Below are 115,343 nucleotides of genomic sequence, written 5' to 3' on the forward strand. Positions count from 1 at the left end.
CACGGCGGCGTCGTCGCCGGCGGTGAAGGTGGCGCCGACGTCAGGCAGTTCGACGAAGACGATGTCGCCCAGCGCGTCCTGCGCGTACTCGGTGATGCCGACGGTGATCGTGCCGTCGGCTTCCAGGCGTACCCATTCGTGGGAAGCGGTGTACTTCAGGTCTGCAGGAATGTTCATGTGTGGCTCCAGATGGTAAATGTTCGTTATTGATTATGGTTGTACGGTCTTGCGGGCGGCTCTATAAATACGCTTACGCAGCCAGGATTTTACCGTTACGCACGAAAGGCAGCTTGACTACCGAGGCGGCAAGCTGCTTGCCGCGGATTTCCACGTGCACGGTGTCGCCCACGTTGACGCCGTTGGGCACGCGCGCCAGGGCGATTGCTTCCTGCATGGTCGGGCTGAAGGTGCCGCTCGTGATTTCGCCTGTTTGCTCGTTACCGGCGATGATGACTTTCTGGTGGGCGCGCAGCACGCCGCCTTTTTCACGCAGGATCAGGCCGACGAATTGCGCATTCTGGCCTTTGGCCAGCAGGGCGGCCTTGCCGATGAAGTCACGCTCGCTGACCAGGTCGATGGTCCATGCGAGGCCCGCGTCGAGCGGGTTGACGGTTTCATCCATGTCCTGGCCGTACAGATTCATGCCCGCTTCCAGACGCAGGGTGTCGCGCGCACCGAGGCCGGCCGGCTTGACGCCAGCGGCGATCAATGCATTCCACAGCGCTTCCACCTGGGTCGCGGCCACGCCGATTTCAAAACCGTCTTCGCCCGTGTAGCCGGTGCGCGCCAGCATGACTTCGCCAAATGGCGTGTCCTTGACGATGACGACGTTGAACGGCTTGATGGCTTCGGACGCGGCTTGCGTTTCTGGCAGCACTTGCCACACCTTGGCGCGCGCGTTCGGGCCTTGCACGGCCACCAGGGCCATGGCGTCATTGCCGTCGCGGCGCTGCGTGATCGTCAGGCCGCTGTTGGTGCCGGTATTTTGCTGCTGCATCCAGGCCACGTCTTTTTCAGCCGTGCCCGCGTTGACGACGAGGCGGAACCAGTTTTCATTGAAGAAGTAGACGATCAGGTCATCGATGACGGTACCTTCGGCATTCAACATGCACGAGTACAGGGCCTTGCCCGACACTTGCAGCTTGTCGACGTTATTGGCCAGCAAGCCGCGCAGGAAGGCGCGCACGTTCGGACCTTCGATATCGACCACGCACATATGGGACACGTCGAACATGCCGGCGTCGCCGCGCACGGCGTTGTGTTCTTCGATTTGCGAGCCGTAGTTGACAGGCATGTCCCAGCCGCCGAAATCGACCATGCGGGCGCCGAGGGCACGGTGGGCGTTGTTGAGTGGGGTCGCTTTGAGCGTCATGGATTCCTCGGGACGAAGGTAAAGGGGGAGTTAACAAAACATAGAATAGCCAAACACGGCTTTCCAGCGTGATCACTGACCCCCCTGTCCTTTGTACCTGAGAGATTACGGGGGCTTGCCCCGTGCGCCCCTTCGGTGGGCCGCCGGCAATAGCCGCGGCCGCTCTCCAGAGTTGAGCTAAAGATGTTGCCAAAGCAACAGCTTCAGTTCGCCTGATCGGTCCTTTTGCCTGAGAGTTTTTGGGTAGTGCCCCTTCGGCGGCAACGCTGGGTTGCCCTCTCCCGATCAAGTGGGAGGAATATATGCCAGCAGGGTGTTTCTGTCAATCTGAAAAGACGTTGCCAAATTGCAGCAAAAGCCCCGGTTTGCGGGGCTGGGAGGGGCGCTGGCCCGGTGCAAAAGGGCGCCCGGCCGCGCGGGAATGCGCTATGATGAAATCCTGGCTTTCTTGCGGGTGCCTGCCATGAACACGACACAAAGCGAGACACAAAACAACACCGAGCAGCACGGTTACTTTACTCTCTCGGGCGACGTCAACAGTGACATGGTGCGGCGCGTCTTCAACGCCGTGGCCGACATCACGGAAGACAAGCTCACCACCGCGCACATTTTGATCCAGTCCAACGGCGGCTATGTCAGCGATGGCATCTGTCTGTACAACTTCCTCAGCAAGTTGCCGCTCGACATCATTACCTACAACGCGGGCGCCGTGGCGTCCATCGCCGTCACCCTGTTCCTGGCGGGTCGGCAGCGCCACGCCAGCGACACGGCCCGCTTCATGGTGCACAAGTCGCATGCGACGGCCTCGCCCGGTTCGCGTCCCGATGCGCTCAGCATCATCGTCGAGGGCTTGCGCGCCGACGACATGCGCACCGAGCGCATCCTGCGCGGCCACGTCAACCTGACGCAAGAGCAGTGGCAGGTGCATGCGTACTCCGACCTGCACCTGACGGCCGACCAGGCGCTGGACGTGGGCATGATCGACTCGATCCGCGACTTTGCGCCGCCCAAGGGCAAGCGCCTGACGAATATCTGACGCCCAGGCGGCTGGTCTTGACGAGGAAATTTTGTAATCGAATGTAATTCTTCGCTGCAGCACAGCAAAAGCCGCGCGGAACAGGGCAGAGTCGTGGCATAGTGCAAGCTGATCATGAAATAAGCGCATGCACGATGACTTGGTGGAATGGGATTTCTTTTGCGGCCGACATGTCCGTGATGGGGCCGGCTGGCGTGGCGATTGCCCTGTGGCTGCTCGTGTCGCGCCAGTGGCGTTTGGTGCTCAGCTGGAGCTTGTGGTACGGCGGCGGCCTGGCCCTCGTGGTGCTGTCGAAGCTGGCCTTCATGAGCTGGGGCGTGGGCAGCAGCACGCTCGATTTTACGGGTTTCAGCGGCCACGCCATGCGCGCCGGCGCCGTGTTTCCCGTGCTGATGTATGTGCTGTTGCAGCGGGCCGAGCCGCGCTGGCGCCATGCCGGCGTGCTCGTCGGCGTGGCCTTTGCCGTGCTGGTGGCCATTTCCCGCGTGGTCGTGCATGCGCACAGCGTGTCGGAAGCCGTCAGCGGCTGCGTGCTGGGCCTGGCGGTGGCGCTGGGCTTCATGTGGAATGCCCGCGGCGCCGTCAATTTCGCCGTCAGCCATGCGCTGGCCCTGGCCAGCCTGGCGTTGATGGTGGTGCTGAGCTTCAAGGCCGAACCCATGCCGACCGAACAATGGCTGCAAAAACTGGCCCTGGTGCTGTCCGGCCACGAGCGCGTTTTTTCGCGTGCGGACTGGAAACTGGCGCAGGATGGCCGTCCTGCCCGCTGATCCGCTGCCAACCGGCGCCTGGCGCCGCTGTTTTTTGGCCAGAAAAGCATCAGGAAATGGTATGATGAACCACTTTTTTTGCGGTGCATGGCCAGACAGCCGTCGCGATGCTGCATCTGAACTGAATATGAACCGGGTTCACCCATAATATAACCGCCAGCATAGGCCAGGAACTCTAAAACACGTGCGTCTCTCTTCCATCAAGTTGTCGGGATTTAAGTCTTTCGTCGATCCCACCAATTTCCAGGTGCCAGGCCAGCTCGTGGGCGTGGTCGGGCCGAATGGCTGCGGCAAGTCGAACATCATCGACGCCGTGCGCTGGGTGCTGGGCGAATCGAAAGCGTCGGAATTGCGCGGCGAATCGATGCAGGATGTCATTTTCAACGGCTCCACCCACCGTAAACCAGCCGGGCGCGCTTCCGTGGAACTGGTGTTCGACAATAACGATGGCAAGGCGTCCGGCCAGTGGGGCCAGTACGCCGAGATCGCCGTCAAGCGCACCCTGACGCGCGACGGCACCTCCACCTATTACATCAATGGCCAGCCCGTGCGCCGGCGCGACATCCAGGATATCTTCCTTGGCACGGGCCTCGGTCCGCGCGCCTACGCCATCATCGGCCAAGGCATGATTTCGCGCATCATCGAATCGCGCCCCGAAGAATTGCGCGTTTTCCTCGAAGAAGCGGCCGGTGTCTCCAAATACAAGGAACGCCGCCGCGAGACGGAAAACCGCCTGCAGGACACGCGCGAGAATTTGCTGCGCGTGGAAGACATCTTGCGCGAACTCAATGCCAACCTGGAAAAGCTGGAAGCGCAGGCGGCCGTGGCCACCCGTTTCCACGCCTTGCAGGCGGACCAGGAAGAAAAGCAGAAACTGTTGTGGCTGCTGCGCAAGAACGAGGCGCAAAACGAACAGACGCGCTATTTCCGCGAAGTGGAACAGGCGCAGACGGACCTGGAAGAACAGACGGCCAAGCTGCGCAACGTGGAGCTGACCCTCGAGCAGATGCGCCAGGCGCACTTTGCCGTGGGCGACCGGCTGCATACGGCGCAAGGCCATCTGTACCAGACGAATGCGGAAATCGGCAGCCTGGAGGCGCAGATCAAGTTCGTCATCGAATCGCGCGCCCGCCTGCAGGCGCAGCTGGCCACATTGACTGCCCAGCGCGACCAGTGGACGCAGCAGGGTAGCGAATACCAGGAACAGATCGAAGAGGCGGAATTCCACCTCGAGGAACTGGCTGCCAAGGTGGAACAGTCGCAAATGATGGCCGAGCAGAAGGGCGAGCAATTGCCCGAACTCGACGCCGCCTGGCGCGCCGCACAAAACAAGAGCACGGAATCGCGCGCACGGATCATGCAGGCACAGCAGCAGCTGGAACTGGAATCGGCGCACCAGCGCAACGCCTCGAACATCCTGGCCAGCCTGTTGACGCGCCGCGAGCGCCTGCAGCAGGAAAAGAACAGCCTCAGTTTGCCCGACAGCAGCCACCTGGAAAACCTGAAACTGCAGCTGGAAGAAAAGCAGCAAACCCTGGAAGAGCAGGGCTTTTACCTGGAAGAGGCGTTGGAGCAGCAGCCGAAGCTGGAGCAGGAACGGATGGAGGCGCAGGCGCAGGTGAATGCCGAAACGGCTGCCAACGCCCAGCTGGAAGCGCGTCTTTCCGCCTTGAAACAATTGCAGGAACGGGTACAAACCCAGGGCAAGGTTCAGCCATGGCTGAAAAAGCACGAACTCGACACCTTGCCGCGCCTGTGGCAAAAGCTGCAGATCGAAGCGGGCTGGGAAGCGGCCATGGAATCGATCTTGCGCGAGCGTACGTCGGCTCTGCAACTGTCGAACATCGACTGGGCCAAGGCCTTCTTTGCCGATGCGCCACCGGCCAAGCTGGCCCTGTACGCGCCGTCGACCGTGGCGCCGCTGCCGCAACCGGAAGTGCCGGGCCTCAAGCCTTTCCTGAATTTGCTCAAACTCAACGATCCGGGCTTGCGCGGCTTGCTGCAGGATTGGCTGTACAACGCCTACGCCGTGGAAGACGCGGCCGAAGCGCTGGCCGAACGTAGTAAATTGCCGCCGGGCGGCTATTTCGTCACGCGCGCCGGTCACGTGGTCACGGCCACCAGCGTGCGCTTCTATGCGGCCGATTCGGAGCAGGAAGGCATGCTGGGCCGCCAGCAGGAAATCGAGAATATCGGCAAACAGTTGCGCGCCCAGCAATTGCTGGCCGAAGAGGCGCGCGCCCGTTCCGTGCGGGCCGACGCGGCCGTCGCCACCTTGACGCGCAACCTGTCCGACTTGCGACTGCGCATACAGCAGCTCACTTCCTCCGTGCATACCTTGCAGCTGGACGTGGTGAAACTGTCGGAAGTGGAAGCGCGCTTCAACCAGCGCAGCACGCAGATCGGCGCCGACCTGGCCGAAATCGCCGCACAGGAAGCGGAACAGCAGCAGATCAAGGCGGAATCGGAAGAGAAATTCGAACAGCTGGACATGGAACTGGGCAACTTGCAGGAAGCCCACGAAGACGGCCACACTGACTTCCTGCAAAAGGAACAGCGGCTGGCCGAGGCGCGCGAAGCCTTGCGCGATCTGGAGCGGGCCGCCAAGGATACGGAATACGCGGAAAAAGCCCACCGCGCGAAGATCGAGGAATTGCGCCGCAACATCGCCACGGCCAATACGCAGGCCCAGCAAGTGGCGGCCAGCCTGCAGGCGGGCGAACTGGAACTGGCCAACCTGGAAAGCGGCGCGGCCGCCGACGGCTTGCAGGATTTGCTCGAGCGCCGCACCACGCAGGAGCGGGCGCTGGCCGACGCGCGCCACGAACTCGATCAAATTACGCAGCAGCTGCGCCTGTCCGAAGATGCGCGCACGCAATCGGAACGCAGCTTGCAGCCGCAGCGCGACAAGATCATGGAAATGCAGCTCAAGGAACAGGCCGCGCGCCTGAACCAGGAGCAATTCGCCCAGCAATTGCTGGAATCGGGCGCCGATGAAGCGGCCCTGACGGAAAAGCTGCATCCGGACATGCGCCCGTCGTATCTGCAGGGCGAAGTCACGCGTCTGACCAATGCCATCACGGCCCTGGGCGCCGTCAACCTGGCCGCGCTGGACGAACTGGCACAGGCATCCGAGCGCAAGAATTTCCTCGACGCCCAGAATGCCGACCTGACGGAAGCGATCAACACGCTGGAAGACGCGATCCACAAGATCGACAAGGAAACGCGCGACTTGCTGCAAGACACGTTCGACAAGGTCAACCATCACTTTTCCGAGCTGTTCCCGATCCTGTTCGGCGGCGGCCAGGCGAAACTGACCATGACGGGCGACGAGATTCTCGATTCCGGTGTACAAGTCATGGCGCAGCCTCCCGGCAAGAAAAATGCCACCATCCACCTGTTGTCCGGTGGAGAGAAGGCGCTGACCGCGACCGCATTGGTGTTTTCCATGTTCCGCCTGAATCCGGCGCCGTTCTGCCTGCTCGACGAAGTCGATGCACCGCTGGACGATTCGAACACGGAACGCTTCTGCCGCATGGTCAAGCGCATGTCCGACCAGACCCAATTCCTTTTCATTTCGCATAACAAGATTGCGATGGAAATGGCCCATCAATTGATCGGTGTGACGATGCAGGAGCAGGGCGTATCGCGCATCGTGGCGGTGGACATGGAGTCCGCCGCAAATTTTGCAACCGAGGCACAAGCAGCATGACAGACCTTCAAATTACCTTGTTCGGCGCCGGCGGCGTCTTTATCGTCGGCGTTTTCTCGTACAACAAATGGCAGGAATACAAGGCCAAGAAAAGCGTGGAACGGGCTTTTTCCACCGACCATGACGACGTGCTGATGCGCGAAGGCGATGCGCCCGCAGTGGAAGCCCAGGAACCCGTGCTGCGCCAGGAGCCGCGCTTTGACGCCGCGCCCGCCGCCAAGGCCGAACCGTCGTTCGGCGCACCGCCAGCGGCGCCCGTGCCCGACGCCCCCGTGCATGCGGAACCATCATTGGGTGGCGCCGGTATCGAAGCGCCTGCCGCCGCCCCTGCCGCGCCGGTACAGCAAGACGTCAGCGCCGCCAGCGAACAGGCGACCAGCCTGGTCGACCCGCTCATCGATTGCCTGCTGCCTTTGTCTTTGGAAGCGCCCGTGCGCGGCGACAAGATCCTGCCCGTGCTGCAAACCCTGCGCCTGGTGGGCAACAAGCCCGTCCACTTCATCGGCTTGCACGTGAATGGCGACTGGGAACCGATCACGCATGGCGGTGTCTACACCAAGATGCAGGGCGGCGTGCAGCTGGCCAGCCGCAGCACGGCCTTGAACGAGCTCGAATACTCGGAACTGGTCACGCGCCTGCGTGGTGTGGCGGACGAGATCGGCGCCGAGCCGGAAGTGCCGGACATGATGGAAGTGATGGCCGAAGCGCGCAATCTGCACCGCTTCGTTGCCGGCCACGATGCCCAGCTGGGCGTGAACCTGCACACGAATGGCGCGCCATGGGCCATCTCCACCTTGCTGTTCGCGCTGGAAAAGCAGGGCTTTGACGTGCGTCCGGACGGCCGCTTCGTCATGCCAGACGGCGAAGGCGGTTATCTGTTCTCGCTGTCGACGAATGTCACCCTGGCCGAGGAAACCACGCCCCGTTTGACCCTGCTGCTGGACGTGCCCTGCGTGGCGCCCGCGCGCGACGGTTTCGGCGCCATGGTCGCTTGCGCGAAGGCACTGGTAGGCCGCCTCGACGCCACCATCGTCGACGATTACAACCAGGCCCTGTCCGATGCGGCGCTGGCCGAGATCGCCGGCCAGGTGCAAGAGTTTTACCAGGAAATGGACGCGGCCGACATTCCGGCCGGTTCCACCCGCGCCCTGCGTTTATTTAGCTGAAGAATCCCGCAACAATGACTGATCCGATCAACCAGGACGCCGCCGCCCGCGTCCTGGCACTCACGGCCGAACTCAATCGGCATCTGCACGCCTACCACGTGCTCGACAATCCCACGATCCCCGACGCCGAGTACGACAAGCTGTTTGTCGAACTGCAGGTGCTGGAAGCGACCCATCCCGACTTGCGCACACCCGACTCGCCCACCTTGCGCGTGGGGGCGGCACCGTTGCCGCAATTCGAGCAAGTCACGCACACGGTGCCGATGTTGTCGCTGAGCAATGGTTTTTCCGATGACGATATCGTCAATTTTGACCGCCGCGTGCGCGAAGGCCTGGGCCTCGATGCGCAGGACGTCGCGTATGCGGCCGAAGTGAAATTCGACGGCCTGGCCATCAACCTGCGCTATGAAAACGGCCTGTTCGTGCAGGCGGCCACGCGCGGCGACGGCGCCACGGGCGAGGACGTGACGGCCAATATCCGCACGATTTCCGGCATCCCGCTGCGCCTGCATGGCGACAAGATTCCCGCCTTGCTCGACGTGCGCGGCGAAGTCATGATGTTCAAGGGCGATTTTGCCCGCCTGAACGAACGCCAGCGCGAGGCAGGGCAGAAGGAATTTGCCAATCCGCGCAATGCGGCCGCCGGCAGCCTGCGCCAGCTCGATTCGCGCATCACGGCGCAGCGCAAGCTGCGTTTCTATGCCTACGGTATCGGCGCCCTCAATGGCGCCGCCATGCCGGCCTCGCATTCGGCCTTGCTGGACTGGTACGAGACCCTGGGCATTCCCGTGTCAAAAGAGCGCAAGGTGGTGCAGGGCGCGCAGGGCTTGCTGGCCTACTACGCCGATATCGGCGCGCGCCGTCCCGCCTTGCCGTATGAAATCGACGGCGTCGTCTACAAGGTGAATGCGACGGAAGACCAGCTGGAGCTGGGTTTTGTCTCGCGCGCACCGCGTTTTGCGCTGGCGCACAAGTTTCCCGCCGAAGAGGCGTTGACACAGGTGCTGGGCATCGATATCCAGGTGGGCCGCACGGGTGCCATGACGCCCGTGGCGCGCCTGGCGCCCGTCTCCGTGGGCGGCGTGACGGTGACCAACGCCACCTTGCACAATGAAGATGAAGTGCTGCGCAAGGATGTGCGCGTGGGCGATACCGTCGTCGTGCGCCGCGCCGGCGACGTCATTCCTGAAGTGCTGAGCGTGGTGCTGGAAAAACGCTTGGCGCCGGCGCCGCTGCCGTTCAAGATGCTCGAAGCATGCCCCGTCTGCGGCTCGCACGTGGTGCGCGAAGAGGGCGAGGCCATCGCCCGCTGCTCGGGCGGCCTGTTCTGCTCGGCGCAGCGCAAGGAAGCGTTCCGTCATTTCGCGGGCCGCCGCATGATGGATATCGAAGGCCTGGGGGAACGTTATATCGATACCCTGGTCGAACTCGAATACGTGCATGGCTTGGCTGACCTGTACAGCCTGACGCTTGATAAATTGCTGGAAATGAAGCTGCGTGCGGACGAGCGTGACGGTTCGACGCCGGAAACAGTGCAACAAGGCAAGATCCCCACGAAATGGGCGGAAAACCTGCTTGCTGGCATCGAGGCGAGCAAGCGCCCGCCGCTCGAACGTTTCCTGTTCGCGCTGGGCATCCGTCACGTGGGCGAATCGACGGCGAAGACCCTGGCCGAGTGGCTGGGCAGCCTGGCGTATGTGCGCCAAGCGCCAGCGGCCTTGCTGCGCGTGCTGCCCGATATCGGCGGCACGGTGGCGGAATCGATTGCCGATTTCTTTGCCGAAGAAAAGAACCAGCAGGCGCTGCAGGCATTGCTGGACGCTGGCGTCACGCCGCAGGGCGAACACGCGCCCAGCGCCAAGCTGCGCATGCAGCTCGAGGAAACCAAATTGCTGGCGGCCATCGGCATCCCGAAATTGACGGAGCCGCGCAGCAAGCAACTGGTGGAGCGGGGCGTCACCCTGGCCAGCCTTGCGGCGCAAGGCGCCAGCTTCCACGCGGGCTTGCCGGCTGCCGTGGCCGAAGCGCTGGCGCAGTGGCTGGCCGATGAGAGCAATGTCAAGCTGCTTGGTCAACTGGACGCCCTGCGAAATGAATTAATGTCACAATTGCCTGAAATGCCAGCCGCTGGCGGCAAGCTGGACGGCAAAACCTTCGTCTTGACGGGCACGTTGCCCAACATGAGCCGCGACGAAGCTGCGGAGCTGATCGAGGCTGCCGGCGGCAAGGTCAGCGGTTCCGTGTCGAAGAAAACCGGTTATGTCGTGGCCGGATCGGATGCTGGCAGCAAGCTGGCCAAGGCCCAGGAACTGGGCGTGGCCATACTCGACGAGGCTGGTTTGCTGGCCTTGCTCGCGCAAGACTAATCATTTAAATATTACAGAAGACCCATGAAAAAAATCAGAAAAGCAGTCTTTCCCGTCGCCGGCCTGGGCAGCCGTTTCTTGCCTGCGACCAAGGCGCAACCGAAGGAAATGTTGCCCATCGTTGATAAGCCATTGATCCAGTACGCGGTGGAAGAAGCCGTGGCGGCGGGCATCACGGAAATGATCTTCATCACGGGCCGCAACAAGCGCGCCATCGAAGACCATTTCGATACGGCCTATGAGCTCGAGTCGGAACTGGAAGCGGCCGGCAAGCGCCAGTTGCTCGAGATGGTGCAAAACGTCATTCCCAAGCATATCAACTGCATTTACATCCGCCAGTCGGCGCCGCTGGGCCTGGGGCATGCCGTGCTGTGCGCCCGTCCCGTGATCGGCGACGAGCCGTTTGCCGTCTTGCTGGCCGACGACTTCATGGACGTGGAAGAGGGCGTGCGCCCCGTGCTGGCGCAGATGACCGATGTCTTCCAGTATGAAAATTGCTCGCTGCTGGCGGTGCAGGACGTGCCGCGCGCGGAAACCAAGCAGTACGGTATCGTGTCGGCAAAGAATTATCAGCCGGATCTGGAACTGGTCTCGGCCATCGTGGAAAAGCCCTCGCCGGAAGAGGCGCCATCGACCCTGGCCGTGGTGGGCCGTTATGTGCTGACCAGCCGTGTCTTTAATCACCTGGAAAATATCGGCACGGGCGCCGGCGGTGAAATCCAGTTGACGGACGGCATCGCCGCCCTGATGCGCGAAGAGCGCGTGCTCGCTTACCGCTACCAGGGGCAGCGTTATGATTGCGGCTCCAAGCTGGGTTATCTGAAGGCCACGACGGCGATGGGCATGAAACATCCGGAAACCGGTGCGGCCTTCCGCACCTACCTGCAAGAATTGCAATCGGCACTGGAAGCAAAATGACCGTACGTGAAATCCTCAAGATGGGCGATCCGCGCCTGCTGCGGATGGCCGAGCCAGTGCGTGAATTCGATACGCCCGAACTGCATGCCTTGATCGCCGACATGTTCGACACCATGCATGCAGCCAATGGCGCGGGCCTGGCGGCGCCGCAGATTGGCGTCAACCTGCAACTGGTGATCTACGGCTTCAAGCAGAATCTGCGCTATCCGGACGCGCCGCAAGTGCCGGAAACCGTGCTGATCAACCCTGTGCTGACGCCCTTGTCGGAGCGCAAGGAAGAGGGCTTCGAAGGCTGCCTGTCCGTGCCTGGCCTGCGCGGCAGCGTGCCGCGCTGGAGCGAGCTGCACTACGAAGGCGTGGACCAGTTTGGCCAGCCCATCAGCCGCGACTGCGACGGCTTCCATGCGCGCGTGGTGCAGCATGAAGTGGACCATTTGCACGGCATTCTGTATCCGATGCGTATCGTCGACTTCACGCAGTTCGGTTATACGGAAGTGATGTTTCCGGACCTCGATCCAAACGACGACGACTGATCGGTACCTGAGAAAACGCCCATGGCGGCGTTGCATTGCCTCGCCGTACTATTCGTACTGTCTTCGGCAATGCGCCTTGCCCTGAGCGTTTTTCAGGCACCTCGTACTTGTGACTATCAAACAAAAAAATGGCCGCGCAGCAATCAGCTGGGCGGCCATTTTTTATATGCGAAGCAAACCTAGCGCACCTTGCGGCTGCTGCCCAGGTTATCGAGCAAGGCTTTCAATTCATCCTCCATGGCTTCCGTCAGGTTCAGGAAGCGGCAGCCGATCTGCACCTGCTCGCCCAGCAGGAAGGAGCGGAAGGTGCGCGACAGGCGGATTTCCAGGTCGGCGATCATGACCTTGTTCGGCCCCAGTTCCAGGCGCACGCGCGACAGCTTGCGGCCCACGTACAGGCCGACCGTGTCGCGCGGATGGGCGCGCATGCCGATGCCGCCGGCCGAGAAATCGTACAGCTGCAGCTCATACGGACGCCCCTCGAGCACGAAGGCGGCCAGGTAGTACACGCCCAGCGGCGTTTCCAGGCGCGTCGATTCGCGCCGTTCCAGCACCAGGCAATGACTGGGGAAGTTCGTCAGGTAGACGTTGGGACGGTCGGGATACGCTTGCCATTCGCCATTGATGGTAAATTGCAGCTTGGCGCTTTGCACCCACGATACAAACGTGGCGCCACCTTCCGGCAGGGTCGCGCCTTCATTGAGTTCCAGCACGAATTGCGGCAAGTCATCGTCGACGGACAGGATGCGCGCCAGGATGACGTCTTCGCCGCCCGCCGGGTAGATGGAAATGGCGTCGCCGTTGTCAGCCAGGCTGCACAGGGTTTCACCGATATCCCATGGATCGCTCATATGGTGCGGCTTGGTGCCGGGGGCCATCGGCTCGGCCACGTCAGCCAGACTGGGCGCGCCCTTGCGCAGGGGATTGGGAATGGGATCGTTCACGACAGCGTATCTCTTCTGTTCTAATGGGGAATAGTGTATAGGTTTAAGGCAATATTTACTAAGTAAATCACAATAATTGATTTTATATCACTATATTCCTGTTGCTTATGTGGCCTGGCATGCCAGGCGGGCGCTTAGAATTGCTCGTCAGCGCTCAGGTAACGCCATTGTCCCGTCGGCAAGTCGCCCAGTTTGACCTTGCCGATGCGCACGCGTTTCAATCCCAGCACTTTCAGGCCGACGGCTTCGCACATGCGGCGGATCTGGCGTTTCTTGCCTTCGCGCAGGGTAAAGCTCAGCTGGTCTTCGTTTTGCCAGCGCACCTTGGCCGGCAGCAGCGGCTTGCCGTCGAGCCACAGGCCGTGGTTGAGCTTTTTCAGTTCGCTGTCGGGCAGGGTGCCGCCCTTGGTGTAGCTCACGCGCACCAGGTATTCCTTGTCGATGTCGGTATCGTGGCCGATCAGCTGCTTGGCCACGCGGCCGTCCTGCGTCAAGACCAGCAAGCCGACGGAATCAATGTCCAGTCGGCCGGCGGCCACCAGGCTGCGCAGCTGGGTCGGGTGGAACTGTTCCGGGCTGCGGTCTTCCGCCCAGCGGTTTTCCGCCTTGATCAGGGCCACGGCGGGCGTGTAGCCGTCTTCGGCCTGGCCGCTGACGTAGCCGACCGGTTTGTTGATCAGCACGGTGACCCGCTTCGATTGCTCGGCCGCCGCCTGGCGTTCCACGGTGACTCTCTGGCTCGGGTAGACCTTGCTGCCCAGCTCGGACACCACCTTGCCATCCACGCGGACCCAGCCGCGGGCGATCCATTCATCGGCTTCGCGGCGCGAGCACAGGCCCAGTTCGGACATGCGTTTGGACAAGCGTAATAATTCTTCGGTCATGTTGTTTCAGTTTCAGTAAGGGTAGGCGTTGCGCGGAAAGCTTACACTTTCAGTGCATCGAGTAAATCGGTTTCCAGCAATATCTGGTTGCGGGCATTGTTGAGCGCGGGACCGTCGACGAGGAAGACGTCTTCGACCCGCTCGCCCAGGGTCATGATCTTAGCCGTGTGCAAGTTGATGCGGTACTTGGTCAGCACATTGGCGATCGCATACAGCAGGCCAGTGCGGTCGTTGGCCGCCACCGACAGCAAATAGTATTGGCCCTTCTCATCGGGCCGCAAATCCACGGTCGGCTGGAAGGGGAAGGTGCGTGACAGGCGCGACAGCCGTCCCTTGCCCGGCGGCGGCAGCGGCGTTTGCGACTGCAGCAGCTCGCCCAGCTCATGCTCGATCAGGCTGATGATGTCGCGGTAGCTCTTGGCAAAATTCTGTTCGGTGACGAGGAAGGTATCGAGCGCATAGCCGTTTTTCGTCGTGTGGATCTTCGCGTCGAGGATGCTGAAATTCTTGCGGTCGAAATAGCTGCAGATGCGCGCGAACAGGTCGGGCTGGTCGGGAATGTACACGGCCACCTGCAAGCCTTCGCCGATGGGCGCCAGCCGGCATTTTACCACCGGCAACTTGCTGTCGAGCTTGTCATAAAGCGAGCGCGTCTGCCAGGCGATGTCGGACGCGTCGTGGCGCAGGAAATACGCCACGTCCAGCTGCTGCCACAGTTTCAGGTGCGCATCGGGCGGCAAGCCGTACAGGCGCAGGGTGGCCAGCGCTTCCTGCTGGCGGTTTTTCAGCTCGCGGTCGGCCGTGTGCGGCTCGCCGCCGAGCACGCGCAGGGTGATCTTGTACAGGTCTTCCAGCAGCTTGCCCTTCCAGGCATTCCACACTTTCGGGCTGGTGCCGCGGATGTCGGCCACCGTCAGCAGGTACAAGCCCGTCAGATGACGCTCGTCCTTGACCACTTTCGCAAAGGCGGCGATGACGTCGGGATCGGACAAGTCCTGCTTTTGCGCCACTTGCGACATGGTCAGGTGATTTTCTACAAGGAATGCCACGAGTTCCGTGTCTTCTTGCGACAGGCCGTGGTCCTGGCAGAACTGGGTGGCGTCGGCCACGCCCAGCTTCGAGTGGTCGCCGCCGCGGCCCTTGGCGATGTCGTGGAACAGGGCCGCCACGTACAGCAGCCACGACTGCGAGAAGTCGGCCATCAGCTGGCTGCAGAACGGGTATTCGTGTGCGTGTTCGCTCATGGTGAAGCGGCGCATGTTACGCACCACCATCAAGATGTGCTGGTCGACCGTGTACACGTGGAACAGGTCGTGCTGCATCTGGCCCACGATGCGGCGGAAATTCGGCAGGTAGCGCCCCAGGATGCTCATCTCGTTCATGCGCCGCAGCGCATGGATGATGCCGACAGGCGCCTGCATGATGCGCAGGAAGAGGGCGCGGTTGACGGGGTCCTGGCGGAAGGCGGCGTCGATCTTGAAGCGTGCATGCCACAGGGCTCGCGTGGCGCGCGAGGTCATGCCCTTCAGGGCCGGGCGCTCCGTCATCAGGACAAAAATTTCCAGCATGGCAGACGGATATTGTTCGAACGTGTCGTCGGCGCTGATGTCGATCAGGCTGTTGACCTCGTTGAAGCGCTCGTTGATGGGCACGGCCACGTCGTCTTGCGGGAACAGCCGTGCCTCGATGTTTTGCAGCAAAATCGTGTTGAGCTGGGTCACCGTCTTGGCGGCCCAGTAGTAGCGCTGCATCAAGAATTCGCTGGCGCGGCGCATGTGCGGCCCGCTGCCCGTCGCCTGCAAGCCCAGCGATTCGGCGATCGCCGTCTGCACGTCGAACACGAGGCGGTCTTCGCGCCGTCCCGCGTGCAGGTGGAGGCGCACGCGGATATCCTTGAAGGCGCGCTCCTTTTCCATCAGCTGGCGCGCTTCCGTCAGGGTGATCAGGCCGCTCGTGGCCAGGGTGCGCCACGAGTTCGCCAGGCCGGCCGCCTTGGCCACCCACAGGATGACCTGCAGGTCGCGCAGGCCGCCCGGGCTTTCCTTGCAATTCGGTTCCAGGCTGAAAGCCGTGTCTTCATATTTGGCATGGCGCTGGCGCATTTCCGCTGTTTTTGCCTGGAAGAAGGCCTGCGGGTCCATGGCCGCGTCATAGCGCTGCTGCAATTGCGCGAACAGGTCCGCGTTGCCGCACACGAGGCGCGCTTCGAGCAAGCTCGTTTGGACGGTGATGTCGGCCTTCGATTCGACCATGCATTCATCGACCGTGCGGATGCTGTGGCCGATTTCCAGGCCCAGGTCCCACAGCAGTTGCACCAGTTCCTCAAGCTTTTCCTGCGTGGCGGCGTCCGGCGCCTGTTGCAGCAGGATCAGCAGGTCGACGTCGGAATACGGAAACAGTTCGCCGCGGCCATAGCCGCCCACGCCCACCAGTGCCGTGCCGGGCGGCAAGCCCGCTTCCTGCCAGGCACGCGCCAGCACGCCGTCGACGCTGTGGCGCAGGCTGCGCAGCAGTTTTTCAGGCTTGCCGTCGGCCTGGAAGGCCGCAATGACGACCTGGCGGTCGGCTTTCAGTTGCTGTTTCAGCTGTTCCCGAACTTGCTTTTTCATCTGGGCCCTGGGTGGCGGTGCGTGGGATGGAAGATCAGGCTTTGTTCAGGATCAAGGCGGGCGGTGGCGGCATGCCGGGCGAGACGGTCAGCACTTCATAGCCCGTTTCCGTCACCAGCACCGTGTGTTCCCATTGCGCCGACAGGCTGCGGTCCTTGGTTTTGATGGTCCAGCCATCGTTCATTTCGCGGATTTCGCGGCGGCCCGAGTTGATCATCGGTTCGACGGTGAAAATCATGCCCGCTTCCAGGCGCTCGAGGGTGCCTGGTTTGCCGTAATGCAATACCTGCGGTTCTTCATGGAAGACCTTGCCGATGCCGTGGCCGCAGAATTCGCGCACCACGCTGTAGCCGGCTTTCTCGGCATGCTGCTGGATGGCGTGGCCGATATCGCCGAGATGGGCGCCCGGCTTGATCTGGTCGATGCCCAGCCACATGCATTCATAGGTGATTTCCGACAGGCGCTTGGCCAGGATGGTCGGCGTGCCGACGAGGAACATGCGGCTGTTGTCGCCGTGGTAGCCATCCTTGATGACGGTGATGTCGAGGTTGACGGAGTCGCCGCTTTTCAGGACCTTGTCGCCGGGAATGCCATGGCAGATGACGTCGTTGACGGAGGTGCAGATGGCTTTCGGGTACGGCGTGTAGCCGGGCGGGCAGTAGTTCAGCGGGGCAGGGATGGTGCCTTGCACGTTGACCATGTATTCATGGCACAGGCGGTCCAGTTCGCCTGTCGTGACGCCGACCTTGACGAACGGGGTGATGTAGTCGAGCACTTCGGCGCCGAGCTTGCCGGCAACGCGCATGCCTTCGATGTCGGCGGCGGTATTGATACGGATGGTGGACATGGTGTAATTCGCAATCTGCAAGAATTCAGGTGAAAAGCACAGACGATCCCTGCTGTATGGGAAAAGTCTGCAAATATGTCGAAATTATAAACGAGGCGCCCTCAATCCGCCGCCTCCTTCCTAGGGCCGGAAGGGGATTTGTGGGGAGAAAGCGGATGAAAAGGCGGCGCGGCCACGCCTTGCACCATGGTGGTGCGCTGGGTGTTTCCGCCGGGCGCGCGATTTGCGGTGCGGACTTGATGCGGCAGGCATTTCAGTGTAGAATCCCGGGTTGCTTGAATTCTCTTTTAAGCAATGCAGTAAAACAGTGTCTTTAATTTATATAAACACGCGAATCCGGTCGACAAGGGTGCCTGTATGGTGACTGATCGGATTCCAGACCCAACCCTGGAGTTAATAATGTCCGTAACAATGCGCGAAATGCTGGAAGCCGGTGTCCACTTTGGTCACCAAACCCGTTTTTGGAATCCAAAAATGGCACCGTTCATCTTCGGCCATCGCAACAAGATCCACATCATCAACCTGGAAAAAACCATGGCGATGTACCAGGACGCAATGAAGCACGTGCGTCAACTGGCTGCAAACCGTGGCACCATCCTGATGGTTGGCACCAAGCGTCAAGCTCGCGAAATCATCGCTGCTGAAGCGCAACGCGCTGGCGTGCCTTTCGTTGATCAACGTTGGTTGGGCGGCATGCTGACCAACTTCAAAACGATCAAAACCTCGATCAAGCGTCTGAAAGACATGGAAGTGATGATCGAAGACGGTTCGATCGAGAAGCTGTCGAAAAAAGAAGCGCTGATGTTCTCCCGCGAAATGATCAAGCTGCAAAAATCGATCGGCGGCATCAAGGACATGGGCGGCATTCCTGACGCAATCTTCGTCGTCGACGTCGGCTACCACAAAGGTGCGATCACCGAAGCAGCTAAACTGGGTATCCCGGTCATCGGCGTTGTCGATACCAACCACTCCCCAGAAGGCGTGAACTTCGTGATCCCAGGTAACGATGACTCCTCGAAAGCCATCATGTTGTACGCTCGCGGTGTTGCTGATGCAATCATCGAAGGCCGTGCAGCTGCCGGTAACGAAGTTGTTGAAATGGTTAAAGCAGCCGCTGGCGACGAATTCGTCGAAGTTAACGAACAGGCTTAATGGCCAGGCTATCGCAAGATAGCCGTTTGTAAGCACAGCAGTAAGGGAAAAGGGGTGGCAGCAGCTCCCCCTTTTTTTTAACAAAAAAACGATAGTGACCGCTGGCGAGGCATGCATGCCCGGCCGCGACTATCGACTCACCGAATCAGGAGAAACACATGGCAGCGATTACAGCAGCGATGGTAGGCGAATTGCGCGGCAAAACCGACGCACCAATGATGGAATGCAAAAAAGCACTGACCGAAGCCGAAGGCGACATGGCTCGTGCGGAAGAGATCCTGCGCGTCAAACTGGGCGGCAAGGCATCGAAGGCATCGGCACGCATCACCGCTGAAGGCGTCGTGGCAACCTACATCGCCAACGGCGTAGGCGCCCTGGTCGAAGTGAACTCGGAAACCGACTTCGTTGCGAAAAACGACGATTTCCTGGCACTGGCCAACAACGCTGCCCGTCTGGTAGCGGAACACAACCCGGCTGACGTAGCTGCCCTGCTGGCCCTGCCACTCGATGGCAAGACCCTGGAAGACGTGCGCGCTGCCCTGATCGGCAAAATCGGCGAAAACATGACCATCCGCCGCTTCCAGCGTTTCGAAACCAGCGCCAAGCTGGCTTCGTACCTGCACGGTTCGCGCATTGGCGTGATCGTCGAATTCGACGGCGCCGATGAGCAAGTGGGCAAAGACGTGGCCATGCACATCGCTGCCATGAAGCCAGTGTCGCTGTCGTCGAACGAAGTTCCAGCGGAACTGATCGAAAAAGAGCGTTCGGTTGCACAACTGAAAGCCGAAGAAGACGCAGCCAAAGCGGCCGCCGAAGGCAAGCCAGCGCAATCGCCGGAAATCCTGGCCAAGCGCCTGGAAGGTTCCGTACAGAAGTTCCTGAAAGAAGTTTCCCTGCTGAACCAAGCTTTCGTGAAAAACGACAAGCTGTCGGTTGAGCAAATGCTGAAGGCGGCTAACACCAGCGTCAAAGGTTTCGCCATGTACGTAGTGGGCGAGGGCATCGAGAAGAAGCAAGACGACTTCGCAGCAGAAGTCGCAGCACAGATGGCTGCCTCCCAGGGAGCGTAAGTAAAGCGGGCCGAGAGGCCCGTTTTTTTGGCCCGCCCGCACCTGTCGTGCCGGGCGGCGGCATGGGCAGCTTCCTCCCGCCTATCCGGCGCTGCAAGGCGCTGCGCCATGTCATACTCGAATAACCTCATTTATGGAGCCCCAGCTCATGTCAAAACCAGCCTACAAGCGCGTCCTCCTCAAGTTGTCCGGCGAAGCCCTGATGGGCGATGATCCCTACGGCATCAACCGCGCCACGATCGAGCGCATGGTGGCCGATGTGGCCGAGGTGGCGAAGTTGGGTGTGGAACTGGCAATCGTGATTGGCGGCGGCAATATCTTCCGCGGCGTCGCGCCTGGCGCGCAAGGCATGGACCGTGCCACCGCCGACTACATGGGCATGCTCGCCACCGTGATGAATGCACTGGCCCTGGCCGATGCCATGCGCCACGTCGGCATTACCGCGCGCGTCATGTCGGCCATCGGCATCGAACAAGTAGTCGAGCCGTACGTCCGCCCGAAAGCCCTGCAATACCTGGAAGAAGGTAAAGTGGTCGTCTTCGCCGCCGGTACCGGCAATCCGTTCTTCACCACCGACACGGCAGCCGCCCTGCGCGGTTCCGAGATCAGCGCCGAGATCGTCCTGAAGGCCACCAAGGTCGACGGCGTCTACACGGCCGATCCGAAGAAGGATCCGAACGCCACCCTGTTCCACACGATTACGTTCGACGACGCCATCGCCAAGCACCTGCAAGTGATGGACGCCACCGCTTTTGCCCTGTGCCGCGACCAGAAACTGCCAATCAAGGTGTTTTCGATCACCAAGCCAGGCGCGCTGATGCGCGTCATCATGGGTGAAGATGAAGGCACGCTGGTTCACGTATAGAAATAAGGAGCACCGAGAAACCGTCCATGGCTGCGTTGCAGCGCCTCGCCGTACTATTCGTACTGCCTTCGGCGCTGCGCCTTGCCCTGAACGGTTTTCGGCACTCTTGACGGGCGCCAGCCGCTCGTTATATGGATGTAATTGCAAGATTAATTTATCACTAACAACGCCTGACAAAACAGTCGCGAGCGGAAGGGAGTTGTGGCAGAGAAGCGCAACCGTACGAAGGTACGGTGAGCATCGCAGGCCGCAAATACCGACGCGCAGCAGGTTTTGACAGGCGTCACTACAGGAGTACAGTAATGTCCTTAGCTGACGTTAAAAAGAATGCCCAGGAACGCATGACGAAATCGCTGGAAACACTGCGTGCCGACCTGGCCAAAGTGCGTACCGGCCGCGCCCATACGGGTATCCTGGACCACGTGATGGTCGACTACTACGGTTCGCCGACGGCGCTGACCCAGGTTGCCAACGTGACCCTGATCGACGCGCGCACCATCGGTGTGCAGCCGTATGAAAAGAAAATGGCCTCGACCATCGAAAAAGCCATCCGCGACGCCGACCTGGGCCTGAATCCATCGGCACAGGGCGACCTGATCCGCGTTCCGACGCCGCCGCTGACGGAAGAGCGCCGCAAGGAAATGGTCAAGCTGGTCAAGAGCGAAGCGGAAGACGCGAAGATTGCCGTGCGTAACATTCGCCGCGATGCGAACGAGTCGCTGAAGAAACTGGTCAAGGAAAAAGCCTGCTCCGAGGACGATGAGCGCCGCTCGTCGGAAGAAGTGCAGAAGCTGACGGACAAGTTTATTGCCGACATCGACAAGATGGTTGTCGACAAAGAAAAAGAAGTGCTGACGGTCTAGTTTTCAGTCCTTTTGACTCTGCCCGGGAAAGCATGGCTTTTCCGGGCAGTGCTATTTGGAGCATAATAGTTATCTTTTATTTTTGGTATTCGTGTTTTCATGATCTATTCGAGTTCGACAACGGCAGTACCTGAGGTGGGCACGGTGCCGCGCCATGTGGCAATCATTATGGATGGCAATGGCCGCTGGGCAACCAAGCGCTTCCTGCCGCGCGTGGCTGGCCACGTCAAGGGCGCCGATACCGTGCGCCGTGTCGTCGAGACCTGCCTCGAACGCGGCGTCGAATACCTGACCCTGTTTGCCTTCAGCTCGGAAAACTGGCGCCGTCCGGAAGAAGAGGTGTCGATGCTGATGCGCCTGTTCGTCACCATGCTGGAACGCGAAGTGGTCAAGATGCATGCCAGCGACATCCGCCTGAAGGTGGTGGGCGATCTGTCGCGCTTCAATGGAGAGCTGCAAACCCTGATCGCCAATGCGGAGCGCAAGACGGCGAACAACACGCGCCTGACGGTGTCCATCTGCGCCAACTATGGCGGCCGCTGGGACATCATGCAGGCAGTCAATAAAATGACGGCCGAGGCTGGCGCCAATGGCCAGCCTGCCGGGCACGCTTACACGGAAGAGCAACTGGCGCCGCACCTGGCCATGGCCTACGCGCCCGAGCCCGACCTGTTCATCCGCACGGGCGGCGAACAGCGCATTTCCAATTTCCTCCTGTGGCAACTGGCGTACACTGAGTTGTTTTTCACCGAGACTTTCTGGCCCGACTTCAATGACGAGTGCCTCGACGCGGCAATCGCGTCTTACCAGCAGCGCGAACGGCGCTTTGGCCGTACCAGCGCGCAATTAACTGAAAAGACAAACTGATGCTGAAAACACGGATAATCACCGCCCTGGTCCTCCTGGCGGTCTTGCTGCCCGTTCTGTATCTGAATTATTTCCCCGCCTTCGCCGTGATCGCCACGGCGTTCTTCGGCGCCGCCGTCTGGGAAAGCTTCCGTATCTTCAAAAATCGCCAGGCGCTGCTGATCGCCGCCGTCTGGACTGCCGCCTTCGCGTATACGTTCTTTGTCGGTAACGGCATGGCGCAGCTCAATTTCTGGTTCGCCCTGTGCGTGGCCATCTGGCTGATCCGCTTCGTGCCTTCGCTGGCGACAGGCTTGCCGCCGACCGAAGGCCTGGGCAATACCTTGCTCAGCCTCGTGTACCCGGTGACCATCGTCGGCTGCTTCGTTGCCATCATCGCCCTGTTCCTGCATAGCCCGTTGTACCTGCTGTCCGTCATGGCCCTCGTGTGGATCGCCGATATCGGCGCCTATTTCTCGGGCAAGGCGTTCGGCAAGCGCAAGCTGGCGCCAAGTATTTCCCCAGGTAAATCCTGGGAAGGCGCCATCGGCGGCGGTATTGCCGTGCTGATCATCTCTGCCATCACGATTATCGCCGCGCCATCGCTGCCGGTCTTGCAAGATACCTTCGCCGTGCAGCTGCAATTGCGCCGCGGCTGGCTCGTGGCCTTGCTGGTGCTGTTGCTGATCGTCGCCGCCAGCATCGTCGGCGACCTGTTCGAATCCCAATTGAAGCGCCGCGCCGGCATCAAGGACAGCAGCAACCTGCTGCCTGGCCATGGCGGCGTACTTGACCGTATCGACGCGTTGATCCCGGTCCTGCCATTTGCCGCCCTCGTGGCCAGCTGGCTTTAAGGAAACTCATGCAATACATCACCATCCTTGGCGCGACCGGTTCGATCGGCGTGTCCACCCTGGACGTGCTCGCGCGTCATCCCGAGCAATACAGCGTATATGCGCTGAGCGCGCACAGCCGCGTGGCCGAACTGGCCGCCCAGTGCCTGCAATTTCGTCCCCAGCGCGCCGTCGTCGGCACGGCGGACGCGGCCCTTGAACTGACGCGCTTGCTGCGCGGGCAGGGCGTGTCTACGGAAGTCGAGTATGGCGTGGAAGCCCTGTGCGCCATCGCCAGCGCGCCGCAGGTGACGGGCGTGATGGCGGCCATCGTCGGCGCGGCCGGCCTGGCGCCGACCCTGGCGGCGGCGCGTGCTGGCAAGAAAGTATTGCTGGCCAATAAAGAAGCGCTGGTCATGTCCGGCCAGCTGTTCATCGATGCCGTGCATGACAACGGCGCGGTGCTGCTGCCGATCGACAGCGAACACAACGCCATCTTCCAATGCATGCCGCATGCGCATGGCCGCGCACCAGGCGCTGCGGGCGTGGCGAAAATCGTGCTGACGGCATCCGGCGGTCCCTTCCTCACGCGCGCCGTCGAGACGCTCGACACGGTCACGCCGGACCAGGCGTGCAAGCATCCGACCTGGGCCATGGGGCGCAAGATTTCCGTCGATTCGGCCACCATGATGAACAAGGGCCTGGAAGTAATCGAGGCGCACTGGCTGTTCGGCGCGCCGGCCGACCAGATCGAAGTGCTGATCCACCCGCAAAGCGTGATCCATTCGATGGTGTCCTATATCGACGGTTCCGTGCTGGCCCAGCTGGGCAATCCGGACATGCGCACGCCGATCGCCCATGCGCTGGCGTATCCGCAGCGCATCGCTTCCGGCGTGGCGCAGCTGGACCTGGCCCAAGTGGCCACTCTGCAGTTCGAACGTCCCGATTTCCGCCGTTTCCCTTGCCTGGCACTGGCGTTTGACGCCCTGCGCGCGGGCGGCACGGCGCCGGCCCTGCTCAACGCGGCCAATGAAGTGGCCGTGCAAGCGTTTCTTGACGAACGGATCGGCTTCCGCCAGATCGACCGGGTCATCGCGCACGTGATCGAGACGGTGCCGCACGGCGCCGCTTCCAGCATCGAAGCCGTGATGGAGCAGGACCGCCTGGCCAGAGCGGCCGCGCAAGCGTACATTGCCCAAAGGCTGGCTGCATGACGCTCATCACCACCTTGCTGGCTTTTATCGTCGCGCTCGGTTCACTGATTACCCTGCACGAGCTGGGCCACTACCTGGTGGCGCGCTGGTGCGGCGTGAAGGTGCTGCGTTTCTCGATCGGCATGGGAAAAGTGGTGTATTCGCGCAAGTTTGGCAAGGACCAGACGGAATGGGCGATTTCCGCATTGCCGCTGGGCGGCTATGTGAGCATGCTCGACAGCCGCGCGCAAGACCTCAGCGATTTGCCGGAAAGCGAATTGCGCCGCGAGTTCACGCGCCAGAGCGTCTGGCGCCGCATCGCCATCGTGGCCGCCGGCCCGCTGGCCAATTTCCTCGTCGCCATCGTGCTGTACGCGGGTCTGTTCATGCATGGCATCGAAGAACCGTCGAGTAAACTCGGCCCCGTGGCCGAACAGACTGCCGCCTATGCGGCCGGCCTGCGCAGCGGCGATACGGTCGAAGCCGTCAACGGCAAGGCCGTGGCCAGCTGGTCCGAGCTGCGCTGGGAACTGATCCAGGCCACCCTCGACAAGCAGCCGGCGCGCATCGAAGTGCGCCGTCCCGACCGTGGCCAGCAGGAAGCGACGTTGCCGACGGCCAGCCTGACGGAGACGGACCTGGAAGGCGACGTGCTGGGCAAGCTGGGTCTGACCCTGGCCCGTTCCGCGCCCACGCTGATGGAAATCATGCCCGATGGCGCCGCCGCGCGTGCCGGCCTGCAGAAAAACGACCAGATTCTCGCCATCGACGACCAGCCCGTGCACGACGTGGCGGCCGTCATTGCCACCCTGAGCCAGGCGCCGGGCAAGACCTTGCAATTGCAGCTCTTGCGCCAGGGGCAGGACCTCACCCTGCCCATTACGCCGGACGCCATGCCGGGCGCCGGGGCGGAGGGAGCTGTAACAGTTGGTAAGATACAAGCAAAGCTGGGACAGGTGCCGGATATGATCACCGTGGCATCGGGACCGTTTTCTGCCGTGGGCAAGGCGTCCGCCAAGGTCTGGGATACCAGTGTCATGAGCCTGAAAATGCTGGGCAAGATGATCACCGGCCAGGTGTCGCTGAAGAATGTGACGGGGCCCATTACCATCGCCGATTACGCGGGCCAGACGGCGCGCATCGGCCTGGTAAGCTACCTGAGCTTCATCGCCTTCATCAGTATCAGTCTGGGCGTGATGAATTTGCTACCCATTCCTGTTCTGGATGGCGGGCATTTGCTGTATTATTCGCTGGAAGTTTTGACCGGACGCCCCTTGCCGGAGCGCGTAGGCGAGATTGCCCAGCGCCTGGGGATCGGTTTGTTGCTGACCTTGATGGTGCTTGCCGTCTTTAATGACGTGTTGCGATTGCTGAATTAGGGCGGTGGTTGATGCCATTGCGTGAGTCGCACAAGCAATCTTTTGTGTATGTTGTCCATTGATTTACCCATTGAATAACCCCAATGAAATTACATTCTGCTCGTTTTGCCTTGCCTTCCTTTCGCCGCACCCTGATCGGCGCCGCCGTCATGGCCTTCTGTTCCGGCCATGCGCTGGCCGTCCAGCCATTTACTGTCAAGGACATCCGGGTCGAAGGGATCCAGCGTACTGAAGCGGGCACCGTGTTTGCCTACCTGCCGGTGCGGGTCGGCGAAACGTTCTCCGACGAGAAGAGCGTTGCCGCCATCAAGGCCCTGTATGCGACGGGCATGTTCAAGGATGTGCGCCTGGAAGCCGATGGCGACGTGCTGGTGGTGCTGGTAGAGGAACGCCCGGCCATCGCTTCCGTGGCATTTACCGGGACCAAGGAATTTGAAAAGGACGTGCTGGTCAAGGCGCTGAAGGAAATCGGCGTCGGTGAAGCCAAAATTTTCGACAAGGCGTCCGTCGACCGCGCGGAACAGGAACTCAAGCGGCAGTACCTGTCGCATGGCTTGTACGGCGTGAAGATCACCACCACCGTCACGCCGATCGAGCGTAACCGCGTCAACGTGGTGTTCGCCGTCGACGAGGGCGACGTGGCCCGCATCAAGCAGATCAACATCGTCGGCAACAAGGCTTTCACGGACAAGGAACTGCGCGAGCAGCTGGCCCTGAACACGGGCGGCTGGTTCAGCTGGTACACCAAGGCCGATCAATATTCGAAGACCAAGCTGACGGGCGACATCGAGTCGCTCAAGTCCTACTACCTGGACCGCGGCTATATCGAGATGCAGGTCGACTCGACGCAAGTGTCGATCACGCCCGATAAAAAAGATATCTACCTGACGATCAACATCACCGAAGGTGAGAAGTACAAGATCGCCGGCACCAAGTTCGAAGGCGAGATGTTCGGCCGCGAAGAAGAACTGAAAGCGCTGAACCTGATGCGCGAAGGCGACATCTACTCGGGCGCACGCCTGACGGCCACGAACAAGCGTATCCAGGACCGCCTGGCCACGTTCGGCTATGCGTTTGCCAACGTCAACGCCAATCCGGAAATTAACCGCGAAAAGCATGAAGTCGGCTTCACTTTCTTCATCGACCCGGGCAAGCGCGTCTACGTGCGCCACATGAATATCGCCGGCAACACCACCACGCGCGATGAAGTCATCCGCCGCGAATTCCGCCAGTTCGAATCGTCCTGGTACGACAGCAACAAGATCAAGCTGTCGCGCGACCGTGTCGACCGTCTCGGCTACTTCAAGGATGTGACCATCGACACGCCGGAAGCGCAGGGCACGACCGACCAGGTCGACGTCAACGTGACGGTGGTGGAAAAACCAACCGGTAACTTCCTGATCGGCGGCGCCTTCTCGCAATCGGAGAAGTTCACGCTGTCGGCATCGATTTCGCAGGCCAACTTCGCCGGTAGCGGCAACACGGTCGGCATCGAACTCAATACCAGCCATTACAGCCGCACGATCGCGTTTTCGCAGACCAATCCGTACTACACGGACGATGGCATTTCGCGCAGCTTTGAAGTCTACCTGCGTACGACGGAACCGCCGGCGCTGAACATCGGCAGCTACAAGATCAAGCAGACCGGTGGCCGCGTCAGTTTCGGCGTGCCGTTCTCGGAAGTCGACACCGTCTTCTTCGGCATCGGCGCCGAGCGTTCGCGCATCGAAACCGACGTCACCAGCCCGATCCGCTTCAAGCAGTACGTGGTCGACAATGGCGGCCCGTCCGACGGTATCGGTTCGGCCACGACGAATTCCATCCCGCTGACGGCGGCATGGCAGCGCGACAGCCGCGACAGCGCACTGACGCCATCGATTGGCCGCTACCAGCGCGTCAACCTGGAGGCTGACCTGATCGGCGACCAGAAATACTTCCGTGCCATTTATGAGCACCAGTATTTCCGTCCGCTGTTCAGCAAGGTCACCCTGGCGTTGAAGGGCGAGCTCGATTACGGCCACGGCATCGGCAATCACGTCTATCCGGTCTTCAAGAACTTCTACGGCGGCGGTATCGGTTCGGTGCGCGGCTACCTGAGTTCCTCGCTGGGCGCGGTCGAACCGAGCACCAACGATGCACTGGGCGGCGCTTCGCGCCTGATCGCGAACGCGGAACTGCAGATGCCATTCCCCGGTTCGGGCAATGACCGCAGCTTGCGCTGGTTCGGTTTCCTTGACGGCGGCCAGGTCTACCAGGAAGGCGAAAAAATGCGTCTGTCGCAATTGCGCTATTCTGCTGGCTTGGGCATCAGCTGGATTTCGCCGGTGGGCCCGCTCAAGCTGAGCTACGCCAAGCCGCTGAACGCCAAGCCGACGGACCGCCTGGAGCGCTTCCAGTTCCAGATGGGCACCGGTTTCTAACCGGCCATCTGAACGGGGGCGACAGCTTTTACTTTTTGACCATGGAGTATCATGAACACCGCATCCGCTACCCTGCCCAAGACCCTTGCCGTGATCGCATTGTGCTGGAGTTCGCTGTTGCCGGTGCAGGCGCAGGCTCAGGAGTCGAAGATCGCCTGGATCAGCAGCGAACGTATTTATAACGAGTCGAGGCTGGCCAAGCTGGCCAGCGCCAAGCTGGCCGAAGAGTTCCGCTCGCGCGAAAAAGCCGTGCAGGAACTGGCGGCCCGCTTCAAGGTGGCCAACGAAGCCCTGGAAAAGGACATGCCGACCCTGAGCGAGGCGGAGCGCGCCAAGCGCCAGCGCGAGTTTTTCGAGCTGGACAAGGAATTGCAGCGCCGCCAGCGCGAGTTCCGCGAAGACCTGAACCAGCGCACGAACGAAGAGCGCAGCGCCATCGCGGAAAAAGCCAACACCATCATCCAGCAGATGGCGCATATCGAAGGATATGACATCGTGCTGCAGGAAGCCCTGTGGGCCAGCCCGCGCATCGACATCACCGACAAGGTTTTGAAGGCGCTGGACAAGTAATCGAAACGGTTTCAAGCCTGGCAGTGCCGTAGCGAGCGGATGTGAGTTGTGGTTGAGAAGCGGAGCTGTGCTGGAGCACAGTGAGCATCGGAGACCGCAAATCGCGCCGCGCAGTAGGCATAGTCAGGCGTTTTTATAAGGGTATATCGATGGGCACTCGACTAGGTGAATTGGTCGAACGCTTCGGCGGACAGTTGGCGGGCGATCCGAACCTGGAAGTTTCAGGGATCGCGCCGCTGGCTGACGCCGGCGCTTCGCACATCAGCTTTCTCAGCAATAGCAAATTCCGCGCACAGGCGGCCCAGAGCGGCGCCGCGGCGCTGATACTCACGCCGGCCGACGACGCGCTGATCGGCGGCGACTACGCCGGCGCGCGCATCGTCACACCGAATCCCTATGTGTATTTCGCGCGCGCGGCGCAGCACTTCGCCGCCCTGGGCGAGATCAAGGCGCCCGTGGGTATCCACGCCAGCACCATCGTCGATGCCAGCGCGCGGGTCGACGCCACTGCCTCGGTCGGACCGCGCGCCGTGATCGAAGCGGGCGCCGTGATCGGCGCCGGCTGCGTCATCGGCGCCGGCTGCGTGGTCGGCCGCGACGCCGTCATCGGCGCCGGCACCCAGCTGTTCGCCAACGTGACCTTCCACGCGCGCTGCGTGATCGGCCAGCGCGGCATCATCCATTCGGGCGCCGTGATCGGCACCGACGGATTCGGCTTCGCCAACGAAGGCGGCGTGTATATCAAGATTCCGCAGACGGGCAGGGTGGTGATCGGTGACGATGTCGATATCGGCGCCAACACCACCATCGACCGTGGCGCACTAGCCGACACTATCATCGAAGATGGCGTCAAGCTCGATAACCAGATCCAGATCGGCCACAACTGCCATATCGGCGCGCACACGGCCATGGCCGGCTGCGTCGGCGTGGCCGGCAGCGCCATCATCGGCAAGTACTGCACCTTTGGCGGCGCCGCCATGGTGCTGGGCCACCTGACCATTGCCGACCGCGTCCACGTGGGCTCGGGCAGCATGGTCTCGCGGTCGATCGCGGAGCCCGGCCAGTACACGGGTTTCTATCCGCTGGCGAAGAACGCCGACTGGGAAAAGAGCGCCGCCATCGTGCGCAACCTGTCAAGCATGCGCGAGAAAATCCGCGCGCTTGAAAAAACAATTAAAACACTGACCACGCAAGACGAAAAATGACTACTGAAAAAAAGACCCTCGACATCCTCGCCATCAAATCGCTGCTGCCGCACCGCTACCCGCTGCTGCTGGTCGACCGCGTGCTGGACTGGGAAGCGGATAAAACCATCACCGCCATCAAGAACGTGACGGTCAACGAAGAGTTCTTCCAGGGCCATTTCCCGCACAAGCCGGTGATGCCAGGCGTGCTGATGATCGAAGCGCTGGCGCAGACGGCGGCCCTGCTGTCGTTCCTGTCGATGGGCGTGAAACCGGACGAAAATTCGGTCGTGTACTTCGTCGGCATCGACAATGCGCGCTTCAAGCGTCCTGTCGAACCGGGCGACCAGCTGAAGATGGATGTGGAAATCCTGCGCGTTTCGCGCGGCATCTGGAAATACAAGGCCGTCGGTACGGTCGACGGCAAGCTGGCGGTGGAAGCGGAACTGATGTGCACCATCCGCAGCGCGCAAGATGCGAGCCAGTCTGCGAGCCAGCCAGCGGGACAGTAACATGGCGGCCATCCACTCCACGGCAGTCATCGATCCGAAGGCCGAGCTCGACAGCTCGGTCGAGGTGGGTCCGTACACCATCATCGGTCCGCACGTGCGCATCGGCGCTGGCACCAGGGTTGGCCCGCACGTGGTCATCGACGGCCACACGACGATAGGCTCCGACAACCACCTGTTCCAGTTTTCCTCCATCGGCGCGCAGCCGCAGGATAAAAAATGGGCGGGCGAGGCGACGCGCCTGGAAATCGGCGACCGCAACACGATCCGCGAATTCTGCACCTTCAACACGGGTACCGTGCAAGGCGGCGGTGTGACGCGCCTGGGCAATGACAACTGGATCTCGGCGTATGTGCACCTGGCGCACGACTGCCTGGTGGGCAACAACACGATTTTTTCGAACAACGCGCAGCTGGCGGGCCACGTGGAAATCGGCGACTGGGTCATCATGAGCGGCTTCGCCAATGTGCACCAGTTCTGCAAGATCGGCGCGCACGCCTTTGTCGGCATGAGTACCAGCCTGACGCAGGACGTGCCACCATTCGTCCTGTTGAGCGGCAATCCGGCGCAGGCGCATGGCGTCAATATCGAAGGCTTGAAACGCCGCGGCTTTACGCGCGAACAGATCAACGGCATCCGTACCGCGTATAAACTCATCTACCGCGCGGGACTGACCCTGGAAGAATCCAAGGCAGCCCTGTTCGAAGAAGAAGCGGCAGCGTCGCCCGAGGTGGCGGAACATATTCGCGCCATGCGCGAATTCCTTGGCGTGGCGTCGCGTGGCATCGTCCGCTGACCATGCCAGCGACCTGTCGGTCGCCATCGTCGCCGGCGAGGTGTCGGGCGACTTGCTGGCCAGCCGGCTGCTGTCGGGCCTCGTGCCGCAGCTGCCCGGCGCGCGCTTCCATGGCATCGGCGGCGAGCACATGGCCAAGCAGGGTTTTGTGTCCGATTGGCCGCTCGACAAGCTGACCGTGCGTGGCCTGTTCGAGATCATTCCCCGCTACCGCGAGATCAAGGGCATCCAGAACGCGCTGCGCGACCAGCTGCTGGCCGAGCGTCCCGCCGTCTTCATCGGCGCGGACTATCCGGGTTTTAACCTGGGACTGGAACAGCAGCTCAAGGAAGGCGGCATCCCCACCGTGCATTACATCGGGCCGCAGATCTGGGCCTGGCGCGGTGGCCGCATCAAGAAAATCATCAAGGCCGTGTCGCACATGCTGGTGATCTTCCCGTTCGAGGAAGAGATCTACCGCAAGGCGGGCGTGCCCGTCACCTATGTCGGCCATCCGCTGGCCGAGATGATTCCGTTGCAGCCCGATGAAGCGGCCGCGCGGCGTGTCCTGGGTTTGCCCGAAGACGCGAATGTCGTGACCCTGATGCCGGGCAGCCGCATGGGTGAACTCAAATACAATACCGTGGCCTTTGTCGGCGCCTGCAAGCTGCTGCTGGCGCGCGACCGCTCCTTGCGTTTCGTCGCCCCCATGGCCGGCGAAAAGCAGCGCCAGTATTTCCTGCAATTGATAGCGGAAGCGGGCTTGCAGGACGTCGAGATATTGCTCACGGACGGCGGCTCGCACACGGCCATCTGCGCCGCCGATGCGGTGCTGGTGGCGTCCGGCACGGCGTCGCTGGAAGTGGCGCTGTACAAGAAGCCCATGGTCATCGCCTACAAGATGATGCGCGCCTCGTGGGAAATCATGCGCCACATGGGCTACCAGCCGTGGATCGGTTTGCCGAACATCCTGGCGCGCGACTACCTGGTGCCCGAGCTGCTGCAAAACGCGGCCAGCCCGGAAGCGCTGGCCGAGGCCATGTGGCAGCAGCTGAGCGACGTTCCCGGGCGTTTGCGCCTGGTGCAGCGCTTCACGGACATGCACCACAGCCTGCTGCGCGACAGCGCGCAGGAAAGCGCGAATGCCGTCATGCAGGTCATCGCCGCCAACCGCAAGTAAGCACCGTTTCAATCGCAGTTCCTACCAAAGATTCAACGTGAAAAATATCTATCCCGGCCTGTTTGACGACTTGCCATTCTCGCTCGATGAAATCATCTGTGGCGTCGACGAGGCAGGCCGCGGTCCGCTGGCAGGCCCCGTGTTCGCCGCCGCCGTGATCCTCGACCCGAACCAGCCCATCGACGGCTTGCGCGATTCGAAAAAACTCAGCGAAGCAAAACGCGACCTGCTGGCGCCGCAGATCAAGGCCAAGGCCCTGGCCTGGGCCATCGCCGAAGCGTCGGAAGAAGAGATCGACCGCCTGAACATCCTGCAGGCGTCGATGCTGGCCATGCGCCGCGCCGTCGAGGCCCTGGTCACCGTGCCGACCCTGGCCCTGATCGACGGCAACCGCTGTCCCGTGATGCCGATACGCGGCATGGCCATCGTCGGTGGCGACGACAAGGTCGATTCGATTTCCGCCGCTTCGATCCTGGCCAAGACGGCGCGCGACGCGGCCCTCGTGCACCTGCATGCGGCCTATCCCGAGTACTGCTTCGACCAGCACAAGGGCTATGGCACCAAGCTGCACCTGGAGCGCCTGCATCTGCACGGCGCCTCGCCGGTGCACCGCCGCTCGTTCGCGCCCGTGCGCAATGTGATCGCGCTGTTTGGCGGACGGGAGGTGGCGGCATGAAGACGATCACTTCGCGCGACAATGCGCAATACAAGGATCTGCTGAAGCTGGCGGGCAGTTCGCAGGCGCGCCGCAAGTCGGGTCGCACCCTGCTCGACGGCGTGCACCTGTGCCAGTCGTATCTGCAGCTGCGCGGCATGCCCGAGCAGTGCATCGTCAGCGAAAGCGCCTTGCAAAATGCGGAAGTGGCGGAGATCGTCGGCCAGCTGGAAAGCCAGCGCGCGCATGTACTGGGCTTGCCCGACGCGCTGTATAACGCCGTGAGCCAGGTCGAACACGGCGTGGGCGTGATGTTCCTCATCGAGACGCCGGAACGGGCCGTCACGCAACCACTGAGCGTGTCGGCCGTGCTGCTCGATAACCTGCAAGATCCGGGCAACGTGGGGTCGATTTTGCGCAGCGCGGCCGCCGCCGGCATCACGCAGCTCTACTGCAGCGCCGGCACGGCCTTCTGCTGGTCGCCGAAGGTGCTGCGCGCGGCGATGGGCGCGCACTTCGTGCTCGACATCTTTGAAAACGTCGACTTGGCGGCGCTGGTTGCTGGCGCCAAGGTGGCGACCCTGGCCACCAGCGGCTACGCCACGAAGCGGCTGTACGACGTCGACCTGCGCCAGCCCGTCGCCTGGCTGTTCGGCCATGAAGGGCAGGGCGTGGCCGACGACCTGCTGGCTATGGCCACGCACCAGGTGGTTATTCCCCACCTGGGCCAGATCGAATCGCTGAACGTGGCCGCCTGCGCCGCCGTCTGCTTCTTCGAGCAGCTGCGCCAGGGCCAGTCCTGAACAGGGTAGCCATGTCTTTTCCTCCGCTTGCCGATGGTGCCGCACGTGACGAGGCCTGGTGGCGCCAGGTAGCCGCGTTTTATCCCGCGCCGCCGGACGCCATCGTCAATCTCGAACATGGCTATTTCGGCGCCATGGCCGCGCCCGTGCAAGCGGCGTTCGAACAGGCCGTGCGCTACACCAACGAGCAACTGAGCCCTTTCGTGCGCGGCGAGTTCACGCGCACACATGTGGATATCCTGCGCCAGCGCGTCGCCGCGCTGATCGGCGCGCAGCCGCACGAGATCCTGCTGACCCGCAGCGGCACCGAATCGATGCAGGTGCTGATCACGCAATACCATGGTCTGGCGCCCGGTGATACGGTGCTGTGGAGTAATCTCGATTATCCGGCCATGCGCACGGCCATGCGCTGGCTGGCGCAGCGCCGTGGCGTCACCAGCACGCAAGTCACATTGAGCCTGCCCATCAGCGATGACGAGATCATCGCCCGTTACGCGCAAGCCATGCGCCAGGCCGTCAATCCAAAATTGCTGCTGCTGTCGCAGGTGACGCCGGCCAACGGCCAGCAACTGCCGCTCAAGGACATCATGGCGCTGGCGCGCGAACACGGCATCGACGTGCTGCTCGACAGCGCCCATGCGCTGGGACAGGTCGACGTGGACATGCAGGCCATGGGCGTCGATTTCGCCGGTTTCAATCTGCACAAATGGCTGGGGGCGCCGGCGGGGCTCGGTGTCGTGTATATCCGCGCATCGCAGCTGCATAAGATCGAGCCGCACTACGGCGACGACGATTATCCGCTGGACGATATCCGCAGCCGCCTGCACATGGGCATGCCCCCGATCGGCGCCATCCTGGCCGCGCCCGCCGCGTTGGATTTCCATGCGCGCCTGGGCGGCACGCCGGCCAAGAACGAACGCCTGGCCTGGCTGCGCAATTACTGGGTCAGCCGCGCCGCGCAACTGCCCGGCGTGCGCATGTTGTCGCCGCCCGATGCGAGGCGTGGTACGGCGCTGGTCGCCTTTGCAGTCGATGGCATGAGCGCGCGCGATCTGCAGCAAGCCTTGCTGCAGCGTTTCGGCGTCTTTACCGTGCAGCGCAATATCGGCGATACCGATGTCGTGCGCGCCACGGTGGCCGTCACGACCACCACCGGTGAACTCGATCAGCTGGTGGCCGCGCTGACGGTGCTGTCCAGCGAGGCGACCGCCTGACAAAACCGACGCGCAGCGGGTCTGGTCAGGTGCTTTTCTCAGTATTCGCGGCGGTTCGGTTTGATTTCCTGGAGGATCGTCGTGGAGATCTCTTCAATCGACTTGGTGGTCGACGACAGCCAGCGTATGCCCTCGCGTTTCATCATTTTTTCCGCCTCGTTGACTTCGTAACGGCAATTTTCGATGGCCGCATACTTGCTGCCAGCGCGTCTTTCGTTGCGTATTTCCGACAAACGTTCGGGCGTAATGCTCAATCCGAAAATTTTATTCTTAAATTCCAGCAGGGCCGATGGCAGCTTGTCGCGCTCGAAATCGTCGGGAATCAGCGGATAATTGGCTGCCTTGATCCCGTATTGCATGGCCAGATACAGGCTGGTCGGGGTCTTGCCAGAGCGTGAAACACCCACCAGAATGACATCGGCCGAAGACAGGTTCTTGTGCGACTGGCCGTCGTCGTGCGCCAGCGAATAGTTGATCGCCTCGATGCGGTTCTTGTACTCCTCGCTGTCGACGATGTTGTGCGAGCGGCCGATGGTATGGGTCGACATGACGCCCAATTCCTGCTCCAGCGGGGCGACAAAGGTCTGGATCAGGTCCATGTGCATGCCGCTGGACTTGCGGATCACGGCCGACAGGTCGTTCTTCACCAGGGTGGAGAAAATGATCGGACGCTGGCCGTCGCTGGCAAACGCTTCGTTGATCTTGCGCGCCGCCTCATGGGCCTTGTCCATGGTGTCGATGAAGGGCAGGCGGATCTGGCGGAAGCGCAGATCGAACTGCGTCAGCACCGAGTGGCCGAACGTCTCGGCGGTGATGCCGGTGCCGTCGGAAACGAAGAAGACGGTGCGGGCCGCGGAGGGCAGAGGAGGGCGTGGTTCTTGTGTCATGGGTTTTCGGATCAAGATTGTGCGTCGTCAATTTGCGCCGCACAAGGTAAAATGGCTGCAACGGTATGATTGTGCTGCACGACGCCAAGAATAACAAGAAGACTGTCTGTGCGCCGCGCGTAAAGATTTCTATCATCAGTAAGGGTGTCATTATGACCAACGCAGTATCGCAACAGCAGGAAGACAAGGACGCGGTGTATGTTGCCTCGTTCGAGCATTTGCGCATGACGGATGTCGAATCCGTCGGCGGCAAGAACGCCTCCTTGGGCGAAATGATCAGCCAGCTGGCGGAAGCCGGCGTGCGCGTGCCCGGTGGCTTTGCCACCACGGCGCAGGCGTTCCGCGATTTCCTGTCGTATAGCGCCAACGGCGGCTTGCCGCTGGCCGAACGCATCGCCCAGCGCCTCGAAGGGCTGAACATCGATGACGTGCGCTCGCTGGCGCAAGCCGGTGCCGAGATCCGTCAATGGATCGTGGAAACGCCATTCCAGCCACGCCTGGCCGCCGAAATCGACCAGTTCTATGCCAAGCTGGTGGCCGATTCCGACACGGAAATGTCGTTTGCCGTGCGCTCCTCCGCCACGGCGGAAGACTTGCCGGACGCGTCTTTTGCTGGTCAGCAAGAAACTTTCCTGAACGTGGTCGGCATCGACAACGTGCTCGAGGCCATGAAACAGGTATTCGCCTCGCTGTACAACGACCGCGCCATCTCGTACCGCGTACATAAAGGCTTTACGCACGCTGAAGTGGCCTTGTCGGCCGGCGTGCAGCGCATGGTGCGTTCCGACCTGGGTGCGGCCGGCGTGATGTTTACCATCGATACGGAATCGGGCTTCAAGGACGTGGTCTTCGTCACCTCCAGCTATGGCCTCGGTGAAACCGTGGTGCAGGGCGCCGTCAACCCAGACGAATTCTATGTGCACAAGCCGATGCTGGAAAAAGGCAAGTCGCCTGTAATCCGCCGCAATATCGGCTCGAAGCTGCTGAAGATGGAATTCACGAACGAAGCGAAAGCTGGCCGTTCCGTGAAAACCGTCGACGTGCCCGTCGAAATGCGCAACCGCTACTCGCTGAACGACAGCGAAGTGGTGGAGCTGGCCAAATACGCCGTCATCATCGAGAACCACTACGGTCGTCCGATGGACATCGAGTGGGGCAAGGATGGCCGCGACGGCAAGCTGTACATCCTGCAAGCGCGTCCTGAAACCGTGAAGTCGCAGCAAAAGGCGACCGACGTGCAGGAGCGCTTCAAGCTGAAAAGCACGGGCACCGTGCTGACGTCGGGCCGCGCCATCGGCCAGAAGATCGGCGCCGGCCCCGTGCGCGTGATTCACGACCCGGCCGACATGGAGCGTGTGCAGCCAGGCGACGTGCTCGTTGCCGACATGACGGACCCGAACTGGGAACCGGTCATGAAGCGCGCATCGGCCATCGTCACCAACCGTGGCGGCCGTACTTGCCACGCTGCAATTATTGCCCGTGAACTCGGCGTGCCTGCCGTCGTCGGCTGCGGCGACGCGACCGACGTGCTGAAAGACGGCACGTTCGTCACCGTCGTGTGCTCCGAAGGCGACGAAGGCAAGATCTACGATGGCTTGCTGGAAACGGAAGTGTCGGAAGTATCGCGCGGCGAATTGCCGAAGCTCGACACCAAGATCATGCTCAACGTGGGCAATCCGCAGCTGGCGTTCGACTTCCAGTCCGTGCCGAATGCGGGCGTGGGTCTGGCGCGCCTGGAATTCATCATCAATAACAATATTGGTGTGCATCCGCGCGCGATCCTCGAGTACCCGAACATCGACGCCGACCTGAAAAAGGCCGTGGAATCGGTGGCGCGCGGCCACGCTTCGCCGAAGGCGTTCTACATCGACAAGCTGGCCGAAGGCATCGCCACCATCGCCGCCGCGTTCTGGCCGAAAAAAGTCATCGTGCGCCTGTCCGACTTCAAGTCGAACGAGTACAAGAAGCTGATCGGCGGTTCGCGCTACGAGCCGGACGAGGAAAACCCGATGCTGGGCTTCCGCGGCGCGGCGCGCTACCTGTCGGCCGACTTCTCCGAAGCGTTCAACATGGAATGCGAAGCGATGAAGCGCGTGCGTAACGACATGGGCCTGACGAACGTGGAAATCATGGTGCCATTCGTGCGTACCCTGGGCCAGGCAGAGAAAGTCATCGACCTGCTGGCAAAGAATGGCCTGAAGCGCGGCGAGAACGACTTGCGCGTCATCATGATGTGCGAAGTACCGTCGAACGCCATCCTGGCCGACCAGTTCCTCGACCATTTCGACGGCTTCTCGATCGGTTCGAACGACCTGACCCAGCTGACCCTGGGCCTGGACCGCGATTCCGGCATGGAATTGCTGGCCGCCGACTTCGACGAGCGCGACCCTGCCGTGAAAGCCCTGCTGGCCCTGGCCATCAAGGCTTGCCTGGCACGCGGCAAGTACATCGGCATTTGCGGCCAGGGTCCTTCGGACCACCCTGACTTCGCCGTCTGGCTGATGGAGCAGGGCATCGAATCGATGTCCCTGAATCCCGACTCGGTGATCGACACCTGGCAAAAGCTCGCTGCGCTGAAAGCGTAAGCATCTTTATCGCCGTCTGAAAACCCGCTGCCGCTCACCCGGCAGCGGGTTTTTTTACGCCTGCCATGCGGCGCACGGCAGTATCCGATGGGCTTGCGCCAGATCAGCTAAAATGATTCCACCAATACATTGAAACAGGAGTTCACATGGCAAGCAAGAAACCGAGCAAAGTTGCAAAGATCGACATCGGCATTTCCGAGGCGGACCGCGCGAAGATTGCGGAAGGCCTGTCCGGCCTGCTGGCCGACAGCTACACCTTGTACCTGATGACCCATAATTTTCACTGGAACGTCAAGGGGCCGATGTTCAACACCTTGCACCTGATGTTCATGACGCAATACACGGAGCAGTGGGGCGCGCTGGACCTGATCGCCGAGCGCATCCGTGCCCTCGGCTACCCGGCGCCGGGCACCTACAAGGAATTCGTCAAGCTCGCTTCGATCAAGGAAATCGACGGCGTGCCGCCGGCGCTGGACATGGTCAGCCATCTGGTGGCGGCACAGGAAGCGACCGCGCGTACGGCGCGCCGCCTGTTCCCGTTGCTGGAAAAAGCCAATGACCAGCCGACGGCCGACCTGATCACGCAGCGCTTGGATCTGCATGAAAAGACGGCGTGGATGCTGCGCAGCCTGCTGGAAGAGTAATTGCCGGGCTGGCGGCGCTAATTCGCCCCTGGCTATTGACGCCATCCGGAATTGCGTTAGACTGCTTGTATATAGGTGTTTGGCAAGAATAATATCAGGCAGCACAGCGCATTAAACCCCGTCGCTTATATAGGCTGCGGGGTTTTTTATTTTCGGATTTACAAAGATGGAGGCATCATGGCTGAATGGGTAGGCTGGTTTGTGGCGGCTGGCGCGGTATTGATCCTGGAGCTGTTTACGGGCACGTTTTATCTGCTGATGATCGCCATCGGCGTCAGTGCGGGCGGATTGGTGGCGCTGGCGGGCGGAAATGGCAGCTGGCAGGCCCTGACGGCCGCTATTGTCGGCGTGGCGGCCACCCTGTTATTGCGGCGCAGCCGTTTTGGCAAGGCGGCGCGGCGCGATGCGGCGCAGGATCCGAATGTGAATCTCGATATCGGCCAAAGCGTGGCGGTCGCGCATTGGGTCGATGGCGCGGCGCGCGTCATGTATCGCGGAGCCTTGTGGGATGTGGAACTGATTCCCGGCAGCGATACGCAGGCCGGTCATTACACCATACGTGCCGTGCGTGGCAGCCGTTTGATTGTTGGATAACCTGGAGAATAAATTATGGAAGTAAGTATCGGAAGCGTGTCGCTGATCTTGTTATTGCTGGCGTTGGTATTTGTCTTCAAGACGGTCAATGTCGTGCCGCAGCAGCATGCCTGGGTGGTGGAGCGCTTGGGCAAGTTCCATGCGGTATTGGGTCCTGGCCTGAATATTGTCGTGCCTTTTGTTGACCGTATCGCTTACAAGCATGTGCTCAAGGAAATTCCACTCGACGTGCCGCCGCAGGTGTGCATCACGCGCGACAATACGCAATTGCAGGTCGATGGTATTCTGTATTTCCAGATAACCGATGCCATGCGTGCTTCGTATGGTTCGTCGAATTATATTGCCGCCATTACGCAATTGGCGCAAACGACCTTGCGCTCGGTAATCGGTAAAATGGAGCTCGACAAGACATTTGAAGAACGCGACCATATCAATACAGCCATCGTGAATGCCATCGATGAATCGGCGGCGAATTGGGGCGTCAAGGTATTGCGTTATGAAATCAAGGATTTGACGCCGCCCAAGGAAATCCTGCATGCGATGCAGGCGCAGATTACGGCCGAGCGCGAAAAGCGCGCGCTGATTGCTGCTTCGGAAGGGCGCAAGCAGGAGCAGATCAATATCGCCAGCGGAGAGCGCGAAGCGGCTATCGCCCGTTCCGAAGGCGAAAAGCAGGCATCGATCAACCGCGCCGAAGGCCAGGCCACGGCCATCGTCGCGCTGGCGCAGGCCAGCGCCGAGGCGCTGCGCCAGGTGGGGGCCGCCATCCGCGAGCCGGGCGGCGAAGATGCCGTCAACCTGAAAGTAGCCGAGCAGTATGTGGGCGCCTTCGCGCAATTGGCGAAAACGAATAACTCGATTATCGTGCCGGCCAATCTCGGTGATATGAGCGGTTTGATCGCCACGGCGATGCAGGTGGTGAAAACGCAGAAGCCGAAAGGCGGCGTGGCTATTCCCTGATTGCCTGGCGAATAGCAAACTGGTAGCAAGTTTGCCGTCAAAACTGCCCGCCATATGGTGGGCAGTTTTCATTTGCGCTACCGGAATATGTGGTGGCAGCAGGGATCGAGTATCTGCGCTTGAACCAGTAACGTTGAAAATATTTTCTTTATGCTATGCTGTGCGCACTTTCGGGATTATATGCTGTCGTGCGACGCTTATCTTTTTGATTGAAGTAGAATCTGCTGCACCGATGTCCGCTACGGATGCCGGTGCGGGGTTTGGGGCGGATGGGCGATGGCCGATAGTATTGGCCTCATGTATATTTTGAATTGCAATTTAGAATTACTATAAAATGCAATGAAACAAAAAATACTGCAGAATAAATGCGGCCGATAGCGCTGTATTGAATCGTCGCCGCACAAAACAGAGGTGCTTGCGCAGACGGTCCATGTGTGATGTCCGCCCCACTTGGTTGAAGACAGCATCGCTTGAAAGCCGGGGGGGAGTAGGATTTTTGGTAAAAGAATTGTAAAAAACAATCAAATCTTCAAAAAAATCACCTCAGTCGCGTTACAATTGGATAGAATTTAACTATTCAGTTATATTTTTCAACTCACACAAGGAAATATCATGGATCTGTCCAGCTTATCCCTGTCCGAACTGCGCACCTTGCAGGACGACATCAAGAAGCAAATGAAGAAACGCGAACAGGACGATCTGTCCAAGGCGCGCGAACAAATCCTGGCGATCGCCCAGAGCGTCGGCGTTTCCGTGAAAGATCTGGTTGGTACGGGTATCCGCGCTAAAACCGGCACGGTTGCAGTGCGCTATCGCAATCCGGATGATGCGACGCAACAATGGACTGGCCGTGGCCGTCAACCGAAATGGGTCAAAGAATGGACCGATTCGGGCAAGTCGCGTGATCTGCTGAAGGTGTAATGTAATACGCCATTCATTCGGATGCTTGTCCTGTGGAGTAGTGCAGGGGTAATGCCAGGCAGCACGCAAGCATCCGGAACTTTCCTCGTTATCGTCTTTGGCCAGGCAGGCAAAGCTGATTCACATCGCTTATCTTCCCGGTATTTTCGTCAATACCAGCCTTATTTCCGCCGGATCTCTTCCTTTCCCTGTTTTTATCCCGTTACGTTATGCATTTCCGCTTGCCGCAGGCAATCGGCAAAATAAAACCCGGCATATAGCCGGGCTTGTTGGTATTGGCGCAGCACGCTGCGCGCAGTGCCGGATCAGCGGCGGTGCGATTTCATTGCCGCTTGCACTTCGCGCGCGCCATCGCGGTCGCGTTCCGCAGCCCGTTTGTCGTGCTGCTTCTTGCCTTTGGCCAGGCCGATTTCGCATTTCACGCGGCCGCCCTTGTAGTGCAGGTTGAGCGGGACTAGGGTGTAGCCGGAGCGTTCCACCTTGCCGATCAGTTTATCCATTTCCGTGCGGTGCAGCAGCAGCTTGCGCGTGCGTACGGCTTCCGGATGGATGTGGGTGGAGGCGGTCGGCAGGGCGCTGATGTGCGCGCCGAACAGGAAGAGTTCATCGCCGCGGACGACGACGTAGGCTTCCTTGATTTGTACGCGGGCGTCGCGGATGGCCTTGACTTCCCAGCCTTCCAGCACGATGCCCGCTTCGTAGCGATCCTCGATAAAGTAGTCGTGGAAGGCTTTTCTGTTGTCTGCTATGGTCATGAGATGGTAAATGTGCGCGGGTCGGTTAAACTACTGTCTCGCGCAAGCGCGATAAAATCAAATGTATCCAACATCATAGCAAATGGTTCTTCAATGGCAGTAGTACATAAATCAGTTTTTCTCGGCTATAGCGCCGAACAAATGTTCGCGCTGGTGGCGGCGGTGGAGGATTATCCCAAATTCTTGCCCTGGTGCGGTGCGGTCGAGATTCGCGAGCGGGGCGAGAACACGGTTGTCGCCAGCGTGGGCATACATTACCACGGCGTGCGCCAAAGCTTCACCACGTCCAACGAGAACGTGCCGCCGTCATCCATCAAGATGAAGCTGGTGGACGGCCCTTTCAAGACCCTCGATGGCGTGTGGACCTTCAAGGCCCTGCGTGAAGATGCCTGCAAGATCGAACTGGACCTGCACTACGAGTTTTCCAGCCGCGTGCTGGAACAGATCATCGGCCCCGTCTTCGGCATGATCGCCAACAGCATGGTCGATTCCTTCTGCAAGCGCGCGGAGACCGTGTATGGCTGACGCCAGCATCCACGTGCAAGTCTGCCATGCCTTGCCGGATAGCAGCTTCCTGCGCGCCTTGACGGTGCCTGCAGGCACCACCATCGAACAGGCGGTGGCGCAGAGCGGCTTGCTGAAGGCCATCCCCGGCATCGACCTTGCCGTCAATATGGTGGGCATTTATGGCAAGAAGAAGCCGCTCGATACGGTATTGCACGAACATGACCGGGTGGAAGTGTACCGTCCCTTGCAGGCGGACCCGAAAGAGGCGCGCCGGCGCAGGGCTGGCGGCAAGCCTGCCAAGGGCTGAGCGGGCAGGGTGGCCGCTGCCTGGCGCGCGCCATTTTTGGCTATTTTCAAATATCTTTTCTATGCTGCAAGGACGGAGGGCGCTTTTTTCTGTATAATCTGCTTTTGCGCCAATAGGAAATGCTATGCGTCTACTTCAAAAAGCACTCACATTCGATGACGTGCTGCTCGTCCCAGCCTACTCCAACGTTCTGCCCGCCGATACGTCCCTCAAAACTCGCCTGACCCGCAATATCACCTTGAATATTCCCTTGCTGTCCGCAGCCATGGATACGGTGACGGAAGCCCGTCTGGCGATCGCGATGGCCCAGGAAGGCGGCATCGGCATCATCCACAAGAATTTGAATCCGAAGGACCAGGCACGTGAAGTGGCCCGCGTAAAGCGTTTCGAAGCAGGTGTGCTGCGTGATCCGATCACGATTCCGCCGGAAATGAAAATCCGCGATGTGATCGCGCTGACGGAACAATACGGCATCAGCGGTTTCCCTGTCGTCAAGGGCAAGGAAGTCGTCGGTATCATCACCAACCGCGATTTGCGTTTTGAGCAGGAACTCGACGCGGAAGCTTCCGCCAAGATGACCCCGCGCGAAAAGCTGGTGGTCGTCAAGGAAGACGCCGATACGGCCGAAGCCAAGCGCCTGATGAACAAGCACCGCCTCGAGCGCGTGCTGGTCGTCAACGACGCATTCGAACTGCGCGGCCTGATCACCGTCAAGGATATTCAGAAGTCGACTTCCCACCCGTTCGCGTCGAAAGACAGCCAGGGCAAACTGCTGGTCGGCGCTGCCGTCGGCGTGGGCGCCAAGGATGAAGAGCGCATCGACCTGCTGGTCGCCGCCGGCGTCGACGTGCTGGTGGTCGACACGGCCCACGGCCACTCGCAAGGCATCCTCGACCGCGTACGCTGGATCAAGACCAAGTATCCGCAAGTCGAAGTGATTGGCGGCAACATCGCTACCGCCGCTGCCGCCAAGGCGCTGGTGGAATACGGCGCCGATGCGGTCAAGGTCGGTATCGGTCCTGGCTCGATCTGCACCACGCGTATTGTCGCCGGTGTGGGCGTACCGCAAATCACGGCCATCTCGAATGTGGCCGAAGCACTGGAAGGCACGGGCGTGCCGTGTATCGCCGACGGCGGTATCCGCTTCTCGGGCGACATTTCCAAAGCGCTGGCCGCTGGCGCCTCGACCGTCATGATGGGTTCCATGTTTGCCGGTACGGAAGAAGCACCGGGCGAAGTGATCCTGTACCAGGGCCGCAGCTACAAATCGTACCGCGGCATGGGTTCGCTGGGCGCGATGTCCGATGGTTCGGCTGACCGCTATTTCCAGGACGCCACCATGAAGGCCGACAAGTTCGTGCCTGAAGGTATCGAAGGCCGCGTCGCCTACAAGGGCAGCGTGCTGGCGATCATCTTCCAGCTGGTGGGCGGCGTGCGTCAATCGATGGGTTACTGCGGTTGCGCCACCATCGACGAACTGCGCGAAAAAGCGGAATTCGTGGAAATCACCTCGGCCGGCATGCGCGAGTCGCATGTCCATGATGTGCAGATTACCAAGGAAGCGCCGAATTACCGTTCCGAGTAAATAGCGACACACCAGACCGGCGCCTAGTGCGCCGGTTTTGTAATGACCTCAGATAAAGTCCCCATCATGCATTCTAAAATCCTCATTCTCGATTTCGGTTCCCAAGTCACCCAGTTGATCGCCCGCCGCGTGCGCGATTCCGGTGTGTTTTCCGAAGTCTTCCCGCATGACGTCAGCGACGAGTTCGTGCGCAACTACGGCGCCGCCGGCGTTATCCTGTCGGGCAGCCACAATTCCACCCTGGACGGCGACTCGCCGCGCGCGCCGCAAGCCGTGTTCGAGCTGGGCGTGCCCGTGCTGGGCATCTGCTACGGCATGCAAACCATGGCGGCACAGCTGGGCGGCAAAGTGGAAAACGGCCTGGTACGCGAATTCGGCTACGCCGAAGTACGCGCCCGCAGCCACACCAAGTTGCTCAACGGTATTGCCGACTTCGTCACCGACGAAGGCCACGGCATGCTGAAAGTGTGGATGAGCCATGGTGACAAAGTGCTGGAAATGCCGCCAGGCTTCAAACTGATGGGCAACACTCCGAGCTGCCCGATCGCCGCCATGGCCGACGAAGAGCGCCAGTTCTACGGCGTGCAATTCCACCCGGAAGTGACGCATACGGTGCAGGGCAAGGCCATGCTCGGCCGTTTCGTGCATGAAATCTGCGGCTGCAAATCGGACTGGAACATGCCCGACTACATCAGCGAAGCGGTGGAAAAGATCCGCGCGCAAGTGGGCACCGACGATGTCATCCTGGGCCTGTCCGGCGGCGTCGATTCCTCCGTCGCGGCAGCGCTGATCCACCGCGCCATCGGCGACCAGCTGACCTGCGTCTTCGTCGACCACGGCCTGCTGCGCCTGGACGAAGGCAAAATGGTGATGGACATGTTCGCCAAGAACCTGGGCGTGAAAGTCATCCGCGTCGATGCGGAAGACCAGTTCATGGGCCACCTGGCCGGCGTCACCGATCCTGAGCAAAAGCGCAAGATCATCGGCCGCGAATTCGTCGAAGTGTTCCAGGTGGAATCGGGCAAGCTGGTCAACGCCAAATGGCTGGCGCAAGGCACGATTTACCCGGACGTGATCGAATCGGCCGGTAAAGGTAAAAAAGGCCAGACCATCAAGAGCCACCACAACGTGGGCGGCTTGCCGGACACCATGAAGCTGAAATTGCTCGAACCTCTGCGCGAACTGTTCAAGGACGAAGTGCGTAAACTCGGCGTGGCCCTGGGCTTGCCGCATGACATGGTCTACCGCCACCCATTCCCGGGCCCGGGCCTCGGTGTGCGCATCCTCGGCGAAGTCAAGAAAGACTACGCCGACCTGCTGCGCCGCGCCGACGCCATTTTCATCGAAGAGCTGCGCAACACGCCGTATGAGCCGGTCGTGGTTCCTGGTTTCGACCAGGATAGCGTTCCGACCAACTGGTACGAAGCGACCAGCCAGGCGTTTGCCGTCTTCCTGCCCGTCAAATCGGTGGGCGTGATGGGCGACGGCCGCACCTACGAATACGTGGTGGCCCTGCGCGCTGTGCAAACGCAGGACTTCATGACGGCCCACTGGGCACACCTGCCGCACAGCCTGCTGGGCAAGGTCTCGAACCGCATCATCAATGAAGTGCGCGGCATCAACCGCGTCGTCTACGATATCTCGGGCAAGCCGCCGGCGACCATCGAGTGGGAATGATTTGATGTCTAGCAACTGCTGGCACTGATAGGCAGGAAACCACACCTAAGCCCGTGATTTCACGGGCTTTTTTGTTATTTTGTCTGGCACTATGTAATCAACGGCCGCCAGGAGACCGTTACCCTCGGCCGCTATGGCGTCGGCGGCATGACGCTGGCGGAGGCGCGCGAGAAGCTGGGCGAGGCAAAGAAACTGATCACGGCGGAGAAGTCCCCGGCGAAAGGAACGGCGCGGAATAAGGCCCGCGTCAAGGACGCCGAGACAAGCGGCGGGATCAGCATCCGTGAATCATGTACCTGAGTCTCCGATATGCTTGCCACCAGAGGCAGACCGCGTTGATCGATGAGCAGATGGGGCTTGCAGCCAAGCTTGCCCCGGTCGGTTGGATTGGGGCCGGTATGCTGTCCGCCGAGGGGTTTCTTTGGACGACGTTTTGTTTAGGCGTTCCAAGGCAGGCTTTTCCTGCCTCTTGCCTTCAATAAGATCAGGTTTAGGACAGCGCGGTTTAGCAAAAAGATGTGCAACAAAGGTTGGAGATGGAAGCTGGAAAGTCGCAGGCAAGACGCAAGCTTTGGACGGTACGGCAGGTAGGTGGATGATCTATTCGAAACGAAGAGTAGCAGGCAATTGAGCGGCAAATTACCTGGACTTGCCTTTGTATCAGGGCAAGATTTCAAGTAAGCTGCCGCCCGACTGTACTTTAGCGGTTGAGGATTGCCTCAGTTGTCGCGCCGTTCTTCACTTCGACTGTTCGCACAACCAGGCCGCCTTGTTGATCAAGAAGGCCCAAGCGCCGTGAATATTCATTATCCGAAATGGTTTCCCAATTCACATTACTGAGTACGTAGTATTGACCTGGTGGAACTTCATTAAACTCAAAACGACCTTCACCATCAGTAGTTTTAGTTTTATCATAGGTCGAGTAGCGTGGATCCTGAGAGACTGCTGCTGCCCTGCCTTCCATGAGTACCGCCTGGTACCACTGTTGCCTGTACTTTGTCACTGGTATTAAAAGTACTGCATTCCCGGCACCTTTTTTCACGGTGCCGCCCACTGTTTTTGCAAAGACTTGACCTTTTACAATACCGGTGCCACTTTTAGGAAGTGCATCATATTCAACGGCGTCAAATGGCAACGGAGTGAAGCTTGGACGTTGAGGTGCCACGCAGCCTCCAAGTAGTGCTGCAAGGGATGCGACCAGTACAATTTTTGTAATTTTCATCAGTTTATTTTCACTAAGATAGGAGAATCAGCGTTGGGTGTTGCAGTTGACAGTACCGCACTTCAAATTGGCATGACGGAACCTTTTGAATTATTGCATAATTTCACTGACGGTTTTAGATCCTATGTTTAAATTTTAGAGATTTAAATCGATCGCGCGATATACCCAGCAATGATTGGTAATCCCCCATTTTTAGAGCGCTTTAGAAGTAGAGGTTAAGCGGCCATGGCAAGCTTCTGTTTTGGCGTGATGCCGTCAGGTGCCATGTCGCGTCAGCCGTGATCGCTATTGCTACTCCACCACCAGCGCGCAAAGTCCCCGATCTGGCCGAGCGCACGAAGCAGATGACGGGCTAGTTTATCGTAGCTAACTATGCCGTTATTGCTCTCAGAAGCAGATGCTCTGTTGCTTACTCGGTCGGATATGTCATCCTTCGCCGTACTTTATGGCAAGGGCAGGCCATTTTGATTGAGCGCGGTAGTAGTCTCTGTAGGGCAGGGGAATAGGAAGGCCCGGCACGATCTCGTCGTAGGATCAGACAACGATATCAGCACCCACTTGGTGCTTGGCAGAAGGCCAAAGGTCTCAATACGATTTATCTACTTCTTATTTACGCAGAACTATGGTGCGGGAGAGGCCAAACCACTGGTGACAATTCATTCTGTAGTTCTGTTGGCGGCTCCAAGCGCATCTTTTGATTATTGTTTGACCAATATCAAGGATATCATTACCCTGATGAAATTACCTTCTCTTGCATGAATATCGTTGATCTATAAGACTGCATGTATAGGCTGGTAACACCCCATCTATCCCGCCATAGAGAAAGAACGCAGTATGGAGCATTCATTTGGTGGTTCCTGGAGCCAGATTAAGTTCGACATGCTGCGCAGGTGTTCGTTTGCTCGCAGAATTGCCCCACTCTGTTTGACGCGCCTTCCACTGCCTGGCAAACGCTGCCACGCGGTCGTATGACCCTGCATAGCCCAGCTCTTTCAGGTCCTCATGGATCTGCTTCAAATTGTGCCGCTGCTTACGCGGCTTCGTCGTCTCGGACTTGAGCCACCCGGATAGCTGTACCGAGTATTTGTCTAATCCGCTAACTGATCGCCGCTCCGCATAGAGGGCTTAGTGGTTTCCGATCACAGATAGCGTCGGGCGGTATTGCGTGATATATGCAGTCGCCTGGCTATTTCTCGTCAGGCAGACCGAGACGAGCATGGCAGCCTATCGCCTCACTCCTCTTTTTCAAAGATGCGGATCTTCGCGCCGCCCTGGTAGTCCTGCAGCTCCGTTTCGCCATCGATGCGTATGTCGCCCTTCAATATCACCTCCACGCTGATATCGACTCTTTTGATGCGAAACGTTTCAATGTCGGTCGGATGTATATCGATTTCCATGGAAATCGAGGCGCCTGGCGCGATCGTGGTGAATTTCGTCTTCAGCGCCGGATTGGCCAGGCCACGGCGGGCGTAGGTGACGGCACCGGTATCGGTGTCGATGAATTTGACGATCGGGCCCGACTTGCGCAGGTAGTCGAGCGGAAAACCGATATCGCGGCTGCCGTCGTTGCGGATGGTGACCAGCACGTCCATCGGCTTGCGTTCATAGACGCAGCCAGCGTTGCCCAGGCATTGCAGGGAGATGGAGAGGGGCGCGTGGGTGCTCGTCATGGTGTTTGCTTTCAATGGTAGTGCCATCAGCATGGCATAGATAAGGAGGCTCAGACAATATCGCATCGTATTTTCCTGCCAATTTTTTTGCTCAATAATTCCTGCGCTTCAATCGCGATATTCCAGCCGTGGCGTTTCAGGATCAGCGCGCCTTCCGCATACGACATGATCGATTGCGTCAGGTCTTGCGGCGAGGTGCCGTTGACGTGGCAAACGATGGGCGCGTCGAGTGTGCCGTCCGGCTTGAAATAGCGTACCGTTTCTTCGAACTCCGTGTACGAGTATTCGTCGGGCATGCCGACGCAATGTCCGAATTCATGCGCATACGTGGTCAGTTCCGTTGCCAGCGACACGTTCATCACGTCGCCGGTCACGTTTTCGCGGTCATAGCGCTTGTGGATCTGCAGCGTGTAGTGCTGATTCTCGTCGACCCAGAGGACGCGGAAAACCACGGGCAGCACTTTTTGTCCGCATTGCGGATCATTGATTTCAAGCCGGAACTTGTTGTTCCAGTTGCCTTCGATGCCGGCCGTCGCGTTTTTCTGCGCCAGCGCCACCACGTAGGCGCGCTCCTTGACGCGCCGCGCCGCCGATTCCGTGCCCTTGTCGCTCTCTTCCAGCGCCTGTCCTGCGGCGTCCAGTACCGTGATGGCCTTGAAACGCACTTCCACCACCACCGGACCGTCCGATTTTGCCGGCACGTACAGCTTGAACCAGATCTTGTCCCTGTATTTGTGCGGCGTGCCGTCGTGCTGGTAAGGCTGCGCATAGCGGCCATACGAGGGACCGGCGATTTCCTTTTCGTAGTCCGCGATCCAGCAGGCCGGCAGCTTGACCAGCACTTCCTTGCGCCGTTTGTTGTCCACCGGCGTGGTGCTGGAGTCGCCTGCCGGCTTGTATTTCGGTTCCGGCGGGGTGCTGGTTCTGGCTGCCGGCTGCCCTGGCGAACCTGGTACCGGCGCCGGCGCTGAAGAGGGGGCAGGGTCGGGTGCCGATGCCGATGCCGAACCCTGGCCGCCCATCGTTTTCAGCAGCTCGATCACCAGCGCCTCGGCGGCGGCCGCTGCAATCACATGCGTCAAGCCCTTTTCGTCGGTCATGCCGCTCTCATAGCTGCCATCTTCGCGCTTGATGCGGTAGGGCTGGCGCGGCATCGGTTCGCCCGTGTCGCGGTCGCGCAGCACAAAGCCTTCGTCGAACAGCTTGATGCGCGTGTCCGGCAGCGCCGGCAGCACGCCGGCCGCGCTGGCGGCGCCGTTGAGCACGTGCTGGCCGCCCTTGACCGTGAAGTTGCCGGGACAGGTAAACGTGATATTGCCGCCTTCAAGCGTGATCGACGATTGCCCGGCCTGCAGCGTGATCTTTTGATTGGCCTTGATGTCGATGCAGTCGTTGACCGAGAGTACGGTAATGGCCTTGTCGGCCAGGATTTCCAGTTGTCCCGTATGCGCCTGCAGCGATACGGGGCCGTTGGCGGCAATCGCCTGGATGCCGCCGGTGTGGGTAAACAAGCCATGTGCACTGGCCGACACGGACGAATAAGTGTGGCCAGCCGTCATGTGCAAGTCCGACTGCGTCGTCCACTGCAGCTGCTGGGCGGCAAACAGTACGGTCGAGCCTGGCGTGGCCCAGTTGATGCTGGCAGGCGCTTCCATCACGACCAGCGGCTGGCCGAATTTTTCCACCGGCTGGTCGGCAGCCAGCTTGCGCTCGCCCGCGCTGGCCTTCAGCGCCTCCTGTCCGCCCACGCTGGCCTGGTATTTGCCATCTTGCTGGGGATCGATCTGCTTGATCAGGTCCAGCTGGGCCTGTTTCGCGTCCTGGCTGAACAGGGCGGTTTGTTGTTGCGCGGCCTCGGCCAACGACTTGTTCAGTTCGGCCGCGCCTTTTAGCTGGGCCAACGCTTCCGTGGTGTCGAGCTGGGTAGAGGCAATGCCCGCGCCAGTCTGTGCGCGGGCTGTGGTCGAGATGAGCACGCCTTCGCCGCCGCGCAGTACGGTCCAGGCGTCGGTGCGCAGTTCGAAACCGCTGCCGCGGTAACTGCCGCGCTGCGCCGTGTTGGGGCCTTGCTGTACCAGGTAACCGAGGTTCAGCTGCGTGGCCGCGCTGCTCGTCGCCAGGCGGGTGCGCAACTGGCCAGGCGTGTCGTCGATCACCCACTGGTTATAGCCGCCGCCATCGAAATTGTGGCTGTGGATGCCGGAAATCACGCCGGCGTGATTGACGTCCGAATCGACGCCGGCCGCATAGGGCGGCGTGTCGCTGCCGGTATAGAGCTGGGCCACTACCAGCGGACGGTCCATGTCGCCTTCGATGAAGTCGACCAGCACTTCGGTGCCGATGCGCGGCGTAAATTGCGAACCCCAGTTCGGGCCGGCCAAGGCTTCGGCAACGCGCACCCAGGTGCCTGACGCTTCGTTGCCGGGCGCGTTGCCTTGTTGATCCGTGTTGTGCGCCATGCCGCCGGGATTGGCGGCGGCGCCCCGTTGCCAGGCAAACTGGATGCGTATCTGATGGTCGCGCCCGGTGGTCGCCACGCTGTCGGGCAGGCCGACCACCAGCGCCGTTTGCGGCCCCAGCGCGCTGCTGGCCTGGCGCGCGGCGGTGGCGAGCGGCACGATGGCCACGCTGGTACGCGCGCAAGCGAAGGTATTGCGGTAGGTGCCCGCCTCGAGCTGGCCGGCGAGCAGGCTGGCGACATCGCCCAGGCTGGCCACTGTCGATAATTTCGACAAGAGCGTCGTCAGCGCGCCGCCAGCCGGGCCCAGGTTGTTGCGTGCCTCGTGCTCGACCCAGAGCACGGTGAACTGGTTGGCGCCACCGGCATACTGTTCGTGCTGCAGCAGCTCAAAGGCGTGGCCGGCCGCCATGCGCCGCACCGCGCCAGCGCCCGTGAACTGCTTGTTCTCCAGTTCCAGTGCCTGCAGCATGCGCAAGCCGTGCGGATCGGCGGCAGCACTGTCGGCATGGCGCCGTTCGCCGGACCCGTCGTACAGGGGCAGGGGCGGCAGCTCGCCCGCCTGCAGGCTCGAGCTGTGTTCGGCGGCCGGTGCCGCCAGTTGCTGCGGGTCCCAGCTGCTGATGCCGACCGCATTGGCCCGCACCTGGCGCCGCGCGCTGAAGCTGTCGATGGCGTCATCGGTATCGCTGGCGCGCACGCCGTGAAAGCGCAGGCCAGCCACGCCCGGCGTCGGCGGCGCGGCTGCCTTGCTGTCGAAAATCACCAGCTTGTGCTTGGCCTGCTGTGCGTTCTGTTGTTCGCCTTGTTGCGCCGCGCCATCGTCCTGCTCGTGCTCGAAGCGCCAGCTCAGGCCTTCGAAAGCGAGCACGCGGGTCAGGAAGTCCAGGTCGCTTTCGCGGTATTGGGTCCAGACGGGGCGCGGTGCCAGTTCCTGGCTGACATCGAATTCGAAGCGCACCTGCGGATAGTCGGCGAGCAGCTCCGTGATGAGGTCGCGCGCATTCTTGTCCTGGAAGATATAGCTGTCGCGGCGCAAGCCCAGCAAGGCCAAGGCAGGCTCGAGGCGCAGCCGGTAGCGCGCCACGCCGCCGTCGGCGCCGGCAAAGCCGCAGTCGGTGCACAGTCCGTGCCAGGCGCGCCAGCTGCCGTCGGGCTGCAGCAGCTTGAGCGTGATTTCCTCACCGAGAAAGCTGGCAAGGTCCAGGCCCGCCGCCGTGCTCAAGGCATCGACCTCGAAGCGGAACAGCTCGTTGACCGCTTCGCGGCCCCTCATGCGCTCGGCCATCAGCGATTCGGGCAGGTTCGATGCCTGCGCCGTGGCCAGCGTGATCAGCCGCGCATGCTGCGACAGGCCGGTGCCGAACACGCCCTGAGGAGCTTCTGTCGTTGCCGGGCCGCTCATTACGGCAACGTGATGGTCAGGTTGGCCGTGCGCGGCGCCAGCTTGACGATATCGCTGTAGGCGTTCATCTGCTGTTCGGTGTTTTTGGCCAGCATGGTGCGCAGGCCCAGGTAGCCCAGTGCGCAGATCAGCGCGAATACCGAGCACAGCACCCACAGCGGCACGTCGTTGCGCAACTTGTGCGCGATCTGGTCGGGGCGTTCCGCATGTGGCGCAAAGCCCGCCTTCTTGCCCTTCATCTGGGCGATCTCGTCACCCAGGCGGGCCGTCAGGTAGGCCAGTTTTTCCGAGCCTTCGAGGATGTAGCGACCCTGGAAACCCAGCAGCAGGCACATGTGGAACACTTCCAGCGCCTGCAGGTGCGCGCTGCCGCGCGCGCGCAGCGCTTCAAGGCGGATGAAGAAGTTCTCGCCGGCCAGCTGGTCGCCGAACAGCACCAGTTGCAGCGGGCGGCGCGCCCACTCGTCGCGGATGGCATAGGGCGAGCGCAGGATGATTTCGTCGACAGCCGCGCAAAATGCATACTTGGCCGCATCGATATCATCGGCCGAGGCGGCATGTTTTTTCGCCGCGTGCCCGAACTCGTCGAGAAACTGCGTCATCTTTCTGATGAAGTCGGCATTGTCTTGCGGGCCGCTGCCGTTTTTCAGCATGAACAGCGCGTAGAAACCGTCGTACATCAGGTCCGTCAGCGTGTGTTCGGTACCCGGGCCGGCCGGTACGCTCGATGCGTAAGCGGCGGAGCCGCCGGACATCAGGGAGGGGGCGTTTGCATTCATCGTTTATCTTCAGGAAGTGATGGCGACAAGTTCAAGTTTCAGATCCCGCATGCCGGACGGAACGTAGATGGAAATCGACTGGGCCTGCAGCATGCGGTCGTACATCTGGCCCTTCGCCTCAATGGTGAAGTAATAGGTATCGGGCCGCACCGGCACGGCGGCCGGCACTTGCGGCGTGTGCTGCAGGCGCACGCCGGGCAGGGCCGACAGCACGAATTTTTCCACATCGTCGGGTGCGCCGATCTTGAAGCGCAGCGGCACCACGTCCACCAGTTCCACGCCCGGCAAATCGGCCGAGACGCCCAGGTAAAACGCCGTCTTGTCGTCGATCTTGCCCGAATCGAGCTTGCCGTGATGGTAAGACGGCTTGACCTCGGTCAATGCAATGGCGAAATATTTTGAAGAGATCACCGTATCGAGCAGTTCGCGGATGATCGCGTGCAGCCGTGCGAACGACGGCCCGGGATCGGCATGCTGGTAGGCCGGCAGGTCGGCCAGCGCATGGGTTTTCGAGAACGTCATCAGCGCGCCGGCCAGCGCCAGCAGTGCTTCGTACAGGCGTTCCGGGTGCAGCGCCGGATGATGGAAATAATGACTGAGCGAGGCGAACGCCGAACTGGCCGTGTGCAGCAGCCAGAACGAGGACATGTCGCCGGAGCGAAATTCGATCACATTCTTGCTCGGTTCGCGGTGGTGGCCGTACAGGGCGTTGACCTTTGCCTGCAGCGCATCGATCAGGCGGCGCAGTTGCAGGAACAGCAGCGGGGCGCTGCGGATCGACAGGCTAGGCGGCACGAACGACGGGTCCGGCTCGAAGCCGCCGGTCGACAGGCGACGCAGGCGCAGCAATGGAAAATTCACATACGAATCGCGCGGTTCCGATTCGGCCACCAGGCGCAGCGATTTTTGCAGGTAGGCCAGTTCGGCCTGCGCCGCATGGGTGTACAGGTCGGGCGTTTCCAGGTTGGTCTGGCCGTAGCGCGCCGCACCGTTGGGCTGGTCGGGCGCGGCAAAGTTGCCGCCGAAATGCTTGAAGGCGGGCAGGGCGGCATAGAACGTGGCGGTTTGCTGCGATTGCAGCAGCTTGCTCAGGTCCAGGGCTTCGGGCAACTCATCGGCGCCGGGAGCGTTGTAGATTTCGCCGTCCTGGAACACCAGCGACAGTTCCAGCAGCCGCAGCGTGTTATTGCTCAGCGCATCGCGGTCGATCTGCACGTGGTTGACACCCCAGGCGTAGGGATGCAGCGCCTTGATGCTTTCGTGCAGGCGATGTTCATGGTACTGGTCTTGCTGCTGGAAGTGCTGGGGGCGCAGAAACAGACCTTCACCCCATAACAATTTGCTTGTAATGCTCATCGATTGCCCTTTTTTCCGAAGAAGTAAAAGCGCGGAGAACGCTGCCGCTCCCGGGTTCTTTTGAAGCGCGATCGGCGCCTTGCCGGAGCGTCCGATCATTCAATCTTTGCAATAGGAAATTATGTGCTTTTTTCGCAACTGCAACAACATTAACATTATCTTGAAGAAAGGTGCGTACGGTACGTTTCCCGCATGGTGCCTGCCTTTGCGGCCGGTTGAAATGTGAGTTTTCGCGTATTTTCTATTGAACGGAGTCAATATTAAATCCGTGTTAGTCTCGGCAAAAATACGAATTTGGCAACTATAAATTGCAAGTTTTTTAATGACCGCGTCATCTTTTTTTTGAGGGAAATCAGACCATGTCTCGCCAATTCACATTGCATTTGTTTGCCGCTGTTGCCTGCGCATTGACGCTCAGCGCCTGCAGCACCGCACCTGCGGTCAAGACGGCGCCGCCGCCGCCCTCGCTTGAGGAACTGATGGCCAAGGCGACCCAGGCCGCCAGTTCGGGCAACAACGAAGCGGCCATGGGTTTGTGGAAACAAGCCGCCGTCGAATTTCCAGCCGATAAGAATCCATGGGTTCGCATGGCGCAGACCCGCTATGAGGCGGGCCAGTACGGCGACGCCATCATCAATGCCCAGGAAGTGCTGGTGCGCGACCCGGCTGACAAGCTGGCCAACAGCGTCATTGCGATCAGCGGACTGCGCCTGTCGACGCGTGCATTGGCCGACTTGAGCCGCCAGAATAATCTGTCCGGCCCGCTGCGCACCGAATCGCAGGACCTGGCCAAGCTGCTGCGCGAAAGCCTGGGCGAAACCGTGCTGGTACCGGCCCCGGCCGCAGCGCAGGTACGCGACAAGCCGCCGGTGCGTTCGCAGCGCAAGGGACAGAGCAAGACTGCTGACAGCAGTGCCAATCCCTTCGATGGTTTGAAGTGAAGCTGAAGCAGTAAGGCGATCTACCAGGGGCATCGCGGATGCCGCCCATTACTCGTGAAGGGATGTGTCATGTCAAAAAAAGAAAGTGTTCAAAAACGCCTGCAAAAGGTCCGGCCGCCACGCGTGCAGATGACGTATGACGTGGAAATCGGCGATGCGATTGAAAACAAGGAGCTGCCCTTCGTGATGGGCGTCGTGGGCGACTTCGGCGGCAATTCCGAAGTCGAGCAAAAACGGCTGAAGGACCGCAAGTTCATCGGCATCGACCGCGACAATTTCGACGAAGTGCTCAAGGGTGTCGAGCCGCGCGCCGCGTTTGGCGTAGCCAACGAGCTCAGCGATGAGGGCGGCCAGCTGCGCGTCGACCTGCGCTTCAAGTCGCTCAACGACTTCCGTCCCGAGGCGGTGGTGGAACAGGTGGCACCGTTGCGCCGCCTGCTCGAGGCGCGTACCAAGCTGGCCGACCTGCGCAACAAGCTGGCCGGCAACGACAAACTGGAAGATATCCTGAACGACGTGCTCAACAGCACGGAGAAGCTGGCCCAGCTGGAACAACAATCCACCGCCAAGAAAGACTGATCCCATGTCCGCTCAACTGACCCCCGCGTCCGGCGCCGCCGCGACCACCGATATCGGCTTGCTCGACCAGATCGTCGAACAAAGCAAGGTCGCCAAATCCAGCGTCGAGCATGCACGCGCCAAAGACCTGATTTCAGAACTGGTCAGCCAGGTGATGGAGGGCACCGTGGTGGTGTCGAACAACCTGGCGGCCACCATCGATGCGCGCGTTGCCGAGCTGGACAGACTGATTTCACGCCAGCTCAGCGTCATCATGCATGCGCCCGAATTCCAGAAGCTGGAAAGCAGCTGGACGGGCCTGCATCACCTGGTCGACAACACGCCCACCGGCACCAACCTGAAGATCAAGCTGCTCAACGCCACCAAGCGCGAGCTGGTGCGCGATTTCCAGAGTGCGCTGGAATTCGACCAGTCGACCATGTTCAAGAAAGTGTATGAGGAAGAGTTCGGCACTTTCGGCGGCGCTCCGTTCGGCGCGCTGCTGGGCGACTTCGAGTTTACGCGCCAGCCCGAGGACATGTATTTCCTCGAACAGATGTCGCATGTGGCCGCTGCGGCCCACGCACCCTTCATTTCGGCCGCATCACCCGAACTGTTCGGTCTTGAAAGCTATGCCGACCTCGGCAAACCACGCGACCTGGCCAAGGTGTTCGACACGGTCGAATACGCGAAGTGGAAGTCGTTCCGCGAATCGGAAGATGCGCGCTACGTCGGCCTCACGCTGCCGCGCTACCTGGGGCGGCTGCCGTTCAACCCGGCCGATGGCGCCACCGTCGACGGTTTCAATTTCGTCGAGGACGTCGATGGCACCAACCACCAGAAATACCTGTGGTGCAATGCCGCCTATGCCTTCGGCGCCAAGCTGACGGCGGCTTTCGACGACTACGGCTGGTGCGCGGCGATCCGCGGCGTGGAAGGCGGCGGCCTGGTCGAAGACTTGCCGACGCATACCTTCAAGACCGACGAAGGCGAAGTGGCGCTGAAATGCCCGACCGAGATCGCGATTACCGACCGGCGCGAAAAAGAGTTGAGCGACCTGGGTTTCATTTCGCTGGTGCATTGCAAAAACACCGATTACGCGGCGTTCTTCGGCGCCCAGTCGGCGCAGAAGGCCAAGAAATACAACACCGATTCCGCCAATGCGAATGCGGTGCTGTCGTCGCAGCTGCAATACATCTTTGCCGTCTCGCGCATCGCCCATTACATGAAGGCGATGATGCGCGACAAGATCGGCAGCTTTGCCGCCGCGTCCAACGTCGAAGATTTCCTCAACCGCTGGCTGATGCAATATGTGCTGCTCGACGATAACGCCAGCCAGGAACAGAAGGCCCAGTTCCCGCTGCGCGAAGCGTCGGTGCAGGTGTCGGAAGTGCCGGGTCGTCCCGGCGTCTACCGCGCCATTTCCTTCCTGCGTCCCCATTTCCAGCTCGATGAGCTGTCCGTTTCACTCCGTTTGGTCGCGGAGCTGCCGCAATCGACCAAATCCTGATTTTTTCATCAACAACCGAAAGGAATGACATGGCAATCGACGTTTACTTGCAAATTGATGGTATCAAAGGCGAATCCACCGACACCTCCCATAAAGATTGGATCGAATGCAAGTCGGTCCAGTGGGAAGTGCTGCAGCCGAAGTCCGCCACCGCCTCGACCGGCGGCGGCCATACCGCCGAACGTACCGAGCACAAGGATATCGTGGTCGCCAAGCTGGCCGACCTCGCCACGCCTCTGCTGCTGCAAAATTGCTCATCCGGTAAAACGATCCCGAAAGCCAAGTTCGAATTCCTGCGCGCCGACGGCCAGGGCGAGCGCATCAAGTATTTCGAGATCGAGCTGGAAAACGTGCTGATCAGCAGCGTGGCGCCGTCCGTCGCCGCTGGCGACATCCTCGGCGAGAACGTGTCGATCAAGTATTCCAAGGTCAAGTGGAAATACACGCAGCAAAAAGTCGGTGGTGGCTCGGGCGGCAATACCTCTGGCGGTTGGGATCTGTCGGCCAACAAGACGATTTGATCGACAACGGCCCTTGCCGGATGACGCCGTTCCGGCTAGCCGCCGACGGTGACTCCGGCTTGTGCCTGCGTGACTGATGCTTCTGAATCAAAGGGCCGCCGCAGGCCGCCCTTTTGTTCCTTCCCACCGCCAACGACAGGATACCGATGAAGGGTTTTACGCCGGGGTTGTTCGACCGCCTGATGGACACGCCCGTCCAGGGCGCTTCCAGTAGCACCGTCTCGCGCCTGTCGCTGGAGGATTTGAAAGACACCGTGGCACGCGACCTGGAGGCGCTGCTCAACACGCGCACCGTGATACCGGAAGCGCTGCTGAAAAAATTTCCCGAATGCGGCCGTTCGATCGTCACCTACGGCCTCAATGATTTCGCCGGCCTGAGCTTGTCGAGTTCCGACGACCGCGCGTATATCTGCCAGTGCCTGGAAAAAGCCATCGCGCGCCATGAACCGCGCCTGCGCAGCGTGCGCGCTTCGCTGGAAATCCAGGAAGGCTCGATCAACCGCCTCAATTTCGCCATTACCGCGCTACTGGTGGTGCACTCGGCCCAGGAACCTGTCAACTTCGACGCCATCCTGCAGCCGTCCAGCCTGCATTACACGATCAGCAAGGCGCGCCGTACGGCGCAAGGAGCCTGAACTTGGAAGAATTATTGCCGTACTACGAACGTGAACTGGGTTTCCTGCGCCGCTATTCGCGCGAGTTTTCCGAGCGCTACCCGAAGATCGCGGGACGGCTGCTGATCGGCGGCGAAGTCTGCGAAGACCCGCATATCGAGCGCATGATCCAGTCCTTCGCGCTGCTCAATTCGCGCATCTCGAAACGCCTCGATGACGACTACCCGGAATTCACCGAGGCGCTGTTCGAGGTACTGTATCCGCATTACCTGCGGCCATTTCCTTCGTGTTCGATCGCACGCCTCGACTACAGCGGCGCGGCGGCGCAGCTGACGGCCGCCACCGAGATCGCGCGCGGCACCGAGCTGGCGACACGCCCCGTCAAGGGCGTCGCATGCACCTTCCGCACCGCGTATCCGGTCACCGTGGCGCCGCTGGCGCTGACGCATGCGGCGTTTGCCGCCATCATCGACGCGCCCGAGCAGGTGCAACTGCCGCCAAACGCCACTTCCAGCGTCAGCATCGTCCTCGAAGCGACCGCCGATCAGATCAGCCTGGCGCAACTGGGCGTCAAAAAGCTGCGCGTGTTCATCGACGGCGAACCGTCGTTTTGCGCGGCGCTGCGCGACGCGCTGTTCATGCGCACGGTCAAGGCCTATGTCGAAGCGGACGACGGCGGCCGCTGGAACGCGCTGGCGCAGCTCCCCGTCAGCACCGCCGGCTATGCCGAGGACGATGCGCTGATCCCGTTTTCGGCCCGTTCGCATCCGGCCTACCGGCTGCTGACCGAATATTTCTGCTTTCCCGAAAAATTCAATTTTTTCGACATCGACCTGGCCGCGCTGTGCGCGCCGCTGCCGTCCGGCTGCCGGCGCATCACCTTGCACCTGGCCCTGGCCGGCCTGCGCACCGATTCGAATACGGCGCGCATGCTGGGCACCATGACGACCAATAACCTGCTGCTGGGCTGCACGCCGGTGGTCAACCTGTTCCGCCAGCGCGGCGAGCCGATCCGGCTGACGCACACGGCCGCCAGCTATCCGGTGCTGGCCGATGCGCGCCGCGCCTATGCCTTCGAGGTGCAGGCCATCGAATCGGTCAAGCTGGTGCGCCAGACGCCGCAAGGGGAGTCGATCACCGAATTTCGCCCGTTCTATTCGCTGCGCCACGGCCAGATGCCGGCCAAGGACGGGCATTACTGGGTGATGCGGCGCGATGACACCGTCAGCGAAAAAAGCCCCGGCTACGAGACCGAGATTTCCATCGTCGACATCGATTTCGACCCGGCCGCGATCGAAACCGATACCCTGAGCCTCGAGTTGAGCTGCACCAACCGCGACTTGCCGGCGCAACTCACCTATGGCCTGCGCGGCGGCGACCTGTTCCTGGAAGGCGGATCGAGCGTGCGCAGCATCCACTTCTTGCGCAAACCGACGGAGTCGCACCGCTTCGAGCGGGGCCGCGGCGCGCACTGGCGCCTGATCTCGCACCTGTCGCTGAACCATCTGTCGCTGTCGGGCAGCGGCCTGGAAGCGTTCCAGGAAATGCTGACCCTGTATGACTTGCCCCGCTCGGCGGCCTCGCAACGGCAGATCAGCGGCATTGCCGCGATCGACCACAAGGCGGCCAACGCCTGGCTGCCCGGCAATCCCTTCGCCTGTCTGGTGCGCGGCCTTGAAGTGCGGCTGACGCTCGACGAGGAAGCTTTCGTGGGCAGCGGCATCCATGCGTTTGCCCATATCGTCGAGTGTTTTCTCGGCTTGTACGTGCATGCCAACAGTTTTACGCAACTGGTGGTGCTGTCGAAAAAATCGGGAGAGGAGTTGTTGCGATGCAAACCACGCAGCGGCGATTTGAGCCTAGTGTAATCGAGCGCCTGTTCGCCGAGCCTTACCGCTTCCAGTACTTCCAGGCGGTGCGCATGCTCGAAATCTGGCTGGTTCGCAACGGTATGGCGCGCGAGGGCGCGGTGGCCAACTACCTGCGCTTTCAAAATTCGGTGTCGCTCAATTTCGCGCCCAGCCAGCTTGAAGCCGTGCAGGCCGAACCGCGCGAGCTGGGCGCCCTGGCGGCCGACATGCGCGCGCTGGGCGAAGCTGTGCGGGGCGGCGGACTGAAATACGTGCGCATCACGCCGGCCTTCATGGGCTTTCTCGGCGTGGCCGGCGCGCTGCCCGCCCATTACACGGAACGCATCGCCGCGCACCAGCTGTACGAAAAGGACGAAGGACCGCGCGCTTTTCTCGACACTTTTTCCAGCCGCGCGCTGGCGCTGTTCTACGAAGCGTGGCGCAAGTACCGCCTGGAACTCAAATACCAGCTCGATGGCAGGGACAAATTCCTGCCGCTGCTGCTGTCGCTGGCGGGGCTGGGCCATGCGTCGCTGTGCCAGCGCCTGTACGACGATGGCGATGGCGTCCTCGACGAGTCGGTGGGATTTTTTGTCGCGGCCATGCGGCACCGGCCGCCATCGGCGGTGGCAATCGGCCAGGTATTGTCCGCGTATTTCGGCCAGAGCATCAAGGTGACCCAGTTTGTCGGCTGCTGGTACGACGTGCCGCGCGACCAGCAAAGCAGCCTCGGTGGCATGAACGCGATGCTGGGTTCGACGGCGCTGGTCGGCGCGCGCGTCTGGCAGCGCGATTTGCGCCTGCGGCTGGTGGTCGGGCCGCTGGCGCGTGCCCATTTCGACGCCTTCTTGCCGGGCGGGGCGGCCGCGCGCGCGCTGGAAAAAATGCTCACCATGTTTACCGGCCTGTGCCTCGAATACGAAGTGCAGCTGGTGCTGCGCGCCGAGGATGTGCATGGCGTCACCCTGGAGCAGCCGCGCAGCGGCGGGCGGCTGGGCTGGGACAGTTTCCTGATCACCGCCGGCGCCGCGCAGGACCGTGGCGACGTGCGCTACGAATTGCACACGCTGGCATGAACCATCTTTCTTTTTTATCCGTTTCCACACAAGGACCTTTGCCCCATGAGCATCAACCTCAAGACGCTGATCAGCAAGCTCAATGACACCAGCCGTACCGCCGCCACCCGCGCCGCCGGCATTTGCGTCGGCCTCGGACAATACGAGGTCGACCTGGAACACCTGTTCCTGGCCCTGCTGGAACAGCCGGCCAGCGATTTTGCGCTGATCGCCCGCCACAGCGGCATCAGCGTCAGCATGCTCGAAGCGGACTTGCAGGCCGAAGTGGCGCGCCTGCAGACCGGCAATGCGCGCACCCCCGTGTTTTCGCCCCGGCTGCCGAAGCTGTTTGAAAACGCCTGGCTGATCGCGTCGCTCGACGTGCAGGCGGGCCGCCAGGCCAGCATCCGCAGTGCGCATCTGCTGCAGGCGCTGCTGACCGACCCTGAATTGGCGCAGCTGGCTTACCGGGGCTCGAAACTGTTCAACAAATTCAAGCTCGACGACTTGAAGCATAACCTCGACAAGATCACGCAAGGCTCGCAGGAGGCGGCAGGCGCTTCGGCTGCCGATGGCGAGGCTGGCGAGGGCGGCGAGGGAGGAGGAGACCCCGTCGGCGAACTGGCAGGGCGCGCGGCCGCGTCGAAAACTCCGGCGCTGGACCAGTTCACCACCAACCTGACGGCGCGCGCGCGCGACGGCAAGGTCGATCCGGTGATCGGCCGCGATGCGGAGATCCGCCAGGCCATCGATATCCTGATGCGGCGGCGCCAGAACAACCCGATCCTGACGGGCGAGGCGGGCGTGGGCAAGACGGCCGTGGTCGAAGGGCTGGCCCTGCGCATCGCGCAGGACGACGTGCCCGATGTGTTGAAGGGTGTCGAGATCCATACGCTGGACATGGGCCTGCTGCAGGCCGGCGCTAGCGTCAAGGGCGAGTTCGAGAACCGCCTGAAAAACGTCATCGACGAAGTCAAGAAAAGCACGCACGCCATCATCCTGTTCATCGACGAAGCGCACACCATGATCGGCGCCGGCGGCACGGCCGGCCAGAACGACGCGGCCAACCTGCTCAAGCCGGCATTGGCGCGCGGCGAGCTGCGCACGATTGCCGCCACCACCTGGGGCGAATACAAGAAGTATTTTGAAAAGGACGCCGCGCTGGCGCGCCGCTTCCAGGTCGTCAAGATCGAGGAGCCGAGCGAGGAACTGGCCTGCGCCATGTTGCGCGGCATGGCGCCGCTGATGGAAAAGCATTTCAATGTGCGCATCTATGACGAAGCCATCACCGAAGCGGTAAGGCTGTCGCACCGCTACATCATGGGACGCCAGCTGCCCGACAAGGCCATCAGCGTGCTCGATACGGCCTGCGCCAAGGTGGCGCTGGGCCAGAACGCGACGCCGGCCCTGCTGGAAAACCTGGTCAAAAAGCTCGACCGCATCGACGCCGAAGTCGCCACGCTCGAGCGCGAGGAAAAGAGCGGCGGCAACCACCCGGTGCGTCTGAAAGACTTGCGTGAGCAGCGCAGCAGCGCCGCCGGCGAGCATGCGGCGCTGGCCGCGCGCTGGGAAAACGAAAAGACGCTGACCGGAAAAGTCAGGGCGGCGCGCCAGGACCTGGAAAGCGCCGGCGTCAAACCGGACGCCAGCCAGGCCGGCGATCTGCAGGCCCTGCTCAAGGACTTGCGCGCGCTGCAGGGCGAAACACCGATGGTGCCGGTGCAGGTCGACGGCCACGTGGTGGCGGAAATCGTCGCCGGCTGGACCGGCATCCCGCTGGGAAAAATGGTCAAGGATGAAATCCGTACGGTGCTCAAACTGAAGGACATGCTGGAAGAGCGCGTGCTGGGCCAGTCGCATGCGATCGAAGCGGTGGCGCAGCGCGTGCGTACCTCGCGCGCCAACCTGGACGATCCGAACAAGCCGAAGGGCGTGTTCCTGTTCGTCGGCCCGTCCGGCGTGGGCAAGACGGAAACGGCGCTGGCGCTGGCCGATGTGCTGTATGGCGGCGAACGCAAGCTGATCACCATCAACATGAGCGAATACCAGGAAGCGCACAGCGTGTCAGGCCTGAAAGGCTCGCCGCCCGGCTATGTCGGCTATGGCGAAGGCGGCGTGCTGACCGAGGCCGTGCGGCGCAACCCTTACAGCGTGGTGCTGCTCGACGAAGTGGAAAAAGCCCACCCGGACGTGCTCGAGCTGTTCTTCCAGGTCTTCGACAAGGGCGTGATGGAGGATGCCGAAGGGCGCGAGATCGACTTTAAAAACACCATCATCATTCTCACCTCGAACGTCGGCTCGAGCATCCTGATGCAGGCCTGCCTGAATGTGGCGGCGCCAGACCTGCCGACGCCGGAGCAGCTGGAGGAAAAGCTTCGCCCGCAACTGATGAAAACCTTCAAGCCGGCCTTTTTGGGACGCTTGAAAGTGATCCCGTTCTATCCGATCTCGGACGACGTGCTGGTCAATATCATCGGCCTGAAACTGGGCAAGATCGCCCAGCGCATCGCGGCCAATCACAAGGCCGAATTCAGCCACGACGAGGCGCTGGTCGAGGCCGTGCTGGCGCGCTGCACCGAAGTCGATTCGGGCGCGCGCAATGTCGACAATATCCTCAACGGCACGGTGCTGCCCGAGATCGCCGAGTCGGTGCTGGCCAAGATGGCCGAAGGCGCAGCGATTACGAAAATCAAGGTCAGCGCCAGCAAGCAGGGGCAGTTCAAGTACACCATCAAGTAAGTCCTGCCGCCATGGTGCGTGGAGAGGAGGGAGCAATCTGTTCACCCGGTTTCAATCGCGCTCCGGTGATATAAATTCCTCGCTACAATAATTGTTAAATATGCAAAATTTGGTAAACGACTGACGGGAAGCGCATGTCATCCACCTCGACCGACAAGATTGCTGACGCGCTGGCTGCTTTCACGAGCGCCACGCGGCTGTACGAGTTGACCTACGGCGAGGACGCGGACAGCGGCTTGCTGGTCGAAGCCTTTGCCGCCGACGAACGGCTGCAGGAGGTGGGCGCGCGCGACATCATCGCCTTGTCCACCAGCGCCCATGTGGCGCTGGCGTCGCTGCTGGGCCAGCCGGCCAGCCTGCATATCAGCCTGGCGGACGGCACGCGCACTCCATTTTCCGGCTATATCAGCGCCGCCGCCACGCTCGGCAGCAATGGCGGACTGGCGCGCTACCGGCTGCGCATCACCCCATGGCTGTGGCTGCTGACCCAGGCGCGTAACAGCCGCGTCTGGCAAGACCGGAGCGTGAGCGCCATCGTCGACGAGGTCTTGCAGGCGTATGCGCCGTACGCGCTGTGGCGCTGGAGCGACGAGGTGGCGTCATTCATGCAGGAAGCGGGCGAGCGCAGCTATTGCTGCCAGTACCGCGAATCGGACTACGATTTCGTGCGCCGCCTGCTGACGGAAGAGGGGCTGGCCTGGCGGTTTGACGGTCAGACCATGATCGTCTTTGCCGACAGCAGTCAGGTGTGCGCCACGCCCGAGGACGCCAGCAGCGCGCAAGGCGGCGGCTTGCGCTTTCATGGCGCGCGCGTCGGCGAACCGGGCGACAGCGTGCAGGCCTTGAGCGCGCGGCGCAGCCTGCAGGTGGGCCTGAGCAGCGTGCTCAGCTATGACTACAAGGCGAAAAAGGCCGTGGCCGCCAGCGTGCCGACCAACACTGCGCTCAGCGGCAAGCATGCGCCGGTGCTGGAAAGCTACGATACGCCGGGCCAGTACTGGTACGCCAGCGCCGCCCAGGCGCAACGCTACGCGCAATTGCAGATGCAGGCGCATGAAGCGCGCGCCCAGCTATGGCAGGCGCGCTCGACCGTGCGCACCCTGCGCGCCGGCACGCGTTTTACCCTGACGCAGGGACCATTGCCGCCCGCCGATGGCGCCGCACCCGAGTATGTCGTGCTGCGCGTGGCCAGCATCGGCGTCAACAACCTGCCGGCGCCGGCACTGGAGGGATTGGCGGAACTGTTCGGCCCGATACCGGAATTGCTGGAGGAAACCGTGGCGCAGTGGGGCGACGGTTTTCCCGATGTCGCCGCCGCGATCACCCAGGCGCAAGCCAGCGGTTACGCCAACTGCATCGAGATGATCACAGCAAGCACGCCGTGGCGTCCGCTGCAGGATGGCAACGATGCGCGCCAGCATGCCACGCCGACGGCCCTGGGCAGCCAGAGCGCCATCGTCGTGGGCGCCGATGGCCAGGACGCGGCCAGCGGCGCCGATGAAATCTATTGCGACAGGCTGGGCCGGGTGCGCATCCGCTTTCACTGGCAACAGGAAACGGCCGCGACCTGCTGGGTGCGCGTGGCGCAGCGCGCGGCTGGCGGCGGCATGGGCAGCCAGTTCCTGCCGCGCATCGGCCAGGAAGTGCTGGTGCAATTTTTGGAAAACGATATCGACCGGCCCGTCATCGTCGGCGCGCTGTACAACGGTCAGGGCGAGGGCGGTACCAAGCCGACCCCGGGCGGCATCGGTGGCGAGCCTGGCGACGCCGGCGTGTTCCAGCCGGCACACGATCACGCGGTAGCGGGCCAGGGCAATGTGGCGGGCGGCAACAGTCCCTTGTGGCATGGCGCCGCAGGGGCCAGCGCGGCGCACCGCAATGCCAGCGCGCAATGGGGTATCCGCAGCAAGGAGTTCGGCAAGGCGGGAGGAGCGGCGGGCTACAACCAGCTGCTGTTTGACGACACCGACAGCCAGGGCCGGGTGCAGCTGAAAAGCAGCCATGCGGCCAGCGAACTCACTCTTGGCCACCTGATCCACGCGGCCGACAATTACCGGGGCAGCCTGCGCGGCGCCGGCGCCGAGTTGCGCACCGATGCGTATGGCGCGGTGCGGGCCAAGGCGGGCTTGCTGGTGAGCAGCTATGTGCTCAGGCACGAGGCCGCGCAACGCGATCCGGCCGGCGACAATGCCGGTGGCATGGCATTGTTGAAACAGGCTGTACTGCTGGGCGACACCTTCAGCCAGGCCGCACAAACGCATCAAACGGTGGCCTACGCCAGCCATGTCGGCGCCAGCGCCGCCAATGCCAGTGAACTCGACGAGCAGGCGGCGCCCCTGAAAGCCATGCAGGCCAGCGTGGCGGGCATGCACGAACAACTGCCGCACACCAAGGACTCGCTGATCGCCATTGCCGCCAAGGCTGACCTGGGCCTGATCGCCGGCCAAGACCTGCAGCTAGCCAATGGCGAGAGCGTCATCCTGATGAGCGGGCAGGACACGCAATGGAGCAGCGGTGGCCAGTGGCGATTGCACACGGGCCAGGCCATCGGCATGCTGGGCGGCGCGATGAAGGCCGGGGAGGGTGATGCCGGGGTGCAGCTGATCGCCGCCCAGGGCACCATCGACGCGCAGGCGCAAGGCGACACCTTGCGGCTCCAGGCGCGCGACGAGGTCAACGTCATCAGCGCTAACGCGCATGTCGACTGGGCAGCGCTGAAAAGCATCCGTTTGTCGACGGCGGGCGGCGCCAATATCACGATCGAAGGCGGCAATATCACGATCCAGTGTCCGGGCAAGATCACCGTATTTGCAGGCAAGAAGAGTTTTATCGGCCCCACGCGCGCGCCGTATGTGATGCCGCCGCTGCCATCGAGCACGTGTAAAAGCTGCATTTTGAGCGCCATGCAACAGGGTGCAGCGGGAGTACTGCGGTGACGCCCGGCAGCGTTTCGGCATTGCACGGCTGGGTCCGGGCCAGTCTTGGGCGGCAACGCCTGCCTTATTTGCTGCTCGACAGTGCGCAGGCCGAAAACAGCCACCTGACGCTGCAGCGCTGGAAAGTGCCGTATGCCTCGCTGTTCGAGGAAACCCATGAAGCAAGCCTGCCCGAGATCGCGCCGCTGCTGATATCGCTGTCCGGCCTTGCGCCTGCCATGCTGGAGAAAGTCTGCGACTGGGCCGAAAAACTCGGTTATGGCGCACCTTGCCTGAGCTGGATGGAAAGTCCGTGGCCCTTGCCCGAACTGGCGCGGCATTTGCGCCAGTTTCACGCCGTCGGCCTGAGTGACGAGCAGCAGATGATGCTGCGCTGGTACGACACGCGCATCCTGCCCGTCTGGCTGGCCTGCCTGGGGCCGCTACAGCGCGAGCAGTTTGTGGCGGGACTGTTGAGTTTGCAGTACATCAACCGTTTTGGTGACGTTGCCGTCCTGCTCGATGTCGACACCGCCGGTGCTGCGCCGGACGCTGTGCTGATGGGCTCGCCGCTCATCCACCTGGACGATGCGCAATACGGCATGCTGGTCGATGCCGGTGACGCCGATACGCTGATCAGTCATTTACGGCGGGTGATCACGGACGAAACCAACGATACCCCGCCCCGGCTGCTGTACGAATTCGTTGCCCGCTACCAGCAGCGCGCCCTGGCCGCCGGCATCGACGACCTGGACCGCCAGACGCAATACCTGCTGCTGGCCCTGTACACCTCCGGCGCCGGCATCGAACACCCCGATTTCATCGCCCTCATGCAAGACCCACCCACCTCTATCGAAAGTTTCTATGAAGCCATGCAAGCCTTGTCCGACGACGTATGGGAAGCCGGTCCGCCCTTGTGGGGCATTCAACTTGAAGCTTGACCGGCTCCCGGCGCTGGCACTGTGCCTGAGTTTGGCCTTGGTGATTGCCAGCGGCAACGTCGCAGCGCAGACAGCGGTAAAAGCCGCGCCGCAGGCGTCAAGCGCCGTCAAGCACGCCAAGCTGAAACCGGCCGACACCGCCAACTTGGTCAGCCATTTGCGGCGCGTGATCACCGATGAAACCAATGACACGCCGCCGCGCGTCCTGAACGCCTTTGTCGCGAAATACCAGCAGCGCGCGCTCGATGCCGGGATCGATGACCTCGACCGGCAAACGCAATATGTCTTGCTGGCGCTGTATACCTCTGGCAAGGCAATGGAACAGCCCTTGTTTGTTGAATTCATGAAAAACCCACCCGCATCGCTGGACGCCTTTTACGACGCGCTGCAAGCCTTGCCGAAAACCGTTTGGGAAGCGGGGCCGCCGCTGTGGGAGGCGTATGAACCCAAGGGATAAGTTACATCTAAGGTTGATGTAATTTTCATTTCAATCTCGGGATGTATTTGGTCAATGAATTTCAGGAACTCAGATGATAAAAAGGCTATTTCCAAGAAATTTAATCAATGTATTTTTATGTATTTTTATGGCATTTTCAAATACGGCATGTGGCAAGGAAAAAATGGACTTGACAGTCAATTTGAGCGCCTACAATCATACCGAGAATGGAATCGGTGGATATGTCGTGACGCTATCAAATGGGTCAAGGGTGGAAGCCGGATTCCTTGCTCCTGGAAAAGGTGGAGGAGGGATGACTTGCTGCCTTTCCCTGCCGACAATATGGCGTCCGGGAATGACTGCAAATATCATCATGAGTTCAATAGAAAATGGCAAAGAAATTCATGTGGAAGAAAGTGTTCCGGTGCCAAAGTACACTGCTGGCGATGCTGGGATGTTCATTGTACATTTTCTGCACAATGGAAGTTATAAAGTATTTGTGACCAGATACCTGCTGGGACATCGAAAATATCCTCTTTATGGAAAAGAAGCTGAATTGCAGCAAGGCGAGCCGCTTGAGATAATTTGGGAATAATTTTTCTGATATGAATGTTATTTGCGATGAATTATTTTTATTCTTGAGAGGTTATGATGAATTTATTGGGAAAACGATTTTATTGTGTCCTTTTATGTGGGTTTCTTTTGTTTTCAAATATGGCTTGTGGCAAGGGAAAGATGATGTTACCAGTCAATGTAAGTGGATATAATCATACCGAACATGGGATTGGGGGTTACTTAGTGACCTTGTCGACAGGGTCGGAAGTGGAGGTCGGTTATCTCGATGCGGGTTCCGGTGGCGGCGGATACACTTGTTGTCTTGCAATTCCAGCAGTATGGCAGCCGGGAATGACGGCAACAATCCGCATGAGTACCATAAAAAATGGAAAAGAAATTAGTGTGGAAAAAACCGTCCCAGTGCCTAAGTATGTCTCAAGCGATGCTGGAAGATTTATAGTACATTTTCTGCACAATGGAAATTATAAGGTATTTGTAACTAAATATGCATTAGGGCACAGAAAGTATCCACTCTCAGGCAAGGAGGCAGAGCTTGAGCCAGGTGTGCCATTGGAGATTATATGGGAGTAATTCCAAAAAAATTTTTCATGGAGCTTATATAATGTCTATTATTTATACTGGACGTAAAGCCCCCTTGGATGGGCGTCGCAGGCTCACGGCAAAAGAATCGTCACAACGTGCAAAAGCCATGGCATGTGTTAGATCACCTCACAAAACTGAATGCCAAGGGCAAGTTTATATCGGTCTGTTTTATGATGGGAGTGGAAATAATGCTGCGTGGAGGCAGGTTGATCCCGTTGTCAATCCGAAAAATCTTACACAGCGGCAACGGAACAAGCACAGCAACGTTGCCAAGTTGTGGGATGCGCATCTTGAGCAAGAGAGAAATGGATATTTTAGTGTCTATATGCCAGGTGTAGGAACTCCGTTTGCTGCTATTGGTGACACTATTTCAGCCCTTACCGATAATGCTGGCGGTGGATTTGGCTATATGGGCGCCGATAGAATAAACTGGGGCATTACCTCGCTGTTCAATGCAGTGCATTCATACTTGACCGGCTCCAACTTAATTGAGTCCGACACACAGCGGGTGCTGGTTAACTTGATGAGTTCTCAGATGCTGCTGGGTAAAGAGGGCGTGCGGCGCTGGGCAATGTTGACCGCTCTGGAAGAGCGTCTTGCAAAGGTCGTAAAAACCCATCAGCGCAAGGTAAAGCAAATTAATGTTTCCATTTTCGGTTTTTCCCGTGGCGCGGCCGAAGCGCGTGCCAGTGCACATTGGCTGCATCAGATATTTGAACGGGAAAATGGCGCATTTGAGCTTGCCGGCGTACCCATTCGGATAGGTTTCCTGGGAATTTTTGATACCGTTGCGGCAGTAGGTGTGGGTGATGTGACACCAGTCACCTTTGGTCATATGGCTTGGGGAGATGGAACGCAGAGCATCCATCCAGTAGTCGAAGAATGTGCCCACTTTATTGCTCTGCATGAACAGCGCGCGAGTTTTCCGTTGGAATCGGCAACTGGACGGGGTAATGTAGGATATCCCGGCATGCATTCCGATGTGGGCGGCGGTTATTACCCGGGAGAGCAGGGCCGATCCATGCCGGCCTGGGGGCCCTCACCTCACTTGTCGCAGATACCGTTGATCGACATGCATTTCGCCGCCCTCAAAGCGGGAGTGCCGTTATTGACGATCAAAGAAATGAACGAAAAACAGCGTGTTGCTGTTCGAAAGTCTTTTTCCACCGACCCAAGACTGATCGCCTCCTACAACAACTGGCTGACGCATAACGGCATCAAGGGCGCAGACGTGAAGACCTTTACCGAGGCGCATACAAAACAATATCTGCGCTGGCGCGGCATGTTGCACGCGCAGGGAACAGCGCAATTGAAGACCAAGCGTTTTTTCAAGGAGTCGGATAAGCCGGGCCAGAAAGACTTGCTGGAGGCCGATAGCGATCTGGGCGTATATCTGCGCTCCTGGCGCGAACGAAAGAATGCCAACGCGACCTTGTCGGGATGGCTCAATGAACGCGCCAAGACGGTCTTGCATCGCGTCAGCCCGGCCGGCATGCTGTTTGTCGAAGAAGGAAAAGACCCGTTAAGCGACTGGGAAGAGCGGTTTTTGAAAATCATGACGGAAGGCGCGCAGCCGCCGGCTGGCTGCGTCACGCTGTTTGAGGATTATGTGCACGATTCGCGCGCCGGCTTTCGCATCCTGGGCAAGCACGAGCCGGTATGGCTGACCGGCGGCTATGGCCGCTTCCGCCACGTTTTCGTGCAAAGCGATGATTATTCGAACATGTCGAATATCGCCAATGAATCGCTGAAGGCCGTCAAGGCAGCCGGCGATGCGGCCGTGACCTACTTCCAGAAGCTGTATGGCTACACCGTCAGCACCTACCGGGTGGCGCGCAGAAAGATCGCTGCCACCGCGCGAGCGGTGTCCGAGGCCGAAAAGCGGCTGGAACGGCAGGCGGTGGAAACGTACAGGGAAACGAGCCGGATGATTGTCGATGGCGCCACCCGCGCCGGTCACGACGTGCACGATGCCGGGGTGGAGGCGGAAAAGAAATTGAACCACGCAGTCAAAACCGCGAAAAATGCCATGCAGCAAGCCAGCCAGGAAGCCCGGCTTTATTATGAGGCAGAAAAAAAAGTCATTTTGAAGTACGCGAATGCAGAGGCCGAGTTACTGGAGCAGCTGAAAAAGCGCTGGCTCGAGCAAGACCGGGAAAAAACGAAATAAGACGGAGTCAGGTACAGCCGCCCCTGGCGGCGGCAGACACGCCGCCAGAGGGACATTAATCTAGCCATTGCCGGGCGGTTGCACGCCCAGCAGCTCTTCGATATGCGCCAGCGAACCGGCATCCTTGACCACCGAACGCAGCCAGCTGTGCAAATCCTGGTCGGCCGCATTGGCGGCCTTGTCGGCAAAATAGGAGACGGGGCTGTGCGGTTCGCTGCGGCGGAAGAATTGCGCCACGGCGCGCAGTTGCTCGATCGCCTGTGCCCGCGTGGTGATGGCGCCTGGCGGGCCGGCCGGGATCGCTGTCACGGCCGGCGCCATCGCGCTTTCTGCCATGGCCAGACCGCCATCCGCCACAGCGGCGGGCACGGCGGGCGCCACGCCGGCACTGGAGGGCATTACGCGCAGCATCGCTTCGACGGCTTCGCGTGCCGTGGAAAAGGCCGGGCTGTCGTTGCCCAGCCGGGCGTCGACGACTCTTTCAAGCTTGCGCAGCGCTTCCAGGCAATCTTGCGCGTCGACGGCGAAACTGGCGCAAAAGGCGGCCGAGTTGTTGCGCCGCGCCGCTTCCATGTCGGACAGCTTGACGCCCTCATGCTGCCTGGCGGAATCCCCCGGGGCGGCCTGGCGTCGCGCAGTCTCGAAATCGATGGTGGAAAAAGCGCCGCCCGGGCCGCCCGTGATGGGCACTTCGCGCAGCAGCGCCGGGATGCGCGAGAGTATCCAGCTCAGGTTGCCGATGCGCTGCTCCTGGTCGCCGTCCTCGGCTTCGGGGAACAGGCCCCGGTCCCAGAATTTTTCGCACAGCCCCGCCAGCACCAGCAAGCCTTCGGCCATGCCGCGCAGGTGGTGGCGCTTGGTGCCCGCTTCTGTCAGCCAGACGGCCAGGCGCAGATCCTTGCTGCTGCCGGCAAGCAGGCCGGCGCAGCTGCGCACGACGAAGTCCCAGTCGGCCTCCTTCAGGTCGGCAACCCATTCGCCCTGGTCGAGCGTGGGGTCGTCGAACTTGCGTGCCAACGTGATCGCGTCGAGTTCGGGCGAAAACGCCAGGTCCACGCCTGCCGGTTGTTCATTGCTGATCGGAAGTAATAACTGTTCGGCTGAAAACATGTGGTCCTCTGATGGATGGTTATTGCGCCATGCGAAATTCAATGCGCCGGTTGCGGGCGCGCCCGTCCGCCGTGTCGTTGCTGGCGATCGGCCGGTCGGAGCCCTGGCCCGATGCCGTCAGCAGGTCGCCGTGGATGCCTTTCGATGCCAGGTAGAATTTGACGGCCTCGGCCCGCGCCTGGCTCAGGCTCTGGTTACTGGCGCGCAAGCCCTGGTTGTCGGTATGGCCGATGATCTCGACCTTGCGGCCGGCCAGCTTTTGCATGGCTGCCGCCATTTCATCGAGGATGGCGCGGCCCGACGGCGTCAAGGTGGCCTTGCCGCTTTCAAACTCGATGGTGCGGTTGGCCAGGGTTGTGTCGAGCACGCCTTGCTCGCTGGCCGACACGCGCAGGCCATTGTTGACGGTGTAGGTGGGATTGAGGCTGGTGGCGATATCGCTGGCGATTTTTTGCCGCTGCGCCTCGTTCGCCACTTCGCCGCGCACGCTGACGACACTGCCGTCGATTTTCAGCTGGCCGCGGCTGATCTGCTTGAGGTTGGGCGACAGCAGCTTTTGCACATACGCGTTCCAGTTGGCGGGCATCACCACCTGGCCGACGGCGATCTGGTCGACCACCTTGTCGGTGCCGTACAGCTCGCGCAGGCGCACCAGCACGGCCGCCTTGCTCGCTTCGTCGGGCACGGTACCGGAGGCCAGCACCTGGCCTGGCTGCGGCGTGGCGGCCGTGGGTATCGCTGTGGGCGCTTGCGCCGAAGCGGACATGGCGGCCAGCGCCATGCCGAGGAAGAGAACGATACGGGATAGGCGCATGGTCAGGTTCCGATAAAGGCGGCGCGCAAGGAATCGTGCGCCGATTTGAGCGAGAGGTTGGCTTGCGCCAGATAGGTCGACACTTTCTTGATCGCATAGTCGCTGCCGACCTGTTCCTCGACCCAGTCCAGGTCGTCGAACGCGATATGGTGATCGAGCGCCGCTTGCGGGTTCATCAGCACATGCAGGGTCTGCGCCGAGGCGCCGGAAAATCCCAGCACCAGCGTCTGGCGGCCGCGCAGCCGGGTGATGAACAGCGCCAGCTCGAAGTCGGCGCGCGCCAGGAACGGCGTGATCAGGTGCATCCAGAACGCCGCCACCATGTTGCGGTACAGCGGGTCGGCCGGCAGCGGCAATTCGAGGCTTTTCTCCAGCCGGCTGGAACTGCTGGCCATCACCGGCTGCAGCAGCAGGCCCAGCGCCAGCAGCACCTGCCGCACCGTGCCCGTGAAACCGGTGGGCGCCAGCAGCGCGTCGAGTTCGCCCACCGTCTGCATGTCGAGGAAGTCGTTGAAGGTGGCTTCATAGGCGGCGGCGCGCAGGTCGAGGTCGATGCTGGCATGGCTGGCCGCATGCAGCGCGTTGCCCGCATCGGGGCCGCGCATGTCGTTGCTGAGCGCCTCGAAACGGTTCCACAGGCGCGACAGCACCAGCGGACTGTTGGCGACAAATGCGGCCGGCTGGTCCACTTCCATGGTGCTCATCATCAGGAAGGGAAAACGGCGCGACGAGGCATCGCTGCTGGCGGCGATATGGCCGGCGATGGCGCGTCCACGGCGCGGGCCGATAAAGGCGAAATGCATGGGCGGCAGCGCATCGTAGGTCAGCTTCCAGCGCGCGTCGGCGCTGAGCAGGTCCATCGCCTGCGCCAGCCAGTCGTCGAGGATCTTCAGCAGGGCCGGGTTGTCGCTGGCCTTGACGAAGTCGCCGCGGCTGGGCAGCTTGCCGAAATAGCCGATCGGGGTGGCGGTGGTGCGGTTCATGGCGCGACGGCGGCATTGGCCGCGGTGGTGCCTGCCGGCGCGGGAGTGTTGACGGCCGGAACGCTCTGGGCCACGATTTCCGGCAGCTTCAGGCCGCGGAAGCCTGCGGCGCCCGAGGCGGTGGCCGGTGCCGCAACCGGCGCCGGGGTGGCGACGATCTTCAGGTTGGCCGCCACGCTCACGCCGCTGTTTTCCCAGCTCAGTTCGAATACGCCGCCATCCTTGCGCTTGCGCTTGGCCGAATCGATCATTTTCTTCAGGCCGAAATGGCCAGGCTCGTTGAGCAACACGACCGTGCGGCCTTCCGGCGTGATGGCGCTGATGCGCGCGCCGGGCGTACCTTGCGGATTCGGCCAGACCATATGGATCCATGGCTGCGGCTGGCCGCGCCAGCGCAGCGCCTGGCCGTCGATCTCGATCGTGTACTCGGTGGCGCCGGTGGCGGCCAGCGCCTGCAGGTCGAAACGGGTTTGCGCTTCGCCGGCGCCGGCCGCCGTGGCCACGCCGTTGGCGCTGAGCGGAGCGATCCAGCCGGGGAAGCTGGCCACGACGGACGGCGCCAGGCCGATGCCCATGTTGGCCCAGGTCTTGGCGCTGAGCGAATCGCCACGGCGCACCACCAGCGGGCCGATGGTGGTATTGAAGAACTTGGCGATGCTGCCTTCCGGCCCGAACACCTGGCCGATATCGGCATTGCTGGCCTCGCTACCCGAGGCGGGCGCAAACGGATACTTGGGCGCCAGGGTTTTCTGGAACGGTTCGAGTACCTGCGCCAGCCAGACCTTGTTGATTTCCGTCTCGGTCGGCTTGATGATGACGGCGAACGTCTGCATCAGCGGGCGTACCAGCAGCGGCCGGATGGCCTGCTTTTGCGCATCGGTCATGCCGGTCAGCATCTGTTCATCCACGTATTTGAGCGCATCGGCCAGTTCCGAACCGGTGCCGTCCAGCGTCTGCTGCATGAACTGCTTGGCGCCGGGGCCCGTATCGCCCTGGTTCTTGATCAGGTTGAAACGGGCGCGCAGCTTCGACAGCGCGTCCATGTAGCCGCGCATCAGCGAAGCGTCCTTGTCCTTGGTCACCACCAGGCGGGCCACACCGGAAAACTCGCGGCCCACCGGCCCCATCGGCAAGGCGCCGGCGGCGGGCGCGCCGCTGCCGATATTGACGTTGATGCCGGACGGTTTCTGGCGCAGGATGGTTTCCTTGAACCAGCCCATCATGCCGCGCTGTGCCCGCTGCAAGCCCTGGCCCAGCAGCGAAGGGTTGTCCCACGAGGTTTCCTTGTACACCGTTTCGATCAGCTTGTTGATCGGCGAGGTTTGCGGGTCGCCGAGCCGGTTCATGGCCGCCGCGGCGTTGTCGAAGCCGTTCAACTCGCGGATGCTGACGCCCTGGATGAATTTCTGCCACTCCTTGGCGTAGTCCGTTTTATACAGTTCGACCAGCGCTTTCTGGATCTGCTCGGGGCTGCCTTCGAGGGTCAGATCGTCCTTCGACGCCGTTTTCAGCACCCAGTCGGCGCTTTGCAGTTCGCGGTTGGCCGCTTCCTGGAAGGCTTGCTGGATGAATTGTTCCCAGGCGTCGCGCGTAAACGTGCCGGGAATGGCGTAGCTGCCCAGCACCAGTTCCTTGTCCTGCTCGCCGACAATGCGCGCCACCGTCATCGAGGCGAAGCGCGTGGCGGCGCGCGCCTTGACGTCAGCGTACACGCGCTCGCGGGCCGGCATGCCCCGCACCACGCGGCGCAGGCTGTCGCGCGACTGGTCGACCAGCGCCAGCTTGCTGTCGACCTGCGGCCAGGATGGGTCGTTGATCTGGGTGAGGTAGAACGAAATCATGCGTTCGGCGCTGCGTATCATCTGTTCGCGCGGCATGCTGCCGCGGTTGCTGTCGAGCCAGACCCGCCAGAAACGGGTCAGCTGGTCATTCAGGTGGCTCGCTTCGGCGCGCGACTTGTCGCTCAGCATCAGATAGGTTTTCAGGGCGTTATAGGCGTCTTCCACATTGGCCGGCGAGGCGTCCTTGAACTGCTGTGCGCCGAGGTTGACGGCGGCCGCCGTGGCTGGCGGTGCGGCGGCAGGGGCGCTGGCCAGGGCTGGCGTCGGCGTGGCGGCCACCGGTGCGGCCAGGGTGCCGGCTGGCGCGGGCAGGGTAGCGGCCGCGCCGGCCGACACCGCGCCCGACTGCGGCGTGCTGGCCATCGGCTGCAAGCGGCTGGCGCCGGCATTGACCTCGGCCAGGAAGGCTTCCAGCGATTGCGCAACCGGGGTCAGCATCACTTCACGCACACCCGAGAAATACTCTTCGCGCAGTTTGCGTTCCAGCAGTTCCCCCTGATACAGGCCCAGGCCCAGCGAGATGGGCCGGCTGTTGCGGTAGGCATCGAGCTGCTCGATCCGGTCCTGCATGATTTCCAGCGCTTCGAAACGCGATTGCAGGTCGAGCCGCTTGTCCTGCACCTTGATCGCCTGGTCCAGGTCGGCCTGCACATTGGCCACCAGCTGGCGGTTGGCCATGTAGGACCAGCTCCAGCCAGCCAGCGCCAGGCCCACCAGCGCGGTGGCGGCAAAGAAAGTGGCGTAGCGCAGGCGGGTCTTGGCTGGACTGGCGTACTGGGCGACCAGCTCCCTGTCGGCGAAGATCACCTTGCGGAACAGATTGAGCAGGAAATAGCCGTGCTGGTCCTGTACCGCGTTCTGTTGCTGCGGCTGCAATTTCAAATCGAAGCGCTGCGCCACGCGTTCCGACGAGGCCGATACCGACATGCCTTCCTGCAACGCGCTGGTGAAATAGAAGCCGCGCATGACGGGCTTGAACTGGAACGGGTTTTCCTCGAACAGGGTGGCGATGAAGGCGCGCAGCGAACCCTTGATCGCGCTGAACTCGAGCGGGAAGGTGAACACGCCCGGCGGCATGCGTTCCTGCTGCTGCAGCGCCATGCTGGCCAGGCTCAGCTCTTTCAGGCCGTCATACAGTTCGTCGAAACGCTGGTCGAACTGCTCCAGTACGTCCTGTTTGGAACTGGTCTGGCTGTAGGGCAGGGTGGCGCCCCATACCCGGTCGCGTTCGCCCCGTTCGGTGTCCTGGAAGAATTCGTTGAAACCGGTAATCAGGTCGGCCTTGGTGAACACCACGTAGACGGGCGCGTGCACTTCCAGCTTTTCCGTCAGTTCCTGCACCCGCTGGCGCAGGTTCTTGGCCAGATTGATGGCGAATTCGGGCCGGCTGCCAGTCAGTTCGGCAATGCTGACGGCGATGATGATGCCGTTGATCGGCGCGCGCTTGCGGTGTTTTTTCAATAGCGCCAGGAAGCCGAACCATTCGGCGCGGTCTTCGTCGTTGACGGAATAGCGGCCCGCCGTGTCGAGCAGGATGCCGTCGGTGGTGAAGAACCAGTCGCAATTGCGGGTGCCGCCGATGCCTTGCACGATCTTGCTGTCGGCAAAAGGAAACTGCAGGCCGGAATTGGCGATCGCCGTGCTCTTGCCTGCCGCCGGGTTGCCGATGACCATATACCAGGGCAGCTCATACAAGGCCGCGTCACCTGACAGCTGGCCCAGTTTGGACGTCTTGATGGTACCGATCGCTTCGAGCATGCGCTTGCGGATGGTTTCGGTTTCCTCGCGCTGGGTAGGGCCCGCCTTGGGCGCCGCGCCAGCCGTCTGCTGTTCCAGCATGCCGCCGAACCGGGCGGCATCGCGCTGGCGGCGCCTGCGCTGCAGCCACCATACCGCGCTGGCGACCAGCAGGACCAGCGCCAGCGGCGGCACGATCCATACCAGCGGCCATTCGAAGATGATGGCGCAACTGGCCAGCAGTGCGGCCAGCGCCACGAAGCCGATGGCGAACAGGCTGAAACGGGTAGTAATGGAATGCCAGAATCGTTGCATCATAGTATGAGGGGCGAGAGGTTGATAGGCATGGTGGAGGGAGGGGTCATGTCGCTGCGAGGGGTTCAGGGGCAAGGGTCGGCGCCCCCACCACCACGGCGGCCCGGCGGAAAGCGTCGAGGTTGCTCAGGCATAGCACCTGGCTGGCATTGTCGGCCGCCTCGTGCCGCGCCAGCACGAGCGCCGCCAAGGTGGCCACCTGGCCACTTTGGCCGCAGGCCGCCGCCACGCTTAGTACATCGTTGCTGAGATCGATATCGGGCAGCAGCGTGCCGGCATTGTTCATCAGTTCGATCATGCGGCTCGAGCGCTGGTCAGTATCGGCGTATAGCCGCGTAATCGCGGCCGGGGCGACAGACGCCGCCGACATCGCCTTGCCGCCCAGCTCGGTCAGCAAGGTGGCATCGCCGTGGCCGCGGCTGTCCGCCGACTGGCCACGCACGGCCATGCTGGCATGGTGCAGCAGTACCGGCGTGTCCACCTGCAGCGCCGCCGCCTGGGCCGCGTCGGCCAGCAAGAGGCCGGCCGCGCCTTCACCGGGAATTTGCCCGCCCGGCTGGCCCGCATTGAACAGCAGGCCGCGCGAGGTCCAGTCATGCACGGTCAGCTCGCCGATATGCGAACCGCAGGCCAGCACGATGGCCAGGCAAGGCAACTCTTGCAAGGCAGCCTGCGCGGCCAGCTGTTCGATCAGCGCCAGCGGCCCGCTGTCGCCAGCCAGGTGCACGCCGAGCTTGCCGGCAGGCCAGCCTTGCTGTTCCGCCTGTGCCTGCAGCCAGGCGGCGCCCGTGTCGCGCTGCGGCTGGTCCCAATCGGGTGGCAACAGCAGATGCAGCTGCAGGGTCGGCAGCGCCAGCGCGGCGCGCGATCGCGGTTGCGCCGCCTTGTAGTCGTCGAGCTCCGTGTGCATCGCCGCTTCCTGCATCAGTTCGGTCAATACGTCCGCGCCCAGCGCCAGTGCGCGCAAGTGTTCGGCATCGAAATGCGCTGTTGCGCCCTGCGCCGTATCGGCCGGACGGGTCCGCAGCCAGTCGTCCAGCAGTGCCTTCTGCTCATGTTCATCGAGGTCGGCCACGCGGGCGCTCATCACCGGGTAGCCTTGCGCGTCGGTCAGTTCCGGGTCGAGTTCGGGGCGCTGCTGCTTGTCTTGCAGCGCGGCCGCCAGTTCCGGCGCCGAGGCGCCGCCCGGCATGCGCAGCGCGGCGGCGGCCAGGTGCAGCGGCGCGCGCGGCGCAGGTTCATTGCCGGGCGCCCCGGCGTCGGCCCCGGCGGCGTCAGCCAGCGCGGGAGATGCCGCCGCCGGCGCCGTCAGCCTGGCCAGCAGTTTCTTGCCCAGCCACCAACTGATGAGCAGCGCCAGCGGCAACGCCAGCATGCTGCCGGCCAGGTCGCCCGTCGACGGCATGCGCGTGCTGGTGCGCCAGTACCAGATCGCGCCGCCCCAGCACAAGGCGAACACGGCCAATATCAGCAGGCTGCGCCGCAGCCACGCGCGCATCAGCGCGCTCCCTTGCAGTGGCGGCCGGACGTCATAGCTGATCCGTGGTGGCTTGCTGGCTGGCGATCAGCACCGCGCCACAGCTGGTCTTGTCGCCCTGGCGGGCCACCGGCTTGCCATCGACGATCCAGCTGGCGTCGCCGCTGACGATGGGGCAGGTGCCATGGCCAGGCCGCGGGCACGAAACCTTGTCGCCCACGCGCGCGATGCCGATGCCGCCGCTGTCCGTCACCGCCGAGGCCTCCAGCACGCTACCGCCATGCGATGTCTTGTCACCCAATCTGATTACAGGACCAGCCATATGTGCTCCTTAAGTCATCGTTGTTTTTTCATCACACCAGGCACGCGCAGTTCCGTGTGGCCGAAATCCATCATTTTCCAGCGGCCGCCCCAGGTCATGCCAACCGATTCGGCCACTTCGCCATACAGCTGATAGCCGCGCATGGCCCAGGGATCTTTTTCCGAGATCACCAGCTTGCCGTCGCGCAAAAAGGCGCAATCGGCCGCCAGGCCATACTGATGCCAGCTCTGGAACGCGGCCGCATTGGTGACATTGCTGCCCATGCCGGCCAGCATGTTTTGCCGTTCCGGACTGCGGTAACCTTCCAGGATGGCCATGTCGTAGCCATGTTTTTCCTTCATGATCTTGAACACCAGCAGCAGCCTTTGTGCGTACTCGGTATTGAGCAGCGTCCAGTTGCGGCTGGCCGATACCAGCATCGGCCGCACTTGCTGTACTTCCTCGGTGGCGAACACCAGCGGCGGCAGATCCACCGGCGGCACCAGCTGTTCGCCTTGCAGCAGGGCCGATACTTGCGTATTCATTTCGCGCGTCGACACTTCGTAGCCGCCCAATACACTCTTGCTGCCTGCCAGCAAGGCGATTGCCGGTGGCAGGCACATCACCGCCGCACCGCCCAGGAACAGCAGGTAATGGCGGCGCACGAACGCCGCGCTGCCGAGCAAGGTGCTGACGCCACCACGGCGCAGCGTGTCCAGGCCGGCGTTCCTGCGCCGGGCAAGCCGATCGAGCCGTGCCCCGATGCCTTGTTCGGCCGTCGCCAGCGCCCGCAGCAGCAGTTCGCGGCCCGATGGAAACAGCACGAGCCAGCTGATCAGGCATGCCAGTAAAAAATAGAGTGCCACCGCCAGTAGAAACACGTCCACCCCGCTCGAAAAAGGCGCCATGCATGGGCAGTGGAATGCGGCTGCGCCAGCGTTTGCGCTAATATTGCCTGTGAGTATATCTTACTAACTTGCTAATTACGGGCGCTTAGTTTCAATTGTGCGCCGGGTGCGCACTGTTGATTTCCTAACATGCGTCACGCTTTTTTTTATTGTCGTAAGGTATTGCAAATATTGACAGGAGTTAAGATTTTGCAAAGCAATGACGACAGCCCACGGCCATCGACACGGCCCAGCTTATTGACGCCAGCGCAACAGGCCGAGGCCGACCGCAGCCGTATCCTCAACCATCTCGAAGGTGGCAGGCGGCCTGCGCCCGTGCCGCATGAAGGCAGGCGCGCCAGCCGGTGGCCCATCTGGGGCGGCATGCTGGCCGGCGCTTTGTTGCTGCTGGCCACCGGCGCCTGGCTGGGGCAACACGAGGCGGCGGCGGTGGCCGAACCCGCGTTGAGCAGTACGGCACCAGCGCCGGAAACACCGGCCGTGGCCGCCGCGCCCGTCACCGCCGCTGCCAGCATCCGGGAGGAGGAACAGCAGGCGCTGCCACGGCAGAGCTTGAGCGAAATGCTGGGCGCCGACTTGCCAGTCCCAGCGCCGGCGTCCGTGCCCGGCCCCAAGGATGTGCTGAGCAAGGCGCTGGAAAGCCCGCAGAAGAGCGCGTCCAAGCCGGCGCGCGCGCCGCAGAAAAAAACGCCAGCCAAACCGCTCAAGCCCGCTGCTCCGGCCAAGCCCGCCGTCACGCCGGAACAGGAAAACGACCTGGCGCTTCTGGCTGCGCTCGTATCGCATGCCCAGGCTGGTACGCCGCCCAAAAAAGCGCCGTCCAGCCTGCAAGTCCAGTTACAGCAATGCAGCAAATTGAAACCGGCGGCCGCCGATAGCTGCCGGCAGAGGACCTGCGCCGGCCGCACTGACAAGCCGTTATGCAAGGCGGCCAGGGCTGCTGCGAAAGGCGCGCGATGAGCGCAGCGCAGCTGGAGCAGGTGGATGCCGCGTTGGGAGCGTTCTCCAGCATCACGCGCTTGTACGAGATCACGCTGGAAGGCGACGGCGCGCAGGATGCGGGCCCCTTGCTGGTGGAAGCGTTCGCCGGTGACGAACAATTGCAGACACAAGGCGCGCGCGATGTCATCGTGCTGTCGACCAGCGCCCAGCTGGCGCTGGCGCCCATGCTGGGCAAGCTGGCCACGCTGCAAGTGAGCCTGTTTGATGGCAGCCGCGCCAGCTTCAGCGGCCATGTCAGCGAGGCGGCCATGCTGGGCAGCTTCGGCGGCCTGGCGCGTTACCGGCTGCGCCTGACACCGTGGCTGTGGCGGCTGGGCCAGGTGCGTAACAGCAGAGTCTGGCAAGACAAGAGCGTGATCGAGATCGTCGAGTCCGTATTCCAGTCCTATGCTCCCGCGGCGAGGTGGCGCTGGAGCGATGACACGCGTCCGTTCATGGATGGCGCCGCGGTGCGCAGCTATTGCTGCCAGTACCGCGAATCGGACCTCGATTTCGTCGGCCGCCTGCTGACCGAAGAAGGACTCGCATGGCGCTTCGAGGAGCAGGAAGGCGGCCATTGCCTGGTGCTGTTTGCCGACAGCAGCGCCGACAGCGCGGTGCCGGAAGATGCTTCCAGCGCGGCCGGCGGCGGCATCCGCTTTCATGGCGCGCGCGCCGGCGAGCAGGGCGATACGCTGCAGGCGTTCAGCACGGCGCGTTCGCTGAACACGGCGCTGGCGACCGTGCTCAGTTATGACTACAAGGCCAAGCAGGCGGTCGCGGCCGGCGTGCCGACCCGGACGGCGGTGGGCGGCCAGCATGCGCCATTGCTGGAAAGCTACGATACGCCGGGCCAGTATTACTATGCCGACGCTGCCCAGGCCAGCCGCTACGCGCTGTTGCGGATGCAGGCGCTCGAAGCGCGCAGCGAACGCTGCGTTGCGCGCTCGACGGTGCGCACCTTGCGCGCCGGTACGCGGTTCAGCCTGACACAGGGGCCGCTGCAGGGGGCGGGCGGCGATGCGCCGGCCCCGGCTTATACGGTGCTGCGCGTCTGCAGCGTGGGCGTCAACAACTTGCCGGCGCCGGCCAGGCAAGGATTGGCCGAACTGTTCGGCCCGATTCCGGAACTGCTGCAGGAAAGCCTGGGCACGCTGAACCTGGGACCGCGCCACATCGAGCATGTCGAGCAGGTGATCGCCCAGGCGGTGGCCAGCGGCTATGCCAATCATCTGGAAGCGATTCCCGCCGCCACGCCGTGGCGCCCGGTGCTCGGTGAAAACGGATTGCGCCAGCATCCGAAACCGACCGCCTGCGGCAGCCAGAGCGCCATCGTCGTGGGCGCCGATGGCCAGGACGCGGCCAGCGGCGCCGATGAGATTTATTGCGACAGGCTGGGCCGGGTGCGCATCCGCTTTCACTGGCAACAGGAAACGGCCGCGACCTGCTGGGTGCGCGTGGCGCAGCGCGCGGCTGGCGGCGGCATGGGCAGCCAGTTCCTGCCGCGCATCGGCCAGGAAGTGCTGGTGCAATTTCTGGAAAACGATATCGACCGGCCCGTCATCATCGGCGCGCTGTACAACGGCCAGGGCGAGGGCGGAAGCAAACCGACCCCGGGCGGTATTGGCGGCGAGCCTGGCGACGCCGGCGTTTTCCAGCCGGCACACGATCACGCGGTAGCGGGCCAGGGCAATGTGGCGGGCGGCAACAGTCCGCTGTGGCATGGCGCCGCTGGCGCCAGCGCGGCGCACCGCAATGCCAGCGCGCAATGGGGCATCCGCAGCAAGGAATTCGGCAAGGCGGGCGGCCTGGCCGGTTATAACCAGCTGTTGTTCGACGACACCGACAGCCAGGGCCGGGTACAGCTGAAAAGCAGCCATGCGGCCAGCGAACTCACTCTTGGCCACCTGATCCACGCGGCCGACAATTACCGGGGCAGCCTGCGCGGCGCCGGCGCCGAGTTGCGCACCGATGCGTATGGCGCGGTGCGGGCGGGCGCCGGGCTGCTGATTTCCAGCTACCTCGTCAACCACGACGCGCGGGCGCGCGAGCCAGCCGGCGACAATGCGCCCGGCATGGCGCTGCTCAAGCAGGCGGCCAAGCTGGGCGAAACCTTTAGCGAGGCGGCCGTCACGCACCAGGGGGTGGCCTATGCGGCGCACCTGGGGGCGACGGCGCCCGGCAGCAGTGCGCTCGATGCCAAGGCCGCGCCGTTGCCGGCATTCTTGACCAGTGCCTCGGGCATGCTGAGCCGCGACAGCGTGGACGCCGCCAGGAGCGACGCGGCCGGTAAACCCACGGCGCCAGCCGACGACAAGCTGCCGCACAGCAGCGACGCCATCATCGCGGTGGCGGCCAAGGCGGGCCTGGGCGTGGTGGCGGGCCAGGATATGCAACTGGCCAACGGCGAAACGGCAACACTGATGAGCGGGCTCGATACGCAGTTCGCCAGCGGCGGCCAATGGCGACTGCACACGGGCCAGGCGATCGGCATGCTGGGCGGCGTCGTCAAGCCGGGCGAAGGCGAGCTGGGCGTCCAACTGGTGGCGGCCAGCCAGCCCATCGAGGTGCAGGCCCAGTCCGACGAGATCAAGGTGCAGGCGCGCGAGGAAGTCAACGTCATCAGTGCCAACGCACACATCGACTGGGCGGCAGCGAAAAGCATCCGCCTGTCGACGGCGGGCGGCGCCAACATCACAATCGAGGGCGGCAATATCACCATCCAGTGCCCCGGCAAGATCACCGTGTTTGCGGGCAAGAAGAGTTTTCTGGGGCCGGCAGGACTCGGCTATCCGCTGCCGCGCCTGCCGCGCTCCGAGCTGGCGCTGCGGCCCTTGAAATTCTTGCTGCGCCTGGCCGATACGCCGGGGCTGAAAGGCCATGCACTGGCGCACACGCCGTGGAAGATCGCCCATGGCGCGCAACCCGACGGCATGGATTTCATCGACGACGTCAAGCTGGTGGCGCAGGGCAAGACCGATGCATCGGGGAATATCAAGCTCAGCGATGCAGAGGAAGAAAAGCTTGCCGCCGTCTATGCGAGCAATCCGGACCATACATGGATCGTGTATCCGGGCCACAGCGTGCGGCTGAACGTGGAAACCGAATCGCCCGACTGGAGCGACAAGGACAAGCTGTTCCATGCGATGCAGGCGGCGGACTTCAGCGCCGGACGCTACGGCACCATCTTCGAGGCGGCGGCGGCACCGCAGGCGCGCTATGCGAAAGAAGCGCTGGCTTCGCTGACCCTGAAAAACATCCTGCCGAAGGTGAAAGTCTGATGGCGACGCTTTCTTTCCCACTACGCCACGTCGGCAACAGACTGCGACATGTGTCATGACAAATAAAAATATCTCCCAACTGACGGCCGAGGACGGTACGCCGAGCGCGCCGGCCACGTCGGCGCCCGGCTGTTTCGTGCACGATGGCGAGGAACTGCCGAATTTCCCCAAGCATAAGTGGGGCAGCATCTTTTCCGAACAGCAAAAGGGTAACCGCGTCGAGTTCTATGTCACCGGCGAAGAGTATTTCACGGCCGTGGCCAAGGCCATCGAAGGGGCAAAAAAATCGATTTTCATCACCGGTTGGCAAGTCAATTTCGATGTCGAACTGACGGCGACGAAGACCTTGTTCGAATGCCTGGAAACGGCCATCGCCAGCCCCGCCGCGCCGAAAGTGTACGTGATGCCGTGGCTTTCGCCCAAGGTCGGCGTCGACACGGGCGACTTCGAAACCGTGCTGGCGATCTTCCAGCTCAATGCCGGCGTCGACGGCCCCGCCAAGGCGTTCGCCTTGCCGGCGATCGCCCAGAGCGACATGGAAGGCATGCTGGGCATCGGCTTTTCCCATCACCAGAAACTGGTGGTGATCGACGATGAGCGCGCGTTTGTCGGCGGCATCGACCTTGCCTATGGCCGCCGCGACAATGGCAAGTTTGCCCTCAGCCATGGCACGCGCAAGGGCAACGAGGTGTACAACACTTGCATCCCGGCCATCGACCAGATGAATAACGAAGCGCAAACGGCCTACCTGACGCGCGCCGAACTGCTGGCCGGCTGCATCGGCGGAAAAGTCGGTGGCGTGGCCACGTTCGCCACCTCGGCCATGGCCACGCCGGTCGCCGTCGTGCTTGATGTGGTACAGGATGCCAAGGACGGCATCGCGCGGATATCGAAGAATATGTCCGCCAAATGGCAGGCGATCGACCTGATGCCCGACTTTATCGGCAAGCTGCAGGACATACCGATCGATGTCGCACAGGATATATCGCGCTGGGCTTACGGCCAGCTCGACAAAGGTTTGCGCGACAAGGTCGATGGCGTGCGCACCACGGGCAGCGCGCATGTGATCGACGGCGGCACGGCACTGATGTCGTGGCTGAATGCCGGCTCGCTGAACAAGCTGCCGCCCGAATTGCGCAGCGGTACGGTCAAGCTGCTCGAGACCTTCGTGATCGGCGTCCTCACTTATCTGTCGACCTTGGCCGACGCGCGTCCCACGCGCTATGAAAACCTGAAAAAACTGCGCAAGATCATGCCGACCGGGGCCAAGACCTTCGCCGCCACGCAGCCGCGCATGCCATGGCACGACGTGCATGCGGCCATCGTCGGGCCGTCGGTAAGCGACTTGAGCCGCAACTTCATCGAGCGCTGGAATGGCATTGCCCAGCGCTATGAAAAATCGTACCAGGCCAGCATGCCGCCTGCGCTGATCAAGATGTTCCAGGCACTGGGCATGTCCGGCACGCCCAGATTGGTCTTGCAGCGCATCGCCGCCGCGCCGCCGCCGAATACGCATGCGCAGCCGGGCGACGCCTGGGTGCAAGTGTTGCGCAGCGCGCCGATGAAGCTGCTCAATGACGAGCGGGCCGCGCATGCGCGCGGTAGTAAACGTTCGGCCAGGCCGGAGTGGCCGCAGAACAATTGCCTCAAGGCGATGTTGACGGCGATTAATGGGGCGCAGAAATTCATCTATATCGAGGGCCAGTTTTTCCAATCGGAATATGGCGACGATGCGAGCAAGACCAGGCCGCTGTCCGGTCCCATGGCGGCGCTGCTCGATATCAGCAAGTCGCCGGCCTACGAAAAGTACGCGCGGCAGCTCGGCGTGTACGGCGTGCCGCCGGCGGAGATGATCGACAAGCTGATCTGGTCGCAGATCGACGATGTCAGGGCCGACATTACCGGTGGTGGCAGCGATTTCATGGCCGATCTGTTCAATGTGATGAGCAACTATGCCGATATCACCTCGACGCGCATGATGGGCAAGGAAGAGCCGGGCATCCTCAACCCGATCGGCCTGGCATTGTCGCAGCGCATCGAGCGCGCCATCAACGATGGCTTGCCCTTCCATGTCTACATGGTGCTGCCGGTACATCCGGAAGGCACGCTCGACACCCTCAATATCATGACGCAGCTGCATTTGACGATGCAGTCGCTGGTGTTTGGCAAGGATAGTCTGGTTAACCGGATCAGGCGCGCCATCCTGGTGCGGGCTCTGCGCAAGAGCAAAAAACTCGGAGCGGAAGAGGCCAGGACAGCCGTTGCCGGCTACGCGCCGGACCGGCTGGCCGAACTGGCCGGCGACAAGTGGACCAGCTACCTGACCTTGCTCAACCTGCGTTCATGGGAAACCCTGGACAAGCGTCACGTGACGGAGCAGATTTATGTGCACTCCAAATTGCTGATCGCCGACGACCGGGTTGCGATCCTGGGCAGCGCCAATATCAACGACCGCAGCCAGCTGGGCGGGCGCGATTCGGAACTGGCGGTCGTCGTCAGGGATGACAACCAGACCGATGTCGAGCTCGATGGTGTCGATAGCGACAAGGTCAGCGTCAACGTGCATGACTTGCGGGTGCGCCTGTGGAAAAAACTGTTCGGCCTGACCGATGGCGCCACCCCGGCCAAGGACCTGATCAAGCACCTGTTGCGTCCGGCGGCCCCGGACACTTGGGAGGCGATTCAAAAAGTGGCGCTTGCCAATGCGGAAGCGTATGCCAAGGCCTTCGCTTTCCTGGCGCGGCCAAGCGGCAAGCCCAGCTCGATTTGGCCCACCTGGAATGCCAGGACGCGCAGTCTGGAACACCACATGCCGTTCCACGAGCGCTTCTGGCGCGATGCCGATATCTTGCGCGACAAATCGCATTCCTGGGAGGCGCAAACGCGCGCGCCCGAATCGGCTCCCGTGGGCGTGCAGGGTTTTATCGTGGCCTTGCCGGTCACCTGGACGGCAGGCGAAAACAATATATCTGGCATGAATCTGACCCTGCTGGCCCATCAGGAGAAGAAACGGCTGCACGATGTCGACCATCCATTGCCGCAAGAAACCTACGCCCACGTTGAATCAGGCAAACGCCCGCCAACCGGCCAGAGCGAAAGCGCGGCCTGAAGAATAGTGTATTTTTTGATTGCTACCCATGATGATAGTTCGTTTTCCGCGTAGTGCCGTACGCCATCTCGCCGCTCTCCTGCTGTTTGCAGGCGCGCATGGCGACGGCATGGGCGCTGAGCAGACCGATCCGGCGGTGCCGTCGCGCAAGCCGACGGCGCAGGAACTGATGCAAGCGACCGCATCCGGTTACGTGACGCCGGCCGGCACGGCGCGCGAATGCCTGGGGCGGCTGGTGTTCGACGTGCATGCGCCGGTGCAATGGCCGACCCGCTACAAGGACGCTTCCGACACGGGTATCTTTTACCGCTCTTTCAGCGAGGAAGTATTTCACCAAGGTGATGAGATACAGGTCGGAAATGTCCGCATCGGCGTGCTGGGGCCGTTAGGCAAGGAAGACCTGGCCGCCTTGCGGGAAGCCATGCCGCAAGCGAGGATCGACAGGCTGCAGGCGCTGCTCAAGGACGATGAGGCGGAACTGGCCCAATTGAAAGGCCAGCCCGCCAACGCCAGGACCCGTCAGGCGAGCTATCTGGCGCAAAAGTCGGTTACCGGCAGGCAGGCGCAGATCAAGGAACTGCAAAGTAACTATCAGGCATTTGATTCCGGCCTGCCCGGCAGTGAAGGCTACCGCAGCAGCGAAGGTTCGGGAACGGTCAACCCAGTGCGCTATTCCATCTATCGCAGCCACCTGAAGCGCGGCGATTATGTCTACGTGTTTGAATCCACGCAAGAAATACGCGACAAGGATAGCGAGGCAGCGCATGGCCAGCAGTTCATCCGCTTCCTGAAAAGCTTCCGCCCGCGCGCCGCCAATGAAGTGCCGAAAGACTTGGGCCTGTGCATTCCGCATGGCTTTATCGCTGACGATGGCAAAACGGTCAGCGCCATCAAGCAGTCCTTGCGCTGGCCCGACGCGCCCGGCGTGTTGTATACGATCAGCACCGGCAATGTCGATCCGCGCGCCTTGAAAGTGCCGCTGGTCCAGGCGGCCGCCACCGGCGGCATCGGCAAGTTCGGCAGCCGCGGCGAGCAGGAAGCCCAGCCTTTCATTGTCGAACGCATCGCGCCCCGTAGCGCCCGCATCGGCGCACTGACGGCGCAGCAGGGCGGCGTGGCGCTGAAAGTGAGCCGGCCCGGCAGCACGCCGTTTGAAACCTATACGGTATTTACCGGTTACGCGGGATGGCTGGGTACGGCAGTGCTGCCCTACATCCTGATCGAACTTAACAGCCGCAGCATGGAGCAGGCGCCGGAACTGAAGCAGAATCCGCCGCCGTTCAAGACCAGCTACGCGCGCCTGGAAACCTTGTTGAAGAGTACACATTTGCGGCCTACGGAACCGGCCATGCCGGAACTGCGCGGTATTAACGGCTTGCAATGATTGCCGCAGTCCGGATTTCAATCGAAACACTCTTGCTATAACGAAATTTCTAGGGTGTAATGGCTTTGATAAAAGTGCTTATTTACTAATTTTATGCGGTAAGCCGCGTGATGGAGTTCCGGATGTCCATGTCCTCGCCCGCCAGTTTCACGCAAGCCAGCAGATTGTTACAGCTGACCACGCCCCTTGGCGCTGACCGCCTGCTGGCCGAATGCGTGCGCGGCGAGGAGGGCTTGAGCACGGGCTTCGTGTTCCAGATCGCGGCCCTGTCGACGGACGCCGCCATTTCCTTGCGTACCTTGATCGGCCAGCCGGCCATGCTGCAATTGCTGACCGCGACCAGCGCCGACGCGCTGCGCCCGTTCCACGGCCACATCACCGCCGTCGAGCTGGTTGGCGCGAACGGCGGCATGGCGCGCTATCAGTTGACATTGGAACCGTGGAGCACGTTTCTTGCCCACGGCCGCGACAGCCGCGTGTTCCAGGACATGACGGTATTCGACATCCTCGACGCGCTGTTTGCCGCTTATCAGGCGCAGGGCAAGCTGGCGCCGGCCTGGCGTTTCGATATTCTCGACCGCGCGGCATACCCGAAACGCAGCCTGAGCACCCAATACCAGGAAAGCGACTGGGCCTACGCGCAGCGCCTGATGCACGAGGAAGGCCTGTTTTATTACTATGAGCATAGCGGCGATCCGGGCAGCCCCAGCCTGGGCAGCCACTGCCTGGTGATCGCGGACCATAACGGTGCGTTCAAGCCGAATGCCCAGAGCAGCATCGATTTCACGCAGCCGGGTGCCGTGATGAAGGTCGACAGCATCGACCGATGGCGCACCGAATTGCGCCAGCAGACCAATGCCATCGCCATCGGCAGCTGGGATTACCGCTCGCTCGACCAGCGTGTCGCCAGCGCGACGGGTGCGGCGCAGCAGGTGGAGCTGCTCAGCCGCGATGCGCCCGGGGCCTATGCCTACGCCTCGCGTGAGCAGGGCCAGCGTATCGCGCGCAACCAGTTGCAGGCGCTTGAAGCGGGCAAGGAGGTCCATGTGGCGGCCGGTACCGTGCGTACCTTGTCGCCGGGCACCACGTTCAGCTTGCAGGGACAGCCGGTGTTCGACCAGGGTAGCAACGACGAACGCAACTTCCTGGTCGTGCGCACGGTGCATCTGATGCACAACAACCTGAGCGCGGATCTGCAGTCGTCCATTGTGCAAACGCTCAAGACGGGCCTGCTCGATGCGGCCATCCGCAAGGAGCAAGCGGGCAGCCTGCACCGCATGCCCGCGCTGCTGGGCGCCATTGCCGAGCGGCCCCTGTACCGCAACCGCATCGATGCCATCCGCAGCAACATTCCTTATCGCGCCAGCGGCAAGGACCAGCATGGCCGGCTGCTGCATCCGCGCCCGACCGTGCATGGCCAGCAGACGGCCGTCGTGGTGGGCCCGGCCGGCGCCGCGATTCACACCGACCGCGACCACCGCATCAAGGTGCAATTTCACTGGCAGCGCGGCGTCACGAGCCACAGCCGCCTCGACCATCCGCAAGGCGGCAAGCATACTGGTGCGCCTGGCGATGACAGTGCCGGCACCTGGGTGCGCGTGGCCTCCACCATGGCGCCGGTGGCGGGCGCCAACTGGGGTGGCCATGCCTTGCCGCGCATCGGCCAGGAAGTATTGATTGATTTCCTGGAAGGCAATATCGACCGGCCGCTCGTGATCGGTGCCGTCTACAACGGCCAGGGCACGGCCGATGCCCAGAATAATCGCGTGTCCCATGGCGCCGGGCCCGCCACCGGCAATGCACCGGCCTGGTTTCCCGGTGAGGCGGGCGCGCATGCTCACCCGGCCGCGTTGTCCGGCATCAAGAGCCAGGCCATGCAGGCCAGCCAGCAGGGCGGCGCGGCGTACAGCCAGCTCGTGTTCGACGACAGTCCGGGTCAGCCGCGCGTGGCCCTGCAGCGCCATGCCGGCGCGCACCAGGGTACTGCCGAGCTGAACCTCGGGCACTTGCGCCATCAGACCGACAACCAGCGGCTGGCCGCCGCCGGCTTCGGCGCCGAACTGAAAACCGAGCACAGCGCCGCGCTGCGTGCGGGGCAGGGGCTGCTGCTGTCGACCGACGGGCGTACCAACGCCAGCGGCACACAGATGGATACGAAGGAAGCCACGGCCCAGATCGAACAGAGCCTGGCCTTGCTGACTTCGCTTGCCGAGACGGCGCAAAAGCACAAGGCTGTGTTAGGCGGTGGGCAAGGCCAGGCCGAAACGGCGCCCGATACCTTGCCTGCACTGAAACAATTGGCGAACAGCATCGACATGCTCAAGGGCACGACGGGCACAGGCGACGGCCAGGCAACGGCCTACGGGGCGCCCCAGTTGCAATTGTCCAGTCCGGCCGGCATCGCCGCCACCACGCCGCTCAATGCGCTTTTCGCCGCCGGCAATACGAGCAGCATCGCGGCAGGGCAGGACATCAATTTCGGCGCGCAAGGCAACCATTTTCATGCGATCAGTTCCGGCATCAGCCTGTTCACCTATGGCAAGGCCAGCAAGGCAGACAAACCCAACCAGGAAACCGGCATCCGCCTGCACGCCGCCAGCGGCAAGGTCAGCAGCCAGAGCCAGTCCGATGAAACAAAATTAACCGCAGACAAGGCCGTGACCGTGGCCAGCGTCAGTAAAAGCGTCAATATCAGCGGCAAGCAGCATGTGCTGATGACAGTGCAGGGCGCCTATATCAAGCTCGAGGGCGGCAATATCGAAATCCATGGACCCGGCAAGATGGAATTCAAGGCCGGCATGAAGGAGTTCACGGGGCCGGCCAGTGCCAGTCCTGTACCCCTGGCCTTGCCGATGGGACAATTGAAAAGCTGCGCGCTGAAACTTCTCGATGCCACGATGGCGGGAGCGGCCAGTGTCAAACGATAATTCACCATCGCCAACGGTATCGGCGGTGCGCGCCGATGAAGTGCTGTACAACGTGGCCCGCGACTATGACAGGACCATCGTCCTGATCGACCAGTTCATCGACAATCCCTTGCGCGAGGCGATCGAAGCCCTGTCGCCGCCTGCGGCCAGCGTGCTGCTCGATGACCCGATCTTCGAGGATGACTTGCAACGCGCGCCGATGCTGCTCGAACTGTCAAACCGCCGGCCAGAGCACTACGCGCTGGTCGAACAGAGCCTGAAGCTGGCGCTGGAGCAGCAAGCCGAAGCGGGCGCGGTACCCCGGATCTGTGCCTGGCTGTTTGGCCAGGCGACCCTGGAGCGCTTGCGCAGCGCCATGCTGGCGCGCCTGAATGTGCGCTATCCGTCCGGCGACGCCGTCTATCTGCGCTATTTTGACCCGCGCGTCATGCCGCATCTGGCAAGAGTGTTGCCGCCTTCTACCGCAGCAGGCGTGCCTGGGCGCAGCAGTTTTTCCGATCTGCTCGGTCCTGTTGAAAAATGGTGCCAGCTCGACCGCGATGGGCAGTTGATCCAGCATGGCCATGCGCAGCCGGTATCGGCGCTGCAAGACATTCCCCTGCGTATCGATGAGCCGACCATGCAGGCGATGGAGCGCATCGAGCAGATCAACCTGGTGGTGCGCATCCTGCGCGCAAGGCGAACGGCAATCGGGCCAGGCATCGATGCGCAAATCGACCACCATCTTGTCCACAGCGCAAGTGCGGGCCTGGAGCAGGCTGACGATCAGATCGCCTATGCCTGGCGCGCCGTTGAATACGGCCAAGCCTTCACCTTGCACCCCGCCCTCGGGGAACTGATGCGGATGGCAGCGACGCAAGGCTTGCCGCTGGACATAGTATTGAAAGCCCGTCTGCATTCCCTGGACTGATGCCCAGCAGGATGGCCGCGTGCCGCACACCTAACAGGAAGAGCGATGAAAGACTGTAAATTCTGCGATAAAAACGGCTTGTTCATCTTGCCCTTGCGCTATGCGGCAGTGGTGGGCGAGGGGGCGGCCGGCAGCGTGCCCGCGCTGCCAGGCAAGCTGGGCGACAAGGTCAAGCACATCAAGCTGGAAAACGCCAGCTATGCGCCGCGCCTGCTGCGCTCCGGCTTCCTGTACGTGCTGATCAAGCGGTCGGGATTGCTGTATTGGGAGGGCTATTTTGCCGACGACGACGCCTTTCTGTCGAAGTTCCCCGTCGATACACCGCCCTCGGCGGCCGTGACTTTCTCCTGCGACCGCACCACCTGCGGCATCAATGCCAGCCTGATCGCGATCGACAAGATCGAGTTTGTCGAAAAAATTTATCTGCTGTTTACGCCGACTGCCATGACGACAGATCGGCTGGACGCCTATGCGGCCAATGCCGACGCCAGGGTTGGAACTGGACAGATGCAGGTATTCCTGCCGAAGGAATGGGCAGCAGGCAGTACCGAACAGCCGCACAGCCTGAAGCCAGAAGAGCTGGGCAAATACGTGCCCGAGGCCGTACTCGCCCGGCAATATCAAAATGCCTGCAAGAGCCCCTTGGGGAAAATCCTCATGCAGCAGCTCTACATGGCAAGTTGCGATGCTTATGAAGGCATGGCAAATCTTCCGCTAGCGACGCCGGGCGGGCGGATCGGGAAGCTGGAAGAGAAAATGGTGGCGACCAAGGCGGCAGCCTTTGCTGTGTTTGACCCGATCGGCATCACACAGGAATTGAACGATTTTCGTAATGCCGCCCTACAACCGCTTGAGGATTTTCTTGGGCAGGTTGACAAGGAAAAAGTCAGCAACCGGCGGAAAATGGACGTCATGGTCGGTATTGATGATATCAAGGACTGTGTCGTCAAATATGGCGTAGAAATCAGAAAGAAAAATCTTGATGACATGGATTTGAGGGCACTTCCGGACATCAATAAAAATAACGCTGAAATGCTCAGGAAATTAAATCGGGTAAAAGAAGCTGAAATAATCGAAGAGAGAATAAGAAAAACTTCTGAAGCGAGAGAGAAAAGGCGCGAGCAGATTCTTGAGGGCAGTGAACAGGATGCGCGCGAAAAATTCGAGAAAAAATATGAATCGCTCATCTCTGTCTCGGAAATTGATTTGCTTCGGAAAACCCTGGATAAACTGTCGCGAGAAGCTGAGGCAAAATCGAAGAAGAGAACCGCCGATCATGCCAGGTGGGTAATATCCACGGAACTGGTTGACGCATTTGATAGTTATGATGAAGAAAATATCAGCAGCGGTTTTTGCTTTAATTTTGAATATTCCCGGTGTGTGTTTGGCATGTTCGCGAGTACGGAAAATGCGCCTGTTCTTAAAAGTTGGATGGATGTAAATTCAATTGAAAGAAAAAATTTGTACATGCGTTCAAATTTTTACAATCATAAATCTTTATACGATGCAGCGGAAAAAGCTTTCAAGGAAGCTAAAGACCAGGTCGAGGCTGCCGGAGATATTTCAAAAGTACAGGCGGCGCCGTGGTTAAAGGCCTGCAAAGGCCTGATTGATTCCTTTAAGAAAATTGATTCCGCATGGGATGAATGGTTGCGCGATAGCGGGGTCCTTAAAATTCACAACAAGGACCCATCGGCCAGTACAAAAAAGCCGATAGTAAATTTATCAAAATATCATCGAACTGCGGAGGGGATGGCATTTGCAAAAATATCGGAGTGGACTCAGGCACTGTCCACTAAAAGCGGGAAGCTGGACAAGGCAATTTCCGGCGTCGTCGGTGTATTGCTGTACTCTAAGTTAGCTGATCTTGCTGAAAAGATAACTTTCGAAGAGTTGATGGTTCCTCTAAAGCAAAAAAATATTGATGAATTAAGAGAAAAATCCAAGAAATACGCTGAAACGCTGAAAACGGAAAGTAAAAAAAACAAATTAGAGCAAAGCATAGAAAATAAAGCTGAGCGTCTAGCGCGAAAAGAGGCCACCAGAATTGCTCAGGCAGATGCGGCAAAAGTGGAAGGGAGCATAGAAAAACTGATAGAAGATGAACAGGCAAAGGTAAAAAACAAGGTCAAGATTGCACTGGACGAATTAGATGTGGGTAAAAGGCCCGAGACCAATAACTTTCGCCATGCCCGCATGGGTGTCCTTTTAATGTCAATTGAAAGCCTTTCCCTGGCAACAAAATTGCCTCATTTTCAGGATTCTCCCAGACTAAAGGCTGAGGTGGCAGCCTCAATATTTTCACTGAGTAGTATAACTTTTGATCTGATCTATGCTGTGACAAAATCTATACGGGAAATTTTACCTTATAGTAAAATTAACGGGATAAATAAGGCGGCAGATATTATTCGCGGCGGATTCAAAATGGCTGCGGGGGTACTGGGGGCTATTTCGGGTTTCATTGTAGTTTGTTTGGATATTCTTTCGGCTTATGATGAAATAAAGAAGGAACGATCTAATGGGGTTTTGGTGGGAATTTACACTACCCGAGCTGTTTTTGGTGCAATAAACATGGGTTTGGGCTTGGCCGCTGCATTATCCTACGGCGCTCCTTTATTGGCGCGATTGGCAGGATCCCAATTGGCGAAAAATTTCAGTTTTTCTTTGAAGACAATAAATTATTTTGGTGGATTGGCACAAAGCCTGGTAGGTGGTAGAACTATTTTATTGATAAGGTTGGCTCGGTTTAATCTGATTGGTTTAGGGATAACTGTTGTCGAAGTCGGATATCGAGTATGGATCATGGACGATGAATTGGAAAATTGGTTTCAAGCGTGTAGCTTTAGAAAGGAAAGAGGATGGTTTTCTGAGAAACCATTTGCTACTGTTGAACAGGAGCTAATGGAGTTGCAGAAAGCTTTGAAGGCAATACAATCATAAATTTTGAGGTTAGTGTGACAGAAGAGAAAAATGAAGACATGTTTTCAAATGAGGTTTTCTTTACACTGGAAGGAAAAATCACAGATTTTCAGACTGCTGCAACAACTATAAACTTACTCAGGAAAATAGAAAAAAATATTGAGGAGAAAAACCTTGCAGGTGGCGTCGCAGCGGCCATCAATGGCATGCCTGGAACATTGGCAACGTCAGCCATGCTAAGTTTTTACGATGGCGAAGATATGCATACTTTTGCCGGGCTGGTCAATGGCGAAGTAGTCTGTGGTGTTTTTGATGATGCGGACAAGATCAGGGATGGCGATGTCGTCAAATTGGTCGTGGCAAGAAGGGGTGATGTCCTGCACGTACACAGCCTTCTTCGTATAGAGGATAGCCTCTTATTGATGCCTCTGAATGCTTATTGCGGAGAACGCGCTTTTTTATGGAATTGCATGAGATTTGCAAGAAACATGACGTTATTTGTTTGGGTTGTTTTATTTTCTGGATTTTTTTTATTGATCGATGTATCAATGGAAAAGAAAGAAAATTTAATTACAGCATTTGGCGCAATATTGTTGATACCTCCGTTGTTTTGTTTTCCTTTCGAATACTGGACATATAAGAGTATGCGTGGTTATTCAGTCTACGCTGAGAAAATTTTCCTCGCTTATGGTTTCCCAAAGCCAGATGTATTTGATGCTCGCAGAGGGATTACTTTTTTCGAAAATAATGGAAATGGATTTTTTGCGACGAATTGTGAGCTTGCTCTGAAAAAACACAGGTTGAAGCACAAGATTCCACCTGCTTGATAAATATGTAACTTTATGAAAAGAAGAGGGGGCTAGCGAATAGTTGTTTGATTCTGGTGAAAAAAACGATGGAGTTACATAAAGCATTAAAGGTGGCTCAAGCAGAACTGTTAGGAAGCGCATCATGGCCGAAGAGAATATTGAAAAAACATCTTCCGAAGGGGATTTTTTTACAGTGGAAGGAAAGCTCACGGAATTCCATATGGCTGCAACAAATGTGAATTTACTTGATGAAATCGAAAGCAGCTTTGTGGAAAAAAATTTGGCAGGTGGCGTTGCCGCCCTCATCAACGGCATGCCAGGGGCATTGGCAAATGCCGCCATGCTGAGTTTTTACGATGGCGAAGATATGTACAATTTTGCCGGAATGGTTAACGGAAAAGTAGTGTGTGGTGTTTTTAGAGACGCTGATAAAATCAAGGATGGCGATATCGTAAAATTGGTGGTGACACAGAGAAATGACGTGCTGTACGTGCACAGTTTGCTCCGTATTGACGATAGTTTGTTGCTGATGCCATTGAATACCTATTGCGGAAAGCGAGCTTTTTTCTGGAGTTGCATGAAGTTTGCGCGGAATATGATACTGTTTATGTGGATTATGGCTTTTGCTGCCTTTTTTTCATATGTTGATATATCAGTTGAAAAAAAAGAATATTTAATTGTGGCATGTGGAATTATATTCCTGGCTCCTTTAGTTTTTTGGTTTCCTTTCGAATATTGGAGCTTCAGAACCATGCGTGATTATTCGATATGTGCGACAGAAATTTTCGCTGCCCATGGTTTTCCAAGACCTAGTGACTTTGATATGCGAATGGGTGCTACTTTATTTAAAAATCAAAGCCATGGCTTTATTGGATATAGTTGTGAGTTGGCTTTGAAGAAACACCGGTTGAAATATAATATTCAATCTTCCTGATAATTTTTTTAATTTTGAAGTTCGATCTCAGTTACTCCCTGCGCGGAATTGATGGGTTATTGGAAATATATTATTGGTATCAATGGAAAAAAGAAAATTTAATTACAGCATTTGGCGCGATATTGTTGATGCCTCCGCTGTTTTGTTTTCCTTTCTAATGCTGGACATATAAGAGCATACGTGATTATTCTGTATGCGCTGAGAAAATTTTCCTCGCTTATGGTTTCCCAAAGTCAGATGTATTTGATGCTCGCAAAGGGATTACTTTTTTCGAAAATAATGGAAATGTATTTTTTGCAACGAATTGTGAGCTGGCTCTGAAAAAACACAGGTTGAAGCACAAGATTCCATCTGCCTGATAAATATGCGACTTGAGGAAAAGAAGTGGGAGCTAGCGAATAGCTGTTTGATTCTGGTGAAAAAATTGATGGAGCTGCATAAGGCATTAAAGGCGGTTCAAGCATAATTGTTAGGAAGCGAATCATGGCCGAAGAGAATATTGAAAATACATCTTCCGAAGGGGATTTTTTTACAGTGGAGGGAAAGCTCACGGAATTCCATATGGCTGCAACAAATGTGAATTTACTTGATGAAATCGAAAGCAGCTTTGTGGAAAAAAATCTGGCTGGTGGCGTTGCAGCCGTGATCAACGGCATGCCAGGAGCCTTGACAAATGCCGCCATGCTGAGTTTTTACGATGGCGAAGATATGTACAATTTTGCCGGAATGGTCAATGGAAAAGTAGTGTGTGGCGTTTTTAGAGACGCTGACAAGATCAAGGATGGCGATATCGTCAAATTAGTGGTGACACAGAAAGAGGATGTGCTGTACGTACACAGTTTGCTGCGCATCGACGATAGCTTTTTTATGATGCCATTGAATGCTTATTGCGGAGAGCGTGCTTTTTTCTGGAGTTGCATGAAATTTGCAAGGAACATGACATTCGCTGTTTGGATAATTCTTTCACTTATGCTTCTTTTTTCTATCGATGTATCGTTAGAAAAAAAAGAGCATTTAATTACGATGTTTGGCATCATATTTCTGATGCCGCTAATTTTTTGTTTTCCTTTTGAGTATTGGAGCTTTAGAACCATGCGTGACTATGCGGTCTATGCGACAGAAATTTTCGCTGTCCATGGTTTTCCAAGGCCAAATGACTTTGATATGCGCGAAGGCGTTACTTTATTCAAGGATCACAGCTATGGTTTTATTGGGTATAGTTGTGAATTGGCATTGAAGAAGCATAGGTCGAAATACAAAATTCAGTCTGCTTGATAATTTCAAAAATAAATTTCCCGTTCAGAAAATATCTAGCTTGGCAGTGATCGTCCAGGCTGCTGCAGGCACGCTAGGTGCTGTTCCAGCGTACAGGCAGCGACAAGTGACGGAGATCTTGTCGCAGGCTTCAGCATGATCTTGGGTGCTCAAGACGATATCTTTGATTACTAGTGGTAATTGGATAGATGAAAAGTAGTTACCAAAGAGGTAAAGTTCTCAAGAAATAAATAAAGTTGCCCGGTAGAAATAATTAATTTATAATTTCCTTACGTAAATAATTATTTAAGGCAACATATGCACCTGCGCTTGACGCCATGGTGCGGTGTATTTTTGTTTAGCGGCACCCTGTGTGCCGCCGTGTCCGCGCAGACCCGTCCCGAAATCGCGCCGCCCCTTCCCACCACGCCTGGCAGCAGCCAGCGCGACGATGCCAGCCAAGAATTGATACGCCAGCAAGAGCGCGAGCGCGTCCTGCGCCAGCAGCAGGAACGCAATCCCGACGTGCGCCTGCTCGAGGCGCCTGCCGCGGTGTCAGCAAACCGCTTGCCGACGGGCGAATCGCCGTGTTTTACGATTGACCATCTTGTGTTGCGGGGCGAGGATGCGGCGCAGTTCCAGTGGGCATTGAACGCCACCAACCGCGACGACCTGGGCGCGCCGGATTCTCCGCTGGGCCGTTGCCTGGGCACGCAGGCCATCAATGTACTGATGGGCCGCATGCAGAACGCCATCATCGCGCGCGGCTACGTCACCACGCGCGTGCTGGCCGAGCCGCAGGACTTGAGCAAGGGTAGTTTGGCCTTGAGCGTGATACCGGGGCGTATCCGCCAGATCGGTTTTGCGCCCGGCACGAATCCCCGGGCCACCTGGTGGAATGCCGTGCCGGCGCGGCCCGGCGACTTGCTCAACGTGCGCGATACGGAGCAGGCGCTGGAGAACTTCAAGCGCGTGCCGACGGCCGAGGCCGATATCCAGATCATGCCGGCCGAGGGCGGCAACGCCAAGCCGGGCGAGAGCGACCTGCAGATCCAGTGGAAGCAGGGCTTGCCGTTTCGGCTGGCGCTGGGCCTCGATGATGGCGGTTCGCGCTCGACAGGCAAGCTGCAGGGCAGCGTGACCCTGTCGTACGACCACTGGCTGACCCTGAACGACCTGTTTTACCTGAGCCTGAACCAGAACGTCGACGGCGACCGCAACGGCCCGCGCGGCACGGGCGGCATGGTGGCCCACTATTCGATTCCCTACGCCTACTGGCTGTTGGCCTTCACGGCCAGCGACAGCCATTACCACCAGTCCGTGGCCGGCATCAGTCAAGACTACAACTACAGCGGCGCCAGCCAGAACAAGGAAGTGAAACTCTCGCGCCTGGTGTACCGCGATGCGTCGCGCAAGACGACGGTGTCCTTGCGTGGCTGGCAACGCGCCGCGCAGAATTTCATCGACGACACGGAAGTGGAAGTGCAGCGCCGCCGCATGGCGGGCTGGGAACTGGGTATCGGTCATCGCGAATTCATGGGACAGGCCACCTTGGACTTGAACCTGCAATACCGGCGCGGCACGGGCGCGATGCATGCGATGGCGGCGCCCGAGGAAGCATTTGGCGAGGGCACGTCGCGTTTCAAACTCGTCCTGGCCGACGCGGCCCTGTCGGCGCCGTTCAAGCTGGCTGGCCAGCCGCTGCGCTACGCGGGCAGCTGGCGCATGCAGCACAACCGCACGCCGCTGGTGCCGCAAGATCGCTTTGCCATCGGCGGGCGCTACACGGTACGTGGCTACGACGGCGAAAGCAGCTTGTCCGCCGAGCGCGGCTGGCTGCTGCGCAATGAGCTCGGCGTGCCGCTGGGCAGCAGCGGCCAGGAAGCGTATGCCGGGCTGGACCACGGCGAAGTGTCGGGGCCATCCGCCGAATGGCTGATTGCGCGGCGCCTGACGGGCGGCTTCGTCGGTTTGCGCGGCCAGTGGCTGGGCGTGCAGTACGACGCCTTTGTCGGCTGGCCCGTGCGCAAACCCGAGCTGTTCCGTACGGCCAGCCATACGGCCGGCTTCAGCCTGAACGCCAGTTACTAAGACGCGGCCATCGATCAGTTGTCATCTCCCTTTATCGCATCATTTAATTGTCATTAGGACATTTCATGAACAAGAACCTGTACCGCATCATCTTCAATAAACGCCGTGGCCAACTGATGGTCGTCGCCGAAAATGCCTCGTCGCAAGGCAAGGCGGCCAAGGGCGAAGGCGGCCTGGATAGCGGCGTATTTGAGGGTGATGGCGGTGGCGGGCTAAGTTTAAGTGTGAATGGCCGCTTGCGGCCGCTGGCCTTGGCGATATTTGGCGCGCTGGGCATGGTGGCCTTTGTCGTCGGTCCGGCCATGGGGCAGATCGTGGCCGACCCGAACGCGCCGGGCCGCCAGCGTCCGACGGTGGTGCAAAGCGCCAATGGCGTGACCCAGGTGAATATCCAGACGCCGAGCGCGGCGGGTGTCTCGCGCAATACCTACAGCCAGTTCGACGTGACGGCGAATGGCGCCATCCTCAACAACAGCCGCGGCAATGTGCAGACGCAGACGGGCGGCTGGGTGCAGGGCAACCCGTGGCTGGCGGGCGGCAGCGCGCGCGTCATCCTCAACGAGGTCAACTCGGCAAATCCGAGCCAGTTGCGCGGCTATGTGGAAGTGGCGGGCCAGCGCGCCGAAGTCGTCATCGCCAATCCGGCTGGCGTGGCCATCGATGGCGGCGGTTTTATCAATGCCAGCCGGGTCGTGCTGACGACGGGTACGCCGATGCTCAACGATGGCAGCCTGGACGGCTACATGGTGCAGCGCGGCGTGGTCACGATCAATGGTCGCGGCCTCGATACGTCGCTGAGCGACTATACGGCCATCCTGGCGCGCGCCGCGCAAATCAATGGCGGTATCTGGGCGCAGGAACTGAAAGTGGTGACAGGAACGAATCAGATCGATGCGGCGCATGGCGTGGCGGGCGCAGCGTCTGGCGTAGGTCCTGCACCAGCCTACGCGCTGGACGTGGCGCAGCTGGGCGGCATGTATGCGGGCAAGATTACCTTGATCGGCACGGAAGCGGGCCTGGGCGTACGCAACGCGGGCGTGCTGGCGGCGACGGCGGGCAACCTAGTGCTGCAATCGAACGGCTGGCTGAGCAACAGCGGCAACATCCAGTCCGCCGGCAGCGGCAGCCAGACCAGCATCGCCGTCACGGGCGACGTGGCCAACAGCGGTACCGTGTATGCGGGCGGCGACAGCCAGGTGCAGGCGCAGGGCAATATTGCGAACAGCGGCGTGATCGGCGCGCAGAACAATGTCGGCGTGCAAGCCACGGGCGCCGGATCGCGCATCGATGCCACGGCTGGCTCGGTGCTGGCGGCCGGCTTGAATCTGGACAATACATTGACCGTCAGCGGCAAGCTGAACGTTTCCGCTGGCGACACCATTGCCGTGCACGGCACGGCCGTGGCGGGCGGCGACAGCAGCCTGGCGGCGCGCCAGCTGGACCTTGCTGGGGCGCAGGTTTCGGGCGCGAACGTCAGCCTGGGCGCCAGCGCCGGCGACCTCGACGCCAGCCGCGCCCAGGTCAGTGCCCGCGAACGCCTGCAGCTGGACGCTGCGCGCACCGTGCGCAGCGATGCAGCGCAGCTGACGGGCCAGCAGTTGGGGCTGAATGCGCACGACTTGTCGAACGTGGGCGGCCAGATCACGCAACTGGGCACGGGCGATCTGTCAATGCAATTGCCGGGGAGCCTGGACAACACGCGCGGCGTCATCGCCACGAATAGCCAGGCCTTGCGCCTGCAGGCCGCCAGCCTGAGCAACCAGGATGGACAGATCCAGCATGCGGGCACGGGTGCGCTGGCGATCGGCGCGGGACAAATCAACTTACAGCGCGGCAGCATCATCAGCAACGGCGCGATGGCGCTGACGGGAGAACAGGTCGACCACCGCGACGCGCGCACGGTGGCGGGGCAGCTCATTATCAATGCCGGCACCCTGGACAACCGGGGTGGCAGCCTGGCGCAGAGCGGCCAGGGGGCGACCGGCGTGCAGGTGCGCGGCGGGCTGGACAATCGCGGTGGTGCGCTGGAGAGCAACGGCACGATGACGGTACAGGCGGCCGGCGTGCAAAACCAGAAAGGCCGTATCGTCGCCAGCAGCGACCTGGCAGTGTCGACAGGCGTGCTGGACAACACGGAAGCGACCCTGGCCGCTGGCGGCAAGCTGCGCCTCGATAGTGGCGACGTCGACAATACGCGCGGCCAGATCCAGGCGCTGGCGGGCGATGCGGCCTTGACGGTCGCAAAGTTGAACAATACGGCCGGCAGCGTGTTTGCCGGTGGCAACCTGAACACCCAGGCCGGCGAAGTACTCAACAGCGGCAATGTGTATGCGGCTGGCAATCAGACGCTGCAGGTGAGTGGCGCCGTCAGCAACAGCGGCGTGATCGCTGCGCAGGGCGACAACCGCATCGACGCCAGCCGCATCGACAGCACTACCGGCAGCTTGCTGGGCGCCGGGGTCCGCGCCGACGGCAACTTGGCCGGCGGCGGCCAGTTGCAGCTGACGGCCACGCAAGCGATCGCGGCCCATGGCCAGAATCTGGCCGCCGGCAAGACCAGCCTGCATGCTGCCGCCATCGACCTGAGCGGCAGCCAGACGGGCGGCGCGGCGATTACCTTGAACGCTACTGCAGGCAATGTCGTCACCGATAACGCGCTGGTGACGACCACCGGCCTGCTGTCCGTGACGGCGGCCGGCAGCGGACAAGCTCTGTCGAACGTGCGCGGCACCTTGAGCGCGGGCCAGTTGGATATCCAAACGGGATCGCTCGACAACCGCAGCGGCACCCTGATTCAGACGGGCAACGGCGACACCACCCTGCAAGGCAGCACCCTGGACAACACGGGCGGACGCATCGCCGTCAACAGCGCCAAGCTGGGACTGCATGCCGACACGGTGCTTAACCGTGACGGCAGCATCGAACACGCGGGCACGGGCAGCCTGAGTATTGAGGCGGCGCGCTTTGATGACGAACGCGGCAAGGTGACGGGCAATGGTTTAGTTGATATCCAGGCGGAAACGATCGATCACCGCCATGCCATCACCTCCGGGCAACAGGTAACAGTGCAGGCCAGCCAGCTGGACAATAGCGACGGCACCCTGCAGCAGACGGGACCGGGACAGATGCGCGTGGACGCTGCGCAGACCCTGGACAATACGCGTGGCAACATCGCCAGCAATGGCGGCCTGCAAGTGCAGGCGGGCGTGCTGGACAACAGCAAGGGCCGCATTACATCCGCTGCCTCGGCGGATATTGCCAGCAAGGGGGTGCTGAACAATACCGATGGCGTGATGGCAGCGACTGCCGACTTGCATGTCGGTGGTGTGCATGTCGACAACACGCGCGGCGTATTGCAGGCGGAGAATGCACGCCTGGATGCGGCAACTTTGCTGAACCAGCAGGGCACGGTCAGCGCCGGCATGGACCTGACGGCGAAAGTGAGCGGCGATCTGAACAACGCGGGCCTGCTGTACGCGGGCCGCAACCAGCAATTGACGGTGGGCGGCTTGCTCAACAACACAGGTTCCATCGCGTCCGTCAACAACACCAATATATCCGCTGGCAAGATCACCAGCAGCGGTCTGCTGGGCGCCGGCGTGAAAGCCGACGGCAGCCTGGGGACGGCTGGCGATCTGATCATCAATGCCGATGGTGTGTTGCAGGCCAGTGGCCAGAATCTGGCAGCAGGTACGGCCACGCTGACGGGCGCCAACGTGGACCTGTCTGGCAGCCAGACGGGGGCGGCGAATATCGCCATCACGGCGCGCAGCGGCGATGTGCTGACGAACAAAGCCGTCATCTCGGCCAGCAACGTGCTGGCCATCACGGCCAATGCAAACAACGCCCAGTCGTTGGTGAACGGCCAGGGCCAGCTGGTGGCAGGACAGTTGCAACTGAACGTGGCGAATCTGAACAATGCCAGCGGCGAAATCGTGCAGACGGGTAGCAGCGATACCGTCATCACCACGGGCAAGCTGGACAACACGGCCGGCCGTATCGCCGTCAACAGCAATAATCTTGCCCTGAACGCCACGGTGTTAACGAACATCAATGGCAAGCTGGAACATGCTGGTGCCGGCATCCTGGCTATCAACGCGGGCCAGTTCAACAACCAGTTCGGCAAGATCACGGGCAATGGCAAGCTCGACATCACTGCTGCGACGCTGGATCATCGCAATGCGACGACGGTGGCAAATCAGCTGACCATCAACGCAGCCAGCCTGGACAACCGCAGCGGCAGCCTGGCCCAGACGGGTACCGGACTGATGACGGTGAGCGCTACCGGCCAGCTGGACAACACGGGCGGCAAGATCGAAGGCAATGGCAATGCGCTGATAAAAGCTAACTCCTTGCTGAACAACACGGGCCGCGTCGTGGCGGCGCAGGATGCCGAACTACAGTTTGGCAACCTGGACAACACGGAAGGTACGGTGGCGGCGGGCCGTCACCTGAACCTTTCCGGTGGCGATATCGATAATACCAAGGGTCAGCTGCAGGCCGTGGCGGGCAACGCCATCTTGAATGTGGCGAATCTGAACAATGCGGCGGGCAGTGTGTTTGCCGGAGCAAACCTGAACGCGACACTGGCTAGCCTGACCAACACGGGCAGCTTGTATGCTGCCGGCAACCAGACCTTGACCGCCAGTGGCGCCATCGTCAACACGGGCGTGATCGCCGCACAGGGCAACAACAGCATCACGGCAAAGATGCTCGACAGCAGCGCGAGCAGCCTGATCGGTGCCGGCATGCAAGCTGATGGCAAGCTGGGCACAATTGGTGACCTGACGATCAGCACAACACAAACGTTGGCCGCGCATGGCCAAAACCTGGCGGCGGGCAGCGCCAATCTGACAGGTGCCAGCATCGATATCGGCGGTAGCCAGACCAGCGCGGCCAACATCGGCCTGACGGCAACCCAGGGTGACGTCGGCACAAACAAGGCGGTGGTGACGACGCCAGGCACATTGAATGTGACGAGCAGCGCCGCGTTGCACAACACGGACGGTACCTTGCAGGCAGGCCAGCTCGACTTGCATGTGGCCAATCTGGACAACGCAAAAGGTACCATCTTGCAGACGGGCACGGGTGACACGAACATTGTCACCGGCAATCTGGACAATACGGCTGGGCGCATCGCCGTCAACAGCAAAGACTTGAACATCGATGCGGCCATGCTGACGAACCGCGATGGCAAGATCGAACATGCGGGTACGGGCATTTTGTCGGTGCAGGCTGGCGTGGTGGACAACAGCAAGGGCCGTATCACCTCGGCGGCAGCTGCTTCTGTCGTCAGCAAAGATGGGCTGAATAATACCGATGGCGTGATCGCCGCGACTACTGGCCTGCAGGTGGGTAGTACTGCGCTGGACAACACGCGCGGCGTGTTGCAGGCGGACATGTTGCGCATTGATGCGGCAACTTTGCTGAACCAGCAGGGCACGCTCAGCGCCGGCACGGACCTGACGGCGCGCATCAGTGATACGTTGAACAATGCTGGCCTGCTGTATGCGGGCCGCAACCAGCAGCTGACGGTGGGCGGCTTGCTCAACAACACAGGTTCCATCGCTTCCGTCAATAACACGACGATTACCGCTGGCAAAGTGACCAGCAGCGGTCTGCTGGGCGCCGGTGTGAAGGCCGACGGCAGTCTGGGCACGGCGGGCGATCTGACCATCAATGCCGATGGCGTATTGCAGGCCAGTGGCCAGAATCTGGCGGCGGGCACAGCCACGCTGACGGGGGCCAATGTGGACCTGTCGGGCAGCCAGACGGGGGCAAGCAACATCGCCATCACCGCGCGCAGCGGCGATGTGCTGACGAATAAAGCCGTCATCTCGGCCAGCAACGTGCTGGCCATCACGGCCAATGCAAACAACGGCCAGTCACTGGTGAATACCCAGGGTCAGCTGGTGGCAGGACAGCTGCAGCTGAACGTAGCCAAGCTGAACAACGCCAGCGGCGAGATCGTGCAGACGGGCACGGGCGACACCGTTATCACCACGGGCAAGCTGGATAACACGGCAGGCCGCATCGCCGCCAACAGCAATAATCTTGCCCTGAACGCGACGGTCTTGACGAACATCAATGGCAAGCTGGAACATGCTGGTGCCGGTGTGCTGGCCATCAACGCGGGCCAGTTCAACAACCAGTCCGGCAAGATCACGGGCAATGGCAAGGTCGATATCACGGCAACCACTCTCGATCATCGCAATGCGATGACGGTGGCGAATCAGCTGACCATCAACGCCGGCAGCCTTGACAACCGTGCCGGTAGCCTGGCCCAGACGGGTAGCGGACTGATGACGGTGAGCATCACTGGCCAGCTCGACAACACGGGCGGCAAGATCGAAGGCAATGGCGATGCACTGGTCAAAGCCGCAACCTTGCTGAACAACACGGGCCGCATTGTGGCGGCGCAGGATGCCGAGTTGAACGTCGGTAGCCTGGACAACACGGAAGGGACGGTGGCGGCGGGCCGTCACCTGAACCTTTCCGGTGGCGATATCGACAATACCAAGGGCCAGCTGCAAGCTGTGGCGGGCAACGCCACCTTGAATGTGGCGCACCTGAACAATGCGGCAGGCAGCGTGTTTGCCGGTGCGAATCTGAACACCACGCTCGATACCTTGAGCAATACCGGCAGTCTGTATGCGGCTGGCAATCAGACCCTGAACGCCAGCGGCGCCATCGTGAACACGGGCGTGATCGCGGCACAAGGCAACAGCAACATCACGGCGAAGTCCATCGACAGCAGCGCGAGCAGCTTGATCGGCGCCGGCATCCAGGCCGATGGCAAGCTGGGCACGTCGGGTGAATTGACGATCAGCACTGCGCAAAACCTCGCCGCGCATGGTCAGATTCTGGCGGCAGGCAATGCCAATCTGAGCGGTGCCACACTCGATATCACCGGCAGCCAGACTGGCGCCGCCAACATCGGGCTGACGGCGACACAGGGCGATGTCAACGCTAGCAAGGCGGCAGTCACGACGCCCGGCACATTGAACATCACAAGCAACGCCACCTTGCACAACACGGAAGGCACCTTGCAGGCAGGTCAACTCGACCTGCACGTGGCAAACCTGGACAACGCCAAAGGCGTCGTGTTGCAAACGGGTACGGGCGACACGACTATCGTTACCGGCAATCTGGACAACACCGCCGGACGCATCGCCGTCAACAGCAAGGACCTGAACATCGATGCCGTCACGGTCACGAACCAGGATGGCAAGATCGAGCATGCGGGCACGGGCATCTTGAATCTGCAAGCAGGCGTGCTGGATAACAGCAAGGGCCGCATCACGTCCGCTGCCTCGGCGGATATTGCCAGCAAAGGCGTGCTGAATAATACGGACGGCGTGATTGCCGCGACTGCCGACTTGCATCTCGGTGGTGTGAATATCGACAACACGCGCGGCGTGTTGCAGGCGGACAATTTACGTCTGGATGCCGCTAAATTGCTGAACCAGCAGGGCACGGTCAGCGCCGGCACGGACCTGACGGCGCGCATCAGCGCAGACCTGAACAACGCGGGCCTGCTGTATGCCGGCCGCACCCAGCAACTGACGGTGGGCGGCTTGCTCAACAACACAGGTTCCATCGCCTCCGTTGGCAACACCCATATTACCGCGGGCAAAGTGACCAGCAGCGGTCTGCTGGGCGCTGGCGTGAAAGCGGACGGTAGCCTGGGGACGGTGGGCGATCTCACCATCAACGCCGATGGCGTCTTGCAAGCGCGCGGCCAGAATCTGGCAGCGGGCACAGCCACGCTGACGGGTGCCAATGTGGACCTGTCGGGCAGCCAGACGGGGGCAAGCAACATCGCCATTACCGCGCGCAGCGGCGATGTGCTGACGAACAAAGCCGTCATCTCGGCCAGCAACGTGCTGGCCATCACGGCCAATGCGGCCAACGCCCAGTCGTTGGTGAATACCCAGGGGCAACTGGTGGCCGGCCAGTTGCAGTTGAACGTAGCCAGCCTGAACAACGCCAGCGGCGACATCGTGCAGACGGGTGCCGGCGATACCGTCATTACCACAGGCAAGCTCGACAACACGGCCGGCCGCATCGCCGCCAACAGCGCTAATTTGGCCCTGAACGCGACGATATTGACGAACGTTAATGGCAAGCTGGAGCACGCTGGTGCCGGTGTGCTGGCCATCAACGCGGGCCAGTTTAACAACCAGTTCGGCAAGATCACGGGCAATGGCAAGCTCGACATTACCGCTGCGACTCTCGATCACCGCAATGCGACGACGGTGGCCAATCAGCTGACCATCAATGCAGGCAGCCTGGACAACCGCAGCGGCAGCCTGGCCCAGACGGGTACGGGCCACATGACGGTGAGCGCCACAGGCCAGCTGGACAACACGGGCGGCAAGATCGAAGGCAATGGTGATGCGCTGGTGAAAGCGGCTACCTTGCTGAACAGCACGGGCCGCATCGTGGCGGCACAGGATGCCGAACTACAGTTTGGCAACCTGGACAACACGGAAGGTACGGTAGCGGCGGGCCGTCACCTGAACCTTTCCGGTGGCGATATCGACAATACCAAGGGCCAGCTGCAGGCCGTGGCGGGCAACGCCACCTTGAACGTAGCGAGCCTGAACAATGCGGCAGGCAGCGTGTTTTCTGGCGCCAACCTGAACACCACGCTCAACACCGTGAATAACACGGGCAGCCTGTATGCGGCAGGGAATCAATCCTTGACCGCAACAGGTGCCATCACGAACACGGGCGTCATTGCGGCACAGGGTAACAACAACCTTACGGCAAAGTCTATCGACAGCAGCGCGAGCAGCTTGATCGGCGCCGGTATCCAGGCCGATGGCAAGCTGGGCACGTCGGGTGACTTGACGATCAGCACTGCGCAGAACCTCGCCGTGCATGGCCAGATTCTGGCGGCAGGCAATGCCAATCTGACCGGCGCTACGCTCGATATCAGCGGCAGCCAGACTGGCGCCGCCAACATCGGGCTGACGGCGACACAGGGCGATGTCAACGCTAGCAAGGCGGCAGTCACGACACCCGGCACATTGAACATCACGAGCAACGCCACCTTGCACAACACGGAAGGCACCTTGCAGGCAGGTCAACTCGACCTGCACGTGGCAAACCTGGACAACGCCAAAGGCGTCGTGTTGCAAACGGGTACGGGCGACACGACTATCGTTACCGGCAATCTGGACAACACAGCGGGCCGCATCGCCGTCAACAGCAAGAACTTGAACATCGATGCCGTCACCATCACGAACCAGGATGGCAAGATCGAGCATGCGGGCACGGGCATCTTGAATCTGCAAGCGGGCGTACTGGACAACCGCAAGGGCCGCATCACCTCGGCTGCGGCGGCCGATATCGTCAGCAAAGGTGTATTGAATAACACCGATGGCGTGATGGCAGCGACTGCCGACTTGCATGTCGGTGGCGTGAATATCGACAACACGCGCGGCATGTTGCAGGCGGACATGTTGCGTATTGATGCGGGAACTTTGCTGAACCAGCAGGGCACGGTTAGCGCCGGCACGGACCTGACGGCGAAAGTGAGCGGCGACCTGAACAACGCGGGCCTGCTGTACGCGGGCCGCAACCAGCAACTGACGGTCGGCGGCTTACTGAACAACAAAGGTTCCATCGCGTCCGTCAATAACACCAATATATCCGCTGGCAAGATCACCAGCAGCGGTTTGCTGGGCGCCGGCGTGAAAGCCGATGGCAGCCTGGGTACGGCGGGCGACTTGACCATCAACGCGGATGGTGTGCTGCAAGCGAGCGGACAGAACCTGGCAGCAGGCAGTACGACGCTGACGGGTCCCAGTGTGGATCTGTCGGGTAGCCAGACGGGCGCAGCGAATATTGCCATCACGGCAAATACTGGTGATGTCGTGACGAACAAGGCCGTGATTTCCGCCAGCAACGTGCTGGCGATCACGGCCAACGCGAATAACGCCCAGTCACTGGTGAACAGCCAAGGCCAGCTGGTGGGCGGCCAGTTGCAGCTGAACGTCGCCAACCTGAACAACGCCAGCGGCGAGATCGTGCAGACGGGCACCGGCGACACCGTCATCACCACGGGAAAACTCGACAACACGGCGGGCCGCATCGCCGCCAACAGCGCGAACCTGGCCTTGAATGCGACAGTCTTGACGAACGTCAATGGCAAGCTGGAACACGCGGGCACCGGCATCTTGGCCATCAACGCGGGCCAGTTCAACAACCAGTTCGGCAAGATCACGGGCAATGGCAAGCTGGACATTACGGCAGCCACCTTCGACCACCGCAATGCAACAACGGTGGCCAATCAGCTGGCCATCAACGCCGGCAGCCTGGATAATCGCAGCGGCAGCCTGGCGCAGACGGGTACCGGCCTGATGACGGTGGCGGCTACCGGCCAGCTGGACAACACAGGCGGCAAGATCGAAGGTAACGGCGATGCGCTGGTGAAGGTAAACACTTTGCTGAACAGCACAGGCCGCATCGTGGCGGCGCAGGACGCCACATTGAACTTGGGCAGCCTGGACAACACGGAAGGAACGGTGGCAGCAGGCCGCAATCTGGGATTGACCGGCGGCGATATCGACAATACCAGGGGCCAGTTGCAGGCAGTGGCCGGGGATGCCACCCTAAATGTGGCGAACTTGAACAACACCGCAGGCAACGTGTTTGCCGGTGCCAACCTGAACGCGACACTGTCCAGTCTGGACAATACGGGCAGCCTGTATGCGGCAGGGAATCAATCCTTGACCGCAACAGGTGCCATCACGAACACGGGCGTCATCGCGGCGCAGGGCAATATCAGCATCACGGCAAAGACCCTCGACAGCAGCGCAAGCAGCTTGATCGGCGCGGGTGTTCAGGCCGATGGCAAGCTAGGCACGGCTGGTGACTTGACGATCACTACCGCGCAAACGCTGGTCGCACATGGCCAGACTCTGGCGGCAGGCGGCGCCAATTTGACTGGCGCCAGCGTTGATATCAGCGGTAGCCAGACCGGCGCCGCCAACATCGGCCTGACGGCAACACAGGGCGATGTGAGTACCAATAAAGCCGTAGTCAGCACGCCTGGCGCCTTGACGATCCATGCGCAAGCCACCTTGCGCAATACGGAAGGACAACTCAGCGCCGGCCAGCTCGATCTGCACGTAGGTAACCTGGACAACACCAAAGGCACCGTTATCCAGACGGGCACGGGCGACACTGTCATCCAAACGGGCAAGCTGGACAACAGCGCCGGGCGTATCGCTGTCAATAGTAATAATTTGACTCTGGACGCGGCCGCCTTGACGAATGCAGGCGGCAAGATCGAGCATGCCGGTACCGGCACCTTGGTCATCACGGCAGCCACCTTGCAGGGCGCCAGCGGCAGCATCATCGGCAATGGCGCCGTCAATCTCAAGGCTGGCTTGCTGGATCACGCCAACGCTACCACCACGGGGCGCACCTTGAGCGTGCAGGCAGAAAGCCTGAGCAACCGGGGCGGCCATTTGCTGCAGACGGGCGCGGGCGGCGTGACGGTCGCCGTCACGGGTCTGCTGGACAATACGAATGGAGAAATCGCCGGCAATGGCGTGCTGTCGGTACAGACCGGCAACCTGGACAACACCAAGGGCAAGATTACCTCGGCCATGTCCGCCAACATCGTCAGCACTGGCGCACTCGTCAATACCGACGGCGTGATCGCGTCGGCAACCGATTTGCACCTGGGCGGCGCCATCGACAATACGCGCGGCTTGCTGCAGGCGGGTACTGGCGCTCTCAGCCTGGATGCGGCCAGTCTGCGCAATGCGCAAGGTACGGTCAGCGCGGGCATGGATATCACGGCCAAGGTCAGCGGTGACGTGCTCAACGCAGGCGTGCTGTACGCAGGACGCAACCAGACCTTGGACATCGGTGGCTTGCTGAGCAATACAGGCTCGCTGGCCGCCCTGGGCAATACGGCGATCACGGCGGGTAGCCTGAGCGGTAACGGTTTGCTGGCGGCAGGCATGCGCGCCGATGGCAGCTTTGCCTCGGCTGGTGACCTGGCGGTGACGGCCCGTGGCGTCTTGCAAGCCGGTGGCCAGAACATGGCGGCCGGCCAGTTGCAGCTGACGGGCGCGTCGGTCGATATGGGCGGCAGCCAGAGCAGCGCGGCCAATATCGGCTTGACGGCCTTGACGGGCAATGTGACGACCAGCAAGGCGGTCGTGTCGACCAATGGCCTATTGAGCATCACGGCGAATGCCGCCAATGGCCAGGCACTGGTCAACCAGGGCGGCGGCCTGAGCGCCGGGCAGCTGGCCTTGCGGGTGGCCAACCTGGACAACACCAAGGGGACCTTGATCCAGACGGGCGCTGGCGACACGGTCATCGAGACGGGCAAGCTGGACAATACGGGCGGGCGCATCGCCGTCAACAGCGCCAATCTGCGTCTGCAGGCGGGCGACCTGACGAATGTGGATGGCAAGATCGAACACGCGGGCAAGGGTGTGCTGGACATTCGCGCCACGAATCTGTACGGCCAACGGGGCCAGCTCACGGGCAATGGTGCATTGGGTGTGGCGGCCAATTACATCGATCACCGCAACGCCAGCCTGTTGGCGCAGCAAGTGGGCGTCACCGCCGGCATCCTCGACAACCGCCAGGGACAGATCACGCAGCTGGGCACGGGTGCGGCAACAGTACAGGCCAGCACGCGCCTGGACAATAGCGGGGGCAAGATCGAGGCGAATGGCAATGTGCGCGTGGAAACGGGCGAGTTGCTCAACGATCACGGCCGTATTGCGTCCGCGCAGGACGTCAATGTTGCGGCGACGGGCAAGCTGGACAATACCAGCGGCGTGATCATTGCCGGGCGCGACCTGACGCTGGCTGGCGGCAAGGTGGACAATA

79 protein-coding genes, 2 pseudogenes and 2 riboswitches (2 of these 83 only partly in view) are annotated in these 115,343 nt (G+C 60.8%); of the genes and pseudogenes, 60 read left to right on the forward strand and 21 right to left on the reverse strand.

Translation table 11 applies throughout. From position 1 onward, the window contains the following. Positions 1 to 177, reverse strand: partial view of a glycine cleavage system protein GcvH gene (gene gcvH / locus V3C40_RS24090; protein ID WP_034752282.1) — the 5' end (the start) only. 204 nt of this gene lie to the left of the window's left edge; only the first 177 of its 381 coding nucleotides appear in the window; it begins with the start codon at positions 175 to 177; its stop codon lies beyond the left edge, outside the window. 73 nt (positions 178 to 250) lie between these two features. Continuing rightward, positions 251 to 1,372 (reverse strand): glycine cleavage system aminomethyltransferase GcvT, encoded by a 1,122-nt coding sequence (gene gcvT, locus V3C40_RS24095; protein WP_331778719.1) that lies wholly within the window; start codon positions 1,370 to 1,372, stop codon positions 251 to 253. Between the two features lie 74 nt (positions 1,373 to 1,446). After that, positions 1,447 to 1,552, reverse strand: a riboswitch (glycine riboswitch). 27 nt (positions 1,553 to 1,579) lie between these two features. Continuing rightward, positions 1,580 to 1,666, reverse strand: a riboswitch (glycine riboswitch). Positions 1,667 to 1,835: 169 nt separating this feature from the next. Here gcvT and V3C40_RS24100 point away from each other — a divergent pair. From V3C40_RS24100 to def, 7 genes are all read left to right on the forward strand, one after another. Beyond that, positions 1,836 to 2,408 (forward strand): ATP-dependent Clp protease proteolytic subunit, encoded by a 573-nt coding sequence (locus tag V3C40_RS24100; RefSeq protein ID WP_034752378.1) that lies wholly within the window; start codon positions 1,836 to 1,838, stop codon positions 2,406 to 2,408. Between the two features lie 134 nt (positions 2,409 to 2,542). Further along, on the forward strand, positions 2,543 to 3,178 hold the full coding sequence (locus tag V3C40_RS24105; RefSeq protein WP_235194236.1) for a phosphatase PAP2 family protein: 636 nt from the start codon (positions 2,543 to 2,545) through the stop codon (positions 3,176 to 3,178). Between the two features lie 184 nt (positions 3,179 to 3,362). Further along, positions 3,363 to 6,890 (forward strand): chromosome segregation protein SMC, encoded by a 3,528-nt coding sequence (smc, locus tag V3C40_RS24110; protein WP_034752272.1) that lies wholly within the window; start codon positions 3,363 to 3,365, stop codon positions 6,888 to 6,890. Beyond that, positions 6,887 to 8,056 carry a cell division protein ZipA C-terminal FtsZ-binding domain-containing protein gene (locus V3C40_RS24115; protein WP_331778720.1) on the forward strand — a complete coding sequence of 390 codons (1,170 nt, stop codon included), beginning with the start codon at positions 6,887 to 6,889 and terminating at the stop codon, positions 8,054 to 8,056. Before smc ends, V3C40_RS24115 begins: the two co-directional genes overlap by 4 nt. Positions 8,057 to 8,070: 14 nt before the next feature. Beyond that, positions 8,071 to 10,422 carry an NAD-dependent DNA ligase LigA gene (gene ligA / locus V3C40_RS24120; RefSeq protein WP_331778721.1) on the forward strand — a complete coding sequence of 784 codons (2,352 nt, stop codon included), beginning with the start codon at positions 8,071 to 8,073 and terminating at the stop codon, positions 10,420 to 10,422. 24 nt (positions 10,423 to 10,446) lie between these two features. Then, positions 10,447 to 11,340 (forward strand): UTP--glucose-1-phosphate uridylyltransferase GalU, encoded by an 894-nt coding sequence (galU, locus tag V3C40_RS24125; protein WP_034752268.1) that lies wholly within the window; start codon positions 10,447 to 10,449, stop codon positions 11,338 to 11,340. Then, complete coding sequence (gene def, locus V3C40_RS24130; RefSeq protein WP_034752265.1) at positions 11,337 to 11,873, forward strand: peptide deformylase; 537 nt, start codon at positions 11,337 to 11,339, stop codon at positions 11,871 to 11,873. The genes galU and def overlap by 4 nt, the downstream gene beginning before the upstream one ends. Positions 11,874 to 12,052: 179 nt before the next feature. Here the strand turns inward: def and V3C40_RS24135 are convergent, their stop codons facing one another. From V3C40_RS24135 to map, 4 genes are all read right to left on the reverse strand, one after another. Continuing rightward, complete coding sequence (locus tag V3C40_RS24135) at positions 12,053 to 12,817, reverse strand: flagellar brake protein (protein ID WP_331778722.1); 765 nt, start codon at positions 12,815 to 12,817, stop codon at positions 12,053 to 12,055. A gap of 134 nt (positions 12,818 to 12,951) precedes the next feature. Next, entirely contained in the window at positions 12,952 to 13,701 is a 750-nt protein-coding gene (locus tag V3C40_RS24140; RefSeq protein WP_034752263.1) for a pseudouridine synthase, read from the reverse strand. 41 nt (positions 13,702 to 13,742) lie between these two features. After that, entirely contained in the window at positions 13,743 to 16,310 is a 2,568-nt protein-coding gene (locus V3C40_RS24145; protein ID WP_034752262.1) for a [protein-PII] uridylyltransferase, read from the reverse strand. A gap of 34 nt (positions 16,311 to 16,344) precedes the next feature. Beyond that, positions 16,345 to 17,157: a type I methionyl aminopeptidase gene (gene map / locus V3C40_RS24150; RefSeq protein WP_035826955.1), complete on the reverse strand. Its 813-nt coding sequence runs from the start codon at positions 17,155 to 17,157 to the stop codon at positions 16,345 to 16,347. A 399-nt stretch (positions 17,158 to 17,556) separates the two neighbouring features. Between map and rpsB the strand changes: the two genes are divergently transcribed. The 17 genes from rpsB to V3C40_RS24235 all read left to right on the forward strand — a co-directional run bounded on the left by rpsB (position 17,557) and on the right by V3C40_RS24235 (position 34,668). After that, on the forward strand, positions 17,557 to 18,309 hold the full coding sequence (rpsB, locus tag V3C40_RS24155) for a 30S ribosomal protein S2 (protein ID WP_010397614.1): 753 nt from the start codon (positions 17,557 to 17,559) through the stop codon (positions 18,307 to 18,309). Between the two features lie 158 nt (positions 18,310 to 18,467). Further along, positions 18,468 to 19,379, forward strand: coding sequence for a translation elongation factor Ts (gene tsf, locus V3C40_RS24160; protein WP_034752260.1), 912 nt, complete (start codon positions 18,468 to 18,470; stop codon positions 19,377 to 19,379). Positions 19,380 to 19,527: 148 nt separating this feature from the next. Then, positions 19,528 to 20,244, forward strand: a complete 717-nt coding sequence (gene pyrH / locus V3C40_RS24165; protein ID WP_034752258.1) for a UMP kinase — start codon at positions 19,528 to 19,530, stop codon at positions 20,242 to 20,244. 302 nt (positions 20,245 to 20,546) lie between these two features. After that, positions 20,547 to 21,107, forward strand: coding sequence for a ribosome recycling factor (gene frr / locus V3C40_RS24170; RefSeq protein WP_034752256.1), 561 nt, complete (start codon positions 20,547 to 20,549; stop codon positions 21,105 to 21,107). A 99-nt stretch (positions 21,108 to 21,206) separates the two neighbouring features. Beyond that, positions 21,207 to 21,974 carry a polyprenyl diphosphate synthase gene (gene uppS, locus V3C40_RS24175; protein ID WP_034752255.1) on the forward strand — a complete coding sequence of 256 codons (768 nt, stop codon included), beginning with the start codon at positions 21,207 to 21,209 and terminating at the stop codon, positions 21,972 to 21,974. After that, positions 21,974 to 22,807, forward strand: a complete 834-nt coding sequence (locus V3C40_RS24180) for a phosphatidate cytidylyltransferase (RefSeq protein ID WP_331778723.1) — start codon at positions 21,974 to 21,976, stop codon at positions 22,805 to 22,807. Before uppS ends, V3C40_RS24180 begins: the two co-directional genes overlap by 1 nt. Before the next feature lie 8 nt (positions 22,808 to 22,815). Next, positions 22,816 to 24,000, forward strand: a complete 1,185-nt coding sequence (gene ispC / locus V3C40_RS24185) for a 1-deoxy-D-xylulose-5-phosphate reductoisomerase (RefSeq protein WP_331778724.1) — start codon at positions 22,816 to 22,818, stop codon at positions 23,998 to 24,000. After that, positions 23,997 to 25,358 carry an RIP metalloprotease RseP gene (gene rseP / locus V3C40_RS24190; RefSeq protein ID WP_331778725.1) on the forward strand — a complete coding sequence of 454 codons (1,362 nt, stop codon included), beginning with the start codon at positions 23,997 to 23,999 and terminating at the stop codon, positions 25,356 to 25,358. The genes ispC and rseP overlap by 4 nt, the downstream gene beginning before the upstream one ends. 83 nt (positions 25,359 to 25,441) lie before the next feature. Beyond that, complete coding sequence (bamA, locus tag V3C40_RS24195) at positions 25,442 to 27,778, forward strand: outer membrane protein assembly factor BamA (RefSeq protein WP_219328429.1); 2,337 nt, start codon at positions 25,442 to 25,444, stop codon at positions 27,776 to 27,778. Between the two features lie 51 nt (positions 27,779 to 27,829). Further along, on the forward strand, positions 27,830 to 28,348 hold the full coding sequence (locus V3C40_RS24200; protein WP_051991282.1) for an OmpH family outer membrane protein: 519 nt from the start codon (positions 27,830 to 27,832) through the stop codon (positions 28,346 to 28,348). A 149-nt stretch (positions 28,349 to 28,497) separates the two neighbouring features. Next, entirely contained in the window at positions 28,498 to 29,553 is a 1,056-nt protein-coding gene (gene lpxD / locus V3C40_RS24205) for a UDP-3-O-(3-hydroxymyristoyl)glucosamine N-acyltransferase (RefSeq protein ID WP_331778726.1), read from the forward strand. Further along, positions 29,550 to 30,044 (forward strand): 3-hydroxyacyl-ACP dehydratase FabZ, encoded by a 495-nt coding sequence (gene fabZ, locus V3C40_RS24210; protein WP_034752234.1) that lies wholly within the window; start codon positions 29,550 to 29,552, stop codon positions 30,042 to 30,044. Before lpxD ends, fabZ begins: the two co-directional genes overlap by 4 nt. Position 30,045: 1 nt before the next feature. Continuing rightward, positions 30,046 to 30,837 (forward strand): acyl-ACP--UDP-N-acetylglucosamine O-acyltransferase, encoded by a 792-nt coding sequence (gene lpxA / locus V3C40_RS24215; protein ID WP_331778727.1) that lies wholly within the window; start codon positions 30,046 to 30,048, stop codon positions 30,835 to 30,837. Further along, on the forward strand, positions 30,821 to 31,996 hold the full coding sequence (gene lpxB, locus V3C40_RS24220) for a lipid-A-disaccharide synthase (RefSeq protein ID WP_034752370.1): 1,176 nt from the start codon (positions 30,821 to 30,823) through the stop codon (positions 31,994 to 31,996). The genes lpxA and lpxB overlap by 17 nt, the downstream gene beginning before the upstream one ends. A 37-nt stretch (positions 31,997 to 32,033) precedes the next feature. Continuing rightward, positions 32,034 to 32,672 carry a ribonuclease HII gene (rnhB, locus tag V3C40_RS24225; protein ID WP_331778728.1) on the forward strand — a complete coding sequence of 213 codons (639 nt, stop codon included), beginning with the start codon at positions 32,034 to 32,036 and terminating at the stop codon, positions 32,670 to 32,672. Then, positions 32,669 to 33,454, forward strand: a complete 786-nt coding sequence (locus V3C40_RS24230; protein WP_331778729.1) for a TrmH family RNA methyltransferase — start codon at positions 32,669 to 32,671, stop codon at positions 33,452 to 33,454. The genes rnhB and V3C40_RS24230 overlap by 4 nt, the downstream gene beginning before the upstream one ends. 11 nt (positions 33,455 to 33,465) lie before the next feature. After that, complete coding sequence (locus V3C40_RS24235) at positions 33,466 to 34,668, forward strand: aminotransferase class V-fold PLP-dependent enzyme (protein WP_331778730.1); 1,203 nt, start codon at positions 33,466 to 33,468, stop codon at positions 34,666 to 34,668. Between the two features lie 38 nt (positions 34,669 to 34,706). Here the strand turns inward: V3C40_RS24235 and ppsR are convergent, their stop codons facing one another. Then, positions 34,707 to 35,555 (reverse strand): posphoenolpyruvate synthetase regulatory kinase/phosphorylase PpsR, encoded by an 849-nt coding sequence (ppsR, locus tag V3C40_RS24240; protein ID WP_034752226.1) that lies wholly within the window; start codon positions 35,553 to 35,555, stop codon positions 34,707 to 34,709. Between the two features lie 152 nt (positions 35,556 to 35,707). Here ppsR and ppsA point away from each other — a divergent pair, with 152 nt between their 5' ends. From ppsA to V3C40_RS24265, 5 genes are all read left to right on the forward strand, one after another. Then, complete coding sequence (gene ppsA / locus V3C40_RS24245; protein ID WP_034752367.1) at positions 35,708 to 38,140, forward strand: phosphoenolpyruvate synthase; 2,433 nt, start codon at positions 35,708 to 35,710, stop codon at positions 38,138 to 38,140. Between the two features lie 146 nt (positions 38,141 to 38,286). Next, positions 38,287 to 38,784 carry a Dps family protein gene (locus V3C40_RS24250; RefSeq protein WP_331778731.1) on the forward strand — a complete coding sequence of 166 codons (498 nt, stop codon included), beginning with the start codon at positions 38,287 to 38,289 and terminating at the stop codon, positions 38,782 to 38,784. 177 nt (positions 38,785 to 38,961) lie between these two features. Beyond that, entirely contained in the window at positions 38,962 to 39,378 is a 417-nt protein-coding gene (locus V3C40_RS24255; RefSeq protein ID WP_034752222.1) for an NfeD family protein, read from the forward strand. Positions 39,379 to 39,393: 15 nt separating this feature from the next. Further along, positions 39,394 to 40,338, forward strand: a complete 945-nt coding sequence (locus V3C40_RS24260) for an SPFH domain-containing protein (RefSeq protein ID WP_034752220.1) — start codon at positions 39,394 to 39,396, stop codon at positions 40,336 to 40,338. A 612-nt stretch (positions 40,339 to 40,950) separates the two neighbouring features. After that, positions 40,951 to 41,259, forward strand: coding sequence for an H-NS histone family protein (locus V3C40_RS24265; protein ID WP_010397665.1), 309 nt, complete (start codon positions 40,951 to 40,953; stop codon positions 41,257 to 41,259). Positions 41,260 to 41,564: 305 nt separating this feature from the next. Here V3C40_RS24265 and smpB read toward each other — a convergent pair whose 3' ends face one another. After that, a complete protein-coding gene (gene smpB / locus V3C40_RS24270; RefSeq protein ID WP_034752217.1) occupies positions 41,565 to 42,014 on the reverse strand; it encodes an SsrA-binding protein SmpB in 450 nt (149 codons plus the stop codon). Between the two features lie 93 nt (positions 42,015 to 42,107). On the opposite strand from smpB, the gene V3C40_RS24275 reads away from it, so the two are divergent. The 5 genes and pseudogenes from V3C40_RS24275 to V3C40_RS24295 form a co-directional block, all read left to right on the forward strand. After that, complete coding sequence (locus V3C40_RS24275; protein WP_034752216.1) at positions 42,108 to 42,539, forward strand: type II toxin-antitoxin system RatA family toxin; 432 nt, start codon at positions 42,108 to 42,110, stop codon at positions 42,537 to 42,539. Next, a complete protein-coding gene (locus V3C40_RS24280; protein ID WP_331778732.1) occupies positions 42,532 to 42,828 on the forward strand; it encodes an RnfH family protein in 297 nt (98 codons plus the stop codon). Before V3C40_RS24275 ends, V3C40_RS24280 begins: the two co-directional genes overlap by 8 nt. A gap of 124 nt (positions 42,829 to 42,952) precedes the next feature. After that, positions 42,953 to 44,413 (forward strand): IMP dehydrogenase, encoded by a 1,461-nt coding sequence (guaB, locus tag V3C40_RS24285; RefSeq protein ID WP_034752206.1) that lies wholly within the window; start codon positions 42,953 to 42,955, stop codon positions 44,411 to 44,413. A 66-nt stretch (positions 44,414 to 44,479) separates the two neighbouring features. After that, positions 44,480 to 46,090 (forward strand): glutamine-hydrolyzing GMP synthase, encoded by a 1,611-nt coding sequence (guaA, locus tag V3C40_RS24290; protein ID WP_331778733.1) that lies wholly within the window; start codon positions 44,480 to 44,482, stop codon positions 46,088 to 46,090. Between the two features lie 87 nt (positions 46,091 to 46,177). Next, positions 46,178 to 46,390 (forward strand): annotated as a pseudogene (locus V3C40_RS24295) (tyrosine-type recombinase/integrase); the annotation flags it as partial. Here the strand turns inward: V3C40_RS24295 and V3C40_RS28350 are convergent. The 6 genes and pseudogenes from V3C40_RS28350 to tssK all read right to left on the reverse strand — a co-directional run. Then, positions 46,345 to 46,506, reverse strand: a pseudogene (locus V3C40_RS28350) (IS5/IS1182 family transposase); the annotation flags it as partial. The pseudogenes V3C40_RS24295 and V3C40_RS28350 sit on opposite strands and share 46 nt — an antisense overlap. A gap of 284 nt (positions 46,507 to 46,790) precedes the next feature. Further along, positions 46,791 to 47,312: a hypothetical protein gene (locus V3C40_RS24305; RefSeq protein WP_139143435.1), complete on the reverse strand. Its 522-nt coding sequence runs from the start codon at positions 47,310 to 47,312 to the stop codon at positions 46,791 to 46,793. A gap of 1,232 nt (positions 47,313 to 48,544) precedes the next feature. Then, positions 48,545 to 48,982 (reverse strand): hypothetical protein, encoded by a 438-nt coding sequence (locus V3C40_RS24310; RefSeq protein WP_331778734.1) that lies wholly within the window; start codon positions 48,980 to 48,982, stop codon positions 48,545 to 48,547. 50 nt (positions 48,983 to 49,032) lie between these two features. After that, positions 49,033 to 52,845, reverse strand: a complete 3,813-nt coding sequence (gene tssI, locus V3C40_RS24315) for a type VI secretion system tip protein TssI/VgrG (RefSeq protein WP_331778735.1) — start codon at positions 52,843 to 52,845, stop codon at positions 49,033 to 49,035. Continuing rightward, positions 52,845 to 53,624 carry a type IVB secretion system protein IcmH/DotU gene (gene icmH, locus V3C40_RS24320; RefSeq protein WP_070304023.1) on the reverse strand — a complete coding sequence of 260 codons (780 nt, stop codon included), beginning with the start codon at positions 53,622 to 53,624 and terminating at the stop codon, positions 52,845 to 52,847. The genes tssI and icmH overlap by 1 nt, the downstream gene beginning before the upstream one ends. Positions 53,625 to 53,633: 9 nt before the next feature. After that, positions 53,634 to 54,980, reverse strand: coding sequence for a type VI secretion system baseplate subunit TssK (gene tssK, locus V3C40_RS24325; RefSeq protein WP_331778736.1), 1,347 nt, complete (start codon positions 54,978 to 54,980; stop codon positions 53,634 to 53,636). Between the two features lie 359 nt (positions 54,981 to 55,339). On the opposite strand from tssK, the gene V3C40_RS24330 reads away from it, so the two are divergent. The 14 genes from V3C40_RS24330 (at position 55,340) to V3C40_RS24395 (ending at position 72,388) form a co-directional block, all read left to right on the forward strand. Next, positions 55,340 to 55,921, forward strand: coding sequence for a tetratricopeptide repeat protein (locus V3C40_RS24330; protein WP_331778737.1), 582 nt, complete (start codon positions 55,340 to 55,342; stop codon positions 55,919 to 55,921). Between the two features lie 69 nt (positions 55,922 to 55,990). Next, entirely contained in the window at positions 55,991 to 56,500 is a 510-nt protein-coding gene (gene tssB / locus V3C40_RS24335) for a type VI secretion system contractile sheath small subunit (protein ID WP_034752195.1), read from the forward strand. A 4-nt stretch (positions 56,501 to 56,504) separates the two neighbouring features. After that, positions 56,505 to 57,989, forward strand: coding sequence for a type VI secretion system contractile sheath large subunit (gene tssC, locus V3C40_RS24340; RefSeq protein WP_034752193.1), 1,485 nt, complete (start codon positions 56,505 to 56,507; stop codon positions 57,987 to 57,989). Between the two features lie 29 nt (positions 57,990 to 58,018). After that, entirely contained in the window at positions 58,019 to 58,510 is a 492-nt protein-coding gene (locus V3C40_RS24345) for an Hcp family type VI secretion system effector (RefSeq protein WP_034752191.1), read from the forward strand. A 146-nt stretch (positions 58,511 to 58,656) separates the two neighbouring features. Continuing rightward, complete coding sequence (gene tssE / locus V3C40_RS24350) at positions 58,657 to 59,145, forward strand: type VI secretion system baseplate subunit TssE (protein WP_034752188.1); 489 nt, start codon at positions 58,657 to 58,659, stop codon at positions 59,143 to 59,145. A 2-nt stretch (positions 59,146 to 59,147) separates the two neighbouring features. Beyond that, positions 59,148 to 60,992, forward strand: coding sequence for a type VI secretion system baseplate subunit TssF (gene tssF, locus V3C40_RS24355; RefSeq protein ID WP_034752186.1), 1,845 nt, complete (start codon positions 59,148 to 59,150; stop codon positions 60,990 to 60,992). Next, complete coding sequence (gene tssG / locus V3C40_RS24360) at positions 60,956 to 62,050, forward strand: type VI secretion system baseplate subunit TssG (protein ID WP_331778738.1); 1,095 nt, start codon at positions 60,956 to 60,958, stop codon at positions 62,048 to 62,050. The genes tssF and tssG overlap by 37 nt, the downstream gene beginning before the upstream one ends. Positions 62,051 to 62,095: 45 nt before the next feature. Continuing rightward, positions 62,096 to 64,768: a type VI secretion system ATPase TssH gene (gene tssH / locus V3C40_RS24365; protein ID WP_331778739.1), complete on the forward strand. Its 2,673-nt coding sequence runs from the start codon at positions 62,096 to 62,098 to the stop codon at positions 64,766 to 64,768. Between the two features lie 134 nt (positions 64,769 to 64,902). After that, positions 64,903 to 67,704: a type VI secretion system Vgr family protein gene (locus V3C40_RS24370; RefSeq protein ID WP_331778740.1), complete on the forward strand. Its 2,802-nt coding sequence runs from the start codon at positions 64,903 to 64,905 to the stop codon at positions 67,702 to 67,704. Beyond that, a complete protein-coding gene (locus tag V3C40_RS24375) occupies positions 67,701 to 68,624 on the forward strand; it encodes a DUF4123 domain-containing protein (protein WP_331778741.1) in 924 nt (307 codons plus the stop codon). Before V3C40_RS24370 ends, V3C40_RS24375 begins: the two co-directional genes overlap by 4 nt. Positions 68,625 to 68,661: 37 nt before the next feature. Further along, entirely contained in the window at positions 68,662 to 69,081 is a 420-nt protein-coding gene (locus V3C40_RS24380; RefSeq protein ID WP_331778742.1) for a hypothetical protein, read from the forward strand. Between the two features lie 73 nt (positions 69,082 to 69,154). Next, entirely contained in the window at positions 69,155 to 69,655 is a 501-nt protein-coding gene (locus tag V3C40_RS24385) for a DUF3304 domain-containing protein (protein WP_319993071.1), read from the forward strand. 53 nt (positions 69,656 to 69,708) lie between these two features. Continuing rightward, entirely contained in the window at positions 69,709 to 70,206 is a 498-nt protein-coding gene (locus V3C40_RS24390) for a DUF3304 domain-containing protein (protein ID WP_139143539.1), read from the forward strand. A gap of 31 nt (positions 70,207 to 70,237) precedes the next feature. After that, positions 70,238 to 72,388 carry a phospholipase effector Tle1 domain-containing protein gene (locus tag V3C40_RS24395; protein ID WP_331778743.1) on the forward strand — a complete coding sequence of 717 codons (2,151 nt, stop codon included), beginning with the start codon at positions 70,238 to 70,240 and terminating at the stop codon, positions 72,386 to 72,388. A 60-nt stretch (positions 72,389 to 72,448) separates the two neighbouring features. Here V3C40_RS24395 and tssA read toward each other — a convergent pair whose 3' ends face one another. Genes tssA through V3C40_RS24430 form a run of 7 tightly spaced genes read right to left on the reverse strand, consistent with a single transcriptional unit; the run spans position 72,449 to position 81,847 of the window. Continuing rightward, a complete protein-coding gene (gene tssA, locus V3C40_RS24400) occupies positions 72,449 to 73,498 on the reverse strand; it encodes a type VI secretion system protein TssA (protein ID WP_331778744.1) in 1,050 nt (349 codons plus the stop codon). A 19-nt stretch (positions 73,499 to 73,517) separates the two neighbouring features. After that, on the reverse strand, positions 73,518 to 74,312 hold the full coding sequence (locus tag V3C40_RS24405; protein ID WP_331778745.1) for an OmpA family protein: 795 nt from the start codon (positions 74,310 to 74,312) through the stop codon (positions 73,518 to 73,520). A 2-nt stretch (positions 74,313 to 74,314) separates the two neighbouring features. Further along, positions 74,315 to 75,295 carry a type VI secretion system-associated protein TagF gene (gene tagF, locus V3C40_RS24410; protein ID WP_034754871.1) on the reverse strand — a complete coding sequence of 327 codons (981 nt, stop codon included), beginning with the start codon at positions 75,293 to 75,295 and terminating at the stop codon, positions 74,315 to 74,317. Continuing rightward, a complete protein-coding gene (gene tssM / locus V3C40_RS24415; RefSeq protein ID WP_331778746.1) occupies positions 75,292 to 79,188 on the reverse strand; it encodes a type VI secretion system membrane subunit TssM in 3,897 nt (1,298 codons plus the stop codon). The genes tagF and tssM overlap by 4 nt, the downstream gene beginning before the upstream one ends. Before the next feature lie 46 nt (positions 79,189 to 79,234). Beyond that, entirely contained in the window at positions 79,235 to 80,686 is a 1,452-nt protein-coding gene (locus V3C40_RS24420) for a hypothetical protein (protein ID WP_331778747.1), read from the reverse strand. Positions 80,687 to 80,717: 31 nt separating this feature from the next. After that, positions 80,718 to 80,987 carry a PAAR domain-containing protein gene (locus V3C40_RS24425; RefSeq protein WP_034754859.1) on the reverse strand — a complete coding sequence of 90 codons (270 nt, stop codon included), beginning with the start codon at positions 80,985 to 80,987 and terminating at the stop codon, positions 80,718 to 80,720. 14 nt (positions 80,988 to 81,001) lie between these two features. After that, entirely contained in the window at positions 81,002 to 81,847 is an 846-nt protein-coding gene (locus V3C40_RS24430; RefSeq protein ID WP_331778748.1) for a M15 family metallopeptidase, read from the reverse strand. A gap of 216 nt (positions 81,848 to 82,063) precedes the next feature. Here V3C40_RS24430 and V3C40_RS24435 point away from each other — a divergent pair, with 216 nt between their 5' ends. The 12 genes from V3C40_RS24435 to V3C40_RS24490 form a co-directional block, all read left to right on the forward strand. After that, positions 82,064 to 82,834, forward strand: a complete 771-nt coding sequence (locus V3C40_RS24435) for a hypothetical protein (RefSeq protein WP_331778749.1) — start codon at positions 82,064 to 82,066, stop codon at positions 82,832 to 82,834. Beyond that, positions 82,831 to 86,136, forward strand: a complete 3,306-nt coding sequence (locus V3C40_RS24440) for a type VI secretion system Vgr family protein (protein ID WP_331778750.1) — start codon at positions 82,831 to 82,833, stop codon at positions 86,134 to 86,136. Before V3C40_RS24435 ends, V3C40_RS24440 begins: the two co-directional genes overlap by 4 nt. Positions 86,137 to 86,191: 55 nt before the next feature. Next, positions 86,192 to 89,245, forward strand: a complete 3,054-nt coding sequence (locus V3C40_RS24445; RefSeq protein ID WP_331778751.1) for a phospholipase — start codon at positions 86,192 to 86,194, stop codon at positions 89,243 to 89,245. Between the two features lie 28 nt (positions 89,246 to 89,273). Beyond that, positions 89,274 to 90,629 (forward strand): T6SS immunity protein Tli4 family protein, encoded by a 1,356-nt coding sequence (locus tag V3C40_RS24450; protein ID WP_331778752.1) that lies wholly within the window; start codon positions 89,274 to 89,276, stop codon positions 90,627 to 90,629. A 122-nt stretch (positions 90,630 to 90,751) separates the two neighbouring features. Beyond that, positions 90,752 to 93,556 (forward strand): type VI secretion system Vgr family protein, encoded by a 2,805-nt coding sequence (locus tag V3C40_RS24455; protein WP_331778753.1) that lies wholly within the window; start codon positions 90,752 to 90,754, stop codon positions 93,554 to 93,556. Beyond that, positions 93,543 to 94,466 carry a DUF4123 domain-containing protein gene (locus V3C40_RS24460; RefSeq protein ID WP_175444628.1) on the forward strand — a complete coding sequence of 308 codons (924 nt, stop codon included), beginning with the start codon at positions 93,543 to 93,545 and terminating at the stop codon, positions 94,464 to 94,466. The genes V3C40_RS24455 and V3C40_RS24460 overlap by 14 nt, the downstream gene beginning before the upstream one ends. Positions 94,467 to 94,511: 45 nt before the next feature. Beyond that, positions 94,512 to 97,406: a T6SS effector BTH_I2691 family protein gene (locus V3C40_RS24465; RefSeq protein ID WP_070306029.1), complete on the forward strand. Its 2,895-nt coding sequence runs from the start codon at positions 94,512 to 94,514 to the stop codon at positions 97,404 to 97,406. A gap of 14 nt (positions 97,407 to 97,420) precedes the next feature. Further along, positions 97,421 to 98,212 carry a hypothetical protein gene (locus tag V3C40_RS24470; protein WP_139143530.1) on the forward strand — a complete coding sequence of 264 codons (792 nt, stop codon included), beginning with the start codon at positions 97,421 to 97,423 and terminating at the stop codon, positions 98,210 to 98,212. Positions 98,213 to 98,336: 124 nt separating this feature from the next. Continuing rightward, on the forward strand, positions 98,337 to 99,128 hold the full coding sequence (locus V3C40_RS24475; protein ID WP_070306027.1) for a hypothetical protein: 792 nt from the start codon (positions 98,337 to 98,339) through the stop codon (positions 99,126 to 99,128). 483 nt (positions 99,129 to 99,611) lie between these two features. Continuing rightward, positions 99,612 to 100,403, forward strand: coding sequence for a hypothetical protein (locus V3C40_RS24480; RefSeq protein WP_070306025.1), 792 nt, complete (start codon positions 99,612 to 99,614; stop codon positions 100,401 to 100,403). A gap of 297 nt (positions 100,404 to 100,700) precedes the next feature. After that, a complete protein-coding gene (locus V3C40_RS24485) occupies positions 100,701 to 102,473 on the forward strand; it encodes a ShlB/FhaC/HecB family hemolysin secretion/activation protein (RefSeq protein ID WP_331778754.1) in 1,773 nt (590 codons plus the stop codon). A gap of 65 nt (positions 102,474 to 102,538) precedes the next feature. Continuing rightward, positions 102,539 to 115,343: the 5' portion of a two-partner secretion domain-containing protein gene (locus V3C40_RS24490; protein ID WP_331778755.1), read on the forward strand. Its footprint extends 9,326 nt past the window's final position; the window shows 12,805 of its 22,131 coding nt (coding positions 1–12,805); the start codon lies at positions 102,539 to 102,541; the stop codon falls past the right edge of the window.

Origin of the sequence: Janthinobacterium sp. LS2A, assembly GCF_036543145.1 — a bacterium.
Taxonomy (GTDB): domain Bacteria; phylum Pseudomonadota; class Gammaproteobacteria; order Burkholderiales; family Burkholderiaceae_D; genus Janthinobacterium; species Janthinobacterium aestuarii.

Coding starts and splice junctions, on each gene's coding strand:
- gcvT (WP_331778719.1), bottom strand. CDS start 1,372: ATGACGCTCAAAGCGACCCCACTCAACAACGCCCACCGTGCCCTCGGC.
- V3C40_RS24100 (WP_034752378.1), top strand. CDS start 1,836: ATGAACACGACACAAAGCGAGACACAAAACAACACCGAGCAGCACGGT.
- V3C40_RS24105 (WP_235194236.1), top strand. CDS start 2,543: ATGACTTGGTGGAATGGGATTTCTTTTGCGGCCGACATGTCCGTGATG.
- V3C40_RS24115 (WP_331778720.1), top strand. CDS start 6,887: ATGACAGACCTTCAAATTACCTTGTTCGGCGCCGGCGGCGTCTTTATC.
- ligA (WP_331778721.1), top strand. CDS start 8,071: ATGACTGATCCGATCAACCAGGACGCCGCCGCCCGCGTCCTGGCACTC.
- galU (WP_034752268.1), top strand. CDS start 10,447: ATGAAAAAAATCAGAAAAGCAGTCTTTCCCGTCGCCGGCCTGGGCAGC.
- def (WP_034752265.1), top strand. CDS start 11,337: ATGACCGTACGTGAAATCCTCAAGATGGGCGATCCGCGCCTGCTGCGG.
- V3C40_RS24140 (WP_034752263.1), bottom strand. CDS start 13,701: ATGACCGAAGAATTATTACGCTTGTCCAAACGCATGTCCGAACTGGGC.
- V3C40_RS24145 (WP_034752262.1), bottom strand. CDS start 16,310: ATGAAAAAGCAAGTTCGGGAACAGCTGAAACAGCAACTGAAAGCCGAC.
- map (WP_035826955.1), bottom strand. CDS start 17,157: ATGTCCACCATCCGTATCAATACCGCCGCCGACATCGAAGGCATGCGC.
- rpsB (WP_010397614.1), top strand. CDS start 17,557: ATGTCCGTAACAATGCGCGAAATGCTGGAAGCCGGTGTCCACTTTGGT.
- tsf (WP_034752260.1), top strand. CDS start 18,468: ATGGCAGCGATTACAGCAGCGATGGTAGGCGAATTGCGCGGCAAAACC.
- pyrH (WP_034752258.1), top strand. CDS start 19,528: ATGTCAAAACCAGCCTACAAGCGCGTCCTCCTCAAGTTGTCCGGCGAA.
- frr (WP_034752256.1), top strand. CDS start 20,547: ATGTCCTTAGCTGACGTTAAAAAGAATGCCCAGGAACGCATGACGAAA.
- uppS (WP_034752255.1), top strand. CDS start 21,207: ATGATCTATTCGAGTTCGACAACGGCAGTACCTGAGGTGGGCACGGTG.
- V3C40_RS24180 (WP_331778723.1), top strand. CDS start 21,974: ATGCTGAAAACACGGATAATCACCGCCCTGGTCCTCCTGGCGGTCTTG.
- ispC (WP_331778724.1), top strand. CDS start 22,816: ATGCAATACATCACCATCCTTGGCGCGACCGGTTCGATCGGCGTGTCC.
- rseP (WP_331778725.1), top strand. CDS start 23,997: ATGACGCTCATCACCACCTTGCTGGCTTTTATCGTCGCGCTCGGTTCA.
- bamA (WP_219328429.1), top strand. CDS start 25,442: ATGAAATTACATTCTGCTCGTTTTGCCTTGCCTTCCTTTCGCCGCACC.
- V3C40_RS24200 (WP_051991282.1), top strand. CDS start 27,830: ATGAACACCGCATCCGCTACCCTGCCCAAGACCCTTGCCGTGATCGCA.
- lpxD (WP_331778726.1), top strand. CDS start 28,498: ATGGGCACTCGACTAGGTGAATTGGTCGAACGCTTCGGCGGACAGTTG.
- fabZ (WP_034752234.1), top strand. CDS start 29,550: ATGACTACTGAAAAAAAGACCCTCGACATCCTCGCCATCAAATCGCTG.
- lpxA (WP_331778727.1), top strand. CDS start 30,046: ATGGCGGCCATCCACTCCACGGCAGTCATCGATCCGAAGGCCGAGCTC.
- V3C40_RS24230 (WP_331778729.1), top strand. CDS start 32,669: ATGAAGACGATCACTTCGCGCGACAATGCGCAATACAAGGATCTGCTG.
- V3C40_RS24235 (WP_331778730.1), top strand. CDS start 33,466: ATGTCTTTTCCTCCGCTTGCCGATGGTGCCGCACGTGACGAGGCCTGG.
- ppsR (WP_034752226.1), bottom strand. CDS start 35,555: ATGACACAAGAACCACGCCCTCCTCTGCCCTCCGCGGCCCGCACCGTC.
- ppsA (WP_034752367.1), top strand. CDS start 35,708: ATGACCAACGCAGTATCGCAACAGCAGGAAGACAAGGACGCGGTGTAT.
- V3C40_RS24250 (WP_331778731.1), top strand. CDS start 38,287: ATGGCAAGCAAGAAACCGAGCAAAGTTGCAAAGATCGACATCGGCATT.
- V3C40_RS24255 (WP_034752222.1), top strand. CDS start 38,962: ATGGCTGAATGGGTAGGCTGGTTTGTGGCGGCTGGCGCGGTATTGATC.
- V3C40_RS24260 (WP_034752220.1), top strand. CDS start 39,394: ATGGAAGTAAGTATCGGAAGCGTGTCGCTGATCTTGTTATTGCTGGCG.
- V3C40_RS24265 (WP_010397665.1), top strand. CDS start 40,951: ATGGATCTGTCCAGCTTATCCCTGTCCGAACTGCGCACCTTGCAGGAC.
- smpB (WP_034752217.1), bottom strand. CDS start 42,014: ATGACCATAGCAGACAACAGAAAAGCCTTCCACGACTACTTTATCGAG.
- V3C40_RS24275 (WP_034752216.1), top strand. CDS start 42,108: ATGGCAGTAGTACATAAATCAGTTTTTCTCGGCTATAGCGCCGAACAA.
- V3C40_RS24280 (WP_331778732.1), top strand. CDS start 42,532: ATGGCTGACGCCAGCATCCACGTGCAAGTCTGCCATGCCTTGCCGGAT.
- guaB (WP_034752206.1), top strand. CDS start 42,953: ATGCGTCTACTTCAAAAAGCACTCACATTCGATGACGTGCTGCTCGTC.
- guaA (WP_331778733.1), top strand. CDS start 44,480: ATGCATTCTAAAATCCTCATTCTCGATTTCGGTTCCCAAGTCACCCAG.
- V3C40_RS24305 (WP_139143435.1), bottom strand. CDS start 47,312: ATGAAAATTACAAAAATTGTACTGGTCGCATCCCTTGCAGCACTACTT.
- V3C40_RS24310 (WP_331778734.1), bottom strand. CDS start 48,982: ATGACGAGCACCCACGCGCCCCTCTCCATCTCCCTGCAATGCCTGGGC.
- tssI (WP_331778735.1), bottom strand. CDS start 52,845: ATGAGCGGCCCGGCAACGACAGAAGCTCCTCAGGGCGTGTTCGGCACC.
- icmH (WP_070304023.1), bottom strand. CDS start 53,624: ATGAATGCAAACGCCCCCTCCCTGATGTCCGGCGGCTCCGCCGCTTAC.
- tssK (WP_331778736.1), bottom strand. CDS start 54,980: ATGAGCATTACAAGCAAATTGTTATGGGGTGAAGGTCTGTTTCTGCGC.
- V3C40_RS24330 (WP_331778737.1), top strand. CDS start 55,340: ATGTCTCGCCAATTCACATTGCATTTGTTTGCCGCTGTTGCCTGCGCA.
- tssB (WP_034752195.1), top strand. CDS start 55,991: ATGTCAAAAAAAGAAAGTGTTCAAAAACGCCTGCAAAAGGTCCGGCCG.
- tssC (WP_034752193.1), top strand. CDS start 56,505: ATGTCCGCTCAACTGACCCCCGCGTCCGGCGCCGCCGCGACCACCGAT.
- V3C40_RS24345 (WP_034752191.1), top strand. CDS start 58,019: ATGGCAATCGACGTTTACTTGCAAATTGATGGTATCAAAGGCGAATCC.
- tssE (WP_034752188.1), top strand. CDS start 58,657: ATGAAGGGTTTTACGCCGGGGTTGTTCGACCGCCTGATGGACACGCCC.
- tssG (WP_331778738.1), top strand. CDS start 60,956: ATGCAAACCACGCAGCGGCGATTTGAGCCTAGTGTAATCGAGCGCCTG.
- tssH (WP_331778739.1), top strand. CDS start 62,096: ATGAGCATCAACCTCAAGACGCTGATCAGCAAGCTCAATGACACCAGC.
- V3C40_RS24370 (WP_331778740.1), top strand. CDS start 64,903: ATGTCATCCACCTCGACCGACAAGATTGCTGACGCGCTGGCTGCTTTC.
- V3C40_RS24385 (WP_319993071.1), top strand. CDS start 69,155: ATGATAAAAAGGCTATTTCCAAGAAATTTAATCAATGTATTTTTATGT.
- V3C40_RS24390 (WP_139143539.1), top strand. CDS start 69,709: ATGATGAATTTATTGGGAAAACGATTTTATTGTGTCCTTTTATGTGGG.
- V3C40_RS24395 (WP_331778743.1), top strand. CDS start 70,238: ATGTCTATTATTTATACTGGACGTAAAGCCCCCTTGGATGGGCGTCGC.
- tssA (WP_331778744.1), bottom strand. CDS start 73,498: ATGTTTTCAGCCGAACAGTTATTACTTCCGATCAGCAATGAACAACCG.
- V3C40_RS24405 (WP_331778745.1), bottom strand. CDS start 74,312: ATGCGCCTATCCCGTATCGTTCTCTTCCTCGGCATGGCGCTGGCCGCC.
- tagF (WP_034754871.1), bottom strand. CDS start 75,295: ATGAACCGCACCACCGCCACCCCGATCGGCTATTTCGGCAAGCTGCCC.
- tssM (WP_331778746.1), bottom strand. CDS start 79,188: ATGCAACGATTCTGGCATTCCATTACTACCCGTTTCAGCCTGTTCGCC.
- V3C40_RS24420 (WP_331778747.1), bottom strand. CDS start 80,686: ATGCGCGCGTGGCTGCGGCGCAGCCTGCTGATATTGGCCGTGTTCGCC.
- V3C40_RS24425 (WP_034754859.1), bottom strand. CDS start 80,987: ATGGCTGGTCCTGTAATCAGATTGGGTGACAAGACATCGCATGGCGGT.
- V3C40_RS24440 (WP_331778750.1), top strand. CDS start 82,831: ATGAGCGCAGCGCAGCTGGAGCAGGTGGATGCCGCGTTGGGAGCGTTC.
- V3C40_RS24445 (WP_331778751.1), top strand. CDS start 86,192: ATGACAAATAAAAATATCTCCCAACTGACGGCCGAGGACGGTACGCCG.
- V3C40_RS24450 (WP_331778752.1), top strand. CDS start 89,274: ATGATGATAGTTCGTTTTCCGCGTAGTGCCGTACGCCATCTCGCCGCT.
- V3C40_RS24455 (WP_331778753.1), top strand. CDS start 90,752: ATGTCCATGTCCTCGCCCGCCAGTTTCACGCAAGCCAGCAGATTGTTA.
- V3C40_RS24465 (WP_070306029.1), top strand. CDS start 94,512: ATGAAAGACTGTAAATTCTGCGATAAAAACGGCTTGTTCATCTTGCCC.
- V3C40_RS24475 (WP_070306027.1), top strand. CDS start 98,337: ATGGCCGAAGAGAATATTGAAAAAACATCTTCCGAAGGGGATTTTTTT.
- V3C40_RS24480 (WP_070306025.1), top strand. CDS start 99,612: ATGGCCGAAGAGAATATTGAAAATACATCTTCCGAAGGGGATTTTTTT.
- V3C40_RS24485 (WP_331778754.1), top strand. CDS start 100,701: ATGCACCTGCGCTTGACGCCATGGTGCGGTGTATTTTTGTTTAGCGGC.